General features: G+C 62.6%; 108 protein-coding genes (2 of these 108 cut by a window edge). 57 read left to right on the plus strand and 51 right to left on the minus strand.

Going from position 1 to position 114,048, the window contains the following annotated elements; genetic code table 11:
* Positions 1–332, plus strand: partial view of a DNA-binding transcriptional regulator HexR gene (gene hexR / locus J3A71_RS23905; RefSeq protein WP_172455959.1) — the 3' end only. Its footprint begins 532 nt before the window's first position; 332 of the gene's 864 nt are visible here — the last part of the coding sequence; the start codon falls outside the window, past its left edge; the stop codon is at positions 330–332.
* Here the strand turns inward: hexR and J3A71_RS23910 are convergent.
* The 12 genes from J3A71_RS23910 to J3A71_RS23965 all read right to left on the minus strand — a co-directional run bounded on the left by J3A71_RS23910 (position 325) and on the right by J3A71_RS23965 (position 13,980).
* Positions 325–1,179, minus strand: coding sequence for a D-hexose-6-phosphate mutarotase (locus J3A71_RS23910; RefSeq protein WP_209953359.1), 855 nt, complete (start codon positions 1,177–1,179; stop codon positions 325–327). The genes hexR and J3A71_RS23910 overlap by 8 nt on opposite strands.
* 117 nt (positions 1,180–1,296) lie before the next feature.
* Entirely contained in the window at positions 1,297–2,640 is a 1,344-nt protein-coding gene (locus tag J3A71_RS23915) for a carbohydrate porin (RefSeq protein ID WP_209953361.1), read from the minus strand.
* A gap of 41 nt (positions 2,641–2,681) precedes the next feature.
* Entirely contained in the window at positions 2,682–3,836 is a 1,155-nt protein-coding gene (gene ugpC / locus J3A71_RS23920; protein ID WP_209953363.1) for a sn-glycerol-3-phosphate ABC transporter ATP-binding protein UgpC, read from the minus strand.
* Between the two features lie 3 nt (positions 3,837–3,839).
* A complete protein-coding gene (locus J3A71_RS23925) occupies positions 3,840–4,685 on the minus strand; it encodes a carbohydrate ABC transporter permease (RefSeq protein ID WP_209953365.1) in 846 nt (281 codons plus the stop codon).
* The gene (locus J3A71_RS23930; RefSeq protein ID WP_209953367.1) at positions 4,678–5,586 is read right to left on the minus strand and encodes a sugar ABC transporter permease; all 909 of its coding nucleotides are present in this window, start codon (positions 5,584–5,586) and stop codon (positions 4,678–4,680) included. The genes J3A71_RS23925 and J3A71_RS23930 overlap by 8 nt, the downstream gene beginning before the upstream one ends.
* Before the next feature lie 181 nt (positions 5,587–5,767).
* Positions 5,768–7,054: an ABC transporter substrate-binding protein gene (locus J3A71_RS23935; RefSeq protein ID WP_024717653.1), complete on the minus strand. Its 1,287-nt coding sequence runs from the start codon at positions 7,052–7,054 to the stop codon at positions 5,768–5,770.
* 104 nt (positions 7,055–7,158) lie between these two features.
* Positions 7,159–8,409, minus strand: a complete 1,251-nt coding sequence (locus tag J3A71_RS23940) for an AGE family epimerase/isomerase (protein WP_209953369.1) — start codon at positions 8,407–8,409, stop codon at positions 7,159–7,161.
* A gap of 229 nt (positions 8,410–8,638) precedes the next feature.
* On the minus strand, positions 8,639–10,093 hold the full coding sequence (locus tag J3A71_RS23945) for an ATP-binding protein (protein WP_016485091.1): 1,455 nt from the start codon (positions 10,091–10,093) through the stop codon (positions 8,639–8,641).
* Positions 10,074–10,799, minus strand: a complete 726-nt coding sequence (gltR, locus tag J3A71_RS23950; protein WP_016485090.1) for a two-component system response regulator GltR — start codon at positions 10,797–10,799, stop codon at positions 10,074–10,076. Before gltR ends, J3A71_RS23945 begins: the two co-directional genes overlap by 20 nt.
* A 129-nt stretch (positions 10,800–10,928) precedes the next feature.
* Positions 10,929–11,891 carry a glucokinase gene (locus J3A71_RS23955; RefSeq protein WP_060517591.1) on the minus strand — a complete coding sequence of 321 codons (963 nt, stop codon included), beginning with the start codon at positions 11,889–11,891 and terminating at the stop codon, positions 10,929–10,931.
* Positions 11,888–13,714, minus strand: coding sequence for a phosphogluconate dehydratase (gene edd / locus J3A71_RS23960; protein WP_016485088.1), 1,827 nt, complete (start codon positions 13,712–13,714; stop codon positions 11,888–11,890). Before edd ends, J3A71_RS23955 begins: the two co-directional genes overlap by 4 nt.
* A gap of 71 nt (positions 13,715–13,785) precedes the next feature.
* Positions 13,786–13,980 carry a hypothetical protein gene (locus J3A71_RS23965; RefSeq protein ID WP_134792735.1) on the minus strand — a complete coding sequence of 65 codons (195 nt, stop codon included), beginning with the start codon at positions 13,978–13,980 and terminating at the stop codon, positions 13,786–13,788.
* Here J3A71_RS23965 and gap point away from each other — a divergent pair.
* The 6 genes from gap (at position 13,979) to J3A71_RS23995 (ending at position 20,905) form a co-directional block, all read left to right on the plus strand.
* Positions 13,979–14,980, plus strand: a complete 1,002-nt coding sequence (gap, locus tag J3A71_RS23970) for a type I glyceraldehyde-3-phosphate dehydrogenase (RefSeq protein ID WP_016485087.1) — start codon at positions 13,979–13,981, stop codon at positions 14,978–14,980. The genes J3A71_RS23965 and gap overlap by 2 nt on opposite strands.
* 381 nt (positions 14,981–15,361) lie before the next feature.
* Positions 15,362–15,874, plus strand: coding sequence for a sigma-70 family RNA polymerase sigma factor (locus J3A71_RS23975; RefSeq protein ID WP_003255059.1), 513 nt, complete (start codon positions 15,362–15,364; stop codon positions 15,872–15,874).
* Between the two features lie 88 nt (positions 15,875–15,962).
* Positions 15,963–16,925, plus strand: a complete 963-nt coding sequence (locus J3A71_RS23980; protein WP_102689424.1) for a FecR domain-containing protein — start codon at positions 15,963–15,965, stop codon at positions 16,923–16,925.
* A 126-nt stretch (positions 16,926–17,051) separates the two neighbouring features.
* Positions 17,052–19,640 (plus strand): TonB-dependent receptor, encoded by a 2,589-nt coding sequence (locus tag J3A71_RS23985; protein ID WP_209953371.1) that lies wholly within the window; start codon positions 17,052–17,054, stop codon positions 19,638–19,640.
* 203 nt (positions 19,641–19,843) lie between these two features.
* Positions 19,844–20,437, plus strand: a complete 594-nt coding sequence (locus J3A71_RS23990; protein ID WP_016485084.1) for a biliverdin-producing heme oxygenase — start codon at positions 19,844–19,846, stop codon at positions 20,435–20,437.
* A 54-nt stretch (positions 20,438–20,491) separates the two neighbouring features.
* The gene (locus J3A71_RS23995; protein WP_016485083.1) at positions 20,492–20,905 is read left to right on the plus strand and encodes a YbaN family protein; all 414 of its coding nucleotides are present in this window, start codon (positions 20,492–20,494) and stop codon (positions 20,903–20,905) included.
* Here the strand turns inward: J3A71_RS23995 and arcD (J3A71_RS24000) are convergent.
* Complete coding sequence (arcD, locus tag J3A71_RS24000; protein WP_209953373.1) at positions 20,885–22,312, minus strand: arginine-ornithine antiporter; 1,428 nt, start codon at positions 22,310–22,312, stop codon at positions 20,885–20,887. The genes J3A71_RS23995 and arcD (J3A71_RS24000) overlap by 21 nt on opposite strands.
* Positions 22,313–22,383: 71 nt before the next feature.
* Between arcD (J3A71_RS24000) and J3A71_RS24005 the strand changes: the two genes are divergently transcribed.
* From J3A71_RS24005 to gltS, 8 genes are all read left to right on the plus strand, one after another.
* Positions 22,384–22,674 (plus strand): hypothetical protein, encoded by a 291-nt coding sequence (locus tag J3A71_RS24005; protein WP_134792734.1) that lies wholly within the window; start codon positions 22,384–22,386, stop codon positions 22,672–22,674.
* Positions 22,675–22,744: 70 nt separating this feature from the next.
* Positions 22,745–24,172, plus strand: coding sequence for an arginine-ornithine antiporter (gene arcD, locus J3A71_RS24010; RefSeq protein WP_016485081.1), 1,428 nt, complete (start codon positions 22,745–22,747; stop codon positions 24,170–24,172).
* Between the two features lie 33 nt (positions 24,173–24,205).
* Complete coding sequence (arcA, locus tag J3A71_RS24015) at positions 24,206–25,468, plus strand: arginine deiminase (protein ID WP_016485080.1); 1,263 nt, start codon at positions 24,206–24,208, stop codon at positions 25,466–25,468.
* Between the two features lie 69 nt (positions 25,469–25,537).
* Positions 25,538–26,548 carry an ornithine carbamoyltransferase gene (locus tag J3A71_RS24020; RefSeq protein WP_016485079.1) on the plus strand — a complete coding sequence of 337 codons (1,011 nt, stop codon included), beginning with the start codon at positions 25,538–25,540 and terminating at the stop codon, positions 26,546–26,548.
* Between the two features lie 103 nt (positions 26,549–26,651).
* Positions 26,652–27,581 carry a carbamate kinase gene (arcC, locus tag J3A71_RS24025; RefSeq protein WP_016485078.1) on the plus strand — a complete coding sequence of 310 codons (930 nt, stop codon included), beginning with the start codon at positions 26,652–26,654 and terminating at the stop codon, positions 27,579–27,581.
* A 56-nt stretch (positions 27,582–27,637) separates the two neighbouring features.
* Positions 27,638–28,006 (plus strand): DUF5064 family protein, encoded by a 369-nt coding sequence (locus J3A71_RS24030; RefSeq protein WP_016485077.1) that lies wholly within the window; start codon positions 27,638–27,640, stop codon positions 28,004–28,006.
* An 85-nt stretch (positions 28,007–28,091) separates the two neighbouring features.
* Positions 28,092–29,600: a sigma-54-dependent transcriptional regulator gene (locus tag J3A71_RS24035; RefSeq protein ID WP_023046961.1), complete on the plus strand. Its 1,509-nt coding sequence runs from the start codon at positions 28,092–28,094 to the stop codon at positions 29,598–29,600.
* Positions 29,601–29,727: 127 nt separating this feature from the next.
* Positions 29,728–30,933, plus strand: a complete 1,206-nt coding sequence (gene gltS / locus J3A71_RS24040) for a sodium/glutamate symporter (protein ID WP_209953375.1) — start codon at positions 29,728–29,730, stop codon at positions 30,931–30,933.
* A 58-nt stretch (positions 30,934–30,991) separates the two neighbouring features.
* On the opposite strand, the gene J3A71_RS24045 is transcribed toward gltS, so the two are convergent.
* Positions 30,992–31,483 (minus strand): RidA family protein, encoded by a 492-nt coding sequence (locus J3A71_RS24045; RefSeq protein WP_023046960.1) that lies wholly within the window; start codon positions 31,481–31,483, stop codon positions 30,992–30,994.
* Between the two features lie 78 nt (positions 31,484–31,561).
* The gene (locus J3A71_RS24050; RefSeq protein WP_209953501.1) at positions 31,562–32,953 is read right to left on the minus strand and encodes an FAD-binding oxidoreductase; all 1,392 of its coding nucleotides are present in this window, start codon (positions 32,951–32,953) and stop codon (positions 31,562–31,564) included.
* Between the two features lie 700 nt (positions 32,954–33,653).
* On the opposite strand from J3A71_RS24050, the gene gcvH reads away from it, so the two are divergent.
* The 6 genes from gcvH (at position 33,654) to J3A71_RS24080 (ending at position 40,691) form a co-directional block, all read left to right on the plus strand.
* Entirely contained in the window at positions 33,654–34,037 is a 384-nt protein-coding gene (gene gcvH, locus J3A71_RS24055) for a glycine cleavage system protein GcvH (RefSeq protein WP_016485072.1), read from the plus strand.
* Between the two features lie 11 nt (positions 34,038–34,048).
* Entirely contained in the window at positions 34,049–36,904 is a 2,856-nt protein-coding gene (gcvP, locus tag J3A71_RS24060) for an aminomethyl-transferring glycine dehydrogenase (protein WP_209953377.1), read from the plus strand.
* 108 nt (positions 36,905–37,012) lie between these two features.
* Complete coding sequence (locus tag J3A71_RS24065) at positions 37,013–38,389, plus strand: L-serine ammonia-lyase (RefSeq protein ID WP_209953379.1); 1,377 nt, start codon at positions 37,013–37,015, stop codon at positions 38,387–38,389.
* Positions 38,390–38,416: 27 nt separating this feature from the next.
* A complete protein-coding gene (gene gcvT, locus J3A71_RS24070) occupies positions 38,417–39,538 on the plus strand; it encodes a glycine cleavage system aminomethyltransferase GcvT (RefSeq protein WP_060517597.1) in 1,122 nt (373 codons plus the stop codon).
* Between the two features lie 356 nt (positions 39,539–39,894).
* Positions 39,895–40,107, plus strand: a complete 213-nt coding sequence (locus J3A71_RS24075; protein WP_016485068.1) for a cold-shock protein — start codon at positions 39,895–39,897, stop codon at positions 40,105–40,107.
* A 95-nt stretch (positions 40,108–40,202) separates the two neighbouring features.
* Positions 40,203–40,691: an RDD family protein gene (locus tag J3A71_RS24080; protein WP_023046957.1), complete on the plus strand. Its 489-nt coding sequence runs from the start codon at positions 40,203–40,205 to the stop codon at positions 40,689–40,691.
* A gap of 90 nt (positions 40,692–40,781) precedes the next feature.
* Here J3A71_RS24080 and lptG read toward each other — a convergent pair whose 3' ends face one another.
* Positions 40,782–41,843: an LPS export ABC transporter permease LptG gene (gene lptG / locus J3A71_RS24085; RefSeq protein WP_016485066.1), complete on the minus strand. Its 1,062-nt coding sequence runs from the start codon at positions 41,841–41,843 to the stop codon at positions 40,782–40,784.
* The gene (gene lptF, locus J3A71_RS24090) at positions 41,836–42,951 is read right to left on the minus strand and encodes an LPS export ABC transporter permease LptF (RefSeq protein WP_016485065.1); all 1,116 of its coding nucleotides are present in this window, start codon (positions 42,949–42,951) and stop codon (positions 41,836–41,838) included. The genes lptG and lptF overlap by 8 nt, the downstream gene beginning before the upstream one ends.
* A gap of 301 nt (positions 42,952–43,252) precedes the next feature.
* Between lptF and J3A71_RS24095 the strand changes: the two genes are divergently transcribed.
* The 5 genes from J3A71_RS24095 (at position 43,253) to rlmF (ending at position 49,754) form a co-directional block, all read left to right on the plus strand.
* Positions 43,253–44,746 carry a leucyl aminopeptidase gene (locus tag J3A71_RS24095; RefSeq protein ID WP_016485063.1) on the plus strand — a complete coding sequence of 498 codons (1,494 nt, stop codon included), beginning with the start codon at positions 43,253–43,255 and terminating at the stop codon, positions 44,744–44,746.
* A gap of 50 nt (positions 44,747–44,796) precedes the next feature.
* Entirely contained in the window at positions 44,797–45,225 is a 429-nt protein-coding gene (locus J3A71_RS24100) for a DNA polymerase III subunit chi (protein WP_024717624.1), read from the plus strand.
* A gap of 5 nt (positions 45,226–45,230) precedes the next feature.
* Positions 45,231–45,596 carry a hypothetical protein gene (locus tag J3A71_RS24105; protein ID WP_016485061.1) on the plus strand — a complete coding sequence of 122 codons (366 nt, stop codon included), beginning with the start codon at positions 45,231–45,233 and terminating at the stop codon, positions 45,594–45,596.
* A 185-nt stretch (positions 45,597–45,781) separates the two neighbouring features.
* Positions 45,782–48,628 (plus strand): valine--tRNA ligase, encoded by a 2,847-nt coding sequence (locus J3A71_RS24110; RefSeq protein ID WP_060517599.1) that lies wholly within the window; start codon positions 45,782–45,784, stop codon positions 48,626–48,628.
* Between the two features lie 172 nt (positions 48,629–48,800).
* On the plus strand, positions 48,801–49,754 hold the full coding sequence (gene rlmF / locus J3A71_RS24115) for a 23S rRNA (adenine(1618)-N(6))-methyltransferase RlmF (protein ID WP_016485059.1): 954 nt from the start codon (positions 48,801–48,803) through the stop codon (positions 49,752–49,754).
* A 51-nt stretch (positions 49,755–49,805) separates the two neighbouring features.
* Here the strand turns inward: rlmF and J3A71_RS24120 are convergent, their stop codons facing one another.
* Positions 49,806–50,087, minus strand: a complete 282-nt coding sequence (locus tag J3A71_RS24120; RefSeq protein ID WP_003255106.1) for an HU family DNA-binding protein — start codon at positions 50,085–50,087, stop codon at positions 49,806–49,808.
* Positions 50,088–50,457: 370 nt separating this feature from the next.
* On the opposite strand from J3A71_RS24120, the gene yejK reads away from it, so the two are divergent.
* Positions 50,458–51,465, plus strand: coding sequence for a nucleoid-associated protein YejK (yejK, locus tag J3A71_RS24125; RefSeq protein WP_016485058.1), 1,008 nt, complete (start codon positions 50,458–50,460; stop codon positions 51,463–51,465).
* Here yejK and J3A71_RS24130 read toward each other — a convergent pair whose 3' ends face one another.
* Positions 51,466–51,750 (minus strand): GIY-YIG nuclease family protein, encoded by a 285-nt coding sequence (locus tag J3A71_RS24130; RefSeq protein WP_016485057.1) that lies wholly within the window; start codon positions 51,748–51,750, stop codon positions 51,466–51,468.
* A 28-nt stretch (positions 51,751–51,778) separates the two neighbouring features.
* On the opposite strand from J3A71_RS24130, the gene J3A71_RS24135 reads away from it, so the two are divergent.
* The 4 genes from J3A71_RS24135 to J3A71_RS24150 all read left to right on the plus strand — a co-directional run bounded on the left by J3A71_RS24135 (position 51,779) and on the right by J3A71_RS24150 (position 55,281).
* Complete coding sequence (locus J3A71_RS24135) at positions 51,779–52,480, plus strand: hypothetical protein (protein WP_209953381.1); 702 nt, start codon at positions 51,779–51,781, stop codon at positions 52,478–52,480.
* 151 nt (positions 52,481–52,631) lie between these two features.
* Positions 52,632–54,146, plus strand: a complete 1,515-nt coding sequence (gene istA / locus J3A71_RS24140) for an IS21-like element ISPpu7 family transposase (protein ID WP_019437638.1) — start codon at positions 52,632–52,634, stop codon at positions 54,144–54,146.
* Positions 54,147–54,163: 17 nt separating this feature from the next.
* Positions 54,164–54,919, plus strand: a complete 756-nt coding sequence (gene istB, locus J3A71_RS24145; protein ID WP_019437637.1) for an IS21-like element ISPpu7 family helper ATPase IstB — start codon at positions 54,164–54,166, stop codon at positions 54,917–54,919.
* Positions 54,920–55,029: 110 nt separating this feature from the next.
* Positions 55,030–55,281 (plus strand): hypothetical protein, encoded by a 252-nt coding sequence (locus J3A71_RS24150; RefSeq protein ID WP_209953383.1) that lies wholly within the window; start codon positions 55,030–55,032, stop codon positions 55,279–55,281.
* Here the strand turns inward: J3A71_RS24150 and J3A71_RS24155 are convergent.
* The 13 genes from J3A71_RS24155 to J3A71_RS24215 form a co-directional block, all read right to left on the minus strand.
* A complete protein-coding gene (locus J3A71_RS24155) occupies positions 55,260–55,745 on the minus strand; it encodes a nuclear transport factor 2 family protein (RefSeq protein WP_060517601.1) in 486 nt (161 codons plus the stop codon). The genes J3A71_RS24150 and J3A71_RS24155 overlap by 22 nt on opposite strands.
* Before the next feature lie 157 nt (positions 55,746–55,902).
* Positions 55,903–57,183: a CynX/NimT family MFS transporter gene (locus tag J3A71_RS24160; protein ID WP_060517603.1), complete on the minus strand. Its 1,281-nt coding sequence runs from the start codon at positions 57,181–57,183 to the stop codon at positions 55,903–55,905.
* Positions 57,184–57,196: 13 nt separating this feature from the next.
* Positions 57,197–57,847 (minus strand): FadR/GntR family transcriptional regulator, encoded by a 651-nt coding sequence (locus tag J3A71_RS24165; protein ID WP_060517605.1) that lies wholly within the window; start codon positions 57,845–57,847, stop codon positions 57,197–57,199.
* A gap of 257 nt (positions 57,848–58,104) precedes the next feature.
* A complete protein-coding gene (gene hisC / locus J3A71_RS24170) occupies positions 58,105–59,151 on the minus strand; it encodes a histidinol-phosphate transaminase (protein ID WP_016485052.1) in 1,047 nt (348 codons plus the stop codon).
* A gap of 2 nt (positions 59,152–59,153) precedes the next feature.
* Entirely contained in the window at positions 59,154–60,479 is a 1,326-nt protein-coding gene (hisD, locus tag J3A71_RS24175) for a histidinol dehydrogenase (protein WP_023046950.1), read from the minus strand.
* A 279-nt stretch (positions 60,480–60,758) separates the two neighbouring features.
* A complete protein-coding gene (gene hisG / locus J3A71_RS24180; protein ID WP_016485050.1) occupies positions 60,759–61,394 on the minus strand; it encodes an ATP phosphoribosyltransferase in 636 nt (211 codons plus the stop codon).
* A 91-nt stretch (positions 61,395–61,485) separates the two neighbouring features.
* Positions 61,486–62,751, minus strand: a complete 1,266-nt coding sequence (murA, locus tag J3A71_RS24185) for a UDP-N-acetylglucosamine 1-carboxyvinyltransferase (RefSeq protein WP_016485049.1) — start codon at positions 62,749–62,751, stop codon at positions 61,486–61,488.
* Between the two features lie 23 nt (positions 62,752–62,774).
* Positions 62,775–63,014, minus strand: coding sequence for a BolA family protein (locus tag J3A71_RS24190; RefSeq protein ID WP_003255121.1), 240 nt, complete (start codon positions 63,012–63,014; stop codon positions 62,775–62,777).
* Between the two features lie 117 nt (positions 63,015–63,131).
* Positions 63,132–63,434, minus strand: coding sequence for an STAS domain-containing protein (locus J3A71_RS24195; protein WP_016485047.1), 303 nt, complete (start codon positions 63,432–63,434; stop codon positions 63,132–63,134).
* Positions 63,431–64,078, minus strand: a complete 648-nt coding sequence (locus J3A71_RS24200) for an ABC transporter substrate-binding protein (RefSeq protein ID WP_016485046.1) — start codon at positions 64,076–64,078, stop codon at positions 63,431–63,433. The genes J3A71_RS24195 and J3A71_RS24200 overlap by 4 nt, the downstream gene beginning before the upstream one ends.
* 9 nt (positions 64,079–64,087) lie before the next feature.
* Positions 64,088–64,573: an outer membrane lipid asymmetry maintenance protein MlaD gene (mlaD, locus tag J3A71_RS24205; protein WP_016485045.1), complete on the minus strand. Its 486-nt coding sequence runs from the start codon at positions 64,571–64,573 to the stop codon at positions 64,088–64,090.
* Entirely contained in the window at positions 64,573–65,370 is a 798-nt protein-coding gene (gene mlaE, locus J3A71_RS24210; RefSeq protein ID WP_016485044.1) for a lipid asymmetry maintenance ABC transporter permease subunit MlaE, read from the minus strand. The genes mlaD and mlaE overlap by 1 nt, the downstream gene beginning before the upstream one ends.
* Positions 65,370–66,179 carry an ATP-binding cassette domain-containing protein gene (locus tag J3A71_RS24215; RefSeq protein WP_016485043.1) on the minus strand — a complete coding sequence of 270 codons (810 nt, stop codon included), beginning with the start codon at positions 66,177–66,179 and terminating at the stop codon, positions 65,370–65,372. Before J3A71_RS24215 ends, mlaE begins: the two co-directional genes overlap by 1 nt.
* A 248-nt stretch (positions 66,180–66,427) precedes the next feature.
* Here J3A71_RS24215 and J3A71_RS24220 point away from each other — a divergent pair, with 248 nt between their 5' ends.
* The 10 genes from J3A71_RS24220 (at position 66,428) to J3A71_RS24265 (ending at position 73,441) form a co-directional block, all read left to right on the plus strand.
* Positions 66,428–67,402 carry a KpsF/GutQ family sugar-phosphate isomerase gene (locus J3A71_RS24220; RefSeq protein WP_016485042.1) on the plus strand — a complete coding sequence of 325 codons (975 nt, stop codon included), beginning with the start codon at positions 66,428–66,430 and terminating at the stop codon, positions 67,400–67,402.
* An 11-nt stretch (positions 67,403–67,413) separates the two neighbouring features.
* Positions 67,414–67,938, plus strand: a complete 525-nt coding sequence (locus tag J3A71_RS24225; protein ID WP_043196897.1) for an HAD family hydrolase — start codon at positions 67,414–67,416, stop codon at positions 67,936–67,938.
* A gap of 8 nt (positions 67,939–67,946) precedes the next feature.
* Positions 67,947–68,519 (plus strand): LPS export ABC transporter periplasmic protein LptC, encoded by a 573-nt coding sequence (gene lptC, locus J3A71_RS24230; RefSeq protein WP_016485040.1) that lies wholly within the window; start codon positions 67,947–67,949, stop codon positions 68,517–68,519.
* On the plus strand, positions 68,506–69,030 hold the full coding sequence (gene lptA, locus J3A71_RS24235) for a lipopolysaccharide transport periplasmic protein LptA (protein WP_016485039.1): 525 nt from the start codon (positions 68,506–68,508) through the stop codon (positions 69,028–69,030). Before lptC ends, lptA begins: the two co-directional genes overlap by 14 nt.
* Positions 69,031–69,756, plus strand: coding sequence for an LPS export ABC transporter ATP-binding protein (lptB, locus tag J3A71_RS24240; protein ID WP_003255132.1), 726 nt, complete (start codon positions 69,031–69,033; stop codon positions 69,754–69,756).
* A gap of 177 nt (positions 69,757–69,933) precedes the next feature.
* Positions 69,934–71,427: an RNA polymerase factor sigma-54 gene (locus J3A71_RS24245; protein ID WP_024717623.1), complete on the plus strand. Its 1,494-nt coding sequence runs from the start codon at positions 69,934–69,936 to the stop codon at positions 71,425–71,427.
* 79 nt (positions 71,428–71,506) lie between these two features.
* Positions 71,507–71,815: a ribosome-associated translation inhibitor RaiA gene (gene raiA / locus J3A71_RS24250; protein WP_016485037.1), complete on the plus strand. Its 309-nt coding sequence runs from the start codon at positions 71,507–71,509 to the stop codon at positions 71,813–71,815.
* Positions 71,816–71,827: 12 nt separating this feature from the next.
* The gene (gene ptsN / locus J3A71_RS24255; protein WP_016485036.1) at positions 71,828–72,292 is read left to right on the plus strand and encodes a PTS IIA-like nitrogen regulatory protein PtsN; all 465 of its coding nucleotides are present in this window, start codon (positions 71,828–71,830) and stop codon (positions 72,290–72,292) included.
* A 2-nt stretch (positions 72,293–72,294) separates the two neighbouring features.
* Positions 72,295–73,149, plus strand: coding sequence for an RNase adapter RapZ (gene rapZ / locus J3A71_RS24260; protein ID WP_016485035.1), 855 nt, complete (start codon positions 72,295–72,297; stop codon positions 73,147–73,149).
* A 19-nt stretch (positions 73,150–73,168) separates the two neighbouring features.
* A complete protein-coding gene (locus tag J3A71_RS24265) occupies positions 73,169–73,441 on the plus strand; it encodes an HPr family phosphocarrier protein (protein WP_016485034.1) in 273 nt (90 codons plus the stop codon).
* A 44-nt stretch (positions 73,442–73,485) separates the two neighbouring features.
* Here the strand turns inward: J3A71_RS24265 and J3A71_RS24270 are convergent, their stop codons facing one another.
* The 6 genes from J3A71_RS24270 to pmbA all read right to left on the minus strand — a co-directional run bounded on the left by J3A71_RS24270 (position 73,486) and on the right by pmbA (position 78,754).
* Positions 73,486–74,379 (minus strand): ZIP family metal transporter, encoded by an 894-nt coding sequence (locus J3A71_RS24270; protein WP_016485033.1) that lies wholly within the window; start codon positions 74,377–74,379, stop codon positions 73,486–73,488.
* Positions 74,380–74,390: 11 nt separating this feature from the next.
* Complete coding sequence (locus J3A71_RS24275; protein ID WP_023046948.1) at positions 74,391–75,002, minus strand: superoxide dismutase; 612 nt, start codon at positions 75,000–75,002, stop codon at positions 74,391–74,393.
* Position 75,003: 1 nt separating this feature from the next.
* Complete coding sequence (locus tag J3A71_RS24280; RefSeq protein WP_023046947.1) at positions 75,004–75,465, minus strand: hypothetical protein; 462 nt, start codon at positions 75,463–75,465, stop codon at positions 75,004–75,006.
* Positions 75,466–75,510: 45 nt separating this feature from the next.
* Positions 75,511–76,887 (minus strand): class II fumarate hydratase, encoded by a 1,377-nt coding sequence (locus tag J3A71_RS24285; RefSeq protein ID WP_209953385.1) that lies wholly within the window; start codon positions 76,885–76,887, stop codon positions 75,511–75,513.
* Positions 76,880–77,281 (minus strand): hypothetical protein, encoded by a 402-nt coding sequence (locus J3A71_RS24290; RefSeq protein WP_016485029.1) that lies wholly within the window; start codon positions 77,279–77,281, stop codon positions 76,880–76,882. The genes J3A71_RS24285 and J3A71_RS24290 overlap by 8 nt, the downstream gene beginning before the upstream one ends.
* A 126-nt stretch (positions 77,282–77,407) precedes the next feature.
* Positions 77,408–78,754, minus strand: coding sequence for a metalloprotease PmbA (gene pmbA / locus J3A71_RS24295; protein WP_060517609.1), 1,347 nt, complete (start codon positions 78,752–78,754; stop codon positions 77,408–77,410).
* Between the two features lie 109 nt (positions 78,755–78,863).
* On the opposite strand from pmbA, the gene yjgA reads away from it, so the two are divergent.
* A complete protein-coding gene (yjgA, locus tag J3A71_RS24300; protein ID WP_016485027.1) occupies positions 78,864–79,385 on the plus strand; it encodes a ribosome biogenesis factor YjgA in 522 nt (173 codons plus the stop codon).
* A 124-nt stretch (positions 79,386–79,509) separates the two neighbouring features.
* On the opposite strand, the gene tldD is transcribed toward yjgA, so the two are convergent.
* The 8 genes from tldD to mreB form a co-directional block, all read right to left on the minus strand.
* Positions 79,510–80,949, minus strand: coding sequence for a metalloprotease TldD (gene tldD / locus J3A71_RS24305; RefSeq protein ID WP_016485026.1), 1,440 nt, complete (start codon positions 80,947–80,949; stop codon positions 79,510–79,512).
* Between the two features lie 2 nt (positions 80,950–80,951).
* Positions 80,952–81,803, minus strand: coding sequence for a carbon-nitrogen hydrolase family protein (locus J3A71_RS24310; RefSeq protein ID WP_060517611.1), 852 nt, complete (start codon positions 81,801–81,803; stop codon positions 80,952–80,954).
* Between the two features lie 8 nt (positions 81,804–81,811).
* Positions 81,812–85,633 (minus strand): YhdP family protein, encoded by a 3,822-nt coding sequence (locus tag J3A71_RS24315; RefSeq protein ID WP_209953393.1) that lies wholly within the window; start codon positions 85,631–85,633, stop codon positions 81,812–81,814.
* 82 nt (positions 85,634–85,715) lie between these two features.
* Positions 85,716–87,173 (minus strand): ribonuclease G, encoded by a 1,458-nt coding sequence (rng, locus tag J3A71_RS24320; protein WP_016485023.1) that lies wholly within the window; start codon positions 87,171–87,173, stop codon positions 85,716–85,718.
* Positions 87,174–87,227: 54 nt separating this feature from the next.
* Positions 87,228–87,839: a Maf family protein gene (locus J3A71_RS24325; RefSeq protein WP_016485022.1), complete on the minus strand. Its 612-nt coding sequence runs from the start codon at positions 87,837–87,839 to the stop codon at positions 87,228–87,230.
* Between the two features lie 33 nt (positions 87,840–87,872).
* Positions 87,873–88,361, minus strand: a complete 489-nt coding sequence (gene mreD, locus J3A71_RS24330; RefSeq protein WP_016485021.1) for a rod shape-determining protein MreD — start codon at positions 88,359–88,361, stop codon at positions 87,873–87,875.
* Complete coding sequence (gene mreC, locus J3A71_RS24335) at positions 88,361–89,416, minus strand: rod shape-determining protein MreC (RefSeq protein WP_096425612.1); 1,056 nt, start codon at positions 89,414–89,416, stop codon at positions 88,361–88,363. Before mreC ends, mreD begins: the two co-directional genes overlap by 1 nt.
* A gap of 166 nt (positions 89,417–89,582) precedes the next feature.
* Positions 89,583–90,620, minus strand: coding sequence for a rod shape-determining protein MreB (gene mreB / locus J3A71_RS24340; RefSeq protein ID WP_003255163.1), 1,038 nt, complete (start codon positions 90,618–90,620; stop codon positions 89,583–89,585).
* 205 nt (positions 90,621–90,825) lie between these two features.
* On the opposite strand from mreB, the gene gatC reads away from it, so the two are divergent.
* From gatC to J3A71_RS24365, 5 genes are all read left to right on the plus strand, one after another.
* Positions 90,826–91,113 carry an Asp-tRNA(Asn)/Glu-tRNA(Gln) amidotransferase subunit GatC gene (gene gatC, locus J3A71_RS24345; RefSeq protein ID WP_016485019.1) on the plus strand — a complete coding sequence of 96 codons (288 nt, stop codon included), beginning with the start codon at positions 90,826–90,828 and terminating at the stop codon, positions 91,111–91,113.
* Between the two features lie 15 nt (positions 91,114–91,128).
* The gene (gatA, locus tag J3A71_RS24350) at positions 91,129–92,580 is read left to right on the plus strand and encodes an Asp-tRNA(Asn)/Glu-tRNA(Gln) amidotransferase subunit GatA (RefSeq protein ID WP_209953400.1); all 1,452 of its coding nucleotides are present in this window, start codon (positions 91,129–91,131) and stop codon (positions 92,578–92,580) included.
* An 11-nt stretch (positions 92,581–92,591) separates the two neighbouring features.
* Positions 92,592–94,037: an Asp-tRNA(Asn)/Glu-tRNA(Gln) amidotransferase subunit GatB gene (gene gatB, locus J3A71_RS24355; protein ID WP_145913321.1), complete on the plus strand. Its 1,446-nt coding sequence runs from the start codon at positions 92,592–92,594 to the stop codon at positions 94,035–94,037.
* 136 nt (positions 94,038–94,173) lie between these two features.
* On the plus strand, positions 94,174–94,548 hold the full coding sequence (locus tag J3A71_RS24360) for a septal ring lytic transglycosylase RlpA family protein (protein WP_095115795.1): 375 nt from the start codon (positions 94,174–94,176) through the stop codon (positions 94,546–94,548).
* Positions 94,549–94,608: 60 nt separating this feature from the next.
* A complete protein-coding gene (locus J3A71_RS24365; RefSeq protein WP_102689434.1) occupies positions 94,609–95,652 on the plus strand; it encodes a calcium/sodium antiporter in 1,044 nt (347 codons plus the stop codon).
* A 95-nt stretch (positions 95,653–95,747) separates the two neighbouring features.
* On the opposite strand, the gene J3A71_RS24370 is transcribed toward J3A71_RS24365, so the two are convergent.
* The 4 genes from J3A71_RS24370 to J3A71_RS24385 form a co-directional block, all read right to left on the minus strand.
* Positions 95,748–97,109 carry an amino acid permease gene (locus J3A71_RS24370; RefSeq protein WP_023048012.1) on the minus strand — a complete coding sequence of 454 codons (1,362 nt, stop codon included), beginning with the start codon at positions 97,107–97,109 and terminating at the stop codon, positions 95,748–95,750.
* A gap of 53 nt (positions 97,110–97,162) precedes the next feature.
* A complete protein-coding gene (locus J3A71_RS24375) occupies positions 97,163–98,104 on the minus strand; it encodes an AEC family transporter (RefSeq protein WP_016485013.1) in 942 nt (313 codons plus the stop codon).
* Between the two features lie 207 nt (positions 98,105–98,311).
* Positions 98,312–98,872, minus strand: coding sequence for a response regulator (locus tag J3A71_RS24380; RefSeq protein WP_003255244.1), 561 nt, complete (start codon positions 98,870–98,872; stop codon positions 98,312–98,314).
* Entirely contained in the window at positions 98,872–100,128 is a 1,257-nt protein-coding gene (locus J3A71_RS24385) for an ATP-binding protein (RefSeq protein WP_016485012.1), read from the minus strand. The genes J3A71_RS24380 and J3A71_RS24385 overlap by 1 nt, the downstream gene beginning before the upstream one ends.
* 200 nt (positions 100,129–100,328) lie before the next feature.
* Here J3A71_RS24385 and J3A71_RS24390 point away from each other — a divergent pair, with 200 nt between their 5' ends.
* The 9 genes from J3A71_RS24390 to J3A71_RS24430 all read left to right on the plus strand — a co-directional run bounded on the left by J3A71_RS24390 (position 100,329) and on the right by J3A71_RS24430 (position 112,047).
* On the plus strand, positions 100,329–101,045 hold the full coding sequence (locus tag J3A71_RS24390) for an SIMPL domain-containing protein (protein ID WP_016485011.1): 717 nt from the start codon (positions 100,329–100,331) through the stop codon (positions 101,043–101,045).
* 353 nt (positions 101,046–101,398) lie between these two features.
* A complete protein-coding gene (locus J3A71_RS24395; RefSeq protein ID WP_209953401.1) occupies positions 101,399–103,024 on the plus strand; it encodes an ABC transporter substrate-binding protein in 1,626 nt (541 codons plus the stop codon).
* Positions 103,025–103,169: 145 nt separating this feature from the next.
* Positions 103,170–104,762 carry an ABC transporter substrate-binding protein gene (locus J3A71_RS24400; protein ID WP_060517620.1) on the plus strand — a complete coding sequence of 531 codons (1,593 nt, stop codon included), beginning with the start codon at positions 103,170–103,172 and terminating at the stop codon, positions 104,760–104,762.
* Positions 104,763–104,990: 228 nt separating this feature from the next.
* Positions 104,991–106,370 (plus strand): OprD family porin, encoded by a 1,380-nt coding sequence (locus J3A71_RS24405; RefSeq protein ID WP_023048009.1) that lies wholly within the window; start codon positions 104,991–104,993, stop codon positions 106,368–106,370.
* A gap of 80 nt (positions 106,371–106,450) precedes the next feature.
* Positions 106,451–108,061 carry an ABC transporter substrate-binding protein gene (locus tag J3A71_RS24410; protein WP_209953403.1) on the plus strand — a complete coding sequence of 537 codons (1,611 nt, stop codon included), beginning with the start codon at positions 106,451–106,453 and terminating at the stop codon, positions 108,059–108,061.
* A 91-nt stretch (positions 108,062–108,152) separates the two neighbouring features.
* Complete coding sequence (locus J3A71_RS24415) at positions 108,153–109,163, plus strand: ABC transporter permease subunit (protein ID WP_016485006.1); 1,011 nt, start codon at positions 108,153–108,155, stop codon at positions 109,161–109,163.
* Positions 109,164–109,173: 10 nt separating this feature from the next.
* Entirely contained in the window at positions 109,174–110,100 is a 927-nt protein-coding gene (locus J3A71_RS24420; protein WP_102667672.1) for an ABC transporter permease subunit, read from the plus strand.
* A 10-nt stretch (positions 110,101–110,110) separates the two neighbouring features.
* Positions 110,111–111,079 (plus strand): ABC transporter ATP-binding protein, encoded by a 969-nt coding sequence (locus J3A71_RS24425; protein ID WP_102667673.1) that lies wholly within the window; start codon positions 110,111–110,113, stop codon positions 111,077–111,079.
* A complete protein-coding gene (locus J3A71_RS24430) occupies positions 111,079–112,047 on the plus strand; it encodes a peptide ABC transporter ATP-binding protein (RefSeq protein WP_016485003.1) in 969 nt (322 codons plus the stop codon). Before J3A71_RS24425 ends, J3A71_RS24430 begins: the two co-directional genes overlap by 1 nt.
* A 223-nt stretch (positions 112,048–112,270) precedes the next feature.
* On the opposite strand, the gene J3A71_RS24435 is transcribed toward J3A71_RS24430, so the two are convergent.
* Positions 112,271–113,170 carry a hypothetical protein gene (locus J3A71_RS24435; protein WP_016485002.1) on the minus strand — a complete coding sequence of 300 codons (900 nt, stop codon included), beginning with the start codon at positions 113,168–113,170 and terminating at the stop codon, positions 112,271–112,273.
* 211 nt (positions 113,171–113,381) lie between these two features.
* On the opposite strand from J3A71_RS24435, the gene J3A71_RS24440 reads away from it, so the two are divergent.
* Positions 113,382–114,048: the 5' portion of a nuclear transport factor 2 family protein gene (locus J3A71_RS24440; RefSeq protein WP_024717618.1), read on the plus strand. It continues 134 nt past the right edge of the window; the window shows 667 of its 801 coding nt (coding positions 1–667); it begins with the start codon at positions 113,382–113,384; the stop codon falls past the right edge of the window.

A 114,048-nucleotide genomic window follows, 5' to 3' on the forward strand; every position in this document is an offset into this window, starting at 1 on the left:
ACCTGTTCGTGATCATTTCCTACACCGGGCGCACCCGCGAACTGGTCGAAGTGGCCCGCCTGGCCCGCGAAAACGGCGCCTCGGTGCTGGGCCTGACTGCCGCCGGCTCGCCACTGGCCAATGCCTGCAGCCTGAGCCTGCACATTCCGTTGCCGGAAGACACCGACATCTACATGCCGATGACCTCACGGATCATCCAGCTGACCGTGCTCGATGTGCTGGCTACCGGCATGACCCTGCGCCGCGGCGTCGACTTCCAGCCACACCTGCGCAAGATCAAGGAAAGCCTGAACGCCAGCCGCTACCCGATCGAGGACGACGAACTCAACTGAGCCGGTGCGCCTGCAGGCGCAGGTGGGCACGCTGCCCCGGCGCCAGGCTCAGGCCCTCGCCACTGCCACTGGCGGCCTCGACGCAGACAAAACGCTGGCTTTCACGGCCAGTCACGCCCATCAACGGTCGGTTGCCCGGGTGCCAGACCACGGTGTCATCGCTGTCACCGGTGTCAATGCACAGCTCGCGTTGCCAGGCCGGGTCCTGCAACTGCACCCGCGGCGTGCCCGGGTAGACCTTCTGGCAGCCACCCTTGAGCTTCAGCGCGCCATCTTCACGGCAGGCCTGACGATTCAGGCGGTCATAACCTTCGATATCCTCCAGCCCGGACAGCGCTATCTCGGAGACGTCACTGATCCGCCAATAGGCCAGCAATGCATGGCTCAGCTGGCAAGGTTCGCTGTCCTGGTGCTCGGTACTCAGGCTCAGTTCCATACGGCTACCCAGGCTGGCGTGCAGGTCGACCTGCCAGTCGCACAGGTCCAGGCGCCACTTCAAGGTAACGCCTTCCTCGTCTTCGCGGCTGTCTACGAGCTTCCAGTCCAGCAAGCGCGCCCAGCCGTGGGCTGGCCACAGGTCCTCGCTGGGGTGGCGGCCATACCACGGCCAGCACACCGGCACCCCGCCACGGATCGCCCCCACCTGCGGCCACTGCTCGGCGCACCACAGCCACGGCCGCTCACCTGCCGGTTGAAAGTGCAGCAGTTGCGCGCCCTGGCGGCTGAATACCGCTTGGCAACGGGGGTGATCAATGATCAGCACATCGCGCTGCTGGTAACGCTCCCACTCGAATGTCGGCCTTGGCCGCTGCGAGGAAAAGAAGCGATGGAGCGGATGTTCTGGCATGGTTCAGAGCTCTTGTTGTTTGAGATAGCGCTGTCTCGGCCTATCCCCGACAACCACTGCAGGCCAGTGGGTGCCGGGAACCGAAAAGGGATTGGCGTAAATTTACAACAAATGGCCTCAGAATGACGACTGAATCTTCAAGCCTGCGACCAGCGCGTTGTCCACTTCATCCACCCCGCCCGGGCTCTTGATGTACTGCAGGTTGGGCCGCACGGTCAGCCAGTTGGTGACGTGGAAGCCGTAGTAGAGCTCGGCGTTGTACTCGGTGCGCTGCAGCGGCACGAAGCCTGGGTTGTCGTAATCGTTGATGCCGCTCTGGGCATTGAGCAGTTCGGCGCGTTTTTTCACGTCGTCATTCACATGAATACGCGCCACCCCGAAACCGATGTCATCCTTGGGCCGGGCGTCGAAGGCGCCTTTGTAGACCAACCCCACCTGCTGGTAGTTGTCGACCACGTTGGTGGCCTTGTCGTGCACGGTGAAGTTGGCGAACAGGCTCAGGCCACGGTTGACGTCGCCACCATGGGCAGTGACCTGCTGCTGCGCCACTACCCACCAACCATGCTTGCTGGAATGCGACTTGAAGGCTCCGCCACTCAGCGCCTGCGGGTTGCCGTTGACGTCGTCGAACACATCGTCGGCCTTGGCCGTGCTGTAGTAGTAACCCAGGCGGTACTCACCCGGCAGGCCGTTGACCTTGGGCGACCACACCGCCTCCACCGGCAGGATTGCCCCCTTGGTGCCGCTGCCGCTGAGCTTGAAGCCGTTGCCGGTTTCCAGGTTGGAGGGGTTCTGCTCGAAGGCGCCGACCTGTACGAAGAATTCCGGGGTGATGTTGTATTTCACCCGCAGCGCCCACTGGCTGACCGGCCAGTTGTACCAGATGCCGCCCACCCAGTTGCCCACCTGAGAGCCGCAGAAGGCCAGGTTCTGGAAGTCGCAAGGGAAGCTGTTGAAGTCCTCGCCCTCGCCGAAGCGGCCGAATTTGACGTCCAGGGCACCGTCGAAATACTTCTGCTTGAACCACATCTGGGTCAGACGCCAGGTCTGTCCTCGGCCCCACACTTCCTGCACCGAGCTGAACTGCCCGGCGCGCGGGTCGCTGATACGGTCGTTGGACAGGTTGCGGCCGCTGCGCTCGGTGATCGCCAGCTTGAACTCGGCATCGTGCCAACCAAAGATCTTCTGCAGGTCCAGGTGTGCGCCAAGGGCGAACTGGTCGCTGTAGCGTGCAGTCTTGTCGTCGTTGTAGCCACCGTGCAGGTTGCCGGCTACCTCGCCGACGTAGTCGAGGGTGAAGTCGTAGCCCTTCTCCAGCAACTCGGTACGGGTGCCGCCCCAATCGCCGGTCATCCACTTCGATTCACTGGAAAAAGCCTCGGCAGCCTGCGCGCCGCTGCTGCCGACAACGGCGAGCAAAGCCAGCGAGCCCAATGTCCTGATACGTTTGCGCTGTTCCATCCCTATGCGTCCTCTTTTTTCTTATTGATGGTGTAGACGAGTCAACGGCCTTTGAAGTGAGCCACGTTGTCCTTTGCGGTTGCGTCCGTGCTGGCCAGGCGTATGCGCTCGCCACTGTCGGCGTCGAACAGCAGCACCCGGGCCGGGTCGAATTGCAGGTTGAGGGTGTCACCCACGCGGCACGCCACATCCGGCGCCAGGCGGCAGCACACCTTGGTCTGGTTGAGCGTGACGAACACCAGCAGGTCCGGCCCGGTAGGTTCGGTTACCTGCACCTCGGCACGAATGCCCGGCAGGCCGTTGCACTCGCCGTCGCCCAGGGCGATCTGCTCGGGGCGGATGCCAAGGATGAGGTCGCGGCCATCCAGCTCGCCATCGGCCACCCCCAAGGGCAGCTCACAGCGCGCCTGGCCACTGTCAAGCACGGCCAGCAGGCGCCCCTGCTGTTGCGTGAGGCGCACCGGGATGAAGTTCATCGGCGGCGAACCGATGAAGCTGGCCACAAACTGGTTGGCCGGGTCGTTGTAGATCTGCTGCGGGGTGCCGAACTGCTGGATGATGCCGTCCTTCATCACCGCCACCTTGTCACCCAGGGTCATGGCCTCGATCTGGTCATGGGTGACGTACACGGTGGTGGTCTTCAGGCGCTGGTGCATCAGTTTCATTTCGGTGCGCATCTCGACCCGCAGCTTGGCATCGAGGTTGGACAGCGGCTCATCGAACAGGTAGATCTTCGGCCGCCGCGCCAGCGCCCGGCCCATGGCTACCCGTTGCTGCTGACCACCGGACAGCTGTGCCGGCTTGCGCGCCAGCAGGTGCTCGATCTGCAGCAGCTTGGCGACCCGCGTCACTTCTTCATCGATGGCCGCCTGCGGCATCTTGCGGATCCTCAGGCCAAATTCGATGTTCTCGCGCACGCTCATGGTCGGGTACAGCGCGTAGGACTGGAACACCATGGCGATGTCACGGTCCTTGGGGCTCATGCCACTGACGTCCTGCTCGTCGATGAGGATCGCACCGCCGGTGATCTGCTCCAGGCCGGCGATGCAGTTCATCAAGGTCGATTTGCCACAGCCAGAGGGGCCGACCAGGATCAGGAACTCGCCATCTTTGATCGACAGCTGGATGTCCTTGAGGGTGTCCGGCAGGCCGCTGCCGTAGGTCTTGTTCACATTGCGAAGTTCGAGCGTTGCCATGACTTACCCCTTTACCGCGCCGGCCGTCAGCCCGCGCACGAAATATTTGCCAGCCACCACATACACCAGCAGGGTTGGCAGGCCGGCGATCATCGCTGCAGCCATGTCGACGTTGTATTCCTTGGCTCCGGTGCTGGTATTGACCAGGTTGTTCAGGGCCACGGTGATCGGTTGCGAATCACCGCTGGAAAACACCACGCCGAACAGGAAGTCATTCCAGATCTGGGTGAACTGCCAGATCAGGCAGACCATGATGATGGGCGTGGACATCGGCAGGATGATGCGCCGGAAGATGGTGAAGAACCCGGCCCCGTCCAGGCGCGCGGCCTTGACCAGTGCATCGGGGATGCTCACGTAGAAGTTGCGGAAAAACAGCGTGGTGAAGGCCAGGCCGTAGACCACGTGCACCAGCACCAGGCCGCCGGTGGTGCTGGCCAGGCCCAGCTTGCCGAGGGTGAACGAGGCCGGCAGCAGCACGGTCTGGAATGGCAGGAAGCAGCCGAACAACAGCAGGCCGAAGAACAGCTGCGAGCCACGGAAGCGCCACATCGACAGCACATAGCCGTTCAGCGCGCCAATGGTGGTGGAGATCAGCACCGCTGGCACGGTGATCATGATCGAGTTCCAGAAATAACCGCTGACCGTGCCCCAGGCCTTGACCCAGCCAATGCCGGTAATCACCGCCGGCCAGCTCAGCAGGTTGCCGGTGCTGATGTCTTCGGGGGTCTTGAAGCTGGTCAGCAGCATTACCACCAGCGGCACCAGGTACAACAGCACAGCGATCCACAACACCGCGTGGATGGCGATGCGGCTGAGGCTGAGCGCCGGTTTGTCGACAGGGCTATGCATGGCGTTTGCTCCGCAGCTCCGAGTACAGGTACGGCACGAGGATCGCCAGGATCGCCCCGAGCATGAGGATGGCGCTGGCCGAGCCCATGCCCATCTGGCCGCGGCTGAAGGTGAACGAGTACATGAACATTGCCGGCAGGTCGGACGAGTAACCCGGGCCGCCGGCAGTCATCGCCGCCACCAGGTCGAAGCTCTTGATGGCAATGTGCGAGAGGATCATCAGTGCACTGAAGAACACCGGGCGCAGGCTGGGCAGCACCACGGTCCAGTAGATGCGCGGCAGGCTGGCGCCATCCATCTGCGCCGCACGGATGATCGAAGGATCGACGCCCCGCAGGCCGGCCAGGAACATTGCCATGATGAAGCCCGAAGCCTGCCACACTGCGGCGATCACCAGGCAATACACCACCCGGTCGGGGTCGATCAGCCAGTCCAGGCGAAAGCCCTCCCAACCCCAGTCGCGCAACAGTTTGTCCAACCCCATGCCGGGGTTGAGCAGCCACTTCCAGGCAGTGCCGGTAACGACCATCGACAGCGCCATGGGGTACAGGTAAATGGTGCGGATGAAGCCCTCACGGCGGATGCGTTGGTCGAGCAACACCGCCAGCAGCACGCCGATGGCCAGACTGATGGCGATGAACAGGCCACCGAACAGCAGCAGGTTCTTGCTCGCCACCCACCAGCGGTCGTTGTCGAACAGCCGGGCGTACTGCGCAAGGCCTGCCCATTTGTAGGTGGGCAGAAAGGTCGAGGTGGTGAAGGACAGCACGAAGGTCCAGAGGATGTAGCCGTAGAAGCCCACCAGGACGATCAGCATGCTGGGTGCCAGCACCAGCTTGGGCAGCCAGCGCTGAAGCGCGTCCAGGGGTGAGGCCCGCAGTTGGGCGGTAGACGTGGTCATGGTTCACCTCAAAGGTACCGCACTCCCCTGTAGGAGCGGCCTTGCGTCGCGATGGGCTGCGCAGCAGCCCCAACGGACCCAAGGTCAACACCTACCTGGAAGATCGAGTGCGCAGGTTCTGGGGCTGCTGCGCAGCCCATCGCGACGCAAGGCCGCTCCTACAACGGGGATCGCGTCAGCTCTACTGGGCAGCCTTGATCGCCGCCGCCAGCTTCTTCGCTGCATCGGCCGGGTCGGCCTTGGGGTCGTTGATGTAGTTGGTCACCACATCGAAGAACGCGCCCTGCACGGCCAGCGTGGTGGCCATGTTGTGCGCCATGCTCGGCTGCAGGCCGCCATTTTTGGCGTCGGCCAGGAAGTCCTTGGCAGAGGTCTGCGCGCACGCATCGAAGCCATACTTGCCCATGTCCGCGAGCATGTCGTTGCGTACCGGAATCGAACCCTTGTTGCTGCTGAAGACCTTCTGGAAGTCCTCACCCAGCACCTTGCGGGCAATGTCCTGCTGGCCGGCAGACGTGCCGGCGTTGTTCTGCTTGAACACCACCAGCGAGTCGATGTTGTAGAGGAAGGCCTTGTCGGTGCCCGGGAAAGGCACGCACTGGTAATCCTTGCCGGCAGTTTTCTTCGCCAGGGTCCACTCGCTCTTGGCCCAGTCGCCCATGATCTGCATGCCGGCCTTGCCATTGATGACCTTGGCCGCTTCCAGGTTCCAGTCCTGGCCTTTGCCGTCCGGGTCCATGTAGGTGGCGACCTTCTTCAACTCAGTCAGCGCCTTGACCATGTCCGGGCCGGTCAGGGTAGCGCTGTCGAGGTCGACCATGGCCTTCTTGTAACCATCTGCTCCCATTACCGACAGCACAACACTTTCAAATACCGTGCTGTCCTGCCACGGCTGGCCACCATGGGCGAGCGGGATGAAGCCGGCAGCCTTGAGCTTGTCGGCAGCAGCGTAGAATTCGTCGAGGGTGGCGGGCACCTTGTCGATGCCAGCTTTCTTGAAGACTTCGGGGTTGATCCACAGCCAGTTGATGCGGTGGATGTTCACCGGCACGGCGACATAGTCACCTTCGTACTTCACGGTATCGGCGACCTTCTTGTCGAGCAATGCGTCCCACTTTTCCTCTTTGGCCACATCCTTGAGCACATCGGTGTCGAGCAAGCCGGTGGAAGCCCAATCCTGAATGTCTGGCCCTTTGATTTGCGCGACACCCGGTGGGTTGCCGGCTACGGCGCGGCTTTTGAGCACGGTCATGGCCGTGGCACCACCACCACCGGCCACGGCGCCATCCTTCCACGTAAAGCCGTCTTTCTCGACTTGGGCCTTGAGCACATCGACGGCCGCTTTTTCACCACCGGAAGTCCACCAGTGCACCACCTCGACGCTGCCTTTGGGTTCGGCAGCCAGGGCACTGAGCGGGAGCAAGGAAGCCAGGGAAATTGCGGCAGCGAGACGGAACGTGGGATTCATCAAAGCACCTTTCTTGTTGTTATGCCGTGCAAGTCGATCGCTTGCGTTGCATGAAGTCTAAACAGCGTGCCCGCCTCGTCAGGTAACGAAGCGATGCGCGAATGTCATCGTCTGGTTACATTGGCGGCGAGGTTGCTGGCCAGGCTGGATGCCAGCGGCAAGCCTGGCAGCAACAGCGCCTGGTAGGCGTGATAGAGGTCTGGCTTGCCCGGCCAGATGGTCCCGGCCGGCTGGTTGGTTGCATCGAGTTCGTGGTGCCAGCTGCCGCCATGGGTATCGATAAAGTGGCTGGCGATGAAATCCCAGCCGTTGCGGTACCACTGCTCGTAATGCGCCTCGCCGGTGCGCTGCAAGAGCGCTGCGGCGGCGGCGCAGGCCTCGGCGTGCACCCAGTGCAGGCGCGCATGCACTACGGGCTGCCCGGCCCAGTTCAGGGTGTAGACATAACCGGGCGCGCCATCGACCTTCCAGGCCTGCTGGCAGGCTGTGTCGAACAGGGCCCGAGCGCTATCCGCCAGCCACTGCGGCGCCTGCAGGCCGGCCCGGTCGAGGCTGGCCTCCAGGTGCAGCAGCAGCCGCGCCCACTCAAGGGCGTGCCCGGGCGTGGTGCCATAAGGCCGGAAGTGGTCGGCCGGATGCTCAATGTTGTAGTGCGGCAGTGGCTGCCAGAGCGCGTCGAAATGCTCGATGACCCGGTAGCCGTTGGCCGCGGCGTGGGTATGAATGATACGTTCGGCGATGCGCAGGGCGCGCTTCAGCCACAGGCTGTTGCCGGTGACGTCTGCCAAGGCCAGAAAAGCCTCGGTCGCGTGCATGTTGCTATTGGCGCCACGGTACGGCTCGGGCAGTTGCCAGGCGCGGGAGAAGGTTTCCCGCAGGGCGCCTTCTTCTTCGCTCCAGAAATGCGCTTCGATCACCTGGATTGCGTCAGCCAACAGCGCGGGGGCATCGACCGCGCCCGCCACCACTGCCGAGCTGGCGGCCAGGGCGACAAAAGCATGCAGGTAAGCCGCCTTGCCACTGTCGTCGTGGCCACCGGGGTGGGCGAACCAACCGCCGTAGCTGGCATCCTGCATGGCACCGCGCAAAGCGGCCACGCCGTGTGCGACGTAGTCCAGGCAGCCGGGCATGCCCTGCAGGTGAGCCAGGGCGAAGCAGTGGGTCATGCGAGCAGTGTTCATGGTTTCGGCGCAGGCGCCGGGCGCTAACCGCCCCTCGGCGTCCAGGTTGCCGAAGCCGTCGGGCAGTTTCGCGGCCTTGGCGAAGGCCAGCAGGCGCTGTGCTTCGGCCAGGCGCCAGGCAGCATGGGCCGGGGCGTTGAGCCAGCTGCTGGAAGGCAGGTTGGAGGTGTTCATGAGCCAGCTTGATCCTTGCCAGTCGTGTGCGAATTCTAGCCAACCGGTTTGGCCGGCAGGTCACGAAGCAGGCCAGGATTGTCACGGGGCAGTGACATCTATGTGGCCCGCAATGGCCCGATCGCCGGCAAGCCAGCTGCCACAAAGACCCTAGAACTTTCAAGGTTTACGCTGTATCTGTGGGGGCTGGCTTGCCGGCGATAGGGCTCGAACTGCCACCACCAACAACTCAGTCCTGCCCCCGCGGCAGATACAGGGTCACCCGCAACCCGCCTTCGCGCAGGTTGAGCAAGCTCACCTCGCCGCCGTGGCTGTGGGCAATGTTGCGCGCAATCCCCAATCCCAGCCCATAGCCCTGCTGCTGTCCGGCCAGCCGAAAATGCGGCTCGAACACTTGCTCAAGCTGCTGCTGCGGTACGCCCGGCCCCTGGTCGTCCACCTGCAGCACAAAACCTTCGGCACTGTCGATGATGCGCAGCCGCGCCTGCTCGCCGTACTTGATGGCGTTGTCGACCAGGTTGCCGATGCAGCGCCGCAGCGCCAGCGGCTTGCCTGGGTAAGGCGCCAGCGCCCGGCCGTCGACCGTGATGCGGCCATCACGCAGATAAGGCTCTGCCAGAATCTCCAGCACATGGTTAAGGTCGACCGGCTCGATGTTTTCGTGGATATCGGTGTCCTTCACGCACTGCAACGCCCCTTTGACCAGTAGCTCCAGCTCGTCCAGATCCTGGCTGAACTTGGCCTGCAGGCGCTCGTCCTCCAGCAGTTCGACACGCAGACGCAGGCGGGTGATCGGCGTGCGCAGGTCGTGGGAGATGGCACTGAATAGCTGGCTACGCTCGGTCAGGTAGCGGCTGATGCGCTCGCGCATGCTGTTGAATGCCCGGCTGACTTCCACCACTTCGCTCCCCCCTCCTTCAACCACCGGCGCCACATCGGCACCCAGCGACATCTCCCGGGCAGCGCGCGCCAGGCGCTTGAGCGGCCAGCTCTGCCAGTGCACCAACAACCCGATGAACAACAGCAGCAAGGCGGTGGTGAGCACGATGAAACCGATCTGCTGCCGTGGCAGGCGTTCGGCCTCAAGGCTGGTATAGGGCTCGGGCAGCAGCGAGGCAATGTACAGCCACTCGCCCTCGTCCAGGCGAATCTGCGTCACCAGCACCGGCGGGTTGAGCGGCTCCAGTGTCAATGAGTAATGCGCCCAGGAGCGTGGCAGCTCGTCGAGTTTCAGGCCGCTGTTGAAAATGCGCAGGTCGTCAGGCCCGACGAATTCGACAGAAATGTCCATTTGCGAACCCAGGCGCTCGTGCAGTACCTGCTGGAATACCTCGATCACCGCCTGCTTGCGTGCAGTGATGGGCAGCACCGGCATGTCCAGCGGCTTGACGTTGAGCGAGACGAAAAAGCGCGTGCCGCCCATGCTGCGCAACTGGTCGAGCACCATGGGCCGGTAGGCCACCGGCAACGAGCGGAAGTAACTGACACTGGCGCTCATCGAATGGGCCAGGCTGCTGGCGCTCGCACGCAGACCCTGCAGTTGGCTGGCACGCAACTGGGCCACCCAGATGATGCTCGACAAGCCTTGGGCCAAGAGCACTACCAGCAAGGTCAGCAGCAGCATGCGCCCCAGCAGTGAGCGCGGCAGCAGGCGCCAGCGCCGCTCAGGGCGCACTGCAGACATGTGCCGCCAACAGGTAGCCACTGCCGCGCACCGTGCGGATCAGCCGGGGGGGCTTGTCGGTATCGCGCAGGCGCTGACGCAGGCGGCTGACCGCCATGTCGACGATGCGGTCCAGCGGCATTGGCTCGCGGCCACGGGTGGCGTTGCCGATGGTGTCGCGGTCGAGAATCTGCTGCGGATGGTCGAGGAACAGTTTGAGCAGGGCGAAGTCGGCACCAGACAGAATCACCTCTTCACCGTCGTGATGGAACAGACGGTGACTGACCGTGTCCAGCCGCCAGTCGTCGAAGGCCAGCACCGCGCTGCCTGGCGCCGACAGGCCGAACTCGGCGCGGCGCAACAAGGCCTTGATCCGCGCTTGCAGCTCGCGAGGGCTGAACGGTTTGCCCAGGTAGTCGTCAGCGCCCAGTTCCAGGCCGATGACACGGTCGGCTTCGTCGGAGCTGGCGGTGAGCATGATAATGGGCACCCGCGCCTGGCGCGGGTGCTGGCGTACCCAGCGGCACAGGCTGAAACCGTCTTCGTCGGGCAGCATGACGTCGAGGATGACCAGGTCGCAGGGGGTGGTTTCCAGGGCGCGGCGAAAGCCCTTTCCATCGGCTTCGGCATGCACCTGGAAGCCGGAGCGGCTCAGGTAGGTTTGCAGCAGTTCGCGGATTTCCTGGTCGTCGTCGACCATCAGGATCGATTTGCCGGCAGTGCTCAAGGTGGTCCTTCCTCTTGTTAGTTACAGGTCTTGGTTGCCTGTTATTGGGGCCGCTTCGCGCCCCATCGCGGCACAAGGCCGCTCCTACAGGGACCGCGCTGTGCCGGAACTATCAGCGGCCCTTTACACTTATCTGTGGTCCAAGGCCTGCTGCAAGGCCACACCGGAGCCCAGCAAGCCGGAAAACTCTGCGGTTACCAGCCACACAGGCACGCCAGCGAAATAGCCACTCATGCAGCCCTTGTCGGCAAAACTCGCGGCAAACCCGCTACGCAGGAACAGTTCGGCAAAGCGGGGAATGACGCCGCCGACAATATAGACCCCGCCTCGCGCGCCCAGCGTGAGCACGTTGTTACCCGCCACGCGCCCAAGGAAGCGGCAGAACTGCTCGACCACCGCCAGCGCCCTTGGCTCACCGCCCAGCGCGGCTTCGGTAATCTGTGCCGGGGTCTTGTGTCGGGGTGTGTCGCCATCCAGCGCACAGATCGCCTGGTACAGCCGCACCAGGCCACCACCGCTGAGCACGGTCTCGGCACTGACATGGCCTATCTGCCCGTGGATCTGCTGATGGATGGCCGCTTCGCGCGCATTGCCCACCGGCAGGTCGACATGCCCGCCCTCCCCCGGCAAGGCCTGCCAGTGCTGTTCGCCAAGGCGCAGCAACGAGCCCACGCCCAGGCCAGTCCCTGGCCCGATCACCAACGCAGGCCGCGAAGGGTCAGCCTGACCAGGGCACACCTCGCGAAATTCCCCATCGCGCAGGCGGGTCATGCCCAGCGCCATGGCGGTAAAATCGTTGATCAGCAACAACCGGTCGACCTGCAAGGTCTTGCAAAAAGCCGTACGGCTCAAACGCCAATGGTTGTTGGTAAAGCGAAATTCATCGCCATCGACCGGCCCGGCTACCGCCAGGCATACAGCCGCCAAGCCGCCGCGGGCTATGCCCTGGCCTTCGAGGTAAGCCTCGATGGCCTGCTCCGGGCTGGTGTAGTCCGCAGTGGCAAAAACGTTGACCTCATGCAGCTGGTTGTCACGCCACAACGCAAAACGGGCATTGGTGCCGCCAATGTCGCCAACCAGCAGGTCTTTCATTTAAGGTTCTCCAGGGCCGAGGTAAAGGCACTCGCGCCCTGCTCTGCCGGGCTGAACGCCATGCGCATGAAGCCGAACAGCTCACGCCCGCAACCCAGGTCATTGCCCTGGGGCACCGGCGGCAGGTCGCGGCTGGCCAGTTCTTCGGCCGATACCATTACCCGCAGTGTGCCTTCGACACCATCGACCCGCACGATATCACCATCGCGCACGCGCGCCAGCGGGCCGCCATCATAAGCCTCGGGGCAAACGTGGATGGCCGCCGGGATCTTGCCCGAGGCGCCGGACATGCGCCCGTCGGTAACCAGCGCCACCTTGTAGCCTCGGTCCTGCAGAACACCGAGGAAGGGCGTGAGCTTGTGCAGTTCGGGCATGCCGTTGCAACGTGGGCCCTGGAAGCGCACCACGGCAACAAAGTCACGCTCCAGCTCACCGGCCTTGAACGCATCGGCGAGCGACTGCTGGTCATGGAACACCAGCGCGGGGGCCTCGACCACCTGATGTTCGGGGGCGACGGCGGAAACCTTCATCACGCCACGGCCCAGGTTGCCTTCCATCACCCGCAGGCCGCCTTCAGCCGAGAACGGCCGTGCCACCGGGCGCAGGATGCTTTCGTCCAGGCTTTGTTGCGGCCCCTCGCGCCACACCAGCTTGCCATTGTCGAGGAACGGCTCCTGGGTGTAGCGGCGCAGGCCGGGGCCGGCCACGGTGTTGACGTCTTCGTGCAGCAGCCCGGCATCCAGCAGTTCGCGGATCAGGAAGGCCATGCCCCCAGCGGCCTGGAAGTGATTGATGTCGGCCTTGCCATTGGGGTAGACGTGGGACAGGGTCGGCACCACTTCGGAGAGGTCGGCCATGTCCTGCCAGGTCAGCTGGATACCTGCTGCCTGGGCAATCGCCGGGATGTGCAGGGTGTGGTTGGTCGAGCCGCCCGTGGCGTGCAGGGCAACGATGGAATTGACCAGTGCCTTTTCGTCGACGATTTCGCCCAGCGGCATGAAACTGCCGCTGGCCTTGGTCATGCGCGTCACCTGCTGCGCGGCGTGCGCTGTAAGTGCGTCGCGCAGCGGTGTGTAGGGGTTGACGAACGAGGCGCCCGGCAGGTGCAGGCCCATCACTTCCATCACCAACTGGTTGGTGTTGGCGGTGCCGTAGAAGGTGCAGGTACCCGGGCTGTGATAGGAGTTCATCTCCGACTCCAGCAGCTCCTCACGGCTGGCCTTGCCTTCCGCATAGCGCTGGCGCACGTCGGCCTTCTGCTTGTTGGAAATGCCGGAAACCATCGGCCCGCCCGGCACGAAGATGGTCGGCAGGTGGCCGAAACGCAGCGCCCCCATCATCAGGCCTGGGACAATCTTGTCGCAGATGCCCAGCATCAGCGCGGCATCGAACATGTTGTGCGACAACGCGACTGCCGTGGACATGGCAATCACTTCACGGCTGGCGATGGCCAGCTCCATGCCCGGCTCACCCTGGGTCACGCCGTCGCACATGGCCGGCACGCCGCCGGCGAACTGGCCGACCGAACCGACCTCGCGCAGGGCCTGCTTGATCTGCTCCGGGAAGTGCAGATACGGCTGGTGGGCAGACAGCATGTCGTTATAAGCCGAGACGATGGCCACGTTGGCCGCGTTCATCAGGCGCAGAGTCTGCTTGTCCTCGCTGCCGCAACCGGCCACGCCATGGGCGAAGTTGGCACACTGCAGGCTGGCACGCATGGGGCCTTCACTGGCCGCGCCGCGAATCAGTTGCAGATAGCGTTCGCGGGTGGCACGGCTGCGGTCGATCAGCCGTTGGGTGACCTCAAGGATGCGCGGATGCATGTACTGGACTCCAGGCTAATTGTAAGGGCGGTTTACCGGGCATTTCCCCTCCAAACGATTGCGGCCTAGGCTCAAGGCAAGGAGCCTGCTGCATCGGTGGAGGCACAACGCCCAACCACTCGTTGTATGTTTAAACAAAATACTGCCACTAAAAAGGCTTGTTTTCTATCAGCCAGTGAATAATCTTGTAATTCCAACAACAAAACCGTTTCAGTGAAGCTCCTTTTTGCCACAGGTTTCACTCGGACTGCCAGAGGTACTGCCATGACTCTACGCATCGCGATCAATGGATTCGGCCGCATCGGGCGCAACGTCCTGCGCGCACTGTATACCCAAGGCTACCGCCAGGACCTGCAGGTCGTCGCCATCAACGACCTGGGCGACAGCGCCATGAATGCCCACCTGCTCAAATACGACAGCGTGCATGGCACGTTCGAGGCCACAGTCGAGGCCGACCACGAAAGCCTCACGGTCAATGGTGACCGTATCGCCGTCAGTGCCATCCGCAACCCGGCCGACCTGCCCTGGAAGGCCGAAGCGATCGACGTGGTGTTCGAGTGCACAGGGCTGTTCACCGACCGTGCCAAAGCCGCTGCCCACCTGACCGCCGGGGCGGGCAAGGTGATTGTCTCGGCGCCGGCCAAAGGCGCCGATGCCACCGTGGTCTACGGGGTCAACCATGACATCCTGCGGGCCTCGCATCAGGTCATTTCCAACGCCTCCTGCACCACCAACTGCCTGGCGCCGATCGCCCAGGTGCTGCACCGCGAGTTCGGCATCGAGCAAGGCCTGATGACCACCATTCACGCCTATACCAACGACCAGGTGCTGACCGACATGTACCACAGCGACCCGTACCGGGCGCGGTCGGCCACGCAGTCGATGATCCCCAGCAAGACCGGCGCCGCCGAAGCCGTGGGCCTTGTGCTGCCGGAGCTGGCGGGCAAGCTGACCGGCATGGCAGTGCGGGTACCGGTGATCAACGTGTCGCTGGTGGACCTCACCGTCAACCTCAAGCGCGAGGCCACGGCCGAGCAGGTCAACCAGCTGTTCCTTGAAGCCAGCAGGCATTCCAAGGTATTGGGCTACAACGCGTTGCCATTGGTTTCCTGCGATTTCAACCACAACCCGCTGTCGTCGATTTTCGATGCCAACCATACCCGGGCCAACGGGCGCATGCTCAAGGTGCTGGCGTGGTATGACAACGAGTGGGCGTTCAGCAACCGCATGCTGGATAACTGCCTGGCGTTGTGCCAGGCCCGTTGAGCCGGACACAGCATCTTCATCGCTTATGAGATCGAGCGCCGCCCGCGCGGCGCTTCGCGGGACAAGCCCGCTCCCACAGTTGTTTCGGGCCAATCAATCCTGATCCATGGCGCGCGGTCCCTTGTTTGTCCCCTTCGATGTCGCGTCGTGCACCAAGGGGTACGCGCGCTAATTGCACAGGCATGACTGGCCCGAAACAAATGTGGGAGCGGGCTTGTCCCGCGAAGCGCCGCGCGGGCGGCGCTCGATCTCAAAAGCACAGGATATCCATCGCCATACACACGTCACTCACAATCTTTACCATTTCCTAACACATCCACACTTGACCAACAGGGAAGATGATAAGCATTATCATTAACCTTTCGTCGGCCAGGTCCCCCCGTGAGTCAGTCCCGGTTCAACTCCGTCTTCCTCGTCCAGCGCCTTACCCTGTTGCGCACCTTGCAGCGCATGGTCGGCAACCCCAGCACGGCCGAAGACCTGCTGCAGGAAACCTACCTGCGGGTGTCGCGCGCCTTGGGCGAACGGCCCATCGAGCACATCGAGCCGTTCGTGTTCCAGACCGCGCGCAACCTGGCACTGGACCACTTGCGCGCACGCCGGGTACAGGCGCGCATGCTGGTCGACGACGTGCCCGACGAAGTGCTGCACAGCGTGGCCGCCCCCGCCACCAGCAGCGAGGATGCCGCCCATGCCGAGCAGCTGCTCAAGCACCTGAGCGTCAGCCTCAACCAGCTGAGTGAACGCCAGCAGCGCATTTTCATCCTCAGCCGCCTGCACGGCGCCACCTACCTGGAAATTGCCGAACAACTCAGTGTTTCGCCCAGTACGGTGCAAAAGGAACTGAAACTGATCATGGCGATCTGCATGGGTGTTGCCGAACGCCTCAAGTAAGCTGACCGCCGGCGAACGGCGACGCAAAGCCCTTGCCACACCCCGTCTTAGCCTTGATCATTCGCAAAAAACCATTCAAGGATTTACCGTGACCGACAGCCCTGCCCCTCGCCCGTCACCTGCCGGGCCTAGTGCCCGTGTGCGTGCCATGGACGAGGCGCTGGACTGGCTGGTGCGCCTGCAATGCGCCAATACCGAGGACACCCTGGCTTTTGAAGCCTGGCTGAGCGCTGCGCCGGAAAACGCCGAGGCCTATGTCGAAGCAGAGGCGCTGTGGAACGGTATGCCGTTGCACCAGGCAGCCACGCAGATGCACCAGCAGCAACGCCGCTCATGGCGCGGGCGCCTGCGCAGCCACTGGAAACCCCTGGCCACCGCAGCAGTGCTGCTGGTCGGGCTGTTCACCGTCGGCAACCTGCCCACACGCTTGCAGGCCGACCACCTGACCGTGGTGGGCGAGCGCCAGCGCCTGCAACTGGAAGACGGCGCAAAAGTGCTGCTCAACACCAACTCGGCATTTGCCAGCGACCACCGTGACGGCCGCCAGATCGCCCGCCTGCTGCAGGGTGAGGCCTACTTCCAGATACCCGACGGCGCACAGCTGCCACTTGAGGTAGAGGCCGGGCCGTTGCGCGCACAGGTGCGCGATACCGACTTTGCCGTGCGCTACCTCGACGGCGAGGCCCAGGTACGGGTACAACGCGGCGATGTCGACCTGCAAGGGGCACGCGACCAACGCATTCGCCTGAGTGCCGGGGATAGCATCAGCGTCGGCCCCCAAGGCTTCGGCCAGCGCCAACGCGCCGACTTGCAAAAGGACCTGGCCTGGGTCGACGGCCGCCTGGTGTTCGAGAACTGCCCGCTCAGCCAGGTACTGGCTGAAGTGCGTCGCTACTACCCGGGCTGGATCATCAACCGCAATGCGCAGCTGGAAGACGTGGCAGTCACCGGCAACTACCGCCTTGACCAGCCGTTGGAAACCCTGCGCGCACTGGCCCACATCACCTCGGCACAGCTGCATGAGTACCCTGCGCTGGTGATTCTGAACTGACCCCGAAATTATTTTTACGCGATCGCCCTGCCCCGCCCGTCTCGTTATAGCCAATGCAACTGATTCTTGTTTGAAAACGAGAACAGCAATCACCTATAACAGTCCGCGCATCAGGGAGCGCTTTCGATGTCCACTGGTCCTACCCGCTCGTACACCCTTCCCCGCCGAACCGGGCAACTGTCCCTGTTGACCCTGGCCCTGCTCGCCAGCGGTGCCTGCAGCCTGCCGGTGCTGGCCGCCGAACCAGCCCGCGCCAGTAGCCCGCGTATGGGTGATTACCGCTTCAGCATCGGCCAGCAACCGCTGGTATCGGCGATCAATGCCTTCAGTCAGGTCACCGGCTGGCAGGTCGGTTTCAGCGCCGAGCTGGCTGACGGCGTGGCTTCGCCGGGCGTGCAAGGCTCGCTGCCAGCAGATGCCGCCCTCAAGCGCCTGCTGCAGGGTACCGGGCTGGGTTTTCGCAAGATCAGCAACGGCAACGTGATCCTCGAACGTCAGACCGGCGGCAACGTGATCGCCCTGCAACAGGTGACCGTCAGCGCCACACGTAGCGCCCAGGACGTCAGCCAGGTGCCGAGCACTGTCAGCGTACAGACCCGCGAGCAACTGGACCGGCAGAACGTCAACAGCATCCAGGACCTGGTGCGCTACGAGCCGGGTGTGTCGGTGGCCGGTACCGGCCAGCGCAGCGGCCTGAACGGCTACAACATCCGTGGTATCGACGGCGAGCGGATCCTCACCCAGGTCGACGGTGTGTCGATCCCGGACAGCTTCTTCTACGGCCCCTATGCACAGACCCAACGCAACTACGTTGACCCGGAAATCGTCAAGCGTGTGGAAATCCTCCGCGGTCCGGCCTCGGTGCTGTACGGCAGCAACGCCATCGGCGGCGCTGTGAGCTACTTCACCCTCGACCCCGACGACATCATCAAGCCCGGGAAGGACGTGGGTGCACGGTTGAAGACCGGCTACAGCTCGGCCGACGAAAGCTGGCTCACCTCCGCCACCGTCGCCGGCCGCGAGGGTGATTTCGATGGCCTGCTGCACCTGAGCCAGCGCAACGGCCACGAGACCGAAACCCATGGCGGCCACAGCGGTGCCGGCCTGTCGCGCACCGAAGCCAACCCGATGGACGTGCGCACCACCAACGTGCTGGCCAAGCTTGGCTGGAACTACGACGACGACGCCCGCCTGGGCTTCACCTACGAGCGCTACAAGGATGACCGCGACCAGAACATCCTCAGCGCGGTGGGCGGGCCGTTCATTCCGGGCTTTGGTGGCATGGGCTATTACAAGGCGCGCAGTGGCAACGACACCATTACCCGCGAGCGCTATGGCATCAACCATGAGTTCGGCCTGGATTCGCTGGTCGCTGACCACGTCAAGTGGAGCCTCAACTACCAGATCGCCAAGACCGACCAGCACACCGAAGAAGTCTACGCACCGCCTGGCCGCCAGGTACTGCGCACGCGTGACACAACCTACAAAGACCGCCAGTGGGTATTCGATGCCCAGCTGGACAAGGCCTTCAGCATCGGCGCCACCGACCACCTGCTGACCTATGGCACCACCATCAAGCACGAGAAAATCACTGGCTCGCGCAGCGGCACGGGCACCTGCCTGGCCGTGGGCTCCGGTTGCTCCGCCGCCGGCGCCGAACGCCCGGCAGACGGCCAGGTTCTGGTCAGTGACTTCCCGGACCCGACCGTGAACACCTACAGCCTGTTCGTGCAGGACGAGATCCGCTGGAATAACTGGACCTTCATGCCCGGCGCGCGCTACGACTACACGCGCATGGAACCCAAGTTCACCGACGAATTCTTGCGTGGCCTGGAGTCCACCGGCACAGCGCCCACCTCCCAGGACGACTCGGACAAGAAGTGGCACCGCGTCTCGCCCAAGTTCGGCCTGACCTACGCCTTCAACGACAACTACACCTGGTATGGTCAGTATGCCGAAGGCTTCCGCACCCCGACCGCCAAGTCCATGTACGGGAAATTCGTGAACCTTGAGGAAGGTTATCGCGTAGAAGGCAACCCAGGCCTGGAACCGGAAAAGAGCAAGAGCTACGAAACCGGCATGCGTGGCAACTTCGACGCGGGTAACTTCGACGTGGCGGTGTTCTACAACAAGTACCGCGACTTCATCGACGAAGATGCGGTGCAAAGCGCCAACCTGGAACAAACCTTCCAGGCCAACAACATCAAGCACGCCACCATCAAGGGTGCCGAGGTCAAGGGCCGCCTGAACCTCGACCGCTTCGGCGCGCCGCAAGGCCTGTATACCCAGGGTTCGATTGCCTACACCTATGGCCGTAACGACGACACCGGTGAGCCGCTGAACACCGTCAACCCACTGAAGGGCGTGTTTGGCCTCGGTTACGAGCAGCAGAACTACGGTGGCCTGCTGAGCTGGACACTGGTCAAGCGCAAGACCCGCGTCGACGACTCCAGCTTCTACTCGCCAGATGGTGCGAGCTCGAAGTTCCGCACCCCGGGCTACGGTGTGCTGGACCTGACCGGCTACTACAAGGTCACCGACGACGTGACCATCAACGCCGGCCTGTACAACCTCACCGACAAGAAGTACTGGCAGTGGGATTCGGTGCGCAGCTACGACGGCCAGGGTGAAGCGGCTGTGACCCAGCCAGCCAACATCGACCGCCTGACCATGCCGGGGCGCAACTTCGGTATCAATGTGGTTTGGGATATCTGATCCCTTACGCCTGTACCGGCCCCTTCGCGGGCGCGCCCGCTCCCACAGAAACATCATAGGTCCACGGCCTGCGTTGAACCTGTGGGAGCGGGCGCGCCCGCGAAGAGGCCGGTACAGACAACACTACAACCCAGTTTTTTTACTGTCCCGCCGCCGCTGTTTCGTCTTGTATCTAAACGCCCCTCTTTCCAAGGACTGCCCCCATGACCGAACGCCCAGCCCTGCGCTCCCAGCGCCTGAACCAGATCACCCACGCCCCGCACGCAGAGCTGGATGCCCTGGTCAAATCCCACGCGCCTTTCGACAGCCGCGAAAGCTTCGCCCGCTTCGTCGTTGCCCAGTACCTGTTCCAGTCCGAGCTGCAAGCCCTGTACAACGATCCGCAGCTGATCGCCATCGTTCCCGATCTGGCCGAGCGCTGCCGTGCCGAGCAGGCACGCCTGGACCTCGCAGACCTGGACACCGAAGTGCCAGCCGCCGTGCCGGGCGCCCTGGTCAACCCGAGCCTGGGCGAGGCAATGGGCTGGATCTTCGTCTCTGAAGGCTCCAAACTGGGCGCTGCGTTTCTGATCAAGCGTGCCGTGGCCCTGGAACTGTCTGACAGCTTTGGTGCCCGCCACCTGGGTGAGCCGGCCGGTGGCCGTGCCGAGGGCTGGAAACAGTTCACTCGCATCCTCGATAGCCTTGAGCTGTCGGCTGAGGAGGAAGCCGCTGCCGAGCGCGGTGCAGTGGCCGCCTTCGAGCGGTTCACCGAGCTGCTCAAACATGCCTATGCTGCGGATACCGCGCTGGTCTGATACGCCGAATCCGGCCACCCTACCGGTGGCCAAACCGCTTTTTGCAGTGAGACCATGACCCGACCTGCCCGCTCGAAGATCGCCCGCCTGTTGTACGGAATCCTGGCCTACGTGAGCCTGGGGGTGGGCTTGGTCGCGATCGTCATTCCCGGCTTGCCGACCACCGAATTCATCCTGCTGGCCGCCTGGGCGGCGACCCGCAGTTCGCCGCGCCTTTCTGCCTGGCTGGAGAACCACCGGCTGTTCGGGCCAATCCTTTACAACTGGCGCAATGGCAAGGTGATCCAGCGCCGTGCCAAGGTCAGCGCCACCATCAGCATGCTGCTGTGTGCGGGGCTGATGCTGACGTTTCTGCAACACCACTGGCCGGTGTTTCTGGCAATCGGCGGCATGACCCTGGGCAACCTGTGGATCTGGTCACGCCCGGAGCACGCCTGCCCCGCCCCGTCACAAGCTCAGCAACCCTGAATACAGGGCATAGGCCGCAAGCCCTGCGCCCGCCAGCACTGCGGCGAAAATCAGCTTTTCCCAAGTGGTGAACAAGGCCTGGCCCTGCTCATGCTTGGCCCTGGCAAACAGGATCACGCCGGGGGCATACAGCAGCGCCGACAGCAGCAGGTACTTGAGCCCGCCGGCATACAACAGCCACACGGCATACAGCAAGGCAACCAGCGCTACCAGCAAGTCCTTGCGCCGCAACCCCGGCTGCCCGGTATAGGTTTCTGCCCGTACCGCCAGCAGCAAGGCATACGCCGCCGACCACAGGTAGGGTACCAGGATCATCGACGAGGCCAGGTAGATCAGGCTGGTGTAGGTACCGGCAGAGAACAGCGTAATCAGCAGGAAGCCCTGGATCATGCAGTTGGTCAGCCACAGGGCGTTAGCGGGCACATGGTTGGCGTTTTCCTTGGCCAGAAAGCGCGGCATGGTCTTGTCCCGTGCCGTGGCGAACAGGATCTCGGCACACAGCAGCGCCCACGACAGCAACGCACCCAGCAGCGAAACCGCCAGCCCGAGGCTGATCAGCAAGGCACCCCAAGGGCCGACGATGTGCTCCAGCACCGAGGCCAGCGACGGGTTCTGCAACCCGGCCAGTTCCGGCTGGGTCATCACCCCCAGCGACAGCACGTTGACCAGCACCAGCAGCGCCAGCACACCGAGAAACCCGATGACGGTGGCCTTGCCCACATCCGAGCGACGCGCGGCGCGGCCGGAGTACACACTGGCGCCTTCGATGCCGATGAACACGAATACGGTCACCAGCATCATGTTGCGCACCTGCTCCAGCACGCCGCCGAACTGCGGGTTGCTCATGCCCCAGATGTCACGGGTGAAGATATCGGCACGAAAGGCGAACGCCGCAATCACCACGAACATCAGCAGCGGCACCACCTTGGCCACGGTGGTCACCTGGTTGATGAACGCGGCCTCCTTGATGCCGCGCAGCACCAGAAAATGCACCGACCACAGCAGCAGCGAGGCACAGCCGATGGCGACCGGCGTATTGCCTTGACCGAATACCGGAAAGTAGAAGCCCAGGGTGCTGAACAGCAGTACGAAATAGCCGACATTGCCCAGCCAGGCGCTGATCCAGTAGCCCCAGGCCGAAGAGAAGCCCATGTAGTCGCCGAAACCCGCCTTGGCATAGGCATACACCCCGGAGTCCAGTTCCGGCTTGCGGTTGGCCAGGGTCTGGAACACAAACGCCAGGGCCAGCATGCCAACGGCGGTGATGCACCAGCCGATCAGCACCGCCCCGACATCGGCACGCGCTGCCATATTCTGCGGCAGCGAGAAGATCCCGCCACCGATCATCGAGCCGACCACCAGCGCGATCAGCGCGCCCAGGCGCAGCTTCTGTCCCGGTTCGCTCATGCATCCCCCATTTTTCGCGCTGTCATACCATTGAAACAGCCTCGCCGGCCATATATGAGTGGTTACTTATAATGGAACAGGCCAATCAAGCTATAGCACTCATAACTGCATTGTCTATGTACGTGGCATTAAAAACCAGCAGTTGCAAGGCCGCTGGGAAAGTTCCTGATAAAACTCAAAATGCTTGTGAAAAATTTGCGAAACCCACAAAACCGGCTAGTTTCAAGCATCGCAGGCTGAGCAGAGCGATTGCTCTAGAAAGACATGGAGGTGCCAGCGCGCAAGGCTTGCAGCTTAAGCTGTCGGCACTCTCCAGGAGCACCCGTGAAGGAAATTTCCTACTTCACGGCGCCTTAAACTGACACAAGTCAGCAAACGGCAACGGCGTCAGATTTATGCTGACGTCAACTTTCTCCTGGCAGGAGTTGTTAAATGTCTGATTCATCTGGAAAACTGAAGCTCGGCGCGTTAGTTGCACTTGTCGTCGGCTCCATGATTGGCGGCGGGATCTTTTCGCTGCCGCAGAACATGGCCGCCAGCGCAGGGGTTGGTGCCGTACTGATTGGCTGGGGCATCACCGCGGTCGGCATGCTGACCCTGGCGTTTGTGTTCCAGACCCTGGCCAACCGCAAGCCTGACCTGGATGGCGGGGTGTATGCCTACGCCAAGGCCGGTTTCGGTGACTACATGGGCTTCTCTTCGGCCTGGGGGTACTGGATCAGTGCCTGGCTGGGTAACGTCGGCTACTTTGTGCTGTTGTTCAGCACCTTGGGCTACTTCTTCCCGATCTTCGGTGAAGGCAACACGCCGGCCGCCATCATTGGCGCATCGATCCTGTTGTGGGCGGTGCACTTCCTGGTGCTGCGCGGCATCAAGGAGGCGGCGTTCATCAACCTGGTCACCACCGTGGCCAAAGTCGTACCGCTGGTGCTGTTCGCCCTGATCTGCCTGTTCGCCTTCAGGCTCGACATCTTCACCGCTGACATCTGGGCCGTAGGCACACCGGAGCTTGGCAGCGTGATGAACCAGGTGCGCAACATGATGCTGGTCACCGTTTGGGTGTTCATCGGCATCGAGGGCGCGAGCATCTTCTCGTCCCGGGCGGAAAAACGCTCTGACGTGGGCAAGGCCACAGTGATCGGCTTTGTCACCGTGCTGCTGTTCCTGGTGCTGGTGAACGTGCTGTCGCTGGGCATCATGACCCAACCGGAACTGGCCAAGCTGCAGAACCCGTCGATGGCTGCCGTACTGGAGCATGTGGTCGGCCACTGGGGCGCGGTGCTGATCAGCGTCGGCCTGATCATCTCGCTGTTGGGGGCGCTGCTGTCGTGGGTACTGCTGTGTGCCGAGATCATGTTCGCCGCCGCCAAGGACCACACCATGCCGGAGTTCCTGCGCCGCGAAAACGCCAACCAGGTCCCGGCCAACGCCCTGTGGCTGACCAATGCCATGGTGCAGATCTTCCTGGTAATCACGCTGTTCTCCAACAGCACCTACCTGTCGCTGATCTACCTCGCCACCTCGATGATCCTGGTGCCCTACCTGTGGTCGGCAGCCTATGCGTTCCTGCTGGCACTGCGCAGCGAAACCTACGAGCAGGCCCTGGCCGAACGCAAGAAAGACCTGATCATCGGCGGCATCGCCCTGCTGTACGCCATCTGGCTGCTGTACGCCGGCGGCGTGAAATACCTGCTGCTCTCGGCCCTGCTCTACGCACCTGGGGCGATCTTGTTCGCCAAAGCCAAGCGTGAAGTTGGCCAACCCATCTTCACCAACGTGGAAAAACTGATCTTCGCAGCCGTGGTCATCGGCGCCCTGGTGGCAGCTTATGGCCTGTACGACGGCTTCCTGACCCTTTGACCCACGTCTTCGTTCAATTGGAGGAATGAAACCATGTCCGCTGAAAAACAGAAGTACGGTGTCCACTCCGAAGCCGGCAAACTGCGCAAAGTGATGGTTTGCTCGCCGGGCCTGGCGCACAAGCGCCTGACGCCGAGCAACTGTGACGAGCTGCTGTTCGACGATGTGATCTGGGTCGACCAGGCCAAGCGTGACCATTTCGACTTCGTCACCAAAATGCGCGAGCGCGGCGTGGATGTGCTGGAAATGCACAACCTGCTGACCGACATCGTGCAGCAACCCGAAGCCCTCAAGTGGATCCTTGACCGCAAGATTACCTCTGACACCGTGGGTGTCGGCCTGACCAACGAGGTGCGCAGCTGGCTCGAAGGGCTGGAGCCACGCCACCTGGCGGAGTTCCTGATTGGCGGCGTGGCGGGCCAGGACCTTCCAGTCAGCGAAGGCGCCGAAGTGATCAAGATGTACAACAAGTACCTGGGCCACTCCAGCTTCATTCTGCCGCCGCTGCCCAACACTCAGTTCACCCGTGACACCACCTGCTGGATCTATGGTGGCGTGACGCTCAACCCGATGTACTGGCCTGCGCGACGTCAGGAAACCCTGCTGACCACCGCCATCTACAAGTTCCACAAGGAATTCACCGGCGCCGACTTCCAGGTGTGGTACGGCGACCCGGACAAGGATCACGGTAACGCCACCCTCGAGGGCGGCGACGTGATGCCGGTCGGCAAGGGCATCGTGCTGATCGGCATGGGTGAGCGCACTTCGCGCCATGCCATCGGCCAACTGGCTCAGAACCTGTTCGAGAAGGGCGCGGCCGAGAAAATCATCGTCGCTGGCCTGCCGAAGTCCCGCGCGGCGATGCACCTGGACACCGTGTTCAGCTTCTGCGACCGCGACCTGGTAACGGTATTCCCGGAGGTGGTGAAAGAGATCAAGCCATTCATCATCACCCCAGATTCCAGCAAGCCCTATGGCATGAACATCGCGCCGCAGGATGCCTCGTTCCTCGAGGTGGTGTCCGAGCAGTTGCTGGGCAAGAAAGACAAGCTGCGGGTGGTCGAGACTGGCGGCAACAGCTTTGCCGCCGAGCGCGAACAATGGGATGACGGCAACAACGTGGTGGCCCTCGAGCCGGGCGTGGTCATCGGCTACGACCGCAACACCTACACCAACACCCTGCTGCGCAAGGCCGGTATCGAGGTCATCACCATCAGCGCCGGCGAACTGGGCCGGGGCCGGGGCGGCGGCCACTGCATGACCTGCCCGATTGTGCGTGACCCGATCGATTACTAACGACCATTGCACCCGGCCGCGCCCACAAAGCGCCGGCCGGGACACTACCGGACTCAAGGAGAAGCAATCATGGCGTTCAACATTCACAACCGCAACCTGCTCAGCCTGGAACACCACACCACCCGCGAGCTGCGCTACCTGCTGGACCTGTCCCGCGACCTCAAGCGTGCAAAGTACACCGGTACCGAGCAGCAGCACCTGAAGGGCAACAACATTGCGCTGATCTTCGAAAAAACCTCCACCCGTACCCGCTGCGCCTTCGAAGTCGCTGCCTACGACCAAGGTGCCAACGTCACCTATATCGACCCCAACTCTTCGCAGATCGGCCACAAGGAGAGCATGAAAGACACCGCTCGCGTGCTTGGGCGCATGTATGACGCGATCGAGTACCGGGGTTTCAAGCAGGAAATCGTCGAAGAGCTGGCCAAGTTCGCTGGTGTGCCGGTATTCAACGGCCTGACTGACGAATACCACCCGACCCAGATGATTGCCGACGTGCTGACCATGCGCGAGCACAGCGACAAGCCGCTGCACGACATCAGCTACGCCTATCTGGGCGACGCCCGCAACAACATGGGCAACTCGCTGCTGCTGATTGGCGCCAAGCTCGGCATGGATGTGCGCATCGCCGCGCCCAAGGCACTGTGGCCGCATGACGACCTGGTCGAGCGCTGCAAGAAGTACGCTGAGGAAAGCGGCGCCCGCATCACCCTCACCGAAGACCCGAAAGCGGCGGTCAAGGGTGTGGACTTTGTTCATACCGACGTGTGGGTTTCGATGGGCGAGCCGATCGAAGCCTGGGGTGAGCGCATCAAGCAGCTCAAGCCTTACCAGGTGAATGCCGAGTTGATGAAGTCCACCGGCAACCCGCGGACCAAGTTCATGCACTGCCTGCCGGCGTTCCATAACTCCGACACCAAGGTCGGCAAGCAGATTGCCGAACAGTACCCGGACTTGGCCAACGGCATCGAAGTGACTGACGACGTGTTCGAGTCGCCGGCCTGCATCGCCTTCGAGCAGGCGGAAAACCGCATGCACACCATCAAGGCGATTCTGGTTTCGACCCTGGCTGACCTCTGACAATCGCCCCGCGCCTGGGGGCAGGCTTCGCCGGTGATCGCCGGCAAGCCAGCTCCCACAAAGGATCGAGGTGCTCACCCCATCTGCGTAAAGGACATTCCCCATGCGTATCGTTGTTGCATTGGGCGGCAACGCCCTGCTGCGTCGCGGCGAGCCCATGACCGCTGACAACCAGCGCGCCAATATCCGCACCGCCACCGAACAGATCGCCAAGATCCACCCTGGCAACGAACTGGTCATTGCCCACGGCAACGGCCCGCAAGTCGGCCTGCTGTCGCTTCAGGCCCTGTCCTACAAGCCTGACGAGGCCTACCCGCTGGACGTGCTGGGTGCCGAAACCGAAGGCATGATCGGCTACATGATCGAACAGGAACTGGGCAACCTGCTGGATTTCGAGGTGCCATTCGCCACCCTGCTGACCCAGGTGGAAGTGGACGCCAACGACCCCGCCTTCAAGGACCCGACCAAGTTCATTGGCCCGGTCTACAGCAAGGAAGAGGCCGAGCGCCTGGCCAAAGAGAAAGGCTGGGTGGTCAAGGCCGATGGCGACAAGTACCGCCGTGTGGTGGCCAGCCCGAAACCCAAGCGCATCTTTGAAATCCGCCCGATCAAGTGGCTGCTGGAAAAGAGCAGCATCGTGATTTGCGCAGGCGGTGGCGGCATCCCCACCATGTACGATGAAAACCGCAAGCTCAAGGGCATTGAAGCGGTGATCGACAAAGACCTGTGCTCTGCACTGCTGGCCGAGCAATTGGAAGCCGACCTTCTGATTATCGCCACCGACGTCGACGCGGCCTACATTGACTGGGGCAAGCCCACGCAAAAAGCCATTGCCCAGGCCCATCCGGACGAACTCGAGCGCCTTGGCTTCGCCGCAGGCTCCATGGGGCCAAAAGTGCAAGCTGCCAGTGACTTTGCCCGCAACACCGGCAAGGTGGCAGTGATCAGTTCGCTGGAAAACATTGAAGACATTGTCAAAGGTACTGCTGGCACACGGGTCTCCACCGAGAAGCCTGGGATCAGCTACCGTTGAATGCAGTTGGCGGGTGTCTGGCGCCCGCCGTTTTCGACCTTCCAAAGGAGCTAGCCATGGCCCATTATGAACCTGGTCATGTACATATCGAGCGCTCTGCGCTGAACAGTGCCGACCACAGCTATGACCTGAACATCGACTACGAGGCAGCGTCGGACCCCAAGGAAGGCAGAGGCATTCAGTTCCGCATGCATGGCAGCATCGAAGGCAAGCCGGTGGAAGAAAAGTTCTTCCTCGCCAAGGACCAGGTATTGCCCAGCTTCCTCATGCTGCTGACCCGCAAGGCTCAGTCATACCTCGCGCCGCCGAAAAAATTCGAGACACTGAGTTCGCCGCACAAGCTCTATGACGATATGTTCGCGGACATTCGCGAAAAGCTTGACGTGAAATCGGGCGACCCCATCAAGCCTGAACATCTGGAGTGATTTCGCGTACTTGGGGCTGCTGCGCAGCCCCGGCGATGTTAAGGCATACTACCGCCCTCCCCGGCCACCACCTTGCCCCTCCCCAATGCGCATCCATGTCAGCTTCATCGACCGCGTCGGCATCACCCAGGAAGTCCTCGCCCTGCTCGGTGCCCGCAACCTCAACCTGGACGCGGTGGAGATGGTCCCGCCGAACGTTTACATCGATGCTCCCACCCTCAGCCCTGCCGTGCTCGAAGAACTGCATGACGCACTGTTCGAGGTGCAGGGCGTGCAATCGGTGGACGTGGTCGACATCCTCCCCGGCCAGCGCCGCCACCTGCAGCTCGACGCCCTGCTGGCGGCGATGAGCGACCCGGTACTGGCCGTGGACAGCGCAGGCCTGGTGCTGCTGGCCAACCCGGCGCTGATCGCCCTGTGCGGCCGCGAATCCGCCGGGCGTTCGGTGGGCGAACTGTTTGGCGACCCCGCGCTGCTGCAGGCGCTGCTGGACAACAACTTCCACCTGCCCATGCGCGAAATGCAGCTCAACGGCCAAAGCCTGCTGCTGGACGCCATGCCGATCACCAACGCAGGTGGCCTGCTCACGCTCTACCCGCCCACGCGCATGGGCGAGCGCCTGTCGGCCCTGCACCACGACCATGCCGAAGGCTTCGATGCCCTGCTCGGCGAGTCGCCCGCCATCCGCACGCTCAAGGCCCGCGCCCTGCGCGTGGCGGCGCTCGATGCACCGCTGCTGGTGCACGGCGAAACCGGCACTGGCAAAGAGCTGGTCGCCCGCGCCTGCCACGCCATCAGCAGCCGCCACGCCGCCCCGTTCCTCGCCCTGAACTGCGCCGCACTGCCCGAGAGCCTGGCCGAGAGCGAGCTGTTTGGTTATGCACCCGGTGCCTTCACCGGCGCGCAACGCGGTGGCAAGCCCGGGCTGATGGAACTGGCCAACCAGGGCACGGTGTTCCTCGATGAAATTGGCGAAATGTCACCCTACCTGCAGGCCAAGCTGCTGCGTTTTCTCAGCGATGGCAGCTTCCGCCGGGTGGGCGGCGACCGCGAAGTGAAGGTGGATGTGCGCATCATCAGTGCCACCCACCGCGACCTGGAGCGCATGGTCGCCGAAGGCAGCTTCCGCGAAGACCTGTTCTACCGCCTCAACGTGCTCAACCTGCAGGTACCGCCACTGCGTGACAGGGGCCAGGACATCCTGATGCTGGCGCACTTCTTCATGCAGCAGGCCTGCACGCAGATCCAGCGCCCAGCCTGCCGGCTGACCCCGGCCACCCATTCGGCACTGCTGGCCAACCCGTGGCCGGGCAATGTGCGTCAACTGCAAAACGTAATCTTCCGCGCTGCGGCCATCTGCGAGGGCAACCTGGTGGATATCGGCGACCTGGACATCGCCGGCACCTCGGTGGCAAGAGGACAGGACGGTGAAGTGGCCAGCCTGGAACAGGCCGTGGGTGATTTCGAGCGCGAACTGTTACAGCGCCTGTATGCCAGTTACCCGTCGACGCGTCAGCTGGCCGGGCGCTTGCAAACTTCGCATACCGCTATTGCCCAGCGGCTGCGTAAATATGGAATACCCGGAAAACTTTGATACGCGTCGTCAAAGCCGACAGCTCATTCAGACTTTTCCTAGCCGCTTGGCCGCAATTGACTGGCGTGCTCGCCGTAGAATGATGACATCGTTATTTCGCATGTCACCTTGAACGAAGAGTACCCTGATGTTTGAACTCGATTTTTACGGGGCACTTGTAGCCGCCTCCCTGGTATTGCTAGTGGGGCGCGGGCTGGTCGCACGCATTGGTTTCCTGCGCGCTTACAATATCCCGGAACCTGTTGCAGGCGGATTGGTAGTGGCCTTGGCGCTCTTGGCATTGCGCAGTTTCGATGTACAGGTCCAGTTTGATACCTCATTGCAGACACCGTTGATGCTGGCGTTCTTCGCCACCATCGGCCTGAGTGCAGACTTCGCCAGCCTGAAGAAGGGCGGCCGTGTGGTCGCTGTGTTCCTGCTGGTGGTGACTGGCTTGCTGCTGGTGCAGAACGCCATGGGCATAGGCCTGGCAACGGCATTGGGGCTCGACCCATTGCTGGGCCTGCTGGCTGGTTCGATCACCCTGTCCGGGGGGCACGGCACGGGCGCCGCCTGGGGCGCCACGTTCACTGAAAAGTTTGGGGTGGCTTCGGCTTCCGAACTGGCGATGGCCTCTGCCACCTTCGGCCTGGTACTGGGCGGCTTGATTGGTGGCCCGGTTGCCAGGTTGCTGATCAAGCGGGTAAAGACGCAGGGGGTGGAAGAAGAAGTTCCACACCTGCCAAAAGGCTTTGAACAGCCGAATAAAGAGCGCCTGATCACCTCTTTTTCATTTATCGAAACGCTGGCACTGATTGCCGTCAGTTTGCTGGCCGGTACATTACTGAATGGAGTATTGAGAGGCACGGCATTCGAACTGCCGACATTCGTTTGCGTACTCTTCGTGGGTGTACTGCTGCGCAACGGGCTTTCGGCATTCGGCTTTTATCGTGTGTTCGAACGAGAAGTTTCGGTGCTGGGCAATGTCAGTCTGTCCCTGTTCCTGGCCATTGCCTTGATGTCGCTCAAGTTGTGGGACCTGGCGGCACTGGCCTTACCGTTCTTTGCGTTGCTGGCCGCGCAAACGCTGGTCATGGCACTGTTTGCGATCTTCGTGACATTCCGGGTGATGGGCCGCAACTATGATGCGGCGGTGCTGGCGGCCGGGCACTGTGGCTTCGGCCTGGGTGCAACGCCGACGGCCATTGCCAACATGCAAGCAGTGACCCAGCGCTATGGCGCCTCGCACATAGCCTTCCTGGTAGTGCCGATGGTGGGCGCGTTCTTCATCGACATCATCAATGTCATCGTGATCAAGCTGTACTTGGCATTGCCCTTGTTTATCGCGGGGTAACTCAGCCAACCCTGTTGCTGGCCGTCCTGGGCGTTGGCCCAGGACGAAGCACATCCGCTCAGGGACGAACCGCTGTAACTTCGATCTCAACGCGCCAGGCCGGGTGTGCCAGGCCCGCAATCTGGAACGCGGAACGCGCGGGCAGAACCGGCTGTTTGGCGGCAGGCCCGAAGAACTGGGTATAGCCGGCCATGAAACCGTCAAAATCCATTTTGCCGCCGTTCTCTGGCCCACCCACCAGGAACACTTGCATCTTCACCACATCCGTGAGGCCAAGACCCAGTTCTTTCAGTTGCTGCTGAATGTTTTCAAGCACATTGATGGTTTGTGCCTTGGTGTCACCGTAGGCTTCCAGTGACTCCTTGGGTGCATCGGGATGGATAACCGACGGGACCGAACCACTCAGGTAGATGACCGTCTTGCCCGCGGGGACTTCTACAGCTGACGAGATCGGGAAACTGCCTGCGCCATGGCGCACGATATCTTGTGCATGGGCGCTGCCGATACCGGCCAATGCCAGTGCAGCCACGGTGTTCAAAGCGACTTTCATGGTGTTCTCCTGAAAAGTACCAAGCATGTGCACGCATGGATGATGCGCACACGGGTCATTCCATTGCGCCAGGTGCGCTTAGAATCGATACAGGCTGAAGGGTTTCGGGTCCAGCACGGGCGCCTTGCCAAGCAGCAAATCGGCCGACAGCTCGGACGACACCGGGCTCTCCGTCATTCCCCAGCCGGTTGCGGTGTTGAGGACCAGCCCCGGGTACTCGTTGACCTGCGAAATGATGGGGTTCTCATCCGGAGCAATGGCCATCGCACCGCTCCACTGATCGATCAGCTTCGCATCACTGAAGGCAGGGAACTCGACCTTGAGTTTTTCCAGAGATGCATTCAGCTCCGGAAGGTCCGGGGCCGCCGTCATCAGCCGGTTTTTCTCGAAAGGCGAAACTTCGTCCAGCCTCCAGTGGGTTGGCTGAATGAACGAATCAATGAGCTGCTTGTTGAGCGAGATGTGCACCGGGAAGTCCGGGATGGCCAGCAGAGGCAGGTACTTGTAGCCGTACATGAACGACTCTTTCACTACCGGGGCAACCACGACGCGTGGCGAAGTGGCGTAGGTACCGTCGGCCTGCTCACGGAAGTAGATATTCCCCGGCAATGCAACGTTGCCGCCGGGTGCACGGGGGGCCGCACTGATGATTTGCTGGGACTGGTAAGCGGGCAAGGTCGGCACATCGACCCCCAGGTTCTGCATGAACAGCCTGGACCAAGCCCCACCCGCCACGATCACCCGCGAAGTCCGGATGGCGCCCTTCTCGGTCACCACATCAGAGATGGCTCCCGCCTGGGTCTCCAGCCCTCTTGCGGCGCAGTGAGTGTAGATACGCACGCCCATTTTCTTGGCGTACTCCGCCATGACAAACGATGCGCGCTCGGCATCGAGGCTACCGGAATCTTCTTCGAAACCCGCGACCTTCCAGTTTGACGATGCTCCACGCAGGCGCTGTGCAAGTTCATTGCCCTGGATGATTCGCGTGTTGAACGGTATATCCGCTGCCACTTCACGGCCTTTGCTATCGATCCACTGCCTGACGCCTTCCAGGTCCTCTTCATCGAACGGCACTTCCACCCGACCTTGCGTGCGATAGCTGGTATCTGCACCCACTTTGGCATTCATTTCACGCCAACGTTGCTTGGCAAGATGGTGCAACTGGAAAGTTGCGTCCGGCATCTTGTAGGTCATCACCTGACCATAAAACCTGCACGACTGCTCGCCGGCAATTTCACCTTTTTCAACGATAACTACGGAAAGGCCACGTTCGACCAGGTTGATCGCCGTCATGAGCCCAAGAATGCCCGCGCCAACGACGACTACATCCGCCTGCTTGGGCAGCTCTCCCTCAGTGCCCCCTACAAAACCAAACCGTGGTTTGCCGGGGATCAGCCTGCCTTCGCGCGTCAGCAGGGGGGTCAGAATCCCCGCGCCCCCCGCAACAGCCAAGACGCCACTGCCGATCAAAAACTTACGCCTCGTCATTCCCATGACACTTTCCTTTCCTGGTATCCGGTGTTGGTTGCATCCGCCCAGACGGCGAGACACCTGGTTGCCCGACAGCCTTCCTGACCCACTTTGCGGGCCAGGCAGTCAGGCTGAGCATTAACATTCAAGGGGGGCGATTCTGGTGATGCACCCGTGCCGGTTAAATCGCAGCGGGCAAATAATTAGTTCAGCCATTTGCAAACTAATATGCAGGAGACATAAATAGTTGAGATCGCGACACCGCATCTTTACCTGATCAACTTGACTTCGCAGCACGCATCCGGATTAGTTTCGCTGGAGCAATAACCTCATTAAAAAGCCGGCTATTTGAAACTTATTAATTCCGCCGTTTGGGTCAAACTTGTGTTCCTAGAATTGATATGCAGTGGTTCCAGCGACAGCCCGTGAAACCATGGGTGTATCGATTTAAATACACCGTATCGAAATCAGTACAACCCCGTTAGAAAGCGGCTGCGCAAGGGTTTGATCCCCAAACGCTTTTTTATGCTTCGCCATCTGTAGCGTTCTCGTTCCACAAGAACCGCAAGGCGAACGCAAAAAACAAGTAACTTGTTGTTTTATATATATTTTTTGTGATTGGCCGCGTTTTTGCTAAGGGAATACCAACCCAAGAGCGCGGACCCACCGCGCCCAACGCCCTGCTTCCCGAGGATTCCCCATGAGCGAGTTGCGTTTCACTGAAGATCACGAATGGCTGCGCGTCGAAGCCGATGGCAGCGTCACCGTGGGTATCACCGCCTACGCGCAGAACGCCCTTGGCGATGTGGTGTTCGTGCAACTGCCAGAGTTGCAGCAGTATGAAAAAGGCAGCGAAGCGTCCACCGTCGAATCGGTCAAGGCCGCCAGCGGCGTGTATATGCCCCTGGCCGGTGAAGTGGTCGAGGTCAACGGCCAGCTCGAAAGCAGCCCTGAACTGGTCAACGAAGACCCGATGGGCGAAGGCTGGTTCTTCCGCTTCAACCCAGCCGACAGGAGCGAAGTTACCGCCCTGCTCGACCAGGACGCCTACGACCGCCTTATCAAAGCCAACGACGACGCCTGAGGAGTTCCGCAATGACCATCAACCTCGGTACCGCCAACGAATTCATTGCCCGTCACATCGGCCCGCGCGCCGCTGACGAGCAGGCCATGCTCGCCGCCCTGGGCTTCGACTCGCTGGACGCCATGACCGCCGCAGTCATCCCCGAGAGCATCAAGGGCACCAGCGTGCTTGGCTCGCACGATGGCCAGAGCGAAGCCGACGCGCTCGCTGCGCTCAAGGCCATCGCCGGCAAGAACCAGCTGTTCAAAAGCTACATCGGCCAGGGCTACTACAACACCCACACCCCAGCGCCGATCCTGCGCAACCTGCTGGAAAACCCTGCCTGGTACACCGCCTACACCCCGTACCAGCCAGAAATCTCCCAAGGCCGCCTGGAAGCGCTGCTGAACTTCCAGACCCTGATCAGCGACCTGACCGGCCTGCCGATCGCCAACGCCTCCCTGCTCGACGAAGCCACTGCTGCGGCCGAGGCCATGACGTTCTGCAAGCGCCTGTCGAAGAACAAGGCCAGCCACGCCTTCTTCGCCTCCGTGCACTGCCACCCGCAAACCCTCGACGTGCTGCGCACCCGTGCCGAGCCGCTGGGTATCGAGGTGGTGGTCGGTGACGAGCGCGAGCTGGGGGATGTCAGCGCCTTCTTCGGCGCCCTGCTGCAATACCCGGCCAGCAACGGTGAAGTGTTCGACTACCGTGAAGTGGTACAGCGCTTCCACGCCGCCAATGCCCTGGTCGCCGTCGCGGCCGACCTGCTGGCCCTGACCCTGCTGACCCCACCGGGCGAGTTCGACGCCGACGTGGCCATCGGCAGCGCCCAGCGTTTTGGCGTACCACTGGGCTTCGGTGGCCCGCACGCGGCCTACTTCGCCACCCGTGACGCGTTCAAGCGCGACATGCCGGGCCGCCTGGTCGGCGTATCGATCGACCGCTTCGGCAAAACTGCCCTGCGCCTGGCCATGCAGACCCGCGAGCAGCACATCCGTCGCGAAAAGGCCACCAGCAACATCTGCACCGCCCAGGTGCTGCTGGCCAACATCGCCAGCATGTTCGCCGTTTACCACGGCCCGGCCGGCCTCAAGCGCATTGCCGAGCGTACCCATGCGCTGACCGCGATTCTGGCCGCCGGCCTGAAGGCGCTGGGCGTATCGGTGGTGGGCGGCAGCGCCTTCGACACCCTGACCCTGGCCACCGGCAGTACCACTGCCAGCCTGAATGACAAGGCACGCGCCCAGGGCATCAACCTGCGCCAGGTAGACGCCGCACATGTCGGCCTGTCGCTGGACGAAACCAGCACCCAGGCTGACGTCGAGTCGCTGTGGCAGCTGTTGGGTGGCGAGCAGGCACAGCCTGACTTCAGCGCACTGGCAGCCAGCACCGGCTCCCTGCTGCCGGCTGCCCTGCTGCGCCAGTCGGCCATTCTCGAACACCCGGTATTCAACCGCTATCACAGCGAAACCGAGCTGATGCGCTACCTGCGCCGCCTGGCCGACAAGGACCTGGCACTGGACCGCAGCATGATCCCGCTGGGCTCATGCACCATGAAGCTGAACGCCGCCAGCGAAATGATCCCGGTCACCTGGGCCGAGTTCGGCAACCTGCACCCGTTCGCCCCGGCCGCACAGAGCCAGGGCTACCTGCAGATGACCACCGAGCTGGAAGCCATGCTCTGCGCCGCCACCGGCTATGACGCCGTGTCGCTGCAGCCCAACGCCGGCTCCCAGGGCGAATATGCAGGCCTGCTGGCTATCCGCGCCTACCACCGCAGCCGTGGCGAAGCGCACCGCGACATCTGCCTGATCCCGTCGTCGGCCCACGGCACCAACCCGGCCACCGCACACATGGCTGGCATGCGCGTCGTCGTTACCGCCTGTGACGCCCGCGGCAACGTCGATGTCGAGGACCTGCGCGCCAAGGCCATCGAGCACCGCGAGCGCCTGGCCGCGATCATGATCACCTACCCGTCGACCCACGGTGTGTTCGAAGAAGCGATCGGCGAAATCTGCGCGATCATTCACGATAACGGTGGCCAGGTGTACATCGACGGCGCCAACATGAACGCCATGGTCGGCCTGTGCGCCCCGGGCAAGTTCGGCGGCGATGTGTCCCACCTGAACCTGCACAAGACCTTCTGCATCCCGCACGGTGGTGGCGGCCCAGGCGTTGGCCCGATTGGCGTCAAGTCGCACCTGGCGCCGTTCCTGCCTGGCCACGCGCAGCTGGAAAACACCCAAGGTGCGGTGTGCGCCGCACCGTTCGGCAGCGCCAGCATCCTGCCGATCACCTGGATGTACATCCGCATGATGGGCGGTGCCGGCCTCAAGCGTGCTTCGCAGATGGCCATTCTGAACGCCAACTACATCGCCCGCCGCCTGGAAGAGCACTATCCTGTTCTGTATACCGGTGGCAATGGCCTGGTGGCCCACGAATGCATCCTCGACCTGCGCCCGCTGAAGGACACCAGCGGCATCAGCGTCGACGACGTGGCCAAGCGCCTGATCGACTTCGGCTTCCACGCCCCGACCATGTCCTTCCCGGTGGCCGGCACGCTGATGATCGAACCGACCGAAAGCGAGTCCAAGGAAGAACTGGACCGCTTCTGCGACGCGATGATCCAGATCCGCGAGGAAATCCGTGCGGTCGAGAGCGGTACCGTGGACAAGGACGACAACCCGCTGAAGAACGCTCCGCACACTGCGGCCGAACTGGTTGGCGAATGGGCCCACGGCTACAGCCGCGAACAAGCGGTTTACCCGCTGCCAAGCCTGGTGGAAAGCAAGTACTGGCCGCCGGTTGGCCGGGTCGACAACGTGTTCGGCGACCGCAACCTGGTGTGCGCCTGCCCGTCGATCGAGAGCTATCAGGACGCCTGATTGCGCTCAGGCCCGCTACCTGACTTGAGGTGGACCTCTGTGGGAGTGGGCGCGCCCGCCCCCACAGGCTTCACCGTCCGCCTAATATCCCTGGCTGGAGGAACCACCATGTCACTGAGCGTCTTCGACCTGTTCAAGATCGGCATCGGCCCCTCCAGCTCCCACACGGTCGGCCCGATGCGCGCCGCCGCACGGTTCGCCGAAGGGCTGCGCCGTGATGACCTGCTCACCCGCACCGCCAGCGTCAAGGCCGAGCTGTATGGCTCGCTGGGCGCAACCGGCAAGGGCCACGGCAGCGACAAGGCGGTCTTGCTCGGCCTCGAAGGCGAGCACCCGGACACCGTCGACACCGAATCCATCCCCGCGCGCCTGCAAGTGATCCGCGACAGCGGCCGCCTGCGTGTGCTCGGCGAACACGACATTGCCTTTAACGAGAAACAACACCTGGCAATGATCCGCAAGCCACTGGACTACCACCCCAACGGCATGATCTTCCGCGCCTTCGACGACGCCGGCCTGCAAATCCGCAGCCGCGAATACTACTCGGTGGGCGGTGGTTTCGTGGTCGACGAGGATGCCGCCGGCCACGACCGCATCGTCGAGGACAGCACCGTGCTGCCCTACCCGTTCAAAACCGCCAAGGAACTGCTTGGCCACTGCACCACGCAGAACCTGTCGGTAAGCCAGGTGATGCTGGCCAATGAGGCCGCCTGGCGCCCGGAGGCAGAAACCCGCGCCGGGCTGCTGCGTATCTGGCAAGTGATGCAGGATTGTGTCGATGCCGGCTGCCAGCATGAGGGCATTCTGCCAGGCGGGCTCAAGGTCAAGCGGCGGGCCCCAGCCCTGTACCGCCAGCTGAGCCGTCACCCGGAGGCCAGCCTGCGCGATGCGCTGTCGGTGCTCGACTGGGTCAACCTCTATGCCCTGGCGGTGAACGAGGAAAATGCCAATGGCGGGCGTGTGGTTACCGCGCCCACCAATGGCGCGGCGGGCATCGTCCCGGCGGTGCTGCACTACTACATGCGCTTCGTGCCGGGCGCCAGCGAAGACGGGGTGGTGCGTTTTCTGCTCACTGCCGCAGCCATCGGCATCCTGTACAAGGAGAATGCCTCTATCTCCGGCGCCGAAGTGGGCTGCCAGGGCGAGGTCGGCGTGGCGTGCTCCATGGCGGCGGGGGCACTGTGCGAAGTGATGGGGGGCAGCGTGCAACAGGTGGAGAACGCTGCCGAAATCGGCATGGAACACAACCTGGGCCTGACCTGCGACCCGATCGGCGGCTTGGTTCAGGTGCCCTGCATCGAGCGCAATGCCATGGGCTCGGTGAAGGCGATCAACGCCGTGCGCATGGCCTTGCGCGGCGACGGGCAGCACTTCGTGTCGCTCGACAAGGCCATCCGCACCATGCGCCAGACCGGCGCCGATATGAAAAGCAAATACAAGGAGACCGCCCGCGGCGGTCTTGCCGTCAACATCATCGAATGTTGACCCCACAATAAAACCAAGGAGTCACCGATGTCCGAAACACTGCTCAAGACCCCACTGCACGCCCTGCACCTGGAACTGGGTGCGCGCATGGTGCCGTTCGCCGGCTACGACATGCCGGTGCAGTACCCGCTGGGCGTGCTCAAGGAGCATTTGCACACCCGCGAGCAGGCCGGCCTGTTCGATGTCTCGCACATGGGCCAGATCATCCTGCGCGGTGCCGATGCCGCCAAGGCCCTGGAAAGCCTGGTGCCGGTGGATATCATCGACCTGCCGGTGGGCATGCAGCGCTATGCCATGTTCACCAATGAACAAGGCGGCATCCTTGACGACCTGATGGTTGCCAACCTGGGCGACGATACCCTGTTCCTGGTGGTCAACGCAGCCTGCAAGGACCAGGACCTGGCCCACCTGCAAACACACATCGGGAGCCGTTGCGAGGTGCAGCCGCTGTTCGACCAACGTGCCCTGCTCGCCCTGCAAGGGCCGGCCGCGGTCAAGGTGCTGGAGCGCATGGCCCCGGAAGTGGCCGGCATGACCTTCATGCAGTTCCGGCCGGTAAAACTGCTGGGTGAAGACTGCTTCGTCAGCCGCTCAGGCTACACCGGCGAAGACGGCTACGAAATTTCGGTACCGGTCCATGCCGCCGACGCCTTGGCCCGCAGCCTGCTGGCCGAGCCCGAAGTACAGCCCATTGGCCTGGGCGCGCGGGACTCGCTGCGCCTGGAAGCCGGCCTGTGCCTGTATGGCCATGACATGAATACCGAGACGACCCCGATCGAAGCCAGCCTGCTGTGGGCGATTTCCAAGGTGCGCCGTGCCGACGGTGCACGTGCTGCCGGCTTCCCCGGCGCCGAAGCGATCTTTGCCCACCAGCGCGACGGTGTGGCGCGCAAACGTGTTGGCCTGTTGCCCCAGGAGCGCACGCCGGTACGTGAAGGCGCCGATATTGTTGATGCCAACGATAAACCGGTGGGCAAAGTGTGCAGCGGTGGCTTCGGGCCGACACTCGGCGCACCGGTTGCAATGGGTTATGTCGATAATGAACATGCTGCACTCGATACCGCACTGTTTGCCGTAGTGCGTGGCAAGAAGGTTGCCCTGAAGGTCAGCAAAATGCCTTTCGTGGCGCAACGTTACTACCGTGGCTGAAACGGCTTTGTGAAGGTTGCGGTCAGGTTCGAGATATTCGATTTCGAACCTGCCCAATACCTTTTGAACATGGCGCCAGGCCAGGCGCCATGCCGTTTCCCACAATTCGGTCGGTTATCGGCAAGCGGTCGATTTCCCCTGCCGGCAAGGGCTTGTTTTTCGCTCGGGAGTTGGCGTAGAGTCACTGCACTGTGTTTGCATGGGTCGCAACAGTTCGTGACCTGGGCCAGTAGCCGCAATCTGCTACAACCCGTTCGACGTCTCTTACTTTCCTGCAACCCAGCCCAGTAATCTTTTGCTTACAAACAATGCAGAAGAAACTGTCATCAAAAATTAGTTTCATAGGAAATAAGACAATGGCTGAGCGTCAGAGCGGTACCGTCAAGTGGTTCAATGACGAAAAAGGTTACGGCTTCATCACCCCAGAGACCGGTCCGGATCTGTTCGTGCACTTCCGCGCAATCCAAGGTAACGGCTTCAAGAGCCTGAAAGAAGGCCAGAAAGTGACCTTCATTGCTGTGCAAGGCCAAAAGGGCATGCAGGCTGACGAAGTCCAGGCAGAAGGCTGAAACTTCTATAAAAGAGCCCCTGCGTTGACGCGCAGGGGCTTTTTTTTGCTTGCAATTCCATAGAATGAGCCTTTTCCATTCGGAGCTGCCCAGCGATGCCCAAGCCCCACCTTCTCCCACAGGGTGACTTCCCCGCCGCTGGCTTTGGCCGACGACTGGCCGCGATGTTCTACGACTTCCTGCTGTGTACTGCACTGCTGATCGTGACCGCCGGTGCCTACAAGCTGATCCAGATGGCGATCATTGGCGAAGCGCGCATGCGTGAGCTGACCGAGGCCGGTGCACTGGATGGCGACCCGCTACTGTCGACGGTACTGCTGTTCGCCTTGTTCGGCTTCTTTGCCAAGTTCTGGACCCATGGCGGGCAGACGCTGGGCATGCAGGTGTGGGGCGTGCGCGTGCAGAATGCCGATGGCTCAGCCATCAGCCTGTGGCAGGCATTGTTGCGCTTCGTGGTATCCATTGCCTCATGGCTGTGCCTGGGGCTGGGTTTTTTCTGGGTGTTGATCGACAAGCGAAAGCGTGGCTGGCATGACATCTATTCGGAAAGCCAGCTGGTGCGGGTACCGAAGCAAAAGAGATGACTTGAGCGTTGTGTTGCCTGCTCCGGCCATGGGGCCATCAGCCACAAAAAAGCCGACCCTGAGGTCGGCTTTTTCATGCAGCTCAGGCCATCAACCCGCCCGACGCAACAGCCAGACACCGGCCAAGGCACAGATCCCCGCCGGGATCACCACCGCCAGCAGCGGCGGGAAGCCGAACACCTGGCTCGAAGGCCCCAGCAGGTCCTGGGCAATACGGAACACGAAACCCACCAGCACACCGGTGAACACACGCTGGCCCAGGGTGACCGAACGCAGCGGGCCGAAGATGAACGAGATCGCCATCAGCACCAGCGCCGCGGTAACCATCGGCTGCAGCACCTTGGTCCAGAACGCCAACCAGTAACGGGCATTGTTCAGGCCCTGGTCGGACAGGTAGTGGATGTAATCCCACAACCCGGTAATGGACAGCGACTCCGGCGCCAGGATCACGGTATTGAGCAGTTCTGGCGTGAGCGAAACGTCCCAGCGCTCCTGCGGCGCGCCGACCACTTCGGTGTGGTCGCCACGGAAGTAGGTGGTACGCACGTCGGCGAGCAGCCAGTGGTCGTTCTGGTACTGCGCGCGGCGGGCGAAGCTTGAGGTGACGATCTTGCGCTCGCTGTCGAAGCGGTAACGGGTCACACCCAGCAGCAGGCCGTTGGGCTGTACGGAGTTGATGTGCACATACTCTTCACCCTGGCGGTGCCACATGCCGCGCTTGGAGCTCTGTGCCTCACCACCGCCCTGGGCCAGGGAACGGTCGGCCTGGGCCTTGTTCTCGGTCACCGGTGCCACGTATTCGCCGATCAGCAGCCCTACCAGCATCAGCACCAGCATCGGCTTCATCACCGCCCAGACGATGCGGCCGATAGACACCCCGGCCGCACGCATGATGGTCAGTTCGCTGCTGCTGGCCAGGCTGCCCAGGCCGATCAGGCAGCCGATCAAGGCCGCCATCGGCAGCATGTCATAGAGCCGCCGGGGTGCTGTCAACAGGACGAAGTTGCCGGCCTCCATCAACGTGTAGGTATCACTCAGGTCGCCCATCTCGTCGATGAAGGCGAACAGCGAGGCCAGGCCGAGGATGATGCCCAGCACGGCCAGAATGGCCAGCAGCACGCTCTGGCCGATGTAGCGGTCCAGCTTACCCATGGGCCACCTCCGCACGACGGGCGGCACGCTTGAGGCGCAGCGGTTCCCAGTACAACAGGCCAAGGCCGATCAACAGGAACAGGCCGTGGACCCACCACATGCCCAGGCCAATCGGCAATTTGCCCTTCTCGAGGGCGCCACGTACGGAAATCAGCATTGTCAGGTAAGCCATGTACAAAAGAATTGCCGGCAGCAGCTTGAGGAAGCGGCCCTGACGGGGGTTGACCCGGGACAGAGGCACCGCCAGCAAGGTAACGACGAATACCAGGATCGGCAGCGACAACCGCCACTGCAGCTCGGCGCGCTCTCGCAGGCCCTCCTTGCCGATCAGCTCGGAAGTGGGAATGGCTTCGCGCTCGGTCACTTCTTCGGCCACTTCCGGTTTGGGCAGCTGCACGCCATAGGTGTCGTACTTGATCGCACGGTAATCGGCCTGACCAGGATTGCCGTCATAGCGGTAGCCGTTTTCCAGCACCAGGTAGCGGTTACCGTCGGCCTGGATCTCCTGGTGACCTTTTTCAGCGACCAGTACCGACGGGGCACGGTCCTTGGTCTTGTCCTGGTTGAAGCGCTTCTCGGAGATGAACACCCCGGACAGGTTGACGCGGTCGTCCGACAGCTGCTCGGTGTAGGTCACCCGCGAACCGTCACGCAGGGTCTGGAAGCGGCCCGGCACCAAGGTGTCGAACTCGGTCAGCGTGTCCTGCTGGGCAATGATCTGCTGCACCTGGGCAACGCCCAACGGCGCAAGGCTCAGGCTCAGCCAGGCCACCAGCAGGGCAACCAGGGCCGCCGGCGCCATGGTCAGCCCCAACAGGCGCTGCTGGCTCATACCGGTTGCAGACAGCACGGTCATCTCGCTTTCCAGGTACAGCCGCCCGTAAGCCAGCAAAATGCCGAGGAACAGCCCCAGAGGCAGGATCAGTTGCAGGAAACCCGGCAGCCGGAAGCCCATGATCAGGAACAGCACGCCCGGATCGAGCACGCCCTGGGCGGCCTGGGCCAGATATTTGATGAAGCGCCCACTCATGATGATCACCAGCAGCACTGCGCTGACGGCGCTCAAGGTCACCAGGACCTCGCGGGACAGATAACGAAAGACGATCAAACCAGACACTCCTGGGTTGTCAGGGCGGACTGCCATGCAATGGCGCCAAACAATGACTTAGTACAGCCAAGACCAATGCCGGTTCGCCAAAGGCGAACCTCCATGTAAAGTGCGCGCATTATCCTGTGATTGACCGCGCCTGTCACTTGGCCGCGCATGAAGGCGCATATCGGGGTTGTCAGCACGCTTGCCGCAGGCTCAAACTGGCAGCTTTTCCGCTGGCGCGCGACTACGCGGCCAAGCCCGTCCTGAGCGCTGGAACACACAGCGCCACTTGTATCGATCATTCGGGGACCCTGACATGGAACTGGTTGTAAAAAGCGTAGCTGCTGCATCCGTAAAAACTGCCACCCTGGTCATTCCGGTAGGTGAAAACCGCAAGCTTGGCGCCGTTGCCAAGGCGGTCGACCTGGCCAGCGAAGGTGCCATCAGCGCTGTGCTCAAACGCGGCGACCTGGTTGGCAAGCCAGGCCAGACCCTGCTGCTGCAGAACCTGCAGGGCCTGAAAGCTGAGCGCGTGCTGCTGGTGGGCAGTGGCAAGGACGAAGCCCTGGGTGACCGCACCTGGCGCAAACTGGTCGCCAGCGTGGCCGGCGTGCTCAAGGGCCTGAATGGCGCCGATGCCGTGCTGGCCCTGGACGATGTCGCAGTCAACAACCGCGATGCCCACTACGGCAAATACCGCCTGCTGGCAGAAACCCTGCTCGACGGCGAGTACGTGTTCGACCGCTTCAAGAGCCAGAAGGTCGAGCCACGCGCCCTGAAAAAAGTCACCCTGCTGGCCGACAAGGCCGGCCAGGCGGAAGTCGAGCGTGCCGTCAAGCACGCCAGCGCCATTGCCACCGGCATGGCCTTCACCCGCGACCTGGGCAACCTGCCGCCTAACCTGTGCCACCCAAGTTTCCTCGCCGAACAGGCCAAGGACCTGGGCAAGGCGCACAAGGCGCTGAAGGTCGAGGTACTGGACGAGAAGAAGATCAAGGACCTGGGCATGGGCGCGTTCTACGCCGTGGGCCAGGGCAGCGACCAGCCACCGCGCCTGATCGTGCTCAACTACCAGGGCGGCAAGAAGGCTGACAAGCCGTTCGTGCTGGTGGGCAAGGGCATCACCTTCGATACCGGCGGCATCAGCCTCAAGCCAGGCGCCGGCATGGACGAAATGAAGTACGACATGTGCGGCGCTGCCAGCGTGCTCGGCACCCTGCGTGCAGTGCTTGAACTGCAACTGCCAGTCAACCTGGTATGCCTGCTGGCCTGCGCCGAGAACATGCCAAGCGGCGGCGCCACCCGCCCGGGTGACATCGTCACCACCATGAGCGGCCAGACCGTGGAAATTCTCAACACCGACGCCGAAGGCCGCCTGGTGCTGTGCGACACCCTGACCTACGCCGAGCGCTTCAAGCCGCAGGCGGTGATCGACATCGCCACCCTGACCGGCGCCTGCATCGTCGCCCTGGGCAGCCACACCACCGGCCTGATGGGCAACAACGACGACCTGGTCGGCCAGTTGCTCGACGCTGGCAAGCGCGCCGACGACCGTGCCTGGCAATTGCCGCTGTTCGACGAATACCAGGAGCAGCTGGACAGCCCGTTCGCCGACATGGGCAACATCGGCGGGCCGAAGGCCGGGACCATCACCGCAGGCTGCTTCCTGTCGCGCTTCGCCAAGGCCTACAACTGGGCGCACATGGACATCGCCGGTACCGCCTGGATCAGTGGTGGCAAGGACAAGGGCGCCACAGGCCGCCCGGTGCCCCTGCTGACCCAGTACCTGCTGGACCGCGCTGGCGCCTGACGCCGTGAGGCCGGTGGTGTCTAGCGCACCATCGGCCGGCGATGACCACCATGAGCAAAGTCGACTTCTACATCTTGCCCACCGACTCGCTGTCGGCGCGGCTCGATTTCGCCTGCAAACTGTGCGAAAAGGCCTGGCGCCTCGGTCACCGGGTCTATCTGCATTGCCAGGATGCCGAGCAGCGCAACGAGCTGGACCTGCGTTTGTGGCGCTTCAAGGGTGAGGCCTTCGTGCCCCACGACCTGGCCGAGCTGCATGCCGATGCCGGCGTGGCCCTTGGCCTGGATGACAGCGCGGGCGATCACCGCGACCTGCTGATCAACCTGGGGGCCGGCGTGCCGGGCTTCGTCGGCCAGTTCGAGCGCGTGGCCGAAATCGTGGTGGAAGAGCCTGGCATCCGCCAATCCGCCCGTGAACGATTCCGTTTCTACCGCGAACAGGGCTATGCTCTGCAAGACCACCGCTTACAGCGACTTTGACGACGATGGACAAGCCCTCCCCTTTGCCCGACTCCGCCCATCTGCTCGATGACCTCGAGTCGATCCGCCAGCTGCTTGGCGATGCCGACCTGCAACCGCCGCTGCTGACCGAGACGGTGGAGCAGATCCCGTTGCTGCTGGAAGAACCTGCCGGTCACCCTGCACCTGATAGCAAACCGATCGCTGTCGAGCCCGAGGAAGACCCGCAGACCCGCCGGCAGGACACCCTGCTGCACCTGGAAAGCGAGCTGCGCGCAGCGGCGCAGATGATCATGCAGGACGTGATCAACGACTTCACCCCGCATATCGAAAACGAGATCAAGCGCCGGCTGGATGCGCGGATCGAGCGCTTGATCAAGCGTACCGAGTGATATTCCGGGGCCGCTTTGCGGCCCATTCGCGGCACAAGGCCGCTTCTGCAGGCACCGCGATCCCTGTAGGAGCGGCCTTGCGCCGCGAATGGGCTGCAAAGCAGCCCCAGCGGCTGTCGCCTCAACACCCCAGCTTGGTTATACTTCCCGGCTTTCCCGAATAAATGCACAGGGTCCCGCCGCGCATGGATAAGACCTACCAGCCGCACGCCATCGAAACTTCCTGGTACAACACCTGGGAGTCCGAGAACTATTTCGCCCCACAAGGTGCAGGCGAGTCCTACACCATCATGATCCCGCCGCCGAACGTGACCGGCAGCCTGCACATGGGCCACGGGTTCAACAACGCGATCATGGATGCCCTGATCCGTTTCCGCCGTATGCAAGGCCGCGACACCCTCTGGCAGCCAGGTACCGACCACGCCGGTATCGCCACCCAGATGCTGGTCGAGCGCCAGCTCGAAGCCAAGGGCCAGAACCGGCATGACCTGGGCCGCGAAAAGTTCCTGGAAAAGGTCTGGGAATGGAAGGACCAGTCCGGCGGCAACATCAGCCGCCAGATCCGCCGCCTGGGCTCGTCGGTAGACTGGAGCCGCGAGCGCTTCACCATGGACGACGGCCTGTCCGAAGCGGTCAAGGAAGCTTTCGTGCGCCTGCATGAAGACGGCCTGATCTACCGCGGCAAGCGCCTGGTCAACTGGGACACCAAGCTGCACACGGCCATCTCCGACCTCGAAGTGGAAAACCACGACGAAAAAGGCCACCTGTGGAACCTGCGCTACCCGCTCGCCGACGGCGCCAAGACCGCCGAAGGCCTGGACTACCTGGTCGTCGCCACCACCCGTCCGGAAACCCTGCTGGGTGACGCAGCCGTTGCGGTCAACCCGAACGACGAACGCTACCAGGCACTGATCGGCAAGTTCGTCGAACTGCCGCTGGTCGGCCGCCGCATCCCGATCATCGCCGACGACTACTGCGACCCCGAGTTCGGTACCGGCTGCGTGAAGATCACCCCGGCTCACGACTTCAACGACTATGAAGTCGGCAAGCGCCACAACCTGCCACTGCTGAACATCTTCGACAAGAACGCCTTCGTGCTGGCCAGTGCCCAGGCCTTCAACCTCGACGGCAGTATCAACGAGCAGGTCGACACCCGCCTGCCGGCCCAGTACGCCAACCTCGACCGCTTCGTCGCGCGCAAGCAGATCGTTGCCGACCTCGACGCCCAGGGCCTGCTGGTGAGCATTGACGACCACGCCCTGAAAGTACCGAAAGGTGACCGTTCGGGCACCGTCATCGAGCCGTGGCTGACCGACCAGTGGTACGTTTCCACCAAGCCGCTGGCAGAACCTGCCATCGCTGCCGTGGAAGATGGCCGCATCCAGTTCGTGCCCAAGCAGTACGAGAACATGTACTTCTCCTGGATGCGTGACATCCAGGACTGGTGCATCAGCCGCCAGCTGTGGTGGGGCCACCGCATCCCGGCGTGGTACGACGAGGCCGGCCAGGTCTACGTTGGCCGCGACGAAGCCGAAGTGCGTGCCAAGCACAACCTGGGCGCCGACGTGGCCCTGCGCCAGGACGACGACGTACTCGACACCTGGTTCAGCTCGGGCCTGTGGACCTTCTCCACCCTGGGCTGGCCGGAACAGACCGAGTTCCTCAAGAAGTTCCACTCCACCGATGTGCTGGTAACCGGCTTCGACATCATCTTCTTCTGGGTTGCGCGCATGATCATGCTGACCATGCACCTGATCAAGAACGAAGATGGCACCCCGCAGGTACCGTTCAAGACCGTGTATGTGCACGGCCTGGTACGCGACGGCCAGGGCCAGAAGATGTCCAAGTCCAAGGGCAACGTCCTCGACCCGCTGGACATCGTCGACGGCATTACCCTCGACGCCCTGCTGGAAAAACGCACCAGCGGCATGATGCAGCCCAAGCTGGCCGAGAAAATCGCCAAGCAGACCAAGGCCGAGTTCCCCGAGGGTATCGCCAGCTACGGCACCGACGCCCTGCGCTTCACCTTCTGCTCGCTGGCCTCCACTGGCCGCGACATCAAGTTCGACATGGGCCGCGTCGAAGGCTACCGCAACTTCTGCAACAAGATCTGGAACGCCGCCCGCTATGTGCTGGACAAGGGCGAGGACTGCGGCCAGAACGGCGAAGCCTACGAGCTGTCGCTGGCTGACCGCTGGATCATCTCGCAGCTGCAGCGCACCGAAGCCGAAGTGACCCGCCAGCTGGAGCAGTTCCGCTTCGACCTGGCCAGCCAGGCGCTGTACGAGTTCATCTGGAACCAGTACTGCGATTGGTACCTGGAACTGTCCAAGCCGGTACTGTGGGACGAAAACGCCCCGGTCGAGCGCGCCCGTGGCACCCGCCGCACTTTGGTGCGCGTACTGGAAGTGGCGCTGCGCCTGGCGCACCCGTTCATGCCTTTCATTACCGAAGAAATCTGGCAGCGTATCGCGCCGCTGGCCGGTATCGAAGGCAAGACCATCATGCTGCAGCCTTGGCCAGTGGCCAATGAAGCCCGTATCGACGCGGCTGCCGAAGGCGACATCGAGTGGCTGAAGGAGCTGATGGTCGGCCTGCGCAATATCCGCGCCGAAATGAACATCGGCCCAGGCAAGCCACTGCCGCTGTTCCTGAAGAACGCCAACGCCGACGACCAGCGCCGCCTGCAGGAAAACGAAGCGCTGCTGAAGAAACTGGCCAAGGTCGAGTCGTTCACCGTCCTGGGGGATGCTGATGAGGCGCCGTTGTCGGCCACTGCCTTGGTCGGTGACCTGCAAGTGCTGGTGCCTATGGCTGGCTTGATCGACAAGGATGCCGAGCTGGCGCGCCTGAACAAGGAAATCCAGCGTCTGCAAGGCGAAGTGCAACGCGTGGGCGGCAAGCTCTCCAACGCCGCCTTCGTCGACAAGGCACCGCCTGCGGTGATCGAGAAGGAACGCGCCAAGCTGGCCGAGTCCGAACAGGCCCTCGCCAACTTCACCGAGCAGCATGCGCGGATTGCTGCGCTGTAACTTGACAATGCTGACCTGACCCGCGAGGGCTTTGCCCTCGTTCGCGGCACAAGGCCGCTCCTACAGGGACGGCGCCGGTTTGAAGGGCGCCGCTATCCTGTGGGAGCGGCCTTGTGCCGCGAATGGGCCCACAGCGGCCCTCTGGCCAGCACCTGCAGCACCGGACCCGAGCATGACCCAAAACAAACCCACCTTGCACCCGCGCAACCGCCACCAGGGACGTTACGACTTCCCCAGCCTGATCAAGGCCCACCCTGACCTGGCCCGTTTCACCATTACCAACCCACACGGCAAACCCAGCATCGACTTCGCCAACCCCGAAGCCGTGCGGGTGTTCAACCGTGCCCTGCTCAAGGCCCAGTACGGCATTCAGCACTGGGACATCCCCGCCGACTACCTGTGCCCGCCCATTCCCGGCCGCGCCGACTACATCCACGTGGCCGCCGACCTGTTGGCCGACGACAATGCGGGTGAAATCCCCAAGGGCGCCAAGGTGCGTGCGCTGGATATCGGCGTTGGCGCCAACTGCATCTACCCGCTGCTGGGCTACAGCGACTACCGCTGGCGCTTCCTCGGCTCGGACATCGACCCCGTGGCCCTGGCCTCGGCCAAAGCCATTGTCCAGGCCAATGGCCTGGGCAAGGCCATCACCCTGCGCCAGCAGGCCAACCGCGCGCATATTCTCAGCGGCTTGCTGCAGGACGACGACCGCTTCGACCTGACCCTGTGCAACCCGCCCTTCCATGCCTCGCGCGAGGAAGCCACCCGTGGCAGCCAACGCAAGTGGAAGAACCTGGGCAAGCAGGACCCCAAGCGCAAGCTACCGGTGCTGAACTTCGGCGGCCAGAACAATGAACTGTGGTGTGAAGGCGGTGAAATCCGCTTTGTCAGCCAACTGGTTGGCGAAAGCGTGCAATACGCCGAGCAGGTGTTGTGGTTCACCAGCCTGGTATCCAAAGCCAGCAACCTGCCGGGTATCGAGGCTGCGCTCAGCAAAGCAGGCGCCAAAGCCGTGCGCATCCATGACATGGGCCAGGGCCAGAAGCAGAGCCGCATGGTCGCCTGGAGCTTCCAGGACGACGCCGCGCGCAAGGCCTGGCACGCCCGGCGTAAAACCCAGGCATGAAAAAACCGCGCCTGGGCAAGCCAGGCGCGGTTTTTGTCAACGCTTCAACAATTACTTGTTGATGGCATCGGTCAGCACTTTGGCTGGAACGAACTTGACGACTTTCTTGGCAGCGATTTCGATGGCAGCGCCAGTCGAAGGGTTGCGGCCGGTACGGGCAGGACGCTCGGAGACTTTCAGCTTGCCGATGCCTGGCAGAGTGATTTCAGCGCCGTTTTCCAGCTGGTCGGCAACGATCTGGCCCAGTTGCTCCAGAGCGTTCTTGGCGGTGGCTTTTGGCGCGGCGATCGATTCGGCGATGTCGGCAATCAGTTGGTCTTTGGTCAATGCCATGGTGGTGTTCCTTCCCTATCAAATTCGATGGTTATGCAGCGAACTACGACGTTATCGGGCCAGCCCCTTACAGTGGAGGGCCGCGCCAATTGCGTATGTAGATACATAAATCGGCGTTTGGTTCGACACGACGACAGCACGCTGCCAGCACTGCGCCACACGAGGGGCGCAAGACCGCGCAAAACTACCACAGGAATGGATAAATATCCGCTGCGCACTTCGATTTAATGCAGGTTTTTCGGGGGTTTTAGCCTAAAACGCAGAAAACTGAACAAAAAACGAACAACCGACATATCTGCCAACATACGGCCACTGCATCACCTTGTGTCTAGGGTAAACTTGCCAACTTTTGCAGCTCGCCGAGAATCCCATGCCAATCCGTCATTGCATCGTTCACCTGATCGACAAAAAGCCCGATGGCAGCCCTGCTGTACTGCATGCCCGCGACGCCGAGCTGGCCGCATCCGATGCCATCGAAAACCTGCTGGCAGATCTCAACGACAGTTACAACGCCAAGCAAGGCAAGGCCTGGGGTTTTTTCCACGGTGAGTCTGGGGCCTACCCGCTCAGTGGCTGGCTGAAGCAGTACCTCGATGAGGAAAAGGACTTCACCGCCTTCAGCCGCGTGGCGGTGGAACACCTGCAAAAGCTGATGGAAGAGTCCAACCTGTCCACCGGCGGGCACACCCTGTTTGCCCATTACCAGCAAGGCATGACCGAGTACCTGGCGATTGCCCTGCTGCACCACAGCGAAGGCGTGGCAGTGAACGCCGAGCTTGATGTAACGCCTTCGCGCCACCTCGACCTTGGCCAGCTGCACCTGGCAGCGCGCATCAACCTGTCGGAATGGCAGAACAACAAGAGTTCCAAACAGTACATTTCGTTCATCAAGGGCAAGAACGGCAAAAAGGTCTCGGACTATTTCCGCGACTTCATCGGCTGCCAGGAAGGCGTCGACGGCCCAGGCGAAACCCGCACCCTGCTCAAGGCTTTCAGTGACTTCGTCGAGAGCGAAGACCTGCCGGAAGCGTCTGCCCGCGAAAAGACCCAGACCCTGGTCGATTACGCTACCACCCAGACCAAGCTGGGCGAGCCGGTCACGCTGGAAGAGCTGTCCAGCCTGATCGACGAGGACCGGCCCAAGGCGTTTTACGACCATATCCGTAACAAGGATTACGGCCTGTCTCCGGAAATCCCCGCAGACAAACGCACCCTCAACCAGTTCCGTCGCTTCACTGGCCGGGCCGAAGGCCTGTCGATCAGCTTCGAGGCGCACCTGCTGGGGGACAAGGTTGAATATGACGAAGAGGCTGGTACCTTGGTCATCAAGGGCCTGCCAACGCAGCTGGTCGATCAGCTCAAGCGCCGCAAGGACTGATCAGCTGCCTGCATAGGAGGCGACCAGCGCCTCCTTGGCCGACTTGCGCAGCCGCTTCACCAGGCGCTCCTGGCGCAATGCCTCGCCTTTGTTCGGCCACTGCTCCACATACACCAGCGCCTGCGCGGGGCTGGTCTTGAAATACCGCGCGCCCTGCCCTTTCTGATGCGCCACGAAACGCCGCTGCGGGTCGTCACTGATGCCGCAGTAGAGCGAACCATTGGCGGCACGCACAAGGTAGACATACCAGGGTTTCGCTACCGGTTGCGGCAATTCTTCACTCACGACGCCAGCTCTTTCGATGATTAATTTGGTGAGCCCAACGCTTGAGGGCTACATCATGTTCCGCACACTACCGCAAATACTGCTCGGCGCAACGCTGTCGACCATCGCCGTTACCGCCAACGCCTCGATCGGCGCAAAGGTCGCCCAAAAAATGCAGGCCAACTACGACGCGACCCCGCCACAATGCGAGGGCGAAGCCGTACCCGCCCATGCCTGTTCCGGGGTGCTGCTAAGGTCGACCCGGCCCTCGCCCGCGTATCACACCTGGCACCACAGCCCCAACTCCAAGGCCAAAGGTGCGGTGTCGTTTTCCTACCTGCGCGCAGATATTCCGGTGACCCGCCTGGCAGAAGATGGCCGCAGCGGTTTCACCCTGCACCCCATGCTGCAAAGGCCCAAAGGCACCCTGCGCTATGAAATGCTCTGCGCCATGCCCAGCGATGGCGATACCTGGGAACGCGGCTCCCGCGGCTGCGGCGACAACCGCCAGACGGCGGATGTCGAAACCGTCTGCCATGAGCAAGGCATCCTGACGGCCGAGGACTGGATCGCACAGTTCAGAAAAACCGGTGACTACAAACAGCAATGTGCCTTCGACATCCAGCGCGCCCGGGTGCCGGAGCGGGCCGAGGCTTTCCACCAAAGCCTGCGGGTCAAGCAATTGTTCGCCGCTGAAATTGCGGATTCCACGCTGACTCGGACACCCATTCCACGCGCATCCGGACAGTGATTCCACGCTGATCCGGACACTCATTCCACGAGCATCCGGACACCGACTCCACGGTCATCCGGACACTTTTCTGGCAGGCAGCCACGCAGGATTTATTCACTACCATCGATCTCTTTTTCGAAGCAGAGAGGTCGTTGTGGAGCGTTTATCCATGCGTAAAATCCGAGAGGTGTTACGCCTCAAGTTCGACTGCGGCCTGTCCGTGCGCAAGATCGCCCGCAGCCTGGGCATTGGCCACAGCAGTGCCGGTGATTACCTCTGCCGTTTTGCCGCCAGCGGCCTCACCTGGCCCTGTTCGTTGTCCGATGCCGAGTTGGAGCAGCAACTGTTCCCGCCGGCCCCGGCGGTTGCCAGTGAGAAGCGGCCTTTACCCGATTGGGCATGGGTGCATGCCGAACTGCGCCGCCCCGGGGTGACCCTGGCGCTGCTCTGGCAGGAGTACCGCCTGAGCCAGCCTCAGGGCTTTCAGTACAGCTGGTTCTGTGAGCACTACCGAGCCTGGCAGGGCAAGTTGGACGTGGTGATGCGTCAGGAGCACCGCGTCGGCGAGAAGCTGTTCGTCGACTATGCCGGCCAGACGGTGCCGGTTATCGATCGCCACAGCGGCGAGATCCGCCAGGCGCAGGTGTTCGTCGCGGTGCTCGGCGCGTCCAGCTACACCTTCGCCGAAGCCACCTGGTCGCAGCAGCTGCCGGACTGGCTAGGCTCCCATGCCCGCTGCTTCGCCTTCCTCGGCGGCGTGCCGGAGATCGTGGTGCCGGACAACCTGCGCAGCGCGGTGAGCAAGAGTCACCGCTACGAGCCGGACATCAACCCGAGCTACCGCGATCTGGCCGAGCACTATGGCGTGGCGGTGGTGCCGGCGCGGGCACGCAAACCGCGCGACAAGGCCAAGGCCGAAGTCGGCGTGCAGGTGGTCGAGCGTTGGATCCTCGCCGCACTGAGGAATCGGCAGTTCTTCTCCCTGGATGAACTCAACACGGCCATCGCCGGGCTGCTGGAGCGGCTCAACCAACGCCCGTTCAAGAAGCTGCCGGGCTCCCGGCAGTCGGCCTTCGACAGCCTGGATCGTCCGGCGCTGCGCCCCCTGCCGGAGCAACCCTACGTCTACGCCGAGTGGAAGAAGGCGCGGGTGCACATCGACTACCACGTCGAGGTCGATGGGCATTACTACTCGGTGCCGTATCAACTGGTGAAGAAGCAGCTGGAGGTGCGCCTGACGGCGCGCACCGTCGAGTTTTTCCACGCCAACCAGCGAGTGGCCAGCCACCTGCGCTCAATGCACAAGGGCAGGCACAGCACGCAGGCCGAGCACATGCCCAAGAGCCATCGCGAGCATGCCGAGTGGACGCCGCAACGGCTGATCCGCTGGGCCGAGCAGACCGGGCCGAACACCGCCGGCGTGATCCGGCACATCCTCGAACGGCGCATCCATCCGCAGCAGGGCTACCGGGCCTGCCTGGGCATCCTGCGCCTGGGTAAAACCCACGGTGAGGCGCGTCTGGAGTTGGCCTGCCGTCGCGCCATCAGCCTCGGCACGTGCAGCTACAAGAGCCTCGAATCGATCCTGCGCCAGGGGCTGGAAAACCTGCCGCTAGCTCAAACCAACCTGCCGCTACTACCGGACGACCACGCCAACCTGCGCGGATCCGCCTACTACCACTGACCCCAAGGAATCCCACCATGCTGCCCCATCCGACCCTGGACAAGCTGCAAACCCTGCGCCTGCACGGCATGCTCAAGGCGCTGAATGAACAACTGAAAACCCCGGACATCGACAGCCTGAGCTTCGAAGAACGCCTCGGCCTGCTGGTCGACCGCGAGCTGACCGAACGCGATGACAAGCGCCTGAGCAGCCGCCTGCGCCAGGCCCGGCTCAAGCACAACGCCTGCCTCGAAGACATCGACTACCGCAGCCCGCGCGGACTGGATAAGGCGCTGATCCTGCAACTGAGCAGTGGTCAGTGGCTGCGCGACGGCCTCAACCTGATCATCGGCGGCCCCACCGGTGTCGGTAAAACCTGGCTGGCCTGCGCCCTGGCCCACCAGGCCTGCCGGGAGGGCTACAGCGTGCGCTACCTGCGCCTGCCACGTTTGCTGGAAGAACTGGGTCTGGCCCATGGCGACGGCCGCTTCGCCAAGCTGATGAGCAGCTACGCCAAGACCGACCTGCTGATCCTCGACGACTGGGGCCTGGCCCCGTTCACCGGCGAGCAACGGCGCGACATGCTGGAGCTACTGGACGACCGTTACGGCCAGCGCTCGACCATCGTCACCAGCCAGATGCCGGTGGACAACTGGCACGAACTGATCGGCGATCCGACCCTGGCCGATGCCATCCTCGACCGCCTGGTGCACAACGCTTATCGGATCAATCTGAAGGGTGAATCAATGCGCAAACGGACGCAGAAATTGACGACGCCAGCCAACCCGGACTAACAATGCCACCCCTGCGTCGCTGCGCTCCGACTGCCTGTCCGAATGAGCGTGGAACAGGTGTCCGGATCAGCGTGGGCTGAGTGTCCGAATGGCGTGGAATCCGCACTGAAATGCCATTCCCGTGGAACGAGGTGATGATCGGCGCGTGGGACGAAGCACGCTCCGGCAGCTTGCCCATCCAATCGTTCTTCTACATCGACGGCCCATACGGCGCGCTTGAGCAGGCTCAGGCGGACCAACGCGACTGGCACCAGACCCACGGCAGCTTCATTCCCGTCATCCGCATACAACTGCCGAAGTCACTGCAGGACGGTGCCAGGTTCAGCTACCACGACGGCGATCAGGCTGTAGCGCTGCCCTGACTGTGCTGGTAAGCCCGCAGGCCCTTGAAGGCCTGCTGGCGCACCTTGTTCTTGAGCATGGGTGACCACCCCAGCAACATACCCGGCACACCCAACGCCTGCCGCGACCAGCGCCACAAGTCGAAGGTATCGTCATGCTGGCAGATCAACCCGTCGCGAATCACAAACCGTGCCTGGATGTCGTTGACCACAACACGGCCGGTCTGGCTGAACAGGTAGGTCGCCACCCAGTGCGCGCCGCCACTGCGCTCGTCGGCGCGCACACTGTCGAATGCCAGGGTGAAGTTTTTGGCCCGGGTAGCGAGCATCCGCCACATGTCGCCCACATCCCTGCCGCGCAGGGTGCCGAAAACCGGGTCGCTGAAAACGATATCGTCGCTGTAACAGGCCACCATGGCCTCGGCGTCCAGGCGCTGGAAAGCCTGGTAGAAGCGGGTGATCAGGTCGCGGTTGGCGTCGCTCATGGGGCAGGTCCGTCCAGGGCTCGAAAACAGCACCATAATCTGCCCCGCAGGCTTATGCCAGTGCCGGCCCCACTGGGATCACGCTGCCCGCAAAATGTGTGCAATGCCAGCGGGAGCGGCTTTACCCGCGATAGCGCCGGCAGTGCCAGCACGGGCCTCAAACTTTCTCGCAGGTCACCTGCACATGCAAAGCACGCCCGGCACCCAGCCCGAATACGATGGCGCCAATGCCCAGCACGGCAAAAATCCAGCCCAGTGCCGCCCAGCCCCCGGTGATGTCGTGCACCAGGCCCACCGCAAACGGCCCCATCGACGCCAGGGTGTAACCTACCCCCTGGGCCATGCTCGACAGGTTCGCCGCCACATGGGCATCTTTCGAGCGCAGCACGATCAAGGTCAGCGCCAGGGCAAAGGTGCCACCTTGCCCCAGGCCCAGCACCACGGCCCATCCCCACAACCCGGACAACGGTGCATACAGGCAACCGAACAGGCCGGCCAGGGTGATGAGCATGACCAGCACGATGGCCAGCCGCTGGTCCTTGCCACGGGTGGCCAGCCAGGGCGCACTGAGCGAACTGACCAGTTGCACGATCACCGACCCCGACAACACCAGGCCTGCGTCGGTCGGGCTCAGGCCGCGGCCGATGAGGATCGACGGCAACCAACCGAACACGATGTAGGCCAGCGATGACTGCAGGCCCATGTACAGGGTTACCTGCCAGGCCAGCGGGTCACGCCACAGGCCACGCACGCGATAGGCCACCTTGTGCAGGCCATGCCCCCGTCGCGCCTGCGGCAGCCACACCAACATGGCCAGCAACGCCGGCAACGCCCAGAAGCCCAGCCCCATTGCCCAACCACCCTCAAAATGCTGGGCCAAAGGCACCGTCGCCCCCGCCGCCATCGCCGCACCCAGGCACAACGCCATGGTGTAGACGCCAGTCAGCGTGCCAGCATGTTGCGGGAAGTCGCGTTTGACGATACCTGGCAACAAGACGCCGATGATGCCGATGCTGGCCCCCGCCATCAGGCTGCCGAGAAACACCCCGACAGCCCCAAAGGCGCTTCGTACCACGATGCCTAGCGCCAGGGTGACGAGAATGCCGAGGATCACCCGCTCGCTGCCAAAGCGCCGCGCGAGCACCGGTGCAAGCGGGGCAAACAAGCCAAGGCAAAGTACCGGCAAGGTGGTCAGCAAGCCGGCCTGCGAGGCATTAAGCCCGAGGCCCTCGGACACCTGCCCCAGCACCGGCGCCATGCTCGACAGCGCCGGGCGCAGGTTCAATGCAACCAGCACCAGGCCAAGCAGCAACAGCCAAGGCCGCCGCAACACCACAGGTTGCTGCTGAACCTGCTCATCGTCAGCTTCGGCATCGATCAAAAGCTCATCGAGGTCGCGCTCATTGCGCGGGGTGTTATGGGTTATGGATTCAGCCATGGCCTTCTCGGAGTCAGGATTCGATGAGGGTACGGCTCAGGCGCTTGGCCCGCTCCGCATCACGTTGTTCGATGGCGTCGAGGATCTGCCCATGCAGATCGAACGTGGCCTGGCAACGGGGCACGGTTGCCATGTTGTGCTTCAGAGCAGCCGCCACCACCCCGGCAAAGTACCGGTACAGCTCGCTTAACGCCGGGTTGTGCGCGGCATCGACCAGCCGCTGGTGAAATACCAGGTCGCACGCTACATATTCATCGACATCCCCGTGAAAGTGCCCGGCACTGCCGGCCAAGGCATCACGCAGCGCTTGCAGGTCAGTATCCGTTCGGCGCAGCGCCGCCAGGCCAACGGCTTCAGCCTCAAGGATATGGCGGGTTTCCCGGGCCTGCTCCGGGGTGCAGCGCGACATTGCCTGCACCGCCTGCAAGGGGTCATGCGCCGTGCGCAAGTAGCTACCGTCGCCCTGACGAATTTCCACCAGGCCACTGAAAGCCAGCACGCGCATCGCCTCGCGCACGGTGTTGCGGCTTATGCCCAGCTGATGGGCCAGCTCCGGCTCAGTCGGCAAGCGCTGCCCGACCTGCCAATCGCCCATCACGATACGCTCGCGCATGCGCTCCACGGCCAGCTCCACGAGAGAGCGCTTGGTCAACTCGGTACCCATCTCACTCAACCAATCATCCGATGAATCGACAGAGCTTAGTGGATATCGGGCAGCCGGGCAAACCACCAGGTATTTGAACCCAGGCGTTCGGGGTCGAAGAGAGCAGCCGTTAGGCTGTGGGCATGCCCTGCGAATAGGGGGCGCGGTGCCTGGCACCGGCTTCGCCGGTGTTCGCGGGGCAAGCCCGCTCCCACAGGGCGACTGCTAAATCAGGCAGTTAGCAGCTGTTCTGTGGAAGCGCAGGGCCATCCATCACGTCAGTTCAACGCATCGAGCAGCGCCTGGTTCATGTCTGGCGTGCCGATGGTAATGCGCAGGAACTGGGCAATGCGCGGCTGCTTGAAGTGGCGCACGATCACACCTTGCTCGCGCAGGCGTGCAGCCAGTTCGCCGGCATCTTGGTGCGGGTGGCGGGCAAAGATGAAGTTGGCGGCCGAAGGCAGTACCTCGAAACCCTTGGCCTCAAGCTGCCTGACCAAGACCTCGCGGCTCTCGATCACCTTGCGGCAGGTTTCCTCGAAATACTCGCGGTCTTCGAATGCCACCGCCGCGCCAACGATCGCAGCACGGTCCAAGGGATAGGAGTTGAAGCTGTTCTTGATCCGCTCCAGCGCCTCGATCAGGTCCGGATGCCCTACCGCCAGCCCCACCCGCAAGCCAGCCAACGAGCGCGACTTCGACAACGTCTGGGTAACCAGCAGATTGTCGTAGCGGTCCACCAGGCTGATGGCCGTCTCGCCACCGAAATCGATGTAGGCCTCATCGACCACCACCACCGAGTCACGGTTGGCCTGCAGCAACTGTTCCACCGCCTGCAGCGGCATCAGGCAGCCAGTCGGCGCATTGGGGTTGGGGAAGATGATGCCGGCATTTGGCTTGTTGTAGTCCTCGATGCGGATCTGGAACTGCTCATCCAGCGCCACCTGCTCGAAGGCAATACCGTACAGGCCGCAATAGACCGGGTAGAAGCTGTAGCTGATGTCCGGGAACAACAGCGGCGCATCGTGCTGGAACAGGCCGTGGAAGATGTGCGCCAGCACCTCGTCCGAGCCGTTGCCGACAAACACTTGCGCCGGGGTTACGCCGTAGTACTCGGCGACCGCCTGCTTCAGCCGGTCACCGTTCGGGTCCGGGTACAAGCGCAGGTTGTCGTTAAGCTCGCCACGCATGGCCTCCAGCGCCTTGGGCGACGGGCCGTAGGGGTTTTCGTTGGTGTTCAGCTTGACCAGACGGGCCAGCTTGGGTTGCTCGCCCGGCACATAAGGCACCAGGTCCTTGACGAAGGGGCTCCAGAATCGACTCATGCTCAGTTCCCCTTCTCTTGGGTCAGGATACGGTATTCGGCGCTGCGGGCGTGGGCGGTCAGCGACTCGCCACGGGCCAGGACCGAAGCCGTGTGGCCCAGCTCGGACGCGCCCTGCTCGGAGCAGAAAATGATCGACGAACGCTTCTGGAAGTCATACACCCCCAACGGCGACGAGAACCGCGCGGTGCCGGAGGTAGGCAGCACGTGGTTGGGCCCGGCGCAGTAATCGCCCAGCGCTTCGCTGGTGTGACGGCCCATGAAGATTGCGCCAGCGTGGCGAATGTGCGGCAACCAGGCTTGCGGGTCGGCCACCGACAGTTCCAGGTGCTCCGGGGCAATGCGGTTGGCCACGTCCATGGCCTGTTGCATGTCACGCACCTGGATCAGTGCACCACGGCCATTGATCGACTTCTCGATGATGTCGGCACGTTCCATGGTCGGCAGCAGCTTGCTGATGCTGGCCGCAACACGGTCGAGGAATGCGGCATCCGGGCTGACCAGGATGGCCTGGGCGTCTTCATCGTGCTCGGCCTGGGAGAAGAGGTCCATGGCGATCCAGTCCGGGTCGGTCTGGCCGTCGCATACCACGAGGATTTCCGACGGGCCGGCGATCATGTCGATGCCTACCTGGCCGAATACGTGGCGTTTGGCGGTGGCTACGTAGATGTTGCCCGGGCCGACGATCTTGTCCACCTGCGGCACGCTTTCGGTGCCGTAGGCCAGTGCAGCAACCGCCTGGGCACCACCGACGGTGAATACGCGGTCCACACCGGCGATGCAGGCGGCAGCCAGCACCAGTTCGTTGACCTCGCCACGCGGGGTCGGCACTACCATTACCACTTCGGCCACGCCGGCAACCTTGGCCGGAATGGCGTTCATCAGCACCGACGAAGGGTACGACGCCTTGCCGCCCGGCACATACAGGCCTGCACGGTCCAGCGGGGTGACCTTCTGACCCAGCACGGTGCCGTCGGCCTCGGTGTACTGCCAGGAGTCCTGCTTCTGCCGTTCGTGGTACATGCGCACGCGGTTGGCGGCCTTTTCCAAGGCTTCGCGCTGGACCGGGGTAATGCGGGTCAGGGCCAGCTCCAGGCGCTCGCGACCGAGGATCAGGTCATCGATGCTGTTGGCCGAAACGCCGTCGAAACGCTGGGTGAACTCTACCAGTGCCGCATCGCCGCGCTCGCGCACGCCCTTGATGATGTCGAGCACGCGCTGGTTGACCGCGTCATCGGACACACTCTCCCAGCTCAGCAGATGATCCAGATGTCGGGCGAAATCCGGATCAGCAGCGTTGAGACGGGCAATTGCAGTGGACACGGTCATGGCGAGGGCCTCGTAATATTAGCGAATGCTCAGGCGCCCTAGGGGATTGTGCGAAAAGTGCCTGCGCGACGATCATGCTACGTTAAAAACAGGCTCGGAATGCTCATTTGCAACCAGCAAACTCCGCTTCCTCGCCTGTTTTTGCCTTGCCTGATCGCCGCTCGGCGACTTTTCGCACAATCCCAAGCTACCAGTCCATCCGCGCGGGCACCCGAGAAAAGTGGCTATGACGCGGATAGACGGGCGCGACGGCGAAAGCCGCGCGCAGTCGGTAGAGAGTCAGCCGCGGTGTCGCGATTCGACTGCTTGACGCAGCGTGTCGATCAGGCTCTGGATACGGGCGTGCTGCATTTTCATGGAAGCCTTGTTGACCACCAGGCGCGAGCTGATCGTGGCGATCAGGTCCTGGGGCTCCAGGCCGTTGGCACGCAGGGTGTTGCCAGTGTCGACCACGTCGATGATCTTGTCGGCGAGGTTGATCAGCGGTGCCAGCTCCATCGAACCGTACAATTTGATGATATCGACCTGACGGCCCTGTTCGGCGTAGTAGCGTTTGGCTACGTTGACGAACTTGGTGGCCACGCGCAGGCGGCCCTTGGGCTCGGGTGCGCCGACCACGCCGGCAGTCATCAGCTTGCACTGGGCAATCTGCAGGTCCAGGGGTTCGTACATACCCTGGCCGCCGTACTCCATCAGCACGTCCTTGCCGGCCACACCCAGGTCGGCGGCACCATGCTCGACATAGGTCGGCACATCGGTCGCACGCACGATCAGCAGGCGCACATCGTCCTGCGTGGTGGGGATGATCAGTTTGCGGCTCTTGTCCGGGTTCTCGGTCGGCACAATACCGGCCTCGGCCAGCAACGGCAGGGTGTCGTCGAGAATACGGCCTTTGGAAAGCGCGATGGTCAACATTGGAACGTCGGTCCTTAAGCGGCTGCTGCCGGCCAGGTCATCGACCTGGCCGCATTCAATTCGAAAGGTGCATCCTTGCACCTGCGGGCTATTAGCCCGGTACGCGGCGGATTTTCGCGCCGAGCATCTGCAGTTTCTCTTCGATGCACTCGTAACCACGGTCGATGTGGTAGATGCGGTCGATCAGGGTATCGCCTTCGGCAACCAGCGCCGACAGCACCAGGCTGGCGGACGCACGCAGGTCGGTGGCCATGACCGGGGCACCTTTGAGCGACTTGACGCCAGTGACGATGGCAGTGTTGCCCTCGACCTGGATCTGCGCGCCCATGCGGTGCATTTCGTAAACGTGCATGAAGCGGTTTTCGAAGATGGTTTCGATCACCGCGCCGGTGCCTTCGGCAATGGCGTTGAGCGAAATGAACTGCGCCTGCATGTCGGTCGGGAACGCCGGGTACGGGGCGGTACGCAGGTTGACGGCTTTTGGCCGCTTGCCATGCATGTCCAGCTCGATCCAGTCTTCGCCGGTGTTGATGTCGGCACCGGCTTCCTTGAGTTTTTCCAGTACGGCTTCAAGGATGGTCGGGTCGGTGTCCTTGACCTTGACGCGGCCACCGGTCACGGCAGCAGCGACCAGGTAGGTACCGGTCTCGATGCGGTCCGGCATGACGCGGTAGCTGGCCGAATGCAGGCGCTCGACGCCATCGATGGTAATGGTGTCGGTACCGGCGCCCTGGACATTGCCGCCCATGGCATTGATGAAGTTGGCCAGGTCGACCACTTCAGGCTCGCGCGCGGCGTTCTGCAACACGCTGCGGCCCTTGGCCAGGGCAGCGGCCATCATGATGTTCTCGGTACCGGTGACGCTGACGGTGTCGAAGAAGAAGTGCGCACCGCGCAGGCCACCCTCAGGCGCCTTGGCCTTGATGTAGCCACCTTCCACTTCGATCTTCGCGCCCATGGCCTCGAGGCCGCGGATGTGCAGGTCGACCGGGCGCGAACCAATGGCGCAACCGCCAGGCAGGGCCACTTCGGCTTCGCCGAAACGGGCAACCATCGGGCCCAGTACCAGGATCGAGGCGCGCATGGTCTTGACCAGCTCGTAAGGCGCAACCAAGGTCTTGATGGTGCGTGGGTCGATCTCCACCGACAGCTTCTCGTCGATCACAGGCTCGATGCCCATGCGGCCGAACAGCTCGATCATGGTGGTGATGTCGTGCAGGTGTGGCAGGTTGCCCACGGTGACCGGGCCATCGGCCAGCAGGGTCGCCGCCAGAATCGGCAAGGCTGCGTTCTTCGCGCCCGAAATGCGGATCTCGCCGTCAAGGCGAGCGCCGCCAGTAATAATCAGTTTGTCCATTGGAGTCTCGCCGCCAAGTTGGCTCAGGTGCGCTCAGCCCAGGCTGCGCTGCTGAAAAATTTCATGGTTACCGCATGGATGCTGCCATTGGCGATCCATGGGTTCAGGTGAGCATAGATCGCCTGCTGGCGTTTGACCGGGCTCAGGCCAGCCAACTCGTCGCTGATCACGTTCAACTGGAAGTTGCAGCCTTCGCCTTCAACTTCGACCCGGGAACCCGGCAATTTCTCTTCAAGGAAGCTTTTAACTTCTACGGCCTGCATGCTCAACCTCAATCGGCGCCCGATGCGCACGGGTCGGCCATCATACAAAAAAGCCCCCCGCCTGCGAAGCCCAACGAGGGCTTCGCTGACCGAGGGGCCATCATCCGTGCCGGGCCATCAGGTTGCCAGCACTTCATCAAGGTCATAGACCTCGGCAATTTCCCGCATGTCGTCAGGCATGCCGCGGACCTCGCAGGCCTTGCCGGTGGCTTGGCCATCGCGAATGAACGCAAGCAACAGCGACAGGCCAACGCTCGACGACTTTTCGACAGCCGAGCAATCCAGCACCAGGTGCGGCTCGCGGGAGGCGTCGATCAGCGACTTGCCCTGCTTGCGCAAGGCGGGGCCGGTACGGTAGTCCAGCACGCCGGCCAGGCGCATAACGCCTGGCTCAGCCATGCTTACGCCGGCCTCACTCATTTCACTTCCTTGTCAGGCGAGCTGTCTGCTGCCTGCTTGGCCTTGGCCACTTCACCCGCCCAGCCGTCGATGGTCTTGTCCAGGTTGTTGCCATTGCGCTGCATGGCATCGGCAAACTGGTCACGGAACAGCTTGCCAATGTTGATGCCGTTGACGATGACGTTACGCACCTTCCACTCACCACCGATGTTTTCCAGGGTGTACTGCACCGGGTAAACGGCACCGTTGTTACCGGTGACCTTCATGCCTACGCTGGCGCGCTTGCCGTCATCGGCTTTGGCCGGGTCGACGACGATGCCCTGGTTGTTGTATTCGAGCAGCGCATTGCCATAGAACTGCATCAGGCTGCGCTTGAAGTTTTCCTGGAAGCGCTGCATCTGCTCAGGTGTGGCCTTGCGCGAGTACTTGACGGTCATGATGCTGCGGGAAATACCGTCAGCGTCCACCACCGGGCCCAGGATGCGGTTGAGCGCATCGTAGAAGGCGCTGGGGTTGGACTTGTACTGCTCCTTGTTGGCCTTGAGGTCACCCAGCAGTTCATTGGTCGTGCCCTGAACCACCTCGTGAGGCGACTGCGCCGCCAGGGTCAGCAGGGGGAAGGCCGCCAGCAGGACCAGCAGGCCACGTCGCAGGATCGAAATCATGGATACTCCTTAATTAGCCGGTTGCGCTTCTTTCGGTTCCTTGCCAACGGAGTTGAGCAGGAACTTGCCAATCAGATCTTCCAGCACCAAGGCCGACTGGGTGTCGTGGATGGTCGCGCCATCCTTGAGCACCTGATCTTCGCCGCCCACGCTGATGCCGATGTACTTCTCGCCAAGCAGACCGGCAGTCAGGATCGAGGCCGTGGAGTCGGTCGGCAGGTTGTCCACCGACTTGTCCAGCTGCAACGTCACCCGACCGGTGTAGGAATCCCGGTCCAGATCGATGGCGGTGACCTTGCCGATGGTCACACCGGCCATGGTCACTTTAGCTCTGACCGTCAAACCGGCGATATTGTCGAAGTAGGCATAAACTTTATAGGTATCGCTGCTCGGGCTGGCCGACAGCCCGCTGACACGCAGGGCCAGCAGCAGCAGCGCCAGGATCCCGGCCAGGAGGAACAGGCCGACACCGATTTCCAGGGTGCGGTTTTGCATCAGAAATCTCCAAACATCAAGGCGGTCAGAATAAAGTCCAGACCCAGCACTGCCAACGAGGCATAGACCACGGTCTTGGTGGTGGCACGGCTGATCCCTTCTGAGGTGGGCTCGCAGTCGTACCCCTGGAATACGGCAATCCAGGTTGTGACGAAGGCGAACACCAGGCTCTTGATCAGCCCGTTAAGCACGTCGTCAGTGAAAGAAACACTGTTCTGCATGTTGGCCCAGAACGAGCCTTCGTAGACGCCCAGCCAGTCCACGGCCACCCACGAGCCACCCCAGATGCCGACCACGCTGAAGATCAGCGCCAGCAACGGCAGCGAGATGAAACCGGCCCACAGGCGCGGCGCGACGATGTACTTGAGCGGGTCGACGCCGATCATTTCCAGGCTCGACAGCTGCTCGGTCGACTTCATGTTGCCGATTTCGGCGGTCAGCGCGGACCCTGCACGGCCGGCGAACAGCAACGCCGTTACCACCGGGCCGAGCTCACGCAGCAGGGTCAGGGCGACCATCTGCCCCACTGCCTGCTCCGAGCCGTACCTGGCCAGGATGCTGTAGCCCTGCAGCGCCAGCACCATGCCGATAAACACCCCGGACACGACAACGATCGCCAGCGACAACACGCCCACCGAGTACAGCTGCCTGGTCAGCAGCTGGAAGCCGCCGCCGATACCGCCACGGCCAACCAGCGCATGGAACAGGAACAGGCAGGAACGCCCGAGCACGGCCAGCACATCGATTGCCGAACGGCCCAGCAGGCGAACACGTTCGAGTAAGGATTTTCTGCGCATCAACGCGCTCCCAGCAGGTCGGCGCGGTAGTCAGGCGCAGGAAAGTGGAAGGGTACCGGGCCGTCCGGGTCGCCCTTCATGAACTGGCGAATGCGAGGGTTGTCCGAGCCCATCAGCTCGTCGGGCGTCCCCTGCCCCAGCACCTGGCCGTCGCCTACCACGTAGAGGTAGTCGGCGATGCTGGCGGTTTCCGCCAGGTCGTGGGAAACGACGATGCTGGTAATGCCCAGGGCATCGTTGAGCAAGCGGATCAGGCGCACCAGTACGCCCATGGCGATCGGGTCCTGGCCGACGAACGGCTCGTCGTACATAAGGATCTGCGGGTCCAGGGCAATTGCCCGCGCCAGCGCCACACGGCGCTTCATGCCACCGGACAATTCGTCAGGCATCAGGTCGATGGCACCCCGCAGGCCCACGGCCTGCAGCTTCATCAGCACGATGTCGCGGATCATTTCGTCCGACAGCTGGGTGTGCACGCGCAGCGGGAACGCGACGTTCTCGAACACATCGAGGTCGGTGAACAGCGCGCCACTCTGAAACAGCACACCCATCTGTTTGCGGGCGTCGAACAGGTCGCTGCGCGACAGCGTCGGCAGATTCTGGCCAGCAACCCATACCTCACCGCTGGAGGGGCGCAATTGCGCACCCATCAGGCGGAGCAACGTGGTCTTGCCGCAACCCGATGGCCCCATGATGCCGGTGACCTTGCCGCGCGGGATGCGAATGTCGACGTTGCTGAAAATGCTGCGCGAACCACGTTTGAAGGTAACCCCCTTCAACTCGACCGCGTAGGCGCTATCCACACTCATCTAGACTCCTTGCTAGTGCAGCCTCGTCCTAATGGACGCCGGCCTCCATCAGGAAGGCACAAGCGCCCCTGGCAGGCCGAATAGCGGCGAACTATAGCACCGCTGACAGTGCCGCCCCAAGGCCGGACAAGCAGTCGTTCAGCCCCGTGACAGGCTTTGATGACATTCGCTACAGCAATCGAAGGGGTGAGGGTTTTCGTCATTGCGCGTATAATCGCGACCTTTTCATCAGGCATTGCTTTCTCGACATGAGCCAATCCAGCGAGCTGATTCAATCCGCCCAACGCACCCTGCGCCTGGAACTCGAGGCCGTAGAGGCCCTGCTGGCGCGCATCGACGACAATTTCGTCAAAGCCTGCGAGCTGATCCTGGCCAGCAAGGGCCGGGTGGTCGTGGTCGGCATGGGCAAGTCCGGGCATATCGGCAACAAGATCGCCGCCACCCTGGCCAGCACCGGGACCCCGGCGTTTTTCGTGCACCCGGCCGAAGCCAGCCATGGCGACATGGGCATGATTACCCGCGATGATGTCATCCTTGCGCTTTCCAATTCCGGCAGCACTGCCGAAATCGTCACCCTGCTGCCGTTGATCAAGCGCCTGGGCATCAAGCTGGTCAGCCTGACCGGCAACCCGGACTCGCCCCTGGCCCAGGCCGCCGAGGTCAACCTCGACGCCCGCGTCGCGCAAGAGGCCTGCCCGCTTAACCTCGCACCCACCTCCTCCACCACGGCATCGCTGGTGCTGGGCGACTGCCTGGCCATCGCCCTGCTCGAAGCCCGCGGCTTCACCGCTGAAGACTTTGCCTTCTCGCACCCGGGCGGTGCACTGGGCCGTCGCCTGCTGCTCAAGGTCGAGAACGTGATGCACAGCGGCGACGAGCTGCCCCAGGTAGCCCGCGGCACCCTGCTCAAGGATGCGCTGCTTGAAATGTCCCGCAAAGGCCTGGGCATGACCGTGATCGTCGAAGCCGACGGCACGCTGGCCGGGATCTTCACCGACGGCGACCTGCGCCGCAGCCTGGACCGCAACATCGACGTACACACCACCCTGGTCGACCAGGTCATGACCGTGCACGGCAAAACGGCCCGCGCCGACATGCTCGCTGCCGAAGCCCTGAAGATCATGGAAGACCACAAGATCAGCGCACTGGTGGTGGTGGACCGCGAGGGCCGCCCGACCGGCGCCCTGAACATGCACGACCTGCTGCGCGCCGGTGTAATGTAAGGAGCGATGGAATGAACCAGGACCTCATGCAACGCGGCAAAGCCATCAAGCTGGCAGTGTTCGACGTAGACGGCGTGCTCACCGACGGGCGCCTGTACTTCCTCGAAGATGGCAGCGAGTTCAAGACCTTCAATACCCTCGACGGCCAGGGCATCAAGATGCTCATGGCCTCGGGTGTGACCACCGCGATCATCAGCGGGCGCAAAACCCCTGTGGTCGAGCGCCGGGCGAAAAACCTCGGCATCCCGCACCTGTACCAGGGCCGCGAGGACAAATTGGTCGTGCTTGACGGCCTGCTCGCCGAACTGGGCCTAAGCTATGATCAAGTGGCCTACCTGGGCGATGACCTGCCCGACCTGCCGGTCATTCGCCGGGTGGCATTGGGCATGGCCGTGGCCAACGCCGCCCCGTTTGTTCGCCAGCACGCTCACGGCGTGACCCAGGCACGCGGCGGCGAAGGCGCAGCCCGTGAATTCTGCGAACTGATCATGCAGGCCCAGGGTACCCTGGACGCTGCCAACGCCAACTACCTGTAAGGCTGCCCATGTTCAGCAAGAAAGCCCGCAATATTGCGCTGCTAGCAGTGATCGCCGCCCTGCTGGCGGCGGTCGGCTACTGGAATGTCAGCCCGGAAAGCTTCCTCGACAAGCCGGTGGCCCAGGTCGACGAAAGCGCCATCGACTACTATGCGATCAACGCGCACAGTGTGCAATTTCTGCCCGACGGCAAGCTGCAGTACGAAATGACCGCCGACAAGGTCGAGCACATGAAGACCAGCGAAATCACCTTGGTGACCACGCCGGACCTGCACCTGTACCGCGGCACCCAATACCCGTGGCACGTGCAAAGCACCCGCGCCGAGGTCAACCCGGACGGCACCGAGGTCGAGCTGATCGACAAGGTACGGATTGCACGCATCGACGAAAAACAGCGTGAAACCATCATTACCAGTTCACGCATGACCGTGTTCCCGCAGAAGCAATATGCGCAGACCGAGCAAGCCGTTAGAATCGACGGCGCCGGTGGCACGACTACGGGCAAAGGAATGAAAGCGTATTTGAAAGAAAGCAGGATGGACCTGCTCTCTAACGTAAGAGGACAGTATGAGGCTCGTTAAAACCCTCCCCCTTTTGCTCAGCCTGAGCGCAGCACTGGGAAGCGCGAGCGCCTTCGCACTGCCGAATGACCGTGATCAGCCGATCCGCATCCAGGCCGACCAGGCCCATCTGGATGACAAGCAAGGCGTGGCCACCTATACCGGTGACGTGATCATCACCCAAGGTTCGATGATGATCAAAGGCAACACCGTGACCATGACCCGCGCCGCCAACGGCGACATCGATGTAGTCACCTCGGTCGGCAACCTGGCCTACTTCGAGCAACAACAGAGCGCTGCCAAGCCAGACAAGATGAAAGGCTGGGCAGTGACAATCCAGTACCAGGCGCAGAAAGACACCGTGATCCTCACCGACCGCGCCAAGGTCGAAAACGAGGGCAACACGACCGAAGGCGAGAAGATCGTCTACAACACCAAGTCCCAGGTGGCGACCGCCGGTCGTGGTGGCAACGTGACCCAGCCACGTCAGCGCATCGACATGGTGATCCAGCCCAAGAAGAAGGCCGAGTAAATGGCAACCCTCAAAGCCCAGCATCTGGCCAAGAGCTACAAGGGGCGGCAGGTCGTACGTGATGTCAGTCTGTCGATCGACAGTGGCCAGATCGTCGGCCTGCTCGGCCCCAACGGCGCCGGCAAGACCACCTGCTTCTACATGATTGTCGGGCTGGTCCAGGCCGAGCAGGGGCGCGTGCTCATCGACAACCTCGATGTCAGCCACCAGCCCATGCACGGCCGCGCCCGTGCCGGCATCGGCTACTTGCCGCAGGAAGCCTCGATCTTCCGTAAACTGTCGGTGGCCGACAACATCATGGCCATTCTCGAGACCCGCAAGGACCTCGACCGCGACGGCCGCCGCAAAGAGCTGGAAAGCCTGCTGCAGGAGTTCCACATCAGCCACATTCGCGACAACCTCGGCATGAGCCTTTCCGGTGGTGAACGCCGCCGCGTCGAGATTGCCCGCGCCCTGGCAACCGCACCCAAGTTCATCCTGCTGGACGAACCCTTCGCCGGTGTCGACCCGATCTCGGTTGGTGACATCAAGCAGATCATCCACCACCTCAAGGCCAAGGGCATCGGTGTGCTGATTACCGACCACAACGTGCGCGAGACCCTGGATATCTGCGAGACCGCCTATATCGTCAATGATGGCCGGCTGATCGCTGAAGGCGATGCCGAGACCATCCTGGCCAACGACCTGGTCAAAGAGGTTTACCTGGGCCACGAGTTCCGGCTCTGACCCAGGGGAAGCGCCTGGAGCACTGGCACATAGCCGTGAAACCGCGGGTAAAGTTGTTACAGCGCTCTAGGCAAACGCTACAATTTAAGGCATAAAACTTGCTTGATCTGGCGCCCCGGCGCCCTCGTGTAGTGGATGGCGCATGCGCGCCGGCGAACAAGGTATTAAGCCCCAGCCATGAAACCATCGCTCGTCCTAAAAATGGGCCAGCAACTGACGATGACACCGCAGTTGCAACAGGCCATCCGTCTGCTCCAGCTTTCCACCCTGGACCTCCAACAGGAAATCCAGGAAGCGCTGGAGTCGAACCCGATGCTCGAACGTCAGGAAGACGGCGAGGACTTCGACAACAGCGACCCGATGGCGGACAACGCCGAGAACAAGCCGGCAGCCGAAGCCCAGGACAACAGCTTTCAGGAAAGCACCGTCAGTGCCGACAACCTGGAAGATGGCGAGTGGGGCGAGCGGATCCCCAACGAGCTTCCGGTCGATACCGCCTGGGAAGACATCTACCAGACCAGCGCCAGCAGCCTGCCGAGCAACGATGACGATGAGTGGGACTTCACCACCCGCACATCGGCCGGCGAAAGCCTGCAAAGCCACCTGCTGTGGCAACTGAACCTGGCGCCGATGTCCGACACCGACCGCCTGATCGCCGTTACCCTCATCGACAGCATCAACGGCCAGGGCTACCTGGAAGACACCCTTGAGGAAATCTGCGCCGGTTTCGACCCGGAGCTGGATATCGAGCTGGACGAGGTCGAAGCGGTGCTGCACCGTATCCAGCAGTTCGAACCGGCCGGCGTCGGCGCCCGTAACCTGGGTGAATGCCTGCTGCTGCAACTGCGCCAGCTGCCTGCCAACACTCCGTGGATGACCGAAGCCAAGCGCTTGGTCACCGATTTCATCGACCTGCTCGGCAGCCGCGACTACAGCCAGCTGATGCGGCGCATGAAAATCAAGGAAGACGAGCTGCGCCAGGTCATCGAGCTGGTACAAAGCCTCAACCCGCGCCCTGGCTCACAGATCGAGTCCAGCGAACCCGAGTACGTGGTGCCCGACGTCATCGTGCGCAAAGACAGCGACCGCTGGCTGGTGGAGCTGAACCAGGAAGCCATCCCGCGCCTGCGGGTCAACCCGCAATACGCAGGCTTCGTGCGCCGCGCCGACACCAGTGCCGACAACACCTTCATGCGCAACCAGTTGCAGGAAGCGCGCTGGTTCATCAAGAGCCTGCAAAGCCGCAACGAAACCCTGATGAAGGTTGCCACGCAGATCGTCGAGCACCAGCGCGGTTTCCTCGACCATGGTGATGAAGCAATGAAGCCGCTGGTGCTGCATGACATCGCCGAAGCGGTGGGGATGCATGAGTCGACCATCTCTCGGGTTACCACGCAAAAATACATGCACACCCCGCGTGGCATCTACGAACTGAAATACTTTTTCTCCAGCCACGTCAGCACCTCCGAAGGCGGAGAATGCTCGTCTACAGCGATCCGCGCGATCATCAAAAAACTGGTTGCAGCGGAAAATCAGAAAAAGCCATTGAGTGACAGCAAGATCGCTGGTTTACTGGAGGCACAAGGCATCCAGGTAGCCCGTCGCACCGTCGCCAAGTACCGCGAGTCGCTCGGCATAGCACCGTCGAGCGAACGCAAGCGACTGATGTAGCCCCTGAGATGCGCCACAGCGTTTGTGGGGCAGGTGCAAGACCTGCCTCTTTATGCACGGGCAATAAAGGAGAAGCTGTATGCAAGTCAATATCAGTGGACAGCATGTAGAAGTCACCCAGCCACTGCGCGATTATGTGCTTGAAAAGCTCGCCCGCGTGGAAAGTCACTTCGACAAGATCACCAACGTGCAGGTCATCATGAAAGTCGAGAAGCTGCAGCAGAAGGTCGAAGCGACCCTGCAGATTCCTGGCGGTGAAGTGGTTGCCAATGCCGAAGACCAAGACATGTATGCAGCCATCGACGCCTTGGCCGACAAGCTCGACCGCCAACTGAAAAAACACAAGGAAAAACAGCAAAGCCTGCTGCAAGGTGCAGCTGCCCGCTGATCCCCCTCATCCATGATCCGACTTGAAACCATCCTGACCCCCGGCCGTTCTCTCGTGAACGTGCCGGGCGGCAGTAAAAAGCGCGCCTTGGAAACGGTTGCGAACCTCATCGCCGATCAAGTGCCTGAACTGGAGATGCAAGACGTCTTCGAAAAACTGGTCGCCCGCGAAAAACTCGGCTCGACCGGTTTCGGCAATGGCATCGCCATCCCTCACTGCCGGCTTGAAGGCTGCTCCGCACCGGTCAGTGCCCTGCTGCACCTGGACGCCCCAATCGAATACGACGCCATCGATGGCGCGCCCGTGGACCTGCTGTTCGTCTTGCTGGTGCCTGAAGCCGCTACCGATGCCCACCTGGAACTGCTGCGCCAGATTGCCAGCATGCTTGATCGCAAGGAAGTTCGTGATCGCTTGCGTAGCGCCAGCAGTAACGAGGCCCTCTTCCAGGTAGTCCTGGACGAACAGAACGAGCACTGAACATGCGCTTGATCATTGTCAGCGGCCGGTCCGGCTCCGGCAAGAGTACCGCCCTCGATGTCCTGGAAGACAATGGTTTCTACTGCATTGACAACCTGCCCGCCGCGCTCTTGCCGGAGCTGGCGGAAGAGGCGCTGATCAACACCGAACTGCTGCAACCGAAGGTTGCAGTGTCGATCGACGCACGTAACCTGCCCAGCCACCTGACGCGCTTCCCCGAATTGCTCGAAGAAGCCCGCGCGCGCAATATCCAGTGTGATGTGCTGTTCCTGGATGCCGACGAAGGCATGCTGCTCAAGCGCTTTTCGGAAACCCGCCGACGCCACCCATTGACCAATGCCAACCGCTCGCTGGCCGAGGCGATCCGCGTCGAGAGCGAGCTTTTGGGGCCGATCGCCGACCTGGCTGACCTGAAGATCGACACCACCAACCTGAACCTGTATCAACTGCGTGATTCGATCAAGCTGCGCCTGCTCAACCAGCCCGAGCCTGGCACCGCGTTCCTGGTCGAATCGTTCGGTTTCAAGCGGGGCATGCCGGTCGATGCGGACCTGGTGTTCGATGTGCGCTGCCTGCCCAACCCTTACTGGAAGCCTGAACTGCGCGAACACTCCGGCCTCGAGCAACCGGTCATCGACTACCTGGGCGCACAGCCAGATGTCGAAGACATGTTCAGCGACATTTCCAGCTACCTGCTCAAGTGGCTCCCCCGCTTCGCCGCCAGCAACCGCGCCTACGTTACCATTGCCATCGGCTGCACCGGCGGCCACCACCGTTCGGTGTACATAACCGAGCGCCTTGGCCAGTTGCTGCAGCAATCCCTGAAAAACGTCCAGGTCCGCCACCGCGACCTCTAGCCCAAGGATCCGCCCCACGATGCCCGCCCGCGAAATCACCATTATCAACAAGCTGGGCCTGCATGCCCGGGCGGCAGCCAAGTTCGTCGGCGTGGCTGGCCGTTATCCCTGCCAGGTGCGCGTTGGGCGCGCGCCGGACACGCTGGTGGACGGCAAGAGCATCATGGCGGTGATGATGCTGGCAGCCGGCAAAGGCACCCAGGTGCACCTGCATACCGAAGGCGAGCAGGACAACGAGGCGATGAATGCGTTGGTCGAGCTGATCAACAACTTCTTCGACGAAGGCGAATAGAAGCCTGCACGGTCCTGCTGGGAACGCGTAAACCTGATCATGAATCAGGACAGCGCGGTGTCCATCACCATCATCAGGCAAAACCCGATGCACAGCCCCAGGCTGGCCAGACGATGATGGCCGTTACTGCGCGATTCCGGGATGATCTCCTGGGTCACCACCAGCAGCATCGCCCCTGCCGCGCAGGCCAGGCCCAGCGGCAACAGCAGTTCGGCGATGTTCACCAACCAGGCACAGATCACTGCGGCCAGCGGCTCGACCAAGCCTGACGCAGCGCCAATCAGAAAAGCGTTGAAACGCGACATGCCCGCCCCGGCCAACACCAGCGCAATCACCAGTCCCTCGGGCACATCCTGCAACGCAATGCCCATGGCCAGGCTGTCGGCGTCGGCCATGCCCCCACCTGCCGACACACCGATGGCCATGCCTTCGGGGATGTTGTGCGCAACGATGGCAATGACAAACAGCCAGATACGCGCAGCAATCACCGGCTGGTTGCCAGTGCCGACCAGTGCTTCTGGCGAGGCGCCAGACACCTTGAGGTCAACCAGAAACAGGCACAGCGCACCGAACAACAAGCCAAAGCTGATCAGGCCACCGGCGGCCCATGGGCTGAAACCTACGGACCGGGCCGCGTCCAGGCCCGGAATGATCAGGGAAAATGCGGTGGCTGCCAGCATCACGCCTGCGCCGAAGCCCAGCAGCGTGTCGGCCAGCGCCACCGGCATGTTGCGAATGACCAGTACCGGTACCGCCCCCAGCGCCGTCCCCAGTGCGCATAATGCGCCGCCCTCCAGGGCGCGCAACATGCGTGGCTCCAGGTCCAGCCAGGCAAGGCCGCGCGCGACCAGCAGCGCGGTGCCGGTCAGCAACAGCAAAGTCCCAAGCGCCAGACGAAACAGGCGCACACTGCTGACAGACATCACTTCAGAGCGCATACCGGTCCGACTCACTTCAGGGCTTCAACATAACGACGTTCCACTTCCGCCCAGTCAATGACGTTGTAGAAAGCACCGATGTATTCCGGACGACGGTTCTGATACTTCAGGTAATAGGCATGCTCCCACACGTCCAGACCAAGAACTGGCGTATTGCCGTGCATCAGCGGGCTGTCCTGGTTACCGCTGCTTTCCACCACCAGGGTTTTCTGCGGCGTCACGCTGAGCCACGCCCAGCCACTGCCGAAACGGGTCAGCGCCGCTTTGGTGAAGGCGTCCTTGAAGGCGTCGAAACCGCCCAGTTGCGACGAGATGGCCTGCGCCAGCTGGCCCTGCGGCTCGCCGCCCCCCTGCGGTGACATTACGGTCCAGAACAGGCTGTGGTTGGCGTGGCCGCCGCCATGGTTGGTCACCGCACCCCGCAGGTTTTCCGGCAGTTGCTTGACCGCACCGACCAGCTTTTCCACGGGCCACTCGGCCCACTCGGTGCCTTCGATGGCGGCATTGAGGCCATTGACGTAGGTCTGATGGTGCTTGCTGTGGTGGATCTCCATGGTCTGGGCGTCGATGTGCGGCTCCAGTGCATCGTAGGCGTAAGGCAAAGCAGGCAAGGTATGGGGCATGTCAGTGAATTCCGTAGGCATGGGTTCTGGGCGCCACGTCCGGCCGGGCAGCGATCTCGCTGCCCCCGGCATTGTGGCGGTGGAGCAGGCGCTCGGTACGTGGGTACTGACCGTACTCGGCGATGAAGCTCAGCAGTTCGGTATAGGTTCTCCCACTGTGGCGCAGGGCCGCGTCACGCAGAGCCTGGGGCAAACGCGCCTCCTGGCTGGCCTGCAGCAGCCGCTGGTGGGCGGCGCACAGGTAGTCGGCGCTTTCGTGCGGCTGATTCAGGCGCAGGTGCAGGTCAGCCAGGTTGTGGTGGGCGATGACCAACGCGGCCACCGCTTCGTCAACGTCATGCCAGCGCTCGAACAGCACCTGTGCCAGCGCCAGTGCCTGCAGGTAATGTTCCCGGGCGTCTACCAGCTCGCCTTGGTCGAACAGGCGGTTGGCTGTTTCGGTCGTGCGTTTCCAGTGCTGCATGGCATTGCTACTCCGCGCTGATGGCGCTAAGGCGGTGACGCAGGGTCAGATACCGCCGGCAGTGAGCTTTTCCGGGTCCAGCAGCGCTTGCAGCTGGTCACGCGAAAGATCGGTGTGCGCCAACGCCACCTCGATGATCGGGCGGCCCTGCTTGTAGGCGGTCTTGGCGATTTCGGCGGCCTTGAGGTAACCAATGATCGGGTTCAGCGCAGTGACCAGGATCGGGTTGCGCGCCAGGGCTTCCTTGAGCTTGTCCTCGTTGACCTTGAAGCTGGCGATGGCCTTGTCGGCCAGCAAGCGGCTGACGTTGGCCATCAGCTCGATGCTCTCCAACAGGTTGCGGGCGATCACCGGCAGCATCACGTTCAGCTCGAAATTGCCGGACTGGCCAGCAACAGCGATGGTCGCGTCGTTACCGATCACCTGGGCAGCAACCATGGCAGTGGCCTCCGGGATCACCGGGTTGACCTTACCAGGCATGATCGAAGAGCCCGGCTGCAAGCCTTGCAGCTCGATTTCGCCCAGGCCGGCCAGTGGGCCGGAGTTCATCCAGCGCAGGTCGTTGGCGATCTTCATCAGTGCCACGGCCGTGGTCTTGAGCTGGCCAGACAGCGCCACGGCGGTGTCCTGCGAGCCGATCAGGGCGAACAGGTTCTGCCCCGGGGTAAACTCGACCTGGGTCAGGCCGCTGAGCTGCCGGGCAAAGCCGGCAGCGAACTGAGGGTGGGCATTGATGCCGGTACCCACGGCGGTACCGCCCTGGGCCAGCGCCTGCAGGCTTGGCAAGGTGGCTTCGATGTGCCCCTTGGCACCGTTGATCTGCGCCGCCCAGCCGTCCAGCACTTGGCTCATGCGTACCGGCATGGCGTCCATCAAGTGGGTGCGACCCGTTTTCACATACTGATGCACTTGCGCCGACTTGGTCTCGATCACCTGTACCAGGTGGCTCAGCGCCGGCAGCAGTTGCTCGTGCAAGGCCAGTGCAGCACTGACATGAATGGTGGTGGGGATGATGTCGTTGCTGCTCTGGCCACAGTTGACGTGGTCGTTGGCGTTGACAGCGTCACCCAGCACGCGGCTGGCCAAGGTGGCAATCACCTCGTTGGCGTTCATGTTCGAGCTTGTGCCAGAGCCGGTCTGGAACACATCCACCGGGAAGTGCTGGATGAAGTCCTCCGCCAAGAGTTGCTCGACAGCCTTGACGATGGCCTGGCCCTGCGCCGCAGACAGTTGTTCCAGATCGACGTTGGCCTTGGCGGCGGCAGCCTTGGCCAGCAACAGGGCACGAATGAACTGGGCCGGCATGCGCAGGCCACTGACCGGGAAGTTGTCGACCGCGCGCTGGGTCTGTGCACCGTACAAGGCCTTGGCCGGCACCTGCAGCTCACCCATGCTGTCACGCTCGATACGGGTATCACTCATCATCAAATCCTTGCATCAATTCATCGGGAGAAAGGGAGGGCAGCAGACGGCAATTGGCCAACTGCAGGGCGTAGGGCTGCCAGCGCTGGTTTTCTTCGTGGCGATCGAGGTTGCGCAACACCAGCAGGGGGCGCCAGGCCTGATCCAGGCACAGGCAACGCCAGTGCCAGGGCAGCATGCGGTCGCAGGCGGTATCCAGCAGCAGGCGGAAGGAGGTCAATGCCACCGTCCATGGCGAGGTCTCGGTGCAGCACACCAGATAGCGGCCTTCGGCCAGGTAATGCTCGATCAGGCGCGGCTCGTCGGGCTCGAGCGCACAGCGAATGCGCCGGCTGAGCCAGCGCCAGTTTTCCAGGTAGGGGAGTTCGCGCAGGACGGGTTTCATGAACATCATCGCCGGGTTACTGGATAATGATATTCATTATTAGGTGATAAACAGAATCACTTCAAGGGAAAGGTGATGAAAAAAAACCCGGCGCAGGGGCCGGGTTTTCAGTGACATTGAAATTTCTGCTAAAGATCAGCTACCCGCAACAGTCATCCGCTCAATCAATACCGAGCCCGTATGGATATTGCTACGGGTCTCAAGATCGCTACCAATCGCGACAATCTGCTGGAACATATCCTTCATATTGCCGGCAATGGTCACTTCCTGCACAGCGTGCTGAATCTCGCCATTTTCGACCCAGAAGCCTGCCGCACCACGGGAGTAATCACCCGTCACCATGTTAAGGCCATGCCCCATCAATTCGGTCACCAGCAGCCCGCGGCCCATACGGCGGATCAGTGCGGCCTGGTCTTCGACACCGTGAGTGACGAACAGATTGTGCACACCACCGGCGTTGGCTGTGCTTGGCAAGCCCAGCTTACGCCCGGAATAGGTACCCAGCAGGTAAGACACCAGCTCGCCCTTGTCGACGAACGGCTTGGCATAGGTCGCCAGGCCATCACCGTCAAACGCCGCGCTGCCCAGTGCCCGTGGAATGTGAGGGCGCTCGTCGAGGGTCAGCCAGGTGGGGAACAGGCGTTGACCAATGGTGCCTTCAAGGAACGACGACTTGCGGTAGAGATTGCCGCCGGAAATGGCCGAGAGGAAGCTGCCGAACAGGCCACCCGCCAGTTCGGCGGAAAACAGCACCGGTACTTCGCAAGTCGGTACCGGACGCGCGCCCAAGCGGCTGGCTGCGCGCTGGGCCGCGCGTACGCCGATGCTGCGCGGGTCGGCCAGCAGGTTGCCCTGGCGGTTCACGTCGTACCAGTAGTCACGCTGCATCTGGCCGTCGCCTTCAGCGATCATCACACAGCTCAGGCTGTGCCGGGTCGAAGCATAACTGCCAATGAAGCCATGGCTGTTGCCATACACGCGGCAGCCCTGGTGGGTATTGAGTGTGGTGCCGTCGGCGTTGAGGATGCGCGGGTCCTCATCGAACGCCGCCGCTTCGCAGGCCAGGGCCATCTCGATGGCCCTTTCGGGCTCGATAGCCCAGTCGTGATAGAGGTCCAGGTCCGGGATTTCACGGGCCATCAGCGCCGCGTCGGCCAGGCCGGAGCAATCGTCCTCGGACGTATGTTTGGCAATGGCCAAGGCTGCCGCAACGGTCTCACGGATCGCCTCCGGGCCACTGGCCGAGGTGCTGGCCGAGCCTTTGCGCTGGCCAACATAAAGGGTGATACCAAAGCCCTGGTCGCGGTTGAACTCAACTGTTTCAACCTCGCGCTGGCGTACTGTGGTGGACAGGCCCTGCTCCAGCGATACCGCCACTTCGCAGGCGCTGGCCCCCTGGCGGCGCGCCTCGGCAATGATTGCCTCGACCTGCTCCTGCAATGCTGGCAGGTCTTTCGGACCTACGCTCTGGACTGCACTCATGGTTCTCTCCACTCAAATTCTGCGTACGGCTTGGGGTCATTCTACGACCGGGCCGGACAAGCGGCCCCCGACTGGTTATCATGGCGGCGATTTCTAGCGGACTGCCACCATGGTTGATTCAAACAACGACGCCTTCGACGGCGAAAAAAGCAAAACCCAGATCAAGCGCGAACTGCATGAGCTGGTCGAACTCGGCGAGCGCCTTACCACGCTCAAAGCCGATACCCTGGCCCGCCTGCCGTTGACCGACGAGCTGCGCAAGGCCCTGGCCGAGGCCAGCAAGCACACCGCTCATGGCGCCCGCAAACGCCATATGTCGTTTGTCGGCAAGCTGATGCGCGTGCAGGACCTGGATGCCATCCACGCCTTGCTTGAGCAGATGGACAGCTCGACCCGCCAGTACAACGAGCGCTTCCACGGCCTGGAGCGCTGGCGCGACCGGTTGATCGACGGCAACGACGAAGACCTTGAGCGCTTCGTCAACGAGTACCCCGACACCGACCGCCAGCAGCTGCGCTCGCTGGTGCGCCATGCCCAGCACGAGAAGGCCCGCAACAAGCCGCCTGCCGCCGCACGCAAGGTGTTCAAGTACATCCGCGACCTCGACGAGCTGCAACGCGGCTTGCGCTGACGGATTGCTCTGGGGCCCTGTGGGAGCTGGCTTGCCCCGCGAACACCGGCAAAGCCGGTGTCAGCCACCATTATGTGGCCTTCTTCGCGGGGCAAGCCCGCTCCCACAAAAGCCCCCGAAGCTATCAAGCCCCGGTCCCACCCACGGTAATCGCATCCAGCTTCAAGGTAGGCTGCCCTACCCCGACCGGCACCGACTGCCCGTCCTTGCCGCACGTCCCTACTCCGCTGTCCAGCGCCAGGTCGTTACCGACCATCGACACCCGGCTCATCGCCTCCGGCCCATTGCCGATCAGGGTCGCGCCCTTCACCGGGGCGGTAATCTTGCCGTCTTCGATCAGGTAGGCCTCACTGGTCGAAAACACGAACTTGCCACTGGTGATGTCCACCTGACCACCACCCAGGCTGGCGCAGTAGATACCTTTTTTCACCGACGCGATGATTTCCTGAGGGTCGCTTTGCCCTGCTCGCATGTAGGTGTTGGTCATGCGCGGCATCGGCAGGTGCGCGTAGGATTCACGGCGGCCGTTGCCGGTGACCGCCATACCCATCAGGCGTGCGTTGAGCTTGTCCTGCATGTAACCCTTGAGCACACCGTTCTCGATCAGCGTGGTGCATTCGGTCGGGGTGCCCTCATCATCTACGCTCAGCGAGCCACGGCGGCCTTCGAGCGTGCCATCGTCAACGATGGTGCACAGGCTCGATGCCACTTTCTCGCCAATGCGGCCGCTGAACGCCGAACTGCCCTTGCGGTTGAAGTCACCTTCCAGGCCATGGCCCACCGCCTCGTGCAGCAACACGCCCGACCAGCCCGAACCCAGCACCACCGGCAAGGTGCCGGCAGGTGCCGGGATCGCCTCCAGGTTCACCAGCGCCTGGCGCAATGCCTCGCGGGCATAGCCCATCACCCGTTCCTCGGTGAAGAAGCGGTAGTCGGTACGCCCGCCACCGCCCTGCCCGCCGCGCTCGCGGCGGCCGTTCTGCTCGACGATGACGCTGACGTTGAAGCGCACCAACGGGCGCACGTCGGCGGCCAGGCTGCCATCGGCCGCAGCGATCAGGATGCGCTCCCAGACCCCGGCCATGCTTACGCTGACCTGCTGGATGCGCGGGTCCAGGGCGCGGGTGGCAGCATCGACACGCTTGAGCAGCTCAACCTTCTCGGCACGGCTCAGTACATCCAGCGGATTGTCTGCGCCATACAGGGCGGTCACTTCCTGGCTGCGGAAGGCCTGGACCGTGCCGTTCTGCCCGGCCCGGGAAATGGAACGGGCGGCGCGTGCAGCCGAGGTCAACGCCTCGAGGTTGATCGCATTGCTATAGGCGAAGCCGGTCTTTTCACCGGACTGGGCACGTACGCCCACGCCCTGGTCCAGGTTGAAGCTGCCCTCTTTGACGATGCCGTCTTCCAGTGCCCAGGTTTCCGAGATCTGACCCTGGAAATACAGGTCGGCGGCGTCGATGCCGGGGCCGGCCAACTCACCCAGCACGCTCTGCAGGCTGTCCAGGGTCAAGCCGCCTGGGGCCAGGAGCTGCTCGCTGACGGTGGATAACATCTGGCTCATAGTCACTCCGAGGTATGCGCAGGTCGCAACGCGCCCTGCGAGAAAAAGCGCCGGTGCGTTACCACCGGCATGCGCGCCCGGATGGACGCTTGTTCATCAATGTTGCGCTCGGCAAGCAGCACCGCTTCGCCTTGCGCCTGCTCTACGACGATGCGCCCCCAAGGGTCGACGATCGCCGCATGGCCATGGGTTTCCCGTGGGCCTGGGTGGGTGCCGCCCTGTGCAGCAGCCAGCAGGTAACACTGGGTTTCGATCGCGCGGGCGCGTATCAGCACTTCCCAATGTGCCGCGCCTGTAACGGCAGTAAAAGCCGCTGGTGCAGTGATCAGTTCGGCGCCAGCGGCGCGCAGTGCGCTGTACAGCTCGGGGAATCGCAAGTCGTAGCATACGCTCAGCCCCAACCGCCCAACCGGCGTGTCCGCCACGACCACCTGGGTGCCATGGGCGTAGTCATCCGACTCACGGTACCGACCGCGGTTGTCGACAACGTCCACGTCGAACAGGTGCAGCTTGTCATACCGTGCCGCCACCTCGCCGTGCTCGTCGATCAGCAGCGAGCAGGCATGAGCCTTGGCCTCGGGCTGGCCGACCGGCGGCAAGGGCAAAGTACCGGCGACAATCCATAACTTGAGGTCGCGGGCGGTGCGTTTCAACCATGGCAGGATCGGCCCTTCACCCAATGCTTCGGCGCGGCCGATGGCAGCGGCGTCCTTGCGGCCCATGGCGGCGAAGTTTTCCGGCAGCACCGCCAGCCGTGCGCCGCCAAAGGCGGCCTGCTCCAACAGAACACCGGCACGCTGCAGGTTGGCCAGCACATCATCCTGGCTGACCATCTGGATTACCGCTGCCTTCATGGGCACTCCTAGCGGGATTTCTCGAAAGGTTTCACAAATGTGATTCTAGGCTCTTTCCACGGCCCTTCTACACGGTAGTGCACGCTGGCAAAGCGCGAGACACGGTCACCGATCAACCGGTCGACCAGGAACAGCGCGCCGCCCACGGCCGGCGCGCCGATAATCAGTGCCGCCAGCGGCAGGTTGTTGGTGACCGGCAAGCTCACCTGCAGGTTGGCATCGACCCGGTCGCGTACCATGTCCAGCGTGCCCTCCAGTTCGAAGTTGCTCGACGGGCCAGTCACACTGATCGGCTCGCGGGTCACATAGACACCATCACTGGCCACCAGCAGGCCTTTGACCCGGTCATAGGCCAGGCCCTTTTCGAACAAGTCGGAGAAGTCCAGGCGCAGACGCCGGCCGATGGAGTTGAAGTTGAGCAGGCCGAACACGCGCAGTGCCTGTGCGCCGCCCTCGACTTCAACGAACTGGCCGGTGCGCAGTGCTGCGTCCATGCTGCCAGAGAACCGCTTCAGGCCCACCGCAGCAGGCGACCCGGGCCAGCGGCCGTCCACATCCAGGCGGAAGTCACGGCTGGTCACGGTAGGGGCGAAGCCCCAGGCTTTGAGCACATCCCCCAGGTTCTTGCCGTCCAGGCGCCCTTTGTACCAACTGCTGGTACGGCCTTGCGCGCCCTCCCAGCCACCACCACCGTCGATGCGCAGCCCTTTGAAGTCAAGGTCGATGTCGCTGGCGGTCACGCCGCGCGTTGTCGGTCGCAATTTGATCGCCGCGCTGCCGAACAGGTCGTCGCCGCGGTAGAGCTTGTCGATGCTCAGGTCCAGCGCCGGCACCTTGCGCGGGTCGAACGAGGCCAAGGGGTCCGGGCCGTCTTCGGCCTCAGCCTGGGCAGGGTCGGCAGCGGGCAGACGCAGCGTCTGCATGCGCACGACCATGGGCGCACCCTTGGCATCCGGCACCCGAGCGTTGCCAATCACTTCCCTGCTGTCGAGGCGCAGGTCCCAGGCCGCACCGCCACGGGCCATGCGTACCACGGCCTGGTTCAGGTCCATGCCGAAGGCCTTCAGCTGACCAATGCTCAAGTCGACACTTTGCAGGTTCTGTCGCGCGCTCCCCCCCGGGTCGTCGCCAGCAAGACGGGCCGCCTGTTCCTGCCAGGGTGCCAGGTCCAGCGACTCCAGGCGACCGCGCACGCGCAAGCCCTGGCCAGCGGGCAGCTGGGCGTCACCGGTGCCAAGCAACAACTCACCACGGCCCTGGGCCAGCTTGTCGGCCGGTGCGGCGTAGGCAAAGCGTGCAAGGTCGGTGTACGCCGCATCGAAACGCCGCTCCTGGCCCTGCAGGCTCATACTGAACCGGCTGTCGCGAGAGTCTGCAGCAGCTTTGCCGAAGGGTGCCGGCAGGTCGATGGCCAAGCCCTTGAGGGTGGAGTTGACGCTCAGCCGGTTATCCCGGCTACCCAGGCTGAGCTGCAACTGGTAAGGGATGTCGCCGGATGCTGGCAAGGCCTGCTTGAACTGCAGCCAGTCGGTCAGTGCCTTCAGCGATACCTGGCCATTGGCGTCGATGCGCGTCTGCATCTGCCCCGGCTGGCCTTCGGCGGTAATTTGCGCCGTCACCGGCTTGCCGAACGCCTGCAGGCTGATGCCTTTGCCACTCAGACCCTTGTCAAAATCGAAGCTGAAGTCACCCTTCAAGCGGCTCAATTCCAGGCTCGACGGGGCCACTTTCAGGCGCGCATCGCGGGTGGCGAAGTCCACCTGGACCTTCGGCCGCTCTCCGTGGGCCAGCGGGATGTCGAGCTTGAGCTTGCCCTGCAACGGCCCTTCGCCCTCCCAGCCGGCGAAGATTTCGCCCGTGCCGATCGGCGCTTCCTTGAGTATTTTCAGGCCATCGCCCAGGCTGCCGTCGAAGTCGCCATCCAGGTAAAGACGGCTGTGCTGGTCACCCTCGACATGCGGAATATCGACGCTGACATCACTCACCTTGGTGTCGAGCAACACGCCACGCTGAGCCTTGATGCGCACCCCGCTGTCTTCGATGAACACATCGCCATCGACGTGCTGCACCTGCGGCCAGCCAGGCTGGAAGTCCAAGGCTGCGTCTCGCACCTTGAAAAACAGGCTGATGCTGCGAGCCTCTGGCGCGGCGCCGTGGTTCAGCGAGCCCTGGTACTGGAAGTAGCCTTCATCCACCGTGCCTTTGACGATGGCGCTGCGCAGCCATTCGTCGAGGGCCGGACTTAGCACTTCAGGCAGGTACTTGGCGGTGTAGCGGCCATCGCCCTCGGTCAGGCCGACACGCAGGTCCATGTAGTCCTCGCGGCCTTCTTCGAACAACAGGCGAATAAGGAAGTCACCGGCAATCTTGCCCTCCTCGCCCAGTACCTTGAGGTAAGGCGCAACGAGGGTAAAGCCTTCCTTGTCCAGCGCCCAGGTCAGGCGCGCATTGGCTTGCTGGTAGTGCCACGGTTTGGCGAAGATCGGGTACAGGTGCAGCATGAACGCATCGGTATCCAGGCGCAGTTCACCATGCCCCAGGTCGCCGCTGATGCTGCCACTGACGTTACCGGCCGCCGGGGCACCGTGGTATGCATTGAAACCGATCTTCTCCAGGTTGGCGTCGAACAGAAGGCGTTGGTCACCCTCGGCCTTGGGCCGGGCCTCCAGCCGTACATTGCGCAACGCGCCGGTTACCTTCAGGCCATCGACCACGGCCATGACATTGTCAGGCAGCGGTGCCAGCGCGTCGATCAGCGGGGTCAAGGGCGTAAGGTGGAGCCGGTCGGCCTGCAGCTTCCAGCTTTCATCGGCAGCGTTCTCGCCAGGGCGCTGCTGCAACTGCAGGTGCGACTCCCAACGGGTCTTGCCGATGTCCATGGCCAGGGAGTCGACAACTACATCAAAGCCTTGAGCCTGACGCTGGAACCAGGCGCCCAAGGCCAGGTTGTTCAGTGTCGCGGCCTTGCGCCCGGCATAACCGCCCTGCAGCTCTGGTGCGTTGAGCCGCACCACTGCCTGCTGCAATTGCCCTTTGCGCCAGTCGACCCAGAACTCGCCGCCCGCTCGCAGCGTGTCGGCATACCACTGCCCCAGCAGCCGCGGGGGCAACCATCGCGCCCAGTCACTCTGCGGGAGGCTCAGGTAGGCATTTACCTGGCCGTCACGCCAGGCCTCGGCCGACATACGGCTACGCAGGTTCAGCGCCAAGGGCTGGCCATCGGGCAGGGTTGCACGCAGGTTCACAACCTGGCGCGAAGCACCTGCCTGCAGCCCGGCGCTCACATACGTCAGGGTAAGCGGGTCACGCTGCCACGGGTGCAAAGTGACCTGGCTGTCGAACACATCAATGCGGCCCAACTGGCGCAGGCGCTGCAGCAGTTCGGCGGGATCAAGTGGCGCATCGTCCTTCTTCGGCAGGCCTTCAAGGTGCCAGGCACCCTGCTCGTTCTCGCGCAGGATCAGTTGCAGGCCGCCCAGCTGTATTCGCGCCAAACGCACTTCGCGGGCAGTGAGGCTGGCCCAGACATCGGGAACCACCTTTACCTCGTCCAGGCGCAGCGCCGTTGCACCTTCACCCAGTTGCAGGTCACGTACCCGCAACACCGGCGCCAGGCCGCTCCAGCGCCCTTCCAGGGCACCGACATGCACCGGCAGGCCCAATGCCTCTTCGGCTTTGCGCTCCACATCGGCACGGTACTCGGCCACCAGCGGCACCAACTCGCGGCCGAGGCTGACATACAGCGCCACCAATACCGCCAGCAGGGCGCAAAAGCCCAGCCCCCAGCGGGTCAAGGCGACAAGAACGCGGGTCAGACGTCCCATGGCCATGGCCCTCCAAGTCGTTTATCCATGATGGCCGGTAGTGGCGATTTTGCCAGCCCGGCCATCCAGCGGCGCGTTCGAGAAGACCTCAGAGCAGCACCACGTCGTATTGTTCCTGCGAATACATCGACTCGACCTGGAAGCGAATGGTTCGACCGATAAAGGCTTCCAGTTCTGCCACGTTGCCGGACTCCTCATCCAGCAGGCGGTCGACCACCTTCTGGTTGGCCAGCACGCGGTAGCCCTCGGCCTGATAGGCACGGGCCTCGCGCAGGATCTCGCGGAAAATTTCGTAACAGATGGTCTCGGGGGTTTTCAGCTTGCCACGGCCCTGGCAGGCCAGGCACGGCTCGCACAACACCTGCTCCAGGCTTTCACGGGTGCGCTTGCGGGTCATCTGCACCAGGCCCAGTTCGGTGATGCCGATGATGTTGGTCTTTGCGTGGTCCCGTTCCAGCTGCTTTTCCAGTGTGCGCAGCACCTGGCGCTGGTGTTCTTCATCTTCCATGTCGATGAAGTCGATGATGATGATGCCGCCGATATTGCGCAGGCGCAGCTGCCGGGCGATGGCGGTGGCAGCCTCCAGGTTGGTCTTGAAGATGGTCTCTTCAAGGTTGCGATGGCCAACGAATGCACCGGTGTTCACGTCAATGGTGGTCATCGCTTCGGCCGGGTCGACTACCAGATAGCCGCCGGACTTGAGCGGGACCTTGCGCTCCAGCGCGCGCTGGATTTCATCTTCGACACCATACAAGTCAAAGATGGGCCGTTCACCAGGGTAGTGTTCAAGGCGGTCGGCGATCTCCGGCATCAGTTCGCCGACAAACTGCGTGGTCTTCTGGAAGGTTTCACGCGAGTCGATGCGGATCTTCTCGATCTTCGGGTTGACCAGGTCACGCAGGGTACGCAGGGCGAGGCCAAGGTCCTCGTAGATGACCATGGGGGCGCCGCAGGTCTTGATCTGCGAGCCAATCTGCTCCCACAGGCGACGCAGGTACCGGATGTCCTGCAAGATCTCTTCGGCACGCGCGCCTTCGGCGGCGGTGCGCAGGATGAAGCCGCCGGCATCCTTGATGTTTTCGCTTTCCATACAGTTGCTGACCACCTGCTTCAGGCGGTCCCGCTCGGCTTCGTCTTCGATCTTAAGCGAAATGCCGACATGACTGCTGCGCGGCATGTACACCAGGTAGCGCGAAGGGATCGACAGCTGGGTGGTCAGGCGCGCACCTTTGGTACCGATCGGGTCCTTGGTCACCTGCACCACAAGGGCCTGCCCTTCATGCACCAGTGCAGTGATGGTCTCGACTGCCGAGCCTTCACGCTGGGAGATCTCCGAGGCATGGATGAACGCGGCACGCTCCAGGCCGATGTCGACGAAGGCCGCCTGCATGCCCGGCAGCACACGCACCACCTTGCCCTTGTAGATATTGCCGACGATGCCACGGCGCTGGGTGCGCTCGACGTGCACTTCCTGCAGTACCCCGTTTTCCACCACCGCCACGCGTGACTCCATCGGGGTGATGTTGATCAGGATCTCTTCACTCATGGCCGGCTCTCGTCAAAGGTCTTTTGTAATGATGGATGGCGTACGCCGTGCTGGCTACCGCGGGTTTGTTACCTCTGGCGTATGCACGGGCGATTGCCAACAGGCGATACCAAACGTGCCAAGCAACTCGGCCGTCTCACTGAGGGGCAGGCCTACCACGGCCGAATAACTGCCGCCAAGGCCGGTGACGAACACTGCGCCCAGGCCCTGGATGGCGTAGCCACCTGCCTTGTCCACAGGCTCACCGCTGGCCCAGTAGCGTTGCGCTTCATCGGCGCTGATGGCCCGGAAGCGCACCTTGCTGGTGACGCACAGGCTTTGCGTAAGCAGCCCATTGCTGAGGGCAACCGCAGTCAATACCTGGTGCTCGCGGCCCGACAGGTCGGCCAGCATGGCCAGGGCCTCTTCGCGGTTTTCCGGCTTGCCCAGAATACGCCCGTCGAGCACTACGGCAGTGTCTGCCCCCAGCACCACTGCCGGGCCCTCGACACGGGCCAGACCGGCAGCAGCCTTGGCCCGGGCCAGGCGCTCAACGTAGGCCGGGGCGTTTTCACCGGGCAGCGGGGTTTCATCGATGGGCGCACTGACGACAGTGAAGGGCACACCGATCTGGGTCAGCAATTCGCGACGGCGGGGCGAGCCAGAGGCCAGGTATAGCGGGTTCATGCAGACATCTCCCTGTCAGTTGCGGCGTCGCCGTCAGTTGATATGCAAGCGTCGGCGCAGGTCGCGCAGGGCGAAACTGATCCATGGCCAGAGCAAGGCACTGATTACCGCCGACCAGACCAGCGCCAGGGTCGGCAGGCGGTTGCCGGTCAGCGCGCTGAGCCACAACTGGATGAGTTGGGCAATGCCGAATATGACCAGGATCACCAGGCTCTGCTGCCACATGGGGAACATGCGCAGGCGCTGCTGCAGGGACAGCACCAGGAAGGTGATGAGGGTGAGGATCAATGCGTTCTGCCCCAGCAGAGTACCGTATAACACGTCCTCGGCCAGGCCCAGCACGAATGCCGTGGTCATACCGACCTTGCCCGGCACCGCCAGGGTCCAGAACGACACCAGCAAAGCCAGCCACATGGGGCGGAACACTTCCATGAACTGCGGCATGGGCGAGACGCTGAGCAGCAGGCCGATGGCGAAAGTCAGCCAGATGACCCAGCCGTTGTTGCGGCGTGAAGCAGCCATCATTGTCTCCGGGTGTTAGCGGGTGCGGCAGGCGCTGCGGCAGGCGTGGCAGGGGTAGCTGCCGGGGCTGCTGGCTGGGCGGCCGGCGCTGCGGGTGTGGCTGGCGCCACAGGCGTATTGCTGGCTGGTGTGCCCTGCTCACCTGTGCTGGCCGGTTGGCCGAGGGCCGAGGTGCCCTTGCGGTCCGCCTCTTCCTGGGCGATGGCGGCGTCGGTAGCACGCTGCTCCGGGGTACGCCGGTCACTGAATACCAGCAGCATGTAGCGGCTGCGGTTGAGCGCGGCAGTGGGGATGGCGCGCACGATGGCGAAAGGCTGCCCGGAATCGTGGATCACCTCGTTGACCGTCGCCACCGGGTAGCCGGCCGGGAACCGTTGGCCCATGCCGGAGCTGACCAACAGGTCGCCTTCCTTCACGTCGGCGGTGTCGGCCACATGGCGCAGTTCAAGGCGCTCCGGGTTACCGGTGCCACTGGCGATGGCACGCAGGCCGTTGCGGTTGACCTGCACCGGGATGCTATGGGTGGTATCGGTCAGCAGCAGCACCCGCGAGGTGTAGGGCATCAACTCGACTACCTGGCCCATCAGGCCGCGCGCATCGAGTACCGGCTGGCCAAGGAACACGCCGTCACGCTCGCCCTTGTTGATCAGTATGCGGTGGGTGAACGGGTTGGGGTCGACACCGATCAGCTCGGCCACTTCGACTTTTTCGTTGACCAGCGCCGAAGAGTTCAGCAATTCACGCAGGCGCACGTTCTGCTCGGTCAGGGCTGCCAGCTTCTGCAGGCGCCCCTGCAACAGCAGCGCTTCGGTCTTGAGCTTTTCGTTTTCGGCAATCAACTCGGTGCGGCTGCCGAACTGGCCGGCCACGCCTTGCCACGCACGTTGCGGCAGGTCGGTGATCCAGTACGACTCCATCAGCACCAGCCCCATCTGGCTGCGCACGGGCTTGAGCACGTCAAAGCGCGCGTCGACAACCATCAACGCGACCGACATTACCACCAGAACGAGCAGGCGAACGCCCAGCGAAGGGCCCTTGGAGAAAAGCGGTTTAATGGGCCGTTCCTCGTGGACGACTCAGGAGGTCATTGGACATGGGACAACGCACCAGCCTGGTTGCGGGTTGACGGATACGGCGCCCTTAACGGGCGCCAGCCCAGCACATACAGGTAGCACTGTGCGTAGTACCTGTAAACCGGGCGCTCGTGAACAGCGAGTGGGATCACTCGCTGGAGAGCAGGTCCATCGCGTGCTTGTCCATCATCTCCAGGGCGCGACCGCCGCCACGGGCGACACAGGTCAGCGGGTCCTCGGCGACGATTACCGGCAGGCCGGTTTCCTGGGCCAGCAGTTTGTCGAGGTCGCGCAGCAGCGCACCACCACCGGTCAGCACCAGGCCACGTTCGGCGATGTCCGAAGCCAGTTCGGGCGGCGATTGCTCCAGGGCGCTCTTCACGGCCTGGACAATGGTCGCCAGCGATTCCTGCAACGCTTCGAGCACTTCGTTGGAGTTAAGGGTGAAGGCACGCGGTACGCCCTCGGCCAGGTTGCGGCCACGCACATCGACTTCGCGTACCTCGCCGCCCGGGTAGGCGGTACCGATTTCCTGCTTGATGCGCTCGGCAGTGGACTCGCCGATCAGGCTGCCGTAGTTGCGGCGCACGTAGGTGACGATGGCCTCGTCAAAGCGGTCGCCGCCAACGCGGACGGATTCGGCATAGACCACGCCGTTCAGGGAGATCAGCGCGATTTCAGTGGTACCACCACCGATATCGACGACCATCGAACCGCGGGCCTCTTCAACCGGCAAGCCAGCACCGATGGCAGCAGCCATCGGTTCTTCGATCAGGAACACTTCACGGGCACCGGCACCCAGGGCCGACTCGCGAATGGCGCGGCGCTCTACCTGGGTCGACTTGCACGGTACGCAGATCAGCACGCGCGGGCTTGGCTGCAGGAAGCTGTTCTCGTGAACCTTGTTGATAAAATACTGCAACATTTTTTCGCAAACGCTGAAGTCGGCGATGACGCCGTCCTTCATCGGACGAATGGCAGCAATGTTGCCAGGCGTACGGCCCAGCATGCGTTTGGCTTCGGTACCGACGGCGACGACGCTTTTCTGATTGCCATGGGTACGGATGGCAACAACCGAGGGCTCATTCAGGACGATACCGCGCTCACGCACGTAAATAAGGGTGTTGGCAGTACCCAGGTCGATGGAAAGATCGCTGGAAAACATGCCACGCAGTTTCTTGAACATGGGAAAGTGACCCTGGGGAAAGCGTGGGTAAAAAAGTGCGGCAAACTCTAACAATGGCAGGGATTTTGGGCAAGGAGCCAATATGTTAAATTGGCTGTTTTTCCGAGCACGCCAGCCGATGATCGCGGCCGTTGGACCGCCAGAAAGCTGACATGTTCCTCACCGCGGACCCAAATTCCGTTCTTTGTTTCCCTTGGAGATCCTCATGGCGCTTGAACGCTGCGACGTGGAAAAGATCGCCCATCTGGCCCGTCTGGGGCTGAATGATGGCGAACTGCCACGCATTACCGAAGCCCTGAACAGCATCCTCGGGCTGGTCGACCAGATGCAAGCGGTCGATACCACTGGCATCGAGCCCCTGGCCCACCCGCTGGAAGCCAGCCAGCGCCTGCGCCCCGACCAGGTCACCGAAAGCAACCAGCGCGATGCCTACCAGGCTATCGCGCCCTCGACCGAAAGCGGTCTGTACCTGGTTCCCAAAGTCATCGAGTAAGGGATAGAGCCTGCCATGCATCAATTGACCCTGGCCGAGATCGCCCGCGGACTCGCCGACAAGTCGTTTTCCTCCGAAGAGCTGACTGGCGCCCTGTTGGCGCGCGTCAAGCAACTCGACCCGCAGATCAACAGCTTCATCAGCGTCACCGAAGACCTGGCCCTGGGCCAGGCGCGTGCCGCCGACGCCCGTCGCGCCGCAGGCGAAACCGGCGCGCTGCTGGGTGCGCCCATCGCCCACAAGGACCTGTTCTGCACCAACGGCGTACGCACCAGTTGCGGCTCGAAGATGCTCGACAACTTCAAGGCACCCTACGACGCCACCGTGGTCGCCAAGCTGGCTGAAGCCGGCATGGTCACCCTGGGCAAAACCAACATGGACGAGTTCGCCATGGGTTCGGCCAACGAATCCAGCCACTACGGCGCGGTGAAAAACCCGTGGAACCTCGAACACGTCCCGGGCGGTTCGTCGGGCGGTTCGGCCGCTGCCGTGGCCGCGCGCCTGCTGCCAGCCACCACCGGCACTGACACCGGCGGCTCGATCCGCCAGCCGGCAGCACTGACCAACCTCACCGGCCTCAAGCCGACGTACGGTCGTGTGTCGCGCTGGGGCATGATCGCCTACGCCTCCAGCCTCGACCAGGGCGGCCCGCTGGCCCGCACCGCCGAAGACTGCGCCCTGCTGCTGCAAGGCATGGCCGGTTTCGACGCCAAGGATTCCACCAGCATCGAAGAGCCGGTGCCGGACTACAGCGCCAACCTGAACGCTTCGCTGCAGGGCCTGCGCATCGGCCTGCCAAAAGAGTACTTCGGGGCCGGCCTCGATCCACGTATCGCCGAGCTGGTCCAGGCCAGCGTCAAAGAGCTGGAAAAGCTCGGCGCGGTGGTCAAGGAAATCAGCCTGCCGAACATGCAGCACGCCATCCCGGCCTACTACGTGATCGCCCCGGCGGAGGCCTCATCCAACCTGTCGCGCTTCGACGGCGTGCGCTTCGGTTACCGCTGCGAAGCGCCGAAAGACCTCACCGACCTGTACAAGCGGTCCCGTGGCGAAGGCTTCGGCGTTGAAGTGCAGCGCCGCATCATGGTCGGCACCTACGCCCTGTCGGCCGGCTACTACGACGCCTACTACGTGAAGGCGCAGCAGATCCGCCGCCTGATCAAGAACGACTTCATGGCCGCTTTCAACGATGTCGACCTGATCCTCGGCCCGACCACGCCAAACCCGGCCTGGAAGCTTGGCGCCAAGAGCAGCGACCCGGTCGCCGCCTACCTCGAGGACGTCTACACCATCACCGCCAACCTGGCGGGCCTGCCGGGCCTGTCGATGCCGGCTGGCTTCGTCGACGGCCTGCCGGTCGGCGTGCAGCTGCTGGCGCCGTATTTCCAGGAAGGCCGCCTGCTCAACGTCGCGCACCGCTACCAGCAAGTGACCGACTGGCACACCCGTGCCCCCAACGGCTTCTGAGGAGTTCACACATGCAATGGGAAGTTGTGATCGGGCTTGAAATCCACACTCAGCTCGCCACCCAGTCGAAGATCTTCTCCGGCAGCGCCACCACCTTCGGCTCCGAGCCGAACACCCAGGCCAGCCTGGTAGACCTGGGCATGCCCGGCGTACTGCCGGTGCTGAACCAGGAAGCCGTGCGCATGGCGTGCATGTTCGGCCTGGCCATCGATGCCGAAATCGGCAAGCGCAACGTGTTCGCGCGCAAGAACTACTTCTACCCGGACTTGCCCAAGGGGTACCAGATCAGCCAGATGGACCTGCCGATCGTCGGCAAGGGCCACCTGGATATCGCCCTGGAAGACGGCACCATCAAGCGTATCGGGGTCACCCGCGCGCACCTGGAAGAAGACGCCGGCAAAAGCCTGCACGAAGACTTCAGCGGCTCCACCGGCATCGACCTTAACCGTGCCGGCACCCCGCTGCTGGAAATTGTCTCCGAGCCTGACATGCGCAGCGCCAAGGAAGCCGTGGCCTACGTCAAGGCGATCCACGCACTGGTGCGCTACCTGGGCATCTGCGACGGCAACATGGCCGAAGGCTCGCTGCGCTGCGACTGCAACGTGTCGATTCGTCCGAAGGGTCAAGCCGAGTTCGGCACCCGCTGCGAGATCAAGAACGTCAACTCGTTCCGCTTCATCGAGCGCGCGATCAACAGCGAAATCCAGCGCCAGATCGACCTGATCGAAGACGGCGGCAAGGTGGTGCAGGAAACTCGCCTGTACGACCCGAACAAAGATGAAACCCGCTCCATGCGCAGCAAGGAGGAAGCCAACGACTACCGTTACTTCCCCGACCCGGACCTGCTGCCGGTGGTGATCGAGGACAGCTTCCTCGAAACCATCCGCGCCGGCCTGCCGGAGCTGCCGCCGCAGAAGGTCGAACGCTTCCAGCGCCAGTATGCCCTGTCGGCCTACGACGCCAACGTGCTGGCTTCGAGCCGCGAACAGGCGGACTACTTCGAGGAAGTGGTAAAAATCGGTGGCGACGCCAAGCTGGCGGCCAACTGGGTCATGGTCGAGCTGGGCAGCCTGCTCAACAAGCTGGGCATCGAGATCGACCAGGCACCGGTCAGCGCCGCGCACCTGGGTGGCATGCTGCTGCGCATCCGCGACAACACCATCAGCGGCAAGATCGCCAAGACCGTATTCGAGGCGATGGCTGCCGGTGAAGGCGATGCCGACAGCATCATCGAAAGCAAAGGCCTGAAGCAGGTGACCGACACCGGTGCCATCGACAAGATGCTGGACGAGATGCTGGCGGCCAACGCCGAGCAGGTCGAACAGTACCGTGCGGCCGACGAGGCCAAGCGTGGCAAGATGTTCGGCTTCTTTGTCGGCCAGGCGATGAAAGCCTCCAAAGGCAAGGCCAACCCGGGGCAGGTGAACCAATTGCTCAAGGCCAAGCTCGAAGGCTGACCTGAATAGGCTGCGAGGGCGCTGCCCTCGTTCGCGGGCTTGCCCGCTCCCACAGGTACTGCACCGCTCTCACAGGCGGTGATGTGCCTGTGGGAGCGGGCAAGCCCGCGAATGGCCGCACTGGAGCACATCTGACTTGCTGAAAAGACTTTGGGGCACCCTCGCCCTCTTCTCCCTGCTGGCCGGGTGCGCCAGCCATGACATCGACCCGCGTGGTTACGACCAGACGGGCACCGCTTCCTATTACGGGTCGCGCCACCACGGCAAACGCACCGCCAGTGGCGAGCCGTTCAACCAGCACGGTTTTACCGCCGCCCACCGCAACCTGCCGTTCGGCACCCGCGTACGGGTCACCAACACGGCCAACCAGCGCAGTGTGGTGGTGCGCATCAACGACCGTGGCCCTCACACCCGCGGCCGCCTGATCGACCTGTCTCGCGCCGCTGCAGAAAAAATCGGCATGCTCCGTAGCGGAACGGCACGCGTGCGAGTACAAGGGCTTAGCGACTGACGCGACAGGAGTCCGACCATTTTCGACTTGGCCACCCTTCCCACCTTCAGCCTGTTGCAACTGGGCATTGCCCTGCTGCTGCTGGTCGGCGGCGCCGAATTGCTGGTGCGCGCAGCGCTGCGCCTGGCTCAGCGCCTTCATGTTCGCCCGTTGATCATCGGCCTGAGCCTGGTGGCCTTCGGCAGTACAGCACCACAACTGACCGTGAGCCTGCAGGCGGCCTATCAGGGCGCGCCGGATGTGGCGGTCGGCAGCGTGATCGGCAGCAACATCTTCAACGTACTGGTCATTCTTGGCCTGGCCGCGCTGATCATCCCGCTGCGTGTGTCGCGCCAGCTGGTGCGCCTGGACATTCCGCTGATGATCCTCGCCAGCGGCCTGGTCTATGCCTTGTCCGCCAACGGTTACCTGGGCCGGGTGGAAGGGGGGCTGCTGCTGCTTGGCCTGGCCGGCTACCTGGCAATGCTCTGGCACCAATCGCGCCACTACGCACGCACTTACCCCGCGCCGGACACGGCAAAATCCAGCGCCAGGCGCTTCTGGTCAGGCACGCTGCTGCAGGTGCTGGCCGGCTTTGGCCTGCTGAGCCTGGCGGGCCACCTGCTGCTGGAGGCCGCCGTGGAGGTTGCCACAGACCTGGGGCTGTCCGAGCGCATCATCGGCCTGACCGTCGTCGCCATCTGCACATCCTTGCCAGAGCTCGCCGCCGCGCTGATCGCGGCCCTGCGTGGCGAACGGGAAATCGCCGTGGGCACCGTGATCGGCAGCAACCTGTTCAATCTGCTGGCAGTGCTGGGCCTGACCGCGCTGATCACCCCTGTGCCGCTGTCGATCTCGCCCAACGCCCTGGCCTTCGACCTGCCGGTTATGCTCGGCGTCGCCGCGCTAAGCCTGCCGGTGTTCTATTCCGGTTACCGCATCACCCGCGCCGAAGGCCTGGTGTTCCTGTGCCTGTACCTGGCCTACGGCCTGCACGTAGCGGCGTTCACCATGGGCATGCCGCTGGCCGGGCGCCTGGAGCGGTTGATGCTGTTCTATGTGCTGCCTGTGCTCGCGGTGGTGCTGCTGTATACCACCGTGCGCGCCTGGCGCCGGCAGCATTGATCGGGCCATGTCATCTGGCGCATGCCTTAAGCCTTGTGTCGCCCTTTAGATCGAGCGCCGCCCGCGCGGCGCTCGTTCTCACAGGCGATACAAATCTAACGGCGAACCTGCCGAGCCTTCTTCAGCTTGAAGGCCACCCACAGCACGGCAATCCATGCCGGGATCAGCATCACCGAGATGCGAATCGGCGGAGTCAGGTACATCACCACCAGAATCAGCACAATGAACGCCAGGCACAGGTAGTTGGTCAGCGGGTGCCCCAGGCTCTTGTAGAACGGGGTAATACCGGCCGCCAGCTTGGCCTTGCGGAACTTCAAGTGGGTAATGCTGATGCTCGCCCAGTTGATCACCAGCGCCGACACCGCCAGGGCCATCAGCAAGCCAAAGGCCTCGCCCGGCATGAGGTAGTTGATCACCACGCACAGCCCGGTCGCGAAGGCAGACACGCCCAGTGCAGTCAACGGCACGCCGCTGCGGCTGACTTTCAGCAACTGGCGCGGTGCGTCACCCTGGCTGGCCAGACCAAACAGCATGCGGCTGTTGGCGTACACGCAGCTGTTGTAAACCGACAGCGCAGCCGTCAGCACCACGATGTTGAGGATGGTTGCCACCAGGTCGCTGTCCAGCTCGTGGAAAATCATCACGAACGGGCTGCCACCCTGCACGACCTTCTGCCACGGGTACAGGGACAGCAGCACCGCCAGGGCACCGATGTAGAAGATCAGGATGCGGTACACCACCTGGTTGGTGGCCTTGGGGATACTCTGGCGCGGGTTGTCTGCCTCGGCAGCAGTGATACCCACCAGCTCCAGCCCACCGAACGAGAACATGATCACCGCCAGCGCCATCACCAAGCCGCTGACACCGTTAGGGAAGAAGCCGCCGTACTGCCACAGGTTGGCCACGCTGGCATCCGGGCCGCCATGGCCGCTGCTCAGCAACCAGGCGCCGAAGCCGATCATGCTGACGATGGCCACTACCTTGATCAGGGCGAACCAGAATTCCATTTCGCCGTAGACCTTCACCTGGGTCAGGTTGATCAGGTTGATCACCACAAAAAATATCGCCGCCGTGGCCCAGGTGGGGAATTCCGGCCACCAGTACTGCACGTAGATACCCACGGCCGTCAGCTCGGCCATGCCAACCAGTACATACACCACCCAGTAGTTCCAGCCCGACACGAAGCCTGCAAACTCGCTCCAGTACTGGTGGGCAAAGTGGCTGAAGCTACCGGCCACCGGCTCTTCCACCACCATTTCACCCAGCTGGCGCATGATCAGGAAGGCCATCAGGCCAGCGATGGCATACCCCAGCAGTACGGAGGGCCCGGCCAGCTGGATGGTCTGGGCGATGCCCAGGAACAAGCCGGTACCGATGGCCCCGCCCAGCGCGATCAGCTGGATATGGCGATTCTTCAGCCCGCGCTGTAACTGCTCGGGCTTGCTCTGGTCTTGCATGAAGTGTCCTTTAGCTCAGTGAGGCTGTTTTTGTGTTGTTTGCAGTCAAGGATCTAGATCCATCCGCCCCACTGCAAGATGAAAATGCCGATATTGGTGGTGATTGCCGCCATTAAGGTGGTGATCACGATGATCGACGCAGCCAGCTCATGGTTGCCGTTGGCCGCCCGCGCCATGACGTAACTGGCAGCTGCGGTCGGGCTGCCGATGTACAGGAACAGGATACCCAGTTCGGCCCCGCGAAAGCCGCACAGCCAGGCACCGAGGGTGCCGGCCAGCGGCAGCCAGACCATCTTTACCAGGCTGGCGTCGATGGCCAGCCGGCCGCTGTCGCGCAGCGCCGCCAGCGACAGGGTGCCGCCAATACACATCAATGCCAACGGCAGGGTCATCTGTGCCAGGTAATCACCTGAAGTCAGCAGCCAGTTAGGGAGCGGCACCTGGCCGTAAGCCATGGGTGTCGCGACCAGCACGCTGATGATCAGCGGGTTGCTTAAAATGCTCTTGCAGATGCTCCACGGGTCGGACTTGAGGTCCGGGCTGTACACCGCCAGCACCACTGCCGACAGCGAGTTGTACATCAGGATGACCAGGCCGGCGAGCACTGCACCCAGCGAAATACCGTAGTCGCCGTAAAGGCTGGCAGCCAGGGCCAGGCCGATCACGCCGTTGTTGCCGCGGAACGCGCCCTGGGTATAGATGCCCCGGTCGGCCTGCGGGCTACGCCAGATGGCCATGCCCCAAGCGACGCCGAAGCCCACCAGAGTGGCGACGATGAAGTAAAGGATGACACCGGGCTTCACCGCAGCAGCCAGGTCGGCGTGGTAAATGCCGAGGAACAACAGCGCAGGCATGCAGACGTTGAACACCAACTGCGAGGCAACGCGGTTGAAATTATCGTCGATCAGACGGATGCGTTTGAGCAGCACGCCCATGAACAGCATGGCGAAGACAGGTGCCGTGATGTTCAGCGTCTGGATAAGAAGGGCGAGCATGCGCAAGCGATCCTGGAGAGGTTGCCGTTAGGTGGCTAATGATACGCCAACGGCTGGTATTTGCGGGGATCGCGGGCTTGTAGAAAAATTTCTGTCAGTGCCGGCCTCTTCGCGGGACAAGCCCGCTCCCACAGGTATCGCACAAATCTCCAGACCTGTTCAGGGCCTGTGGGAGCGGGCTTGCCCCGCGAAGAGGGCAACGCGGACTCAGCGCCGGACCGGGCGCTTCTGCAGCTTGCGCTGCAAGGTCCGGCGGTGCATGCCCAGCGCACGTGCGGTGGCCGAAATGTTGCCCTCGTGCTCGTTCAGTACGCGCTGGATGTGTTCCCACTGCAGGCGGTCGACCGACATCGGGTTTTCCGGCACCAGGGTATCCAGGTCGGTGTGCTCCGACAGCAATGCTGCCAGCACATCATCGGCGTCAGCCGGTTTGCACAGGTAATTGCAGGCGCCGCGCTTGACCGCTTCCACCGCCGTGGCAATGCTCGAGTAACCGGTCAGGATCACCACGCGCATTTCAGGGTCCAGCTCCAGCAGCTTGGGCAGCAGCACAAGGCCGGAGTCACCGTCCATCTTCAGGTCCAGCGTGGCGTAATCTGGCAGGTCCTGCTGGGCCAGAATCAAGCCTTCCTCGGCCGAACTGGCGGTGCTCACGCGGAAACCGCGACGGCTCATTGCCCGGGCCATGACCCGGGTGAAGGTGGCATCGTCATCCACCAACAGCAGGTGCGGCAGCTCTTCGCTTTCGACCTGGTTTTCTTCGCTCATCATTCATCTCCTCGCTTGCCATAGGGCAGGCGCAATTCGGTCAGGGTGCCACCCTGTTCATGACTATAGAGTTTCACCGAACCGCCCGCACGGGTCACGCTGGCCTTGCTCAAGAACAGGCCCAGGCCGAAGCCTTTGCCTTTGGTGGTAATGAAGGGTTTGCCGATGGCTTCGGCAATGGCCGGCGGCACGCCAGGGCCATGGTCACGGATACTGATGACGATGTCCTGAGCGTCCCAGTCCAGGCGCACTTCCAAGTCATCGGGGCAGGCATCGGCTGCATTGTTCAACAGGTTCAGCAGCGCCTGGGTCAGGTCTGGTGGTGGCGTCAGGCGCGGCACTTTGCCATCGCGCAACCGCTGGAAGCGGTAGCTGGCTTCCGGGCGCATCAGGTGCCAGCGGTTCAGCGCCTCGTCCAGCCAGGCGGTCACCTCCTGCTCCACGATCGCCAGGCGGCGGTTGGCTTCGGCGGCGCGCACCAGCTGTTGCAAGGTCTCTTTGCACAGCTTTACCTGGTCCTGCAGGATCTGCAGGTCTTCCTGCAGCAGCGGGTCGGTGTGGTCCTGACGCATTTCGTTGATCAGCACGCTCATGGTCGCCAGTGGCGTGCCCAGCTCATGGGCAGCACCGGCGGCCTGGGTAGCCACGGCCAGCAGTTGCTCATCGCGCAGGCTTTCTTCACGCCGCTCGGACCGCAGTTGCTCCTGGCGGCGCAGCTCTTCGGCCATGCGTGCGGCAAAGAAAGTGATCACCGCCGCAGCCAGGGCAATGCTCAGCCACATGCCGTAGACCTGCATCTTGTCCCGCGCCATGGGCAGGCCCTCAAGCGGGTAGAACTGCACCAGCAGCAGGCTGTAGGCGGTCAGGGCGATACCCGACAGAATCAGCGAATACAGCCACGGCAAGGTCACTGCGGCAATCGCCAGCGGTACCAGGTAATACGACACGAACGGGTTGGTCGAGCCGCCGGAGTAATACAGCAAGGCACTGTGGATCAACAGGTCACAGGCCAACTGCAGGGCGTACTCCATTTCGGTGACGGGCAGCGACAGGCGCAAGCGCAGCGCGGTGAAGGCACACAGCAGCGACGACAAAGCCAAGGTGCCCGCCAGCGACAGCCACGGCAAGGGTAGCAATTCGGTCCAGTAGGCGACGCCCACGGAGCCAGCCTGGGCAGCCAGGACCAGGACCCGGATGACGGTCAGGCGCCAAAGGTTCTGGCGGGTAGCAGATAGCGGTTGTACGGCGGCGAGCATGAGCTCTCCTGATGAGTGCTCCAGAAAATCGGCTGGAGTATACCGAAGCCGGGCGCCTCGCTGCAGCGCTGCGGCAAAGCGCCACAGTTTGTCACAGGTTCATGATGGCACTTTTGAACCCACTACACTGTTGCCGGTCTGATGGGCCATGCGTGGAATGATGGCCAAACCCCACGCCTTTTATTGCCAAGGAGTACCACATGCAAATCCCACGTCGCGGCGCCGCCCTGATTCTGTCCTGCGGCTTGCTCGCCAGCCTGCCTGCGCTAGCTGCCGATGAGCCACGTTACAACCAGGTATCGCTGCGCGCTGAAGTGAGCAAGGAAGTGCCGCGCGACCTGATGGTCGTGACCCTGTACAGCGAAGCGCAGAACAGCGACCCGGGCAAGCTGGCCAAGCAGATCACCGAAACCATGAACAAGGCCGTGCAGCAGTCGCGACAGGTCAAGGACGTGAAGATCAGCCAAGGCAGCCGCAACAGCTACCCGGTGTATGACAGCAAGGGCCAGAAGATTACCGGCTGGCGCGAGCGCGCCGAGCTGCGCCTGGAAAGCGACAACTTCCCGGCCCTGTCCCAGCTCACAGCCGACCTGCTGCAAGAGCTGAAAATGGGCGGCATGGACTTCTCCATCGCACCGGCCACACGCAAGGCCAGTGAGGATGCATTGCTCAAGGACGCCGTCGATGCCTTCAAGGCGCGTGCTCAACTGGCCACCGAGGCGCTGGGCGGCAAGGGCTACAAAGTGGTCAGCCTGAACCTCAACAGCAGCGGTTACCCGCGCCCGTACCTGCGCAGTGCGCCGATGGCGATGAAAGCCATGGGGGCCGACGAAGCAGCGCCAGCGCCGGATATCGAGGCGGGCACCAGCGAAGTGAGCATGAATGCTGATGGCCTGATCGAAGTGCAAATGCCCTGACAGCCACGAGCTTCAAGCGGCAAGCTTCAAGTTGACTGTAAACCCGGTCTGCTTTGGCTTGCCGCTTGGCGCTTGCCGCTTGAGTCTGCTTTTCAGACATTTCCTACGCAACACCCAGGTGCATCCTACGTTTATCACCGCCTAGAAACATCGCGCAAAATGCCATCATTTTGCCTGCGCAAACGTTTAACTTCGCCTAAAGTTATACTGATGCGACATCCATGTACGCCCGTACCACTTTTCCGGCGCCAACTATCCTTATACCTGTTGCATTGGGAACACCCCCTGCATAAGTATCCTCAGGTCGGCTCACGAGGCCACCTCATCCAAAAAATGACAACAATGAGGCCACCATGCTCAAACACGCAGTCATTCCGTTCCTGCTTGGCGCAGGCTTGCTCACCGGCGCGCCGTCGGTCCTGGCCGCGTCCAACCTGGTGTTTTGCTCAGAGGGCAGCCCGGCCGGTTTTGACCCGGGCCAGTACACCACCGGGACCGACTTCGACGCCTCGGCAGAGACCGTGTTCAACCGCTTGACCCAGTTCGAACGAGGCGGTACTGCAGTTATCCCGGGCCTGGCGACCAAGTGGGAAGTGTCCGACGACGGCAAGACCTACACCTTCCACCTGCGCGAAGGCGTCAAGTTCCATACCACCGACTACTTCAAGCCCAGCCGGCCCTTCAACGCCGACGATGTGCTGTTCACCTTCAACCGCATGCTCGACAAGGATCATCCGTTCCGCAAGGCCTACCCTACCGAGTTCCCGTATTTCACCGACATGGGCATGGACAAGAACATCGCCAAGGTGGAAAAGCTGGACGAGCACACGGTGAAGTTCACCCTTAACGAGGTCGACGCTGCGTTCATCCAGAACCTGGCCATGAGCTTCGCTTCCATCCAGTCCGCCGAGTACGCCGACCAATTGCTCAAGAACGGCAAGGCCGCCGACATCAACCAGAAGCCGATCGGCACCGGCCCGTTCGTGTTCAGCAAGTACCAGAAGGACGCGCAGATTCGCTTCAAGGGCAACAAGGACTACTGGCAGCCCGAGGACGTGAAGATCGACAACCTGATCTTCGCCATCACCACCGATGCCTCGGTACGCATGCAAAAACTGAAGAAGAACGAGTGCCAGGTCACCCTGTTCCCGCGGCCAGCCGACATCGAGCCGCTAAAGGCCGACAAGCACCTGCAGATGCCCCAGCAAGCCGGGTTCAACCTGGGCTACATCGCCTACAACGTGATGGACAAGATCAAGGGCAGCAACGAGCCCAACCCCATGGCTCAGCTGAAAGTGCGCCAGGCGCTGGACATGGCGGTGGACAAGAAGAAGATCATCGAGTCGGTCTACCAGGGCGCCGGCCAGTTGGCAGTCAATGCCATGCCGCCGACCCAGTGGTCGTATGACGACAGCATAAAGGACGCCCCCTTCGACCCCGAAAAAGCTAAACAGCTGCTCAAGGAAGCCGGCATCAAGGAAGGCACCGAGATCACCCTGTGGGCCATGCCCGTGCAACGCCCATACAACCCCAATGCCAAGCTGATGGCCGAAATGCTGCAATCCGACTGGGCCAAGATCGGCATCAAGGCCAAAATCGTCAGCTATGAATGGGGCGAGTACATCAAACGCTCCAAAGGTGGCGAACAAGGCGCCATGCTGATTGGCTGGAGCGGCGACAACGGTGACCCGGACAACTGGCTGGGCACCCTCTACGGCTGCGATGCCGTCGACGGCAACAACTTCTCCAAGTGGTGCTACAAGCCCTACGACGACCTGATCAAGCAGGCCAAGGCCACCTCCGACCAGGCCAAGCGCACCGAGCTGTACCAGCAGGCGCAGCACATTCTCAAGGAGCAGGTGCCGATTACCCCGATCGCCCACTCCACCGTGTATCAGCCCATGAGCGCCAAAGTGAAGGACTTCAAGATCAGCCCGTTTGCGCTGAACGCCTTCTATGGCGTAAGCGTGGACAAATAGGGTAACCCCAGCACCCGCCATCTGGCGGGTGCCTTGCCCCCTTCCCCCTCTTCATGTCGTCCCGCGGCTATCCGCTGCGGGGTGGGCGAACTGTTGCCGCCATTCGCACCCCGAGGCGGCGCAAACAGCTGAAAAAGGACTTGCCATGCGTCACGCGACCCGTCTTTCAACCTTGCTGGCCCTGGGCCTGATGAGCCAATCCCCGGCCCTGTTGGCGAACAACCTGGTGTTTTGCTCCGAGGGCAGCCCCGCCGGCTTCGACACCGCCCAGTACACCAGCGCCACCGACAACGACGCCGCCGAGCCGATCTACAACCGCCTGGTCGAGTTCGAGCGTGGTGGTACTGCCGTGCACCCTGCCCTGGCAACCCGCTGGGAAGTATCCGACGATGGCTTGCGCTATACCTTCCACCTGCGTGAAGGGGTGAAGTTCCACAGCAACAAGGCCTTCTCCCCAAGCCGCGATTTCAACGCCGACGATGTGCTGTTCACCTTCAACCGCATGCTCGACAAAGGCCACCCGTTCCGCCAGGCCTACCCTACCGAGTTTCCTTACTTCATCAGCATGGGCCTGGACAAGAACATCGCCCATGTCGAGAAAATCGACCCGCTGACTGTGGCATTCACCCTGAACACGGTCGATGCCGCGTTCATCCAGAACCTGGCCATGAGCTTCGCCTCCATCCTCTCCGCCGAATACGCCGGGCAACTGATGGCCAGCGCAAGACCGAGCGACATCAACCAGCAGCCCATCGGCACCGGGCCGTTCGTGTTCCAGCGTTATCAGAAGGATTCGCAGATCCGCTACAAAGGCAACAAGGAGTACTGGGCGCCGGATGAGGTGAAAATCGACAACCTGGTGTTCTCGATCAACATCGACCCTTCGGTACGCATCCAGAAACTGCGCCGCAACGAATGCCAGGTCACCCTGCACCCTCGCCCGGCCGACCTGCCAGCGCTCAAGGCCGACAGCTCGCTGCGGGTATTGCAGCAACCAGGCTTCAACCTCGGCTACATCGCCTACAACACCCAGCACCCACCGTTCGACCGGCTGGAGGTGCGCCAGGCGATGGACATGGCTGTGAACAAGAAAGCCATACTCCAGGCGGTGTATCAGGATTCCGGCCAACTGGCAGTCAACGCCATGCCACCGACCCAGTGGTCCTATGACGAAAGCCTCAAAGACGCGCCCTACGACCCGCAAAAGGCCAGGCAGCTGCTGCAGCAGGCCGGCGTCAAACCTGGCACCGAAGTCACCCTTTGGGCCATGCCGGTGCAACGCCCTTACAACCCCAACGCCAAGCTGATGGCCGAAATGCTCCAGGCAGACTGGAACAAACTCGGGTTCAAGGTGCGCATCGTCAGTTACGAATGGGGCGAGTACCTCAAGCGCATGAAAAGCGGCGAGCACGACATCGCCCTGATTGGCTGGACCGGCGACAACGGTGACCCGGACAACTGGCTAGGCACCCTGTACAGCTGCGATGCCATCGGCAGCAACAACTACTCGCTGTGGTGCGACCCGCAGTACGACAGCCTGGTCAAGCAGGCCAAGCAGGTCACAGACCAACCGCAGCGCAGTGCGCTGTACCGGCAGGCCCAGCAACGGCTCAAACAGCAGGTGCCGATTACGCCGGTGGCGCATTCCACAGTTAACCAGCCGCTCAGCATCAAGGTTTCTGAGTTCAAGGTCAGCCCGTTTGGGCGCAATGATTTTTCCGGTGTGAGTGTTGATTAAGCGTTAGCCAATACCGGCCTCTTCGCGGGCAAGCCCGCTCCCGCAGGATCTCTACAGGTTCGGACCTTGCGCCCTATCTGTGGGAGCGGGCTTGCCCGCCAAAAGGCCAGCACAGGCAACACAACGCCCCCTTTTAGCCCGGCGACCCCGGGCAACTCTGGCAACACCGCAGCAAAAAACCCGGCCCACAAGGCCGGCAATAACTAGAAAGCAATGGGAGCTTCAACCTTGAAAGTACCAACCCTGAGCGCACTGGCCTTATCCATCAGTGCATTTTCCACCGTGGCCCAGGCCGATCCGCAAAGCCAGGACTACATTCCGCTCACCCTCAAAGGCAGCAGCGCGCAGGCGCAAGCCAGCGGCTTCATCGACGGCCAGAGCCTGTCCGGCAGCACCCGCAACTGGTACGCCCGCGAACGCGCTGCACGCGCCCCGCTGTGGAAGTACTACAAGAGCGACGGCACCCGCCACCCCACCCACAGCCGGGAAAACTGGCTGCAGGGCACCATCCTCAACTACAGCTCCGGTTTCACCCAAGGCACCGTGGGTTTCGCTGTCGAGGCCGCTGGCTATAACGCCATCGCCCTGCAGCAGAGCCGCGAAGCGATTGCCGGCCCCAACAACCGCACCCTCACCCACAGCGATGGCGACCCCGTCGGCCAGTGGAGCAAACTGGGCCTGGGCAACATCAAGGCGCGCGTGTCCAACACCACCCTTACCCTTGGCCGCCAGTCGGTGGACACGCCCATGATCGCCTACATCGGCAACCGCGCCCTGCCATCGAGCTTCCAGGGCGCGTTCCTGCACAGCGCCGAGTTCGACAACCTGAGCCTCGATCTGGGCACTTTCGACCGCGTTTCGCCACGCACCGAACAAAGCCTTAGCAAGTTTCGCAGCGAATACGGCGCCACCGGCGTGGAAACCGACCGCGCCAGCACTGCCGGCATCAATTACCAGCCGTTCAAAAGCCTGAGTACCAGCCTGTATGCCACCCAGGTAGACGACTTCTGGAACCAGTACTACTTCGGCGCCAACCACGTGCTCGGCGACAGCGCAGTGCTCAGCCTGAGCACCGGCCTTAACTACTACAAGACCGTCGATGCCGGCAGCCAGAAAATGGGCAAGATCGACAACGACACCTACAGCCTGTCGCTCGGCCTGACCCACCAGGCCCATACCCTCAGCGCCTCGTGGCAGCAGGTGAACGGCAACGAATACTTCGACTACCTGCACGAAACCAACGGCATCTACCTGGCCAACTCGTTGTTGTCGGACTTCAACGGCCCCAACGAGAAGTCGCTGCAGCTTTCCTATGTATTGAACATGGCGCCCTACGGCGTGCCAGGGCTGAAGTTCAACCTGTACAACGCACGCGGCTGGGGCATTGACGGCACTCACTACCGCGGCACCGCCTACGACGTGAATGGCCTGAACGGCGAAACCCACTACGAGTGGGGCATCGGCACCAGCTACGCGGTGCAGAGCGGGCCGCTGAGAGACACCAGCATCCGCGCGACCTACACCACCCACCGCGCCAGCAAGGCACAGGGTGACGGCAGCCTGGACGAGTTCCGGGTGGTTACCACCATTCCATTCAACATTCTTTGACCGCTGGCGCCACGGCCCCCTTCGCAGCGGGCCGTGGCGGCTACGCTGGAATCAATGCAAAAGCAGGGAGTGTTCAACCCATGCAGAGCGCTTTCATCAAATCGCTACCGTTACGCCTTGCCCTCGCCACGCTGGTGCTGGGCAGCGCAACGCAGCTGGCAGCCAAACCGCTGGTGGTCTGTACCGAGGCCAGCCCGGAAGGGTTCGACGTTGTCCAGTACACCACCGCGGTCACACTTGATGCGACGTCCGAGACACTGTTCAACCGCCTGGTCGACTTCAAACCAGGCACCACCGACGTCCAGCCGGCCCTGGCCGAGCGCTGGGACATTTCGCCAGACGGGCTGACCTACACCTTCCATCTGCGCCAAGGGGTGAAGTTCCACACCACCGACTACTTCGAGCCGACCCGCGACTTCAACGCCGACGATGTGTTGTGGAGCCTCAACCGCCAGCTTGACCCGCACCACCCGTGGCACGACAAAACCAGCGTCGGCTACCCGTATTTTGAAAGCATGGCCTTCAAGCAGCTGCTCAAATCGGTGATCAAGACCGACGACCACACCGTGGTGATCACCCTGGCCCGGCCGGAAGCACCGTTCCTGCATGACATGGCCATGGGCTTCACCTCGATCTACTCCGCCGAGTACGGTGACCAGTTGCTCAGGGCCGGTAAAACCGCCGAGCTGAACAGTAAGCCGGTCGGCACCGGCCCGTTCATCTTCCAGCGTTACAACAAGGATGCGCAGGTCCGCTTCAAACCCAACCCAGACTACTTCCGCGGCAAACCGCCGGCCGACGCGCTGGTGTTCGCCATCGCCACCGACAGCAACGTGCGCCTGCAGAAGCTGCGCGCCAACGAATGCCAGGTCGCCTTGTACCCCAAGCCGGATGACGTGCCATCGATCAAGGCCGACCCGAAACTCAAGGTCGCCGAAATCGAAGCGCTTGTCACCGGCTACATCGCCATGAATACCGAGCACAAATACCTCAGCGATGTACGCGTGCGCAAAGCCATCAATATGGCGTTCGATCGGCAGACTCATGTCGACCAGCTGTTCGGCAAAGGCAACGCGCTGGTGGGTGTGAACCCCTACCCACCGACCATGCCTGGCTTCAACACCGCCAACCAGAACCCGCCCCGCGACCTCGCAAAGGCACGCGCCCTGCTCAAGGAAGCTGGCGTACCGGAAGGCACGGTGATCACACTGTTTACCCGCAACGGCGGTGGCATGACCAACCCTAACCCGCGCCTGTCGGCCGAGATGCTGCAGGCCGACCTGAAGCAGATCGGCCTGCAGCTGGATATCCGCGTGATGGAATGGGCCGAAATGCTGCGCCGTGCAAAAAATGGCGAGGCCGACCTCGTGTCCACCGGCTGGGCTGGCGACAACGGCGACCCCGACAACTTCCTCACCCCGCTGCTCAGTTGCGACGCCGCCAAAACCGGCGAGAACTACGCCCGCTGGTGCAACTCGAAATTCCAGGAGCTGATCACCCGTGCCCGCGAGGTGGTCGACAACGACGAGCGCGCAAGGCTCTATAGCGAGGCATTGAAGGTGTACGATGACGACCAACCCTGGATCAGCATGGCCCATCCAAAGATGTTCACCGCCATGCGTGACAACGTGGAGGGCTACGTGATCAGCCCTCTGACCAACAATAACTTCGCCACCACCAAGGTGAAGTAGAACAACAACGACCGCCGGCAACCCACACGGGGACCGGCGGCATTGCCGTACCGGGCTGATCGCCCCGCGGCCTGATGAGGTAACCCCGACAATGTTGAGTTTTATTGCCCGGCGCCTTGGCCTGCTGATACCGACCTTTTTCGGCATCACCTTGCTGACCTTTGCGCTCATACGCCTGATCCCCGGCGACCCGGTGGAAGTCATGATGGGCGAGCGCAGGGTCGATCCCGAAATGCACGCCCAGGCCATGGAGCGCCTGGGCCTGAACAAGCCACTGCCGGTCCAGTACCTGGACTATGTCGGCAAGCTGGCCCAGGGTGACCTCGGCGAATCGCTGCGCACCCGCGAAAGCGTGTGGACCGAGTTTCTCACCCTGTTCCCGGCCACCCTGGAGCTGGCCTTCGCCGCCCTGCTGTTCGCCGGTATCGTCGGCCTGCTGGCCGGGGTGATCGCCGCGCTCAAGCGCGGTTCATTGTTCGACCACGGGGTGATGGGCATTTCCCTGGCCGGCTACTCGATGCCGATCTTCTGGTGGGGCCTGATCCTGATCATGTTCTTCTCGGTGAGCCTGGGCTGGACCCCAGTGTCCGGGCGCATCGACCTGCTCTACGACATTGAGCCGAAAACCGGCTTCATGCTCATCGATACCCTGCTCAGCGACGAAGAAGGCGCCTTCAAGGACGCGGTGATGCACCTGATCCTGCCGGCCATCGTGCTGGGTACCATCCCGCTGGCAGTCATCGCCCGCATGACCCGTTCGTCGATGCTTGAAGTACTGCGCGAAGACTACATCCGCACCGCCCGCGCCAAAGGCCTGTCGCCGGCCCGCGTGGTGTTCGTGCACGGCCTGCGCAATGCCTTGATTCCGGTGCTGACCGTGTTCGGCCTGCAGGTCGGCACGCTGCTGGCCGGTGCGGTGCTGACCGAAACCATCTTTTCCTGGCCGGGCATCGGCAAGTGGCTGATCGAAGCCATCGGTGCCCGTGACTACCCCGTGGTCCAGAACGGCATCCTGTTGATCGCCTGCCTGGTAATCCTGGTCAACTTCGTCGTGGACATCCTCTACGGCCTGGCCAACCCACGCATCCGTCATCAGCGCTGAGGCCTTCGCCATGACTAGCCCGATTGCAAAATCCGTGTCGCCGGCCAGCCCGGTGGACCAGAGCCTGCTCTACCCCTCGCCGTACAAAGAATTCTGGCAAGCCTTTGCGCGCAACAAAGGCGCAGTGATGGGCCTGGCCTTCATGTGCCTGGTGGTGTTCTGTGCACTGTTCGCGCCGTGGGTCGCCCCGCATGACCCGAGCGAGCAGTACCGCGCCTTCCTGCTGACCCCGCCGGTATGGCTGGAAGGCGGCACCTGGCAGTTCATCCTCGGCACCGACGAACTGGGCCGCGACCTGCTTTCGCGCCTGATACAGGGGGCGCGGCTGTCGCTGCTGATCGGCCTGTCGTCGGTGGTGATGTCGCTGATCCCGGGCATCCTGCTGGGCCTGCTGGCCGGCTTCTTCCCGCACATCCTCGGCCCATCGATCATGCGCCTGATGGATGTGATGCTGGCCCTGCCCTCCCTGCTGCTGGCCGTGGCCATCGTCGCCATCCTCGGCCCAGGCCTGATCAACACGGTAATCGCCATCGCCATCGTCTCACTGCCCTCCTACGTGCGCCTGACCCGGGCTGCGGTAATGGTTGAACTGAACCGCGACTACGTCACCGCCGCACGCCTGGCGGGTGCCGGGCTGCCACGGCTGATGTTCGTCACCGTGCTGCCCAACTGCATGGCGCCACTGATCGTGCAGGCTACCCTCAGCTTCTCTTCAGCGATCCTCGATGCTGCCGCGTTGGGCTTCCTGGGCCTGGGCGTGCAACCACCCACCCCGGAGTGGGGCACCATGCTGGCTTCGGCCCGTGACTATATCGAGCGCGCCTGGTGGGTGGTGAGCCTGCCCGGCCTGACCATTCTGCTCAGTGTGCTGGCAATCAACCTGATGGGCGACGGCCTGCGCGATGCGCTGGACCCGAAACTCAAGAACGCCGCCTGAGGAGAACGCCATGTCACTGTTGCAGATCAACAACCTGAACGTGCGCTTCGGCGACGCCAATGCCGTACCTGTCGTCGATGGCCTGGACCTGTCGGTGGAGGCTGGCGAGATCCTGGCCATCGTCGGCGAATCCGGCTCGGGCAAATCCGTGACCATGATGGCCTTGATGGGCCTGATCGACGCCCCCGGGCGCATCACCGCCGACGCCCTCCGTTTCGACGGCATCGACATGCTCAAGCTCAGCGGCCGCCAGCGGCGCAAGGTGGTGGGCAAGGACATCGCCATGGTCTTCCAGGACCCGATGACCGCCCTCAACCCCAGCTATACCGTGGGCTACCAGATCGAAGAAGTGCTGCGCCAGCACCTGGGCCTGACGGGCAAGGCCGCGCGCCAGCGTGCCCTTGAGCTGTTGAAAAAGGTCGAGATCCCAGCTGCGCAAAGCCGCCTGGATGCCTATCCGCATCAGCTGTCTGGCGGCATGAGCCAGCGTGTGGCGATTGCCATGGCCATTGCCGGCGAGCCCAAGCTGCTGATCGCCGACGAGCCGACCACCGCACTGGACGTGACCATCCAGGCGCAGATCATGGAGCTGCTGGTCAACCTGCAGAAGGAGCGCAACATGGCGCTCATCCTGATCACCCACGACCTCGCCGTGGTCGCCGAAACGGCCAAGCGGGTATGCGTGATGTACGCAGGCGAAGCCGTCGAGGTGGGCCAGGTGCCGACGCTGTTCGACGTGCCCGCCCACCCCTACAGCGAAGCCCTGCTGGCGGCGATCCCCGAGCACAGCATCGGCGCCGAGCGCCTGGCCACCCTGCCTGGCATCGTCCCTGGCCGCTACGACCGCCCCGTCGGCTGCCTGTTGTCGCCGCGCTGCCCCTATGTGCAGGAAAACTGTCGGCGCCAGCGCCCTCCCCTCGATCCCCAGGCTCACAGCCTGGTGCGTTGTTTCTACCCGTTGAACCAGGAGGTGGCGTGATGGCCGTCGTTCTATCTGCGCGCGAGCTTACCCGGCATTACGAAGTCTCCCGCGGCCTGTTCAAAGGGCACGCCCTGGTCCGTGCGCTGAATGGCGTATCGTTCGAACTGGAAGCCGGCAAGACCCTGGCGGTGGTCGGCGAGTCGGGCTGCGGCAAGTCCACCCTGGCCCGCGCCCTGACCCTGATCGAAGAGCCGTCGTCCGGCTCGCTGCAAATTGCCGGCACCGAGGTGAACGGCGCCAGCAAGGCTGAGCGCAAGCAACTGCGGCGCGACGTGCAGATGGTGTTCCAGAGCCCCTACGCCTCGCTCAACCCACGGCAGAAAATTGGTGACCAGCTGGCCGAGCCGCTGCTGATCAACACCTCGCTGAGCAAAGCCGAGCGGCGCGAGAAAGTGCAAAAAATGATGGAGCAGGTGGGCTTGCGACCCGAGCACTACCAGCGCTACCCGCACATGTTCTCAGGGGGTCAGCGCCAGCGCATCGCCTTGGCCCGAGCGATGATGCTGCAGCCAAAAGTGCTGGTGGCGGACGAGCCGACCTCGGCATTGGATGTGTCGATCCAGGCACAGGTACTGAACCTGTTCATGGATTTGCAGAAGGAGTTCAACACCGCCTACGTGTTCATCTCGCACAACCTGGCGGTGGTGCGGCATGTGGCCGATCACGTACTGGTGATGTACCTGGGGCGGCCGGCAGAGATGGGGCCGAAAACGGATATTTACGAGCGGCCGCTGCATCCCTATACCCAGGCGCTGCTGTCGGCAACACCTGCCATTCACCCGGATCCGCTGAAGCCGAAGATCCGCATTGTCGGGGAGCTGCCCAACCCGTTGAACCCGCCAGATGGGTGTGCGTTTCACAAGCGCTGCCCGTATGCGACGGAACGCTGTGCCAAGGAGGTGCCAGCGTTGCGGCAGGTGAGTAGCCGACAGGTGGCTTGCCACTATGCCGAGCAGTTCCTGTAGATGACCGGGGGCGCTCTACGCCCCATTCGCAGCACAAGGCTGCTCCTGCAAGGGACCGCGATAACAGGGGATATCGCGGTCGTCTGTAGGAGCAGCCTTGTGCTGCGAATGGGCCGCAAAGCGGCCCTCTCGGTCAATGCATGAAAATGGCAATCAGGATGATGACCGGGATCGGTACACCAAGCATCCAGAGCAGTATCGAGCGCATGTCAGTTCTCCTTGCTTAACGTTGAATGGTGCGATGGGCTACGTATTCGCCTTCCAGCCACTGCACCTGGTCACGGCGGCGACCACCGTAGAGCGCTGCAAGGCTGGCGAAGAAGGCGCCACACAGCAGCGCGACGAAGGTCCACAGCGCTGTCCAGGCAGCGACCTTGGCGGCGGTATCAGCGGCTTGCTTGGCCTTCAGCTTCAGCTGTTGCACCTGGCCCATCACCTGATCGACACGGGCTTCGGCTTCGGCCTGGGTCAAGCGCGTACGCTGGGCCACCAGCTGCGCCAGGTAGGTACGGTCTTCGGCAGGCAGCGCACCATCGCTGGCAATGCCTTTGGCCAGGATGCGTGCGGCCACGCCATTGGCTGCATCCTCGCTGACCGGCGCCGGGCCATCCCCACGGAACAGGCTATCGACGAAATAGCCCATCGAATCGTTGTTGTCACCGGACGCCGCGGCACCACCGGCAGCGGCCGATACGGTAGCCGCCTGCGAAGCTGCACTGGCACCAGCACCCACCAGGTTGCCCGCAGCACCCAGCACCAACATGGCAGCCACCAGAGTTGCTACGGCCCAGGACAGGAAACCATGCGCGGTATCGCGGAAATACACTTCATCGCCATGCAGGTTGGCCCATTTCACCCGCAGCCGGCCGGCAATGTAGCCACCCAGGCCCGAAGCGATGATCTGCGTCAGCAGCAGCCATACGATGGTGGAAATGCCCAAGGCTTTTGCACTCGCCCCCTCGTCTGCCCAAGGTGAAGTGGCTGCAAAGCCAAGCCCTGCACCAAGGACCACCAGGATCAGAGACAAGGCAGCTGCAGTAGCGGCGCCAGCGAAGATCGCAGCCCAGGAGACACCTGAGCGGCTTTGTGAATCGACAGCGGGATAGTCGGCAGGGGTGATCATGATGTTTTCGCCTTAAGTGGTTAGCGACAAGTCCATTCGCGCAGTAACCTTTGCAGCGGCTGTGCCAGTTGTGACAAAAAATTAACCCATTGAAAAACAATGAGTTGGAAAAACGGATTAATTTTGAATCGTGCAAATTGCGCGACTGGGCCCTGTGCATCAGGTGTTCTGCATTCTTGTCGCAAACTTGGCGACGAGGCATCATTCACCCATGACGCTCCCTGATGGCCCTGCCCACACCCCGATTACCGCAGACACGGTGCTGCGCTATCACCTGTGCTGGAAGCACCGCGATCTAGACGGCGTGATGGCGCTCTACCACCCTGACATCCAGTACCACGACTTCTTCCAGAACCGCGTGCTCGGCTACCAGGAGCTGCGCGACTACGTCCGCGCCTGCCTGCCCCATGAGGCCGGCGAAGACATCGTCCACAGCGACCGCATCCGCGTCGACGGCTGCACAGCGTTCATCCAGTACCAGGTCACGGTCCAGGGCGGTGACGGCCTGGTAGCGTTCAAGTCCAGCGAAGCGATCACCGTCAAGGACGGGCTTATCTGGCAGGTCAACGAATACGCCACGCTGGTCCGCCACAACGGCACCCGCCACGCCAGCGCAGGCCCGCGCCCGGCAACCAGTCGCCTGGGCCTGTCACCCCGGCAGTTGTCGACCATGGCCCAGGACCTGGAGCACTACTTCCAGCGCAAGCGCCCCTACCTGGACGCAGAACTGAACCTGCAGCAAGTCGCCGACGCCAGTGGCTACAGCCGCAACCAGATTTCCTACCTGCTGAACCAGGTGCTGGGGCAAAGCTTCTACCGCTACGTCAACCAGGCCCGCCTGCAGCACCTGATGGCCAGCCTTGACGATGACAGCGTCG

The sequence above is a fragment of the Pseudomonas sp. PvP089 genome, from assembly GCF_017875165.1.
GTDB lineage: Bacteria > Pseudomonadota > Gammaproteobacteria > Pseudomonadales > Pseudomonadaceae > Aquipseudomonas > Aquipseudomonas fortuita.

Bases quoted from the DNA above. Each gene is read 5' to 3' on its own strand.
- J3A71_RS23910 (WP_209953359.1), bottom strand. From the start codon at position 1,179: ATGCCAGAACATCCGCTCCATCGCTTCTTTTCCTCGCAGCGGCCAAGG.
- J3A71_RS23915 (WP_209953361.1), bottom strand. From the start codon at position 2,640: ATGGAACAGCGCAAACGTATCAGGACATTGGGCTCGCTGGCTTTGCTC.
- ugpC (WP_209953363.1), bottom strand. From the start codon at position 3,836: ATGGCAACGCTCGAACTTCGCAATGTGAACAAGACCTACGGCAGCGGC.
- J3A71_RS23925 (WP_209953365.1), bottom strand. From the start codon at position 4,685: ATGCATAGCCCTGTCGACAAACCGGCGCTCAGCCTCAGCCGCATCGCC.
- J3A71_RS23930 (WP_209953367.1), bottom strand. From the start codon at position 5,586: ATGACCACGTCTACCGCCCAACTGCGGGCCTCACCCCTGGACGCGCTT.
- J3A71_RS23935 (WP_024717653.1), bottom strand. From the start codon at position 7,054: ATGAATCCCACGTTCCGTCTCGCTGCCGCAATTTCCCTGGCTTCCTTG.
- J3A71_RS23940 (WP_209953369.1), bottom strand. From the start codon at position 8,409: ATGAACACCTCCAACCTGCCTTCCAGCAGCTGGCTCAACGCCCCGGCC.
- J3A71_RS23945 (WP_016485091.1), bottom strand. From the start codon at position 10,093: ATGTCTGCAGTGCGCCCTGAGCGGCGCTGGCGCCTGCTGCCGCGCTCA.
- J3A71_RS23955 (WP_060517591.1), bottom strand. From the start codon at position 11,891: ATGAAAGACCTGCTGGTTGGCGACATTGGCGGCACCAATGCCCGTTTT.
- edd (WP_016485088.1), bottom strand. From the start codon at position 13,714: ATGCATCCGCGCATCCTTGAGGTCACCCAACGGCTGATCGACCGCAGC.
- gap (WP_016485087.1), top strand. From the start codon at position 13,979: ATGACTCTACGCATCGCGATCAATGGATTCGGCCGCATCGGGCGCAAC.
- J3A71_RS23965 (WP_134792735.1), bottom strand. From the start codon at position 13,980: ATGGCAGTACCTCTGGCAGTCCGAGTGAAACCTGTGGCAAAAAGGAGC.
- J3A71_RS23985 (WP_209953371.1), top strand. From the start codon at position 17,052: ATGTCCACTGGTCCTACCCGCTCGTACACCCTTCCCCGCCGAACCGGG.
- J3A71_RS23990 (WP_016485084.1), top strand. From the start codon at position 19,844: ATGACCGAACGCCCAGCCCTGCGCTCCCAGCGCCTGAACCAGATCACC.
- J3A71_RS23995 (WP_016485083.1), top strand. From the start codon at position 20,492: ATGACCCGACCTGCCCGCTCGAAGATCGCCCGCCTGTTGTACGGAATC.
- arcD (WP_209953373.1), bottom strand. From the start codon at position 22,312: ATGAGCGAACCGGGACAGAAGCTGCGCCTGGGCGCGCTGATCGCGCTG.
- J3A71_RS24005 (WP_134792734.1), top strand. From the start codon at position 22,384: ATGGAACAGGCCAATCAAGCTATAGCACTCATAACTGCATTGTCTATG.
- arcD (WP_016485081.1), top strand. From the start codon at position 22,745: ATGTCTGATTCATCTGGAAAACTGAAGCTCGGCGCGTTAGTTGCACTT.
- arcA (WP_016485080.1), top strand. From the start codon at position 24,206: ATGTCCGCTGAAAAACAGAAGTACGGTGTCCACTCCGAAGCCGGCAAA.
- J3A71_RS24020 (WP_016485079.1), top strand. From the start codon at position 25,538: ATGGCGTTCAACATTCACAACCGCAACCTGCTCAGCCTGGAACACCAC.
- arcC (WP_016485078.1), top strand. From the start codon at position 26,652: ATGCGTATCGTTGTTGCATTGGGCGGCAACGCCCTGCTGCGTCGCGGC.
- J3A71_RS24030 (WP_016485077.1), top strand. From the start codon at position 27,638: ATGGCCCATTATGAACCTGGTCATGTACATATCGAGCGCTCTGCGCTG.
- J3A71_RS24035 (WP_023046961.1), top strand. From the start codon at position 28,092: ATGCGCATCCATGTCAGCTTCATCGACCGCGTCGGCATCACCCAGGAA.
- gltS (WP_209953375.1), top strand. From the start codon at position 29,728: ATGTTTGAACTCGATTTTTACGGGGCACTTGTAGCCGCCTCCCTGGTA.
- J3A71_RS24045 (WP_023046960.1), bottom strand. From the start codon at position 31,483: ATGAAAGTCGCTTTGAACACCGTGGCTGCACTGGCATTGGCCGGTATC.
- gcvH (WP_016485072.1), top strand. From the start codon at position 33,654: ATGAGCGAGTTGCGTTTCACTGAAGATCACGAATGGCTGCGCGTCGAA.
- gcvP (WP_209953377.1), top strand. From the start codon at position 34,049: ATGACCATCAACCTCGGTACCGCCAACGAATTCATTGCCCGTCACATC.
- J3A71_RS24065 (WP_209953379.1), top strand. From the start codon at position 37,013: ATGTCACTGAGCGTCTTCGACCTGTTCAAGATCGGCATCGGCCCCTCC.
- gcvT (WP_060517597.1), top strand. From the start codon at position 38,417: ATGTCCGAAACACTGCTCAAGACCCCACTGCACGCCCTGCACCTGGAA.
- J3A71_RS24075 (WP_016485068.1), top strand. From the start codon at position 39,895: ATGGCTGAGCGTCAGAGCGGTACCGTCAAGTGGTTCAATGACGAAAAA.
- J3A71_RS24080 (WP_023046957.1), top strand. From the start codon at position 40,203: ATGCCCAAGCCCCACCTTCTCCCACAGGGTGACTTCCCCGCCGCTGGC.
- lptG (WP_016485066.1), bottom strand. From the start codon at position 41,843: ATGGGTAAGCTGGACCGCTACATCGGCCAGAGCGTGCTGCTGGCCATT.
- J3A71_RS24095 (WP_016485063.1), top strand. From the start codon at position 43,253: ATGGAACTGGTTGTAAAAAGCGTAGCTGCTGCATCCGTAAAAACTGCC.
- J3A71_RS24100 (WP_024717624.1), top strand. From the start codon at position 44,797: ATGAGCAAAGTCGACTTCTACATCTTGCCCACCGACTCGCTGTCGGCG.
- J3A71_RS24105 (WP_016485061.1), top strand. From the start codon at position 45,231: ATGGACAAGCCCTCCCCTTTGCCCGACTCCGCCCATCTGCTCGATGAC.
- J3A71_RS24110 (WP_060517599.1), top strand. From the start codon at position 45,782: ATGGATAAGACCTACCAGCCGCACGCCATCGAAACTTCCTGGTACAAC.
- rlmF (WP_016485059.1), top strand. From the start codon at position 48,801: ATGACCCAAAACAAACCCACCTTGCACCCGCGCAACCGCCACCAGGGA.
- J3A71_RS24120 (WP_003255106.1), bottom strand. From the start codon at position 50,087: ATGGCATTGACCAAAGACCAACTGATTGCCGACATCGCCGAATCGATC.
- yejK (WP_016485058.1), top strand. From the start codon at position 50,458: ATGCCAATCCGTCATTGCATCGTTCACCTGATCGACAAAAAGCCCGAT.
- istA (WP_019437638.1), top strand. From the start codon at position 52,632: ATGCGTAAAATCCGAGAGGTGTTACGCCTCAAGTTCGACTGCGGCCTG.
- istB (WP_019437637.1), top strand. From the start codon at position 54,164: ATGCTGCCCCATCCGACCCTGGACAAGCTGCAAACCCTGCGCCTGCAC.
- J3A71_RS24150 (WP_209953383.1), top strand. From the start codon at position 55,030: ATGCCATTCCCGTGGAACGAGGTGATGATCGGCGCGTGGGACGAAGCA.
- J3A71_RS24155 (WP_060517601.1), bottom strand. From the start codon at position 55,745: ATGAGCGACGCCAACCGCGACCTGATCACCCGCTTCTACCAGGCTTTC.
- J3A71_RS24160 (WP_060517603.1), bottom strand. From the start codon at position 57,183: ATGGCTGAATCCATAACCCATAACACCCCGCGCAATGAGCGCGACCTC.
- J3A71_RS24165 (WP_060517605.1), bottom strand. From the start codon at position 57,847: ATGGGTACCGAGTTGACCAAGCGCTCTCTCGTGGAGCTGGCCGTGGAG.
- hisC (WP_016485052.1), bottom strand. From the start codon at position 59,151: ATGAGTCGATTCTGGAGCCCCTTCGTCAAGGACCTGGTGCCTTATGTG.
- hisD (WP_023046950.1), bottom strand. From the start codon at position 60,479: ATGACCGTGTCCACTGCAATTGCCCGTCTCAACGCTGCTGATCCGGAT.
- hisG (WP_016485050.1), bottom strand. From the start codon at position 61,394: ATGTTGACCATCGCGCTTTCCAAAGGCCGTATTCTCGACGACACCCTG.
- murA (WP_016485049.1), bottom strand. From the start codon at position 62,751: ATGGACAAACTGATTATTACTGGCGGCGCTCGCCTTGACGGCGAGATC.
- J3A71_RS24190 (WP_003255121.1), bottom strand. From the start codon at position 63,014: ATGCAGGCCGTAGAAGTTAAAAGCTTCCTTGAAGAGAAATTGCCGGGT.
- J3A71_RS24195 (WP_016485047.1), bottom strand. From the start codon at position 63,434: ATGAGTGAGGCCGGCGTAAGCATGGCTGAGCCAGGCGTTATGCGCCTG.
- J3A71_RS24200 (WP_016485046.1), bottom strand. From the start codon at position 64,078: ATGATTTCGATCCTGCGACGTGGCCTGCTGGTCCTGCTGGCGGCCTTC.
- mlaD (WP_016485045.1), bottom strand. From the start codon at position 64,573: ATGCAAAACCGCACCCTGGAAATCGGTGTCGGCCTGTTCCTCCTGGCC.
- mlaE (WP_016485044.1), bottom strand. From the start codon at position 65,370: ATGCGCAGAAAATCCTTACTCGAACGTGTTCGCCTGCTGGGCCGTTCG.
- J3A71_RS24215 (WP_016485043.1), bottom strand. From the start codon at position 66,179: ATGAGTGTGGATAGCGCCTACGCGGTCGAGTTGAAGGGGGTTACCTTC.
- J3A71_RS24220 (WP_016485042.1), top strand. From the start codon at position 66,428: ATGAGCCAATCCAGCGAGCTGATTCAATCCGCCCAACGCACCCTGCGC.
- J3A71_RS24225 (WP_043196897.1), top strand. From the start codon at position 67,414: ATGAACCAGGACCTCATGCAACGCGGCAAAGCCATCAAGCTGGCAGTG.
- lptC (WP_016485040.1), top strand. From the start codon at position 67,947: ATGTTCAGCAAGAAAGCCCGCAATATTGCGCTGCTAGCAGTGATCGCC.
- lptA (WP_016485039.1), top strand. From the start codon at position 68,506: ATGAGGCTCGTTAAAACCCTCCCCCTTTTGCTCAGCCTGAGCGCAGCA.
- lptB (WP_003255132.1), top strand. From the start codon at position 69,031: ATGGCAACCCTCAAAGCCCAGCATCTGGCCAAGAGCTACAAGGGGCGG.
- J3A71_RS24245 (WP_024717623.1), top strand. From the start codon at position 69,934: ATGAAACCATCGCTCGTCCTAAAAATGGGCCAGCAACTGACGATGACA.
- raiA (WP_016485037.1), top strand. From the start codon at position 71,507: ATGCAAGTCAATATCAGTGGACAGCATGTAGAAGTCACCCAGCCACTG.
- ptsN (WP_016485036.1), top strand. From the start codon at position 71,828: ATGATCCGACTTGAAACCATCCTGACCCCCGGCCGTTCTCTCGTGAAC.
- rapZ (WP_016485035.1), top strand. From the start codon at position 72,295: ATGCGCTTGATCATTGTCAGCGGCCGGTCCGGCTCCGGCAAGAGTACC.
- J3A71_RS24265 (WP_016485034.1), top strand. From the start codon at position 73,169: ATGCCCGCCCGCGAAATCACCATTATCAACAAGCTGGGCCTGCATGCC.
- J3A71_RS24270 (WP_016485033.1), bottom strand. From the start codon at position 74,379: ATGCGCTCTGAAGTGATGTCTGTCAGCAGTGTGCGCCTGTTTCGTCTG.
- J3A71_RS24275 (WP_023046948.1), bottom strand. From the start codon at position 75,002: ATGCCCCATACCTTGCCTGCTTTGCCTTACGCCTACGATGCACTGGAG.
- J3A71_RS24280 (WP_023046947.1), bottom strand. From the start codon at position 75,465: ATGCAGCACTGGAAACGCACGACCGAAACAGCCAACCGCCTGTTCGAC.
- J3A71_RS24285 (WP_209953385.1), bottom strand. From the start codon at position 76,887: ATGAGTGATACCCGTATCGAGCGTGACAGCATGGGTGAGCTGCAGGTG.
- J3A71_RS24290 (WP_016485029.1), bottom strand. From the start codon at position 77,281: ATGATGTTCATGAAACCCGTCCTGCGCGAACTCCCCTACCTGGAAAAC.
- pmbA (WP_060517609.1), bottom strand. From the start codon at position 78,754: ATGAGTGCAGTCCAGAGCGTAGGTCCGAAAGACCTGCCAGCATTGCAG.
- yjgA (WP_016485027.1), top strand. From the start codon at position 78,864: ATGGTTGATTCAAACAACGACGCCTTCGACGGCGAAAAAAGCAAAACC.
- tldD (WP_016485026.1), bottom strand. From the start codon at position 80,949: ATGAGCCAGATGTTATCCACCGTCAGCGAGCAGCTCCTGGCCCCAGGC.
- J3A71_RS24310 (WP_060517611.1), bottom strand. From the start codon at position 81,803: ATGAAGGCAGCGGTAATCCAGATGGTCAGCCAGGATGATGTGCTGGCC.
- J3A71_RS24315 (WP_209953393.1), bottom strand. From the start codon at position 85,633: ATGGCCATGGGACGTCTGACCCGCGTTCTTGTCGCCTTGACCCGCTGG.
- rng (WP_016485023.1), bottom strand. From the start codon at position 87,173: ATGAGTGAAGAGATCCTGATCAACATCACCCCGATGGAGTCACGCGTG.
- J3A71_RS24325 (WP_016485022.1), bottom strand. From the start codon at position 87,839: ATGAACCCGCTATACCTGGCCTCTGGCTCGCCCCGCCGTCGCGAATTG.
- mreD (WP_016485021.1), bottom strand. From the start codon at position 88,361: ATGGCTGCTTCACGCCGCAACAACGGCTGGGTCATCTGGCTGACTTTC.
- mreB (WP_003255163.1), bottom strand. From the start codon at position 90,620: ATGTTCAAGAAACTGCGTGGCATGTTTTCCAGCGATCTTTCCATCGAC.
- gatC (WP_016485019.1), top strand. From the start codon at position 90,826: ATGGCGCTTGAACGCTGCGACGTGGAAAAGATCGCCCATCTGGCCCGT.
- gatA (WP_209953400.1), top strand. From the start codon at position 91,129: ATGCATCAATTGACCCTGGCCGAGATCGCCCGCGGACTCGCCGACAAG.
- gatB (WP_145913321.1), top strand. From the start codon at position 92,592: ATGCAATGGGAAGTTGTGATCGGGCTTGAAATCCACACTCAGCTCGCC.
- J3A71_RS24370 (WP_023048012.1), bottom strand. From the start codon at position 97,109: ATGCAAGACCAGAGCAAGCCCGAGCAGTTACAGCGCGGGCTGAAGAAT.
- J3A71_RS24375 (WP_016485013.1), bottom strand. From the start codon at position 98,104: ATGCTCGCCCTTCTTATCCAGACGCTGAACATCACGGCACCTGTCTTC.
- J3A71_RS24380 (WP_003255244.1), bottom strand. From the start codon at position 98,872: ATGAGCGAAGAAAACCAGGTCGAAAGCGAAGAGCTGCCGCACCTGCTG.
- J3A71_RS24385 (WP_016485012.1), bottom strand. From the start codon at position 100,128: ATGCTCGCCGCCGTACAACCGCTATCTGCTACCCGCCAGAACCTTTGG.
- J3A71_RS24390 (WP_016485011.1), top strand. From the start codon at position 100,329: ATGCAAATCCCACGTCGCGGCGCCGCCCTGATTCTGTCCTGCGGCTTG.
- J3A71_RS24395 (WP_209953401.1), top strand. From the start codon at position 101,399: ATGCTCAAACACGCAGTCATTCCGTTCCTGCTTGGCGCAGGCTTGCTC.
- J3A71_RS24400 (WP_060517620.1), top strand. From the start codon at position 103,170: ATGCGTCACGCGACCCGTCTTTCAACCTTGCTGGCCCTGGGCCTGATG.
- J3A71_RS24410 (WP_209953403.1), top strand. From the start codon at position 106,451: ATGCAGAGCGCTTTCATCAAATCGCTACCGTTACGCCTTGCCCTCGCC.
- J3A71_RS24415 (WP_016485006.1), top strand. From the start codon at position 108,153: ATGTTGAGTTTTATTGCCCGGCGCCTTGGCCTGCTGATACCGACCTTT.
- J3A71_RS24420 (WP_102667672.1), top strand. From the start codon at position 109,174: ATGACTAGCCCGATTGCAAAATCCGTGTCGCCGGCCAGCCCGGTGGAC.
- J3A71_RS24425 (WP_102667673.1), top strand. From the start codon at position 110,111: ATGTCACTGTTGCAGATCAACAACCTGAACGTGCGCTTCGGCGACGCC.
- J3A71_RS24430 (WP_016485003.1), top strand. From the start codon at position 111,079: ATGGCCGTCGTTCTATCTGCGCGCGAGCTTACCCGGCATTACGAAGTC.
- J3A71_RS24435 (WP_016485002.1), bottom strand. From the start codon at position 113,170: ATGATCACCCCTGCCGACTATCCCGCTGTCGATTCACAAAGCCGCTCA.